The sequence below is a fragment of the Bacillus sp. D48C genome, assembly GCF_053345735.1.
The window spans coordinates 305,123-420,465 of sequence record NZ_JBKFAQ010000001.1; the positions used below are offsets into that span (position 1 = coordinate 305,123).

Consider the following 115,343-nt stretch of genomic DNA (forward strand, 5'->3'; position numbering starts at 1 on the left):
CAGCTGGTATGAACGCACTGCCGATGAAATTAATTTCTCACGGTACAGCAACGCAAAATACGTCAAGACAAGTAGCTGGTTCAATCGGAACAGCGATTTTAATCACACTTATGACGCAACAAACAACTGCTCACGTAGCAGATTACGGCAACATGTTAACAACATCAAACCCAATTTTAGTTGATAAAGTACACGGTATGGGGCAAAGTTTAGCAGCGATTGCCGGATCAGCTCAAGCAGGAGATGCGATGAGCACACAACTATTATATGGACAAATTTCAAAGCTATCTGCAATTAACGGTATTAACGATGCCTTCTTAATTGCAACGATACTAGCAGGTATTGCTTGGGTGTTATCGTTCTTCTTACAATCAGGCAATAAACCAAATAGAAAAGCAGGGAATTAAATTTCCTGCTTTTTTGTTTTCTTATAAAAAGATGCAATTAGATATAGAATGAATCACCTGCAGACATGAGTTCCCAGAAAATAACTCCTAATAGTCCCGCAATAAAAATAATGAATCCCATGTTGCGTATACTTTTAATTTTCATTTGTAATCCCCTTACCCCTGCTAATAATCCAGTTAAAGAAAACAATATCCAGTATAAAGTAGTTGAAATAGGGAGGATTGTCTCGCTATTCACCCCCATGCTCCAAAAAACAAAAGGTAGCGTTACAAAGGAAAAGCTAAGTACCCCCATTAAACCAACAAATAATTTCCGATGTTTAATACTAGTAATAATTAAAAAAATACCACCGAAAAATCCGCATAAGACAAGAAGTGGCATATAAACAATCCAAAGGAAGCTAAACATATATAATCTCCTTTTATGTAATGAGTTATATTTTACTACATCAGGTTCATTTTGGATATTATTAATAAATATGTATAAATTGATAGAAATGGGTAGTAATGATACGGATTATCCAAAAGTGCTAATTGAAGAAGAGTTTGAAGTTGTGATAAAAGAGTAAAAAGAGGTATCGTGATGATACCTCTTTTTAACTGAAGAATGCCAACGTATTATTTATAATATGAAATAACATAGCTGGAAGAATGGATTTTGTTTTCTTACATAAAATAGCCATTAATAATCCCATGAAGAAAGTAATTACCATTACTCCAAGTGAGTATGTATGAGCGATACCAAAGAAGAAACTTGTTAAGACTGCTGCAATCCAAAATGGAAAGCGCTCAGAGAAGAAATGAAGTATAAAACCACGGAAAATAAGTTCTTCAAAAATTGGTGTGAGTATTGCAAATCCGAGAAGTAATAGTATTTGATATTGCTTAAAAACGTCTAAGTTTAGTGCGGAAGATTGTTGCTTTGTTGCGTCTTGGAACACATAATTTAATAAGAAGTAGTTGATTATGATGTTTATAGCGAAGAAAAGAAGTAAATATACGTATGTGCGCCATTCTTTCAGTGCTTTAAAGTTAAAAGAGTTCAGTAATAATCTTTTCGCAGGTTTGAATTTAAAAATAAAGAATAACAACATGGCTAGTTGTAACCCTATACTTGTGGTGTTTGCAATAGATTCATACAGGGCAATTTGCTTTTTATTTGTAAGACTAGCCGTATAAATTGTTAAGGGCATTATTGCTAGGAACAAGGTAATGAGTCCAGTTCCGAAAAAAGCGAATAAAACGGAGCTAATAAATTGTCCCCATGACATAGAGTGTTTCTGTTCATCAGAAAGTTGTGTAGCGGATTGCATCTGTGAAATCACCTCTTTATATTTGTATATTAAATTATAGATTAATTTGTTTCTGAATGTAACATTTAAATATTACATACAAAGGTGTATTTTTCGTAAAATAATAAAAGAGGTATCACCCTGTAGTGATGCCTCTTTCTCATTGATAACTATGTTTTGCCTTGTTATTCAATTTTGCTTGCTCTATTTGCAATTCACGCTCTACCAATCGATCTAATTGCTGAATAGCTTTAAGTGCTTTTTCATAAGAAATCGTTCTATAATGATGAGCTCCGCCTGGTTCTTCATCTGCTTCGTCTGCCCATTTAATAATGCTTTGAAGAGATGTTCTTTCAATTTCTTGTTCCACTAAGAAAGAATCTGTATGCAGAAGAATCGCGATAGAAATTTCTTTTGCTAGTTTTGGATGTTCTCCCAATCTAATAAGCAATTTATGTGCTCTTTCTGCACCTTTAATTGCATGGATATCATTCTTTTTATATAAGTCATAGTCCCATTCGCCGCCTGTGTACCACGTATGATGTCCGATATCATGAAGGAAACCGGCTTTTGTCGCAGCATCGACTGAGGCGTGGTGCTTTTTAGCTAAGTGAAACGCATGGTAAGCGACAGCGATCGCGTGGACCATTCCGGAACGGTTTACGTATTTTTGTGTAATGTGATGTTTAAAAACTTGTTCAAGCGTAATACGGTGCATAAAACATTCACTCCTTTTATCTAATGATGTATACGAAGAAAAATCGATCGGTTTAAATGTATTTTGAACATTGTACTCCATCATAGTTCGTTAGTAAAGTAGAAATGTTTAGGAGAAGAAAAATTTTTTTCGTAAAAAAATCACCTTAGCTTATGCGAAGGTGATTTTCAAATTGCTTATTTTTTTAATCCTTGCTCTAGTGTTTCTAACATTTCGTGCTTTTCATTTTCATCAGCGTTTTTCCAAATGACTTCAAATAAGACGCCAAGACCTGGAAGCATTTTTTCTTCACCGCTTTGAATTGCATCGACAATTGTTTCTTGTAATTGATCTTGTGAATTACCAGATACATTCGCTAATACGGCACCGCGTAAATTAAAACTCATTGTTTTCACCTCTTCTTCAGAATTGAAACTGACGTTAGTTTTTGTTCTTTTTTATGTAAATATGTATGAAAAATAGGCTATAATGATAAGACAAGAAGAGAGGGAACTACATATTATGAAAAACATTGATTCAGTACAAAATCCGCGTGTAAAGCAGTGGAAAAAGCTGCAAACGAAAAAAGAACGCGATAAAAAAGGTTTATTTTTTGTAGAAGGATTCCACTTAGTCGAAGAAGCTTTGAAGGCAGGAATTGTAACAGAACTTATCGTTTCAGATCAGACAGACCTTCCGAAAGATTGGACAGTTAATGATGTAGAAATGTATATCGTGCCTGAGGCTATTGTAAAAATACTTCGTGAAACAGAAACGACGCAAGGTGTATTTGCTGTTTGTGAGAAGCATGAGAAAGAAGTAGCTCTTACTGATGGGAAATTCCTTTTATTGGATGGACTGCAAGACCCAGGTAATTTAGGAACAATTATTCGTACAGCTGATGCAGCTGGTATTCACGCCGTTGTGCTTGGAGAAGGTTGTGTTGATGTTTACAATAGTAAAGTACTCCGCTCTACACAAGGTTCTATTTTCCGCTTGCCAATTGTAAAAGGGAACTTAGAAGAATGGGTAGACAAGTTAAAAGAAAATAACGTTCCTGTATATGGAACAGCTCTTGAAAATGGAGTTCCGTATGGTGAGGTAACTCCGGCCGGAAGTTTTGCATTAATTGTTGGAAATGAAGGAAATGGCGTACGCCAAGAAATTCTTACAAAAACGGATCAAAACTTGTATATTCCGATTTACGGCGGGGCAGAATCATTAAATGTTGCGGTTGCAGCAGGGATTTTAACGTATTATTTACAAAGCCCAGTTGCGAACAAATAAAAAACTTCTTATAATAAGTTGAAGTACATTATATTAAAAGTTAAATAACGAAAAACGTTGATAGAGAAGAGTAGCTTACAAAATCGCCATATAGGGAGAGAGTGCCGTAGACTGAAAGCATTCTTATGGTAGACGGAAGTGAATTCACCTCTGGAGTTGACGCCAGGACCATGTATATGTAAAGGCGTTCCGGTCAGAATTGATCGTTATAACTAATGAGTGGGCAGACTTGTTCTGTCAATTTAGGGTGGTACCGCGAATTTACCTCGTCCCTTTTTGGGAGCGAGGTTTTTTTATTTTTAAAATTAGGAGGGTTCCAAAATGGAAGCACGTTTAAAAGAGCTAAAGCAAAAAGCGTTAGAGCTTATTGAAGAAGCGAAAGAGCTAAAGGGCTTAAACGACGTACGCGTAGCGTATTTAGGAAAAAAAGGTCCAATTACAGAAGTATTACGCGGCATGGGAAAATTATCAGCAGAAGAGCGTCCACGTATGGGAGCATTAGTGAATGAAGTACGTGAAGCGATTCAAACGCGTCTAGAAGACAAAATTAGCAACTTAGAAAAAGCAGTAATTGAAGCGAAATTAGCTACGGAAACAATTGATGTTACATTACCAGGTCGTCCTGTTGAAACAGGTTGTCACCATCCGTTAACAGCTGTTGTTGAACAAATTGAAGATGTATTCATCGGTATGGGTTATGAAGTAGCTGAAGGAACAGAAGTAGAAAAAGACTACTACAACTTCGAAGCACTAAACTTACCGAAAGATCACCCAGCACGTGACATGCAAGATACATTCTACATTACAGAAGAAACGTTACTACGTACACATACATCTTCTGTGCAAGCACGTACGATGGAAAATAATAAAGAAAAAGGCCCAATCAAAATTATTTGTCCTGGTAAAGTGTATCGCCGCGATGATGATGATGCGACGCATTCACATCAGTTCATGCAAATTGAAGGCCTTGTAATTGATAAAAACATTCGTATGAGTGACTTAAAAGGTACACTGCAAGTATTCGTGAAAAAGATGTTCGGTGAAGATCGTGAAATCCGTCTTCGTCCAAGTTTCTTCCCATTCACAGAGCCATCTGTAGAGATGGATATTTCTTGTATGATGTGTCATGGCAAAGGTTGCGGCACTTGTAAAGGAACTGGCTGGATTGAAATTCTAGGCGCAGGTATGGTTCACCCGAACGTACTTGAAATGGCTGGTTATGATTCAAAAGAATATCAAGGTTTCGCATTCGGTATGGGCGCAGAGCGTATCGCAATGTTGAAATACGGCGTAGATGACATTCGTCATTTCTATACAAATGATGTACGTTTCTTACAACAATTCAAACGAGCGTAAGGGAAGGAGAGGATAAATATGTTCGTATCATATCGTTGGTTACAAGAGTATGTAGATATTAAAGATGTAACAGCACAAGAACTAGCAGACAAAATCACGAAAAGTGGTATTGAAGTAGAAGGCGTTGAAGTATTAAATAAAGGTGTAAAAGGTGTTGTAGTTGGTCACGTATTAGAATGTGAAAAACACCCAGAAGCTGATAAATTAAGCAAATGCTTAATCGATATCGGTGAAGAAGAGCCAGTTCAAATTATTTGTGGAGCTGCTAACATTGCAAAAGGTTTAAAAGTGCCAGTTGCAAAAGTTGGTGCTGTACTTCCTGGTAACTTCAAAATCAAAAAAGCAAAACTACGTGGTGAAGCTTCTCACGGTATGGTTTGTGCTCTTCAAGAGCTTGGCATTGATGGAAAGTTAGTTTCAAAAGAATATGCAGATGGTATCTTTATCTTCCCAAGTGACGCTGAAGTTGGTGCAGATGCACTTGAAATTTTAAACTTACACGATGAAGTACTTGAGCTTGGTTTAACACCAAACCGTGCAGATTGCTTAAACATGTTAGGTGTTGCATATGAAGTGGCTGCTATTTACGGCCGTGAAGTAAAACTTCCAGCTATCGACTTACAAGAAACAGCAGAAAAAACTTCTGATTACATTTCTGTAAGTGTAGAAGCGAAAGAAGAAAATCCATTATACATTGCAAAAATGGTGAAGAACGTAAAAATTGGTCCATCACCAATGTGGATGCAAACCCGTCTTATGGCAGCTGGCATTCGTCCAATTAGCAACGTAGTTGATATTACAAACTACATTTTAATGGAATACGGTCAACCGTTACATGCATTCGATTACGATAAATTAGGTTCAAAAGAAATCGTTGTTCGTCTTGCAAAAGAAGGCGAAAAAATTGAAACATTAGATGATCAAGAGCGTACATTACAAAGCCACCATCTTGTAATTACAAACGGAACAAAAGCTTTAGCTGTTGCTGGTGTAATGGGTGGGGCGGATTCTGAAGTTACAAATGAGACAGTAAACGTTCTAATTGAGTCTGCATACTTTGCAGGTCAAACAGTGCGCCGCACATCAAAAGACTTAGGTCTTCGTAGTGAATCAAGTGCACGTTTTGAAAAAGGAATCGACCCAACACGTACATTTGAAGCAATTCAACACGCAGCTGCCTTAATGGCGAAATATGCTGGCGGTGAAGCACTTGAAGGTGTAGTAGAAGCTGATAACTTACAAGTACAAGAGCGTACAGTATCTGTTACTGCTGAAAAAGTAAACCGTGTATTAGGTACAAATATTTCTGCGAGTGAAATGGGTACAATGTTCGCGAACTTGAAATTTCCATTCACAGAAGTAGAAGGAACATTCCATGTAAATGTACCAGCACGTCGTCCTGATATTACAATTTCAGAAGACTTAGTAGAAGAAGTGGGCCGTCTATACGGTTATGACCACATTCCAGTTACATTACCTTCTGGAACGATGACTCGTGGTAAATTAACATCAGCACAAACGAAACGTCGTAAAGTACGTCGCTTCTTAGAGGGTGCTGGTTTATATGAAGCAATCACGTATTCATTAACGAGCGCTGACAAAGCGAAACAATACATGATTGAGCCAAACGAAAAGGCACCTGTAAACCTTGCACTTCCAATGAGTGAAGAGCGTAGCCAACTTCGTTTAAGCTTAGTGCCACAATTGCTAGAAGCAGTTTCATACAATGTTGCTCGTAAAAACGACAGCGTTGCTTTATACGAAGTAGGTTCTATCTTCTTACCAACAGAAGCAGGAGAACTTCCGAAAGAAGAACAACACCTTGCAGGTGTTATGACAGGTCTTGCTCTTCACCATGCATGGCAAGGTGAGAAGAAAGTAGTAGACTTCTTCGTTGTGAAAGGTGTACTAGAAGGACTATTCGACGTACTTGGCGTTTCAAAACAAATCACATATGCACCAGCGAAACGTGAAGGTATGCACCCAGGTCGTACAGCTGACATCGTATTAGATGGCGAAGTAATTGGTTTCATCGGTCAATTGCACCCAGAAGCAGAAAAACAATTAGATGTGAAAAATACATTCGTATTTGAACTATCTCTTGTAAAAATATTCGGTGCAGACGCTGAAGAAACTTACTACTCAGCAATTCCGCGTTTCCCATCTATGACACGTGACATGGCTGTTGTAGTAACAAAAGAAACAAAAGCTGGTGAAATGAAGCAAGTCATTGCTGAAGCTGGCGGAGAACTTTTGAAAGACGTAACACTATTCGACTTATACGAAGGTGAAAAAATGGAAGAAGGCAAGAAATCACTTGCATTCTCTATGACTTACTTCGATGCAGAACGTACGTTAACAGATGAAGAAGTAACAGAAGCGCATAACCGTGTATTAACAACGGTAGAAGAGAAATTTGGTGCGGAGTTACGTAAGTAATTAGAAAATTGCCGGATTCATTCCGGCAATTTTTTTATTGCACAATCGTCGACAGATGTCGGTAAGTCGATATATTACAAAAATCGCTTATATATTTTATGGCATCTTGCATCTTTCTCTCGAATGTAGTACATTAATTTTAGTTTAACAAAATGAAAGACGATGATAAGGAAAAGTAGTATATACTATAATCCAAAGCGAGTCAGGGGCGGTGAGAGCCTGATGAGGCGGTATATGTGAAGAACACCTTGGAGTTGCTAACCGAAATTGAATCTTGTATTCAAGAGTAGACTTAGACGGGAAGCCGGCCTGTTACAAACCGGGAAGTATGTATTACATACGAGTTAAAGTTGGTCTTTATGACAAATTGGGTGGTACCGCGAAGTTTAACCTTTCGTCCCTTTATGGATGAAAGGTTTTTTTGTATTTAAATATATCAGCAAAGGAGAATTTCACTATGGAAAACACATTAGTAAAAAGTCTGTATAGAGATACAGAAAAGTATGCAGGTCAAACAGTACAAGTATCAGGGTGGATTCGTAATTTACGTGATTCAAAAGCATTTGGTTTCATCGAATTAAACGACGGTAGCTTTTTCAAAAGCGTTCAAATCGTTTTCGATACAGAATTAGAGAACTTTAAAGAAATTGCAAAGCTTCCACTTAGCTCTTCAGTGAAAGTAGAAGGTAAAGTAATTGCAACGCCTGGAGCGAAGCAACCATTTGAAATTAAAGCAGAAAAAATTGATATCGAGGGCTTATCAGATTCTGATTACCCACTTCAAAAGAAGCGTCATACGTTTGAATACTTACGTACAATCGCTCACTTACGTCCAAGAACAAATGCATTCTCTGCAACGTTCCGCGTACGTTCTATCGCAGCATTTGCGATTCACCAGTTCTTCCAAGAGCGTGGATTCGTACATGTTCACACACCAATCATCACTGGTAGTGATACAGAAGGTGCTGGCGAAATGTTCCGCGTAACAACACAAGATTTAAACAACGTACCAAAAGGTGAAGACGGACAAGTTGATGAGTCAAAAGACTTCTTCGGTAAAGAAACAAACTTAACAGTAAGTGGACAGCTGAACGCTGAAGCGTATGCATTAGCATTCCGTGATGTATATACATTCGGACCTACATTCCGTGCAGAAAACTCAAACACAACTCGCCACGCTGCTGAGTTCTGGATGGTTGAGCCTGAGATTGCATTCGCTGAGTTAGGCGATGTAATGGATCTTACAGAAGATATGCTGAAATATGCAATGAAATATGTATTAGAGCATGCACCAGAAGAAATGGACTTCTTCAACAGCTTCGTTGATAAAACAGTTCTAGAGCGTATGAACAACGTGATTAACTCTGACTTCGGTCGCATCACATATACAGAAGCAATTAAAGTACTTCAAGAATCAGGTGCTGACTTCAAGTACCCAGTAGAATGGGGTATTGACTTACAAACAGAGCATGAAAGATACTTATCAGAAGAGATCTTCAAACGCCCTGTATTCGTAACTGACTACCCGAAAGACATTAAAGCGTTCTACATGCGTATGAATGAAGATGGAAAAACAGTAGCTGCTACTGACCTTCTAGTTCCTGGCATCGGCGAATTAATCGGCGGAAGTCAACGTGAAGAAAGAATGGACGTTTTAGTAGACAGAATTAAAGAATTAGGTATGAACGAAGAGGACTACTGGTGGTACTTAGAACTTAGAAAATACGGCGGTACAAAACACGCTGGATTCGGTCTAGGTTTCGAGCGCTTCCTAATGTACATCACTGGTATGGCTAACATCCGTGACGTAATTCCATTCCCAAGAACTCCAGGTTCTTCTGAGTTCTAAAATATGAAAAAAGCGAGAGGATTTCCTCTCGCTTTTTTGTTTGCATAGTTTATGACCCCGTAGCAAAAAGTAACGCGAAGGGGTGAGAATAAAATGAGTAAAAAAGTGAAAAAAGATCATTCAAGATCGAGCCTAGGTTCTCCGGAAGTAGAAGGACAAGGAACGACGACACATGAAACAGGTTCTCATAAGGTATCTTCATCTAATAAGAAGCAGAAACAAAGCTAACATAAAAAAGGAGAGTCTTAGGGGCTCTCCTTTTTATGTATTACATCTTGTTATCGTTAATCTCTTTTGTAATTTGATTTATGTCTTTGTCTAATCGATCTAAATAGAAAAACCATAGTAAACTCATGAACACGTGATAGATGGCCATAACGCTAAGGTTATCAGATATGTTTTCGAATGTGGATTTAGTAGTGAAGAAAGTGCCCCAAACAGTAGAAATAATGAAGTAAGAAAGTGGACCTACGAGATGTACGAAAACATATAATAACTTTTTCACTTTTACAGCGTTTATATAAATTCCCTCCTTTAAATTATTGAATGCAGGCTTTTCACTTAGTATCTGAATATTTTCTCTAATTTTGAACTGTCTTTCGTGTGGATCGCCTAGTAAAATATTTAGAATCATTTGTAGAAGTAGCAATGGGAATCTCCTCGTATGTTAGAATAATCTGTATATTGTAATTGTCACAAAACTATAAGGACAATAGTAGGGTGAAACAAAAAACAGGAGTTTGTAGGCTCCTGTTTTTGTCGATACTATTTTAATAAGCGAAACGCCTTCTCCGTATTAGCGAAATGCAGTTTCACAAACTCGGGTAATCGTTCTTTACCAAGCTTTTGAATTAATTTAGCTGCAGCAATATCAACTTGTTTACCAGCACCTTTTGGAAGTGGCATACCAGCTTTTTTGCTTAGTTCGTCAAACTGTTTTACGAATGAGTAGCGAGCTAAAATAGAAGCAGCGGCTACTGCTAAATGGACGCTTTCACCTTTCGTCGCGAAATAAACATTTTCACGCTGTACCTGTTTTTGTTTTGCTAAATATTTATAGTATGTATCAGGTTGTGTGAATTGATCGATTAAGACGCCTTCAGGTTTTGTAGGTGCCATTTTACCTAATAAGTTTGTAATAGCTTTATTATGTAGCAAGGCTTTTAGCTTACCTTGGTTGTTTCCTTTATCAAATAGCTCGTTATATTTTTCATTATGAAGGACAAGAGAGCTGTAAGGAACAACATGTAGAAGTTGTTTCGCAATGGCAGTAATTTGATCGTCATTTAAGTTTTTAGAGTCTTTTACACCAAGTTCTTTTAGTAGTGGAATTTGCTTTGCATCTACATATACAGCAACGACTGTCATCGGTCCAAAGAAATCTCCCGTACCAACTTCATCAGACCCTACAATAGACATTGTACTGATGGAAGCAGGCGGTGCATAACGATGTGAATCGACAGTTTTTTTTACAGCTGTTTTGGGTGTTTGAGAGACAGTTTGCCAACGAGAAGCTTCTGCTTCAGCGCGGCCTCCTTGGAACATTACTTTTCCAGATTTATACGCTGTAATCGTGCAAGATGGTACCTTTGCCATGAAGATCCCGCCTTGCGGAGTTTTCGGGCTAAGCGAATGTTTATATTGTTGTTTCATGTCTTCAATTACTGTAGAATTTGTTTGAATTACGATAGAATTTGACATAATGGTCGCCCCTTTTTTTATATTGTTATTTTTATCATATCGGATTGTTCTTTCTGTTTCCATATTATGAAGGTTCATGGTATGATAAACTTTAGGATTCTGTACGTGATTGGAGGCCGGTGAGTTGTCACAACAAAAGGGAAAGAAAAGTCGAATTAATGTAGAAATCTATGGTCAACAATATTCAGTTGTTGGCGATGAAAGTACAAGTCATATCCGCATGGTAGCAGCGATTGTGGATGATAAAATGCGCGAACTCAATGCCAAGAATCCTTCGCTTGACACGAGTAGACTAGCGGTATTGACGGCGGTAAACGTCATACACGATTACATAAAATTAAAAGAAGAACATGAGAAATTGAAAGAAAGTATGACAAAAAAAGGAATGGAATAACATGATTGATATTATTATCATTTTACTGCTTGTTATGGGATTTTTCCTCGGCTTACGCAGAGGGTTTATTCTGCAACTTGTAAAGTTAACAAGCTTTATTATCGCATACCTTGTTGCATACTGGTACTGTAAAGATTTAGCGCCAGCACTTGCGAAATTTATTCCGTATCCATTTGATAAAAACGTATCTGTTCCAGAATGGATTGATGCAAATAATATTGAGACAGTATTTTATCAAGCGCTTGCGTTTATCATATTGTTTATTATCACTAAAATTGCACTTTCATTACTTGGTAATTTGTTAAATATGTTTGCAGAAATACCGGTTTTAAAGCAAGTAAATGCGTTTGCGGGGGCAATCCTCGGATTTTTAGAAGTATATATTATTTTGTTTGTCTTAATTATCATTGGAAACATACTTCCGATTGAACAAGTACAAACACCATTACAAAAATCATCAATTAGCAAAATAATTGTAGACGATACACCGATTCTATCTGAAAAGGTGAAGGAACTATGGCAGACAGGTAGCAGAGTATAACTTCTCTTTTTTCGGAAAGAGAAGTTTTTTTCTATGAAAGAAAGGCGGGGCAATGATGAAAGTAAATAAAAAACAAGTTATCAAATTATTAGAGACAATCGGGCTTTTTATGGAACTAAAGGGTGCGAATCCATTTAAAATATCTGCATTTCGTAAAGCGGCAGCAGCATTAGAAAGTGACGATCGTAGTCTTTCTGAAATTGAAGATTTCACAAAGATTCCAGGCATCGGAAAAGGAACAGCAGCCGTTATTCAAGAATATATAGAATCGGGAACATCTGAAGTATTACAAGAACTTGAGAAAGAAGTACCAAGTAGCTTATTGCCGTTATTAAAACTACCAGGACTTGGTGGTAAGAAGGTAGCTAAGTTATATAAAGAACTTGGTGTTGTTGATATGGAATCGCTAAAAGCTGTTTGTGAGGAAAATAAAGTACAGGCTTTAGCAGGTTTCGGTAAGAAGACAGAAGAGAAAATATTAGAAGCAATCGATCAAGTAGGCTCTCGTCCAGAGCGTTTACCAATCGCGATGGTATTGCCTATTGCCGGGGAAATAGAGGAGAAATTGTCGAATATTGCTGAAGTAATTCGTTTCTCTCGCGCTGGTAGTTTGCGCCGCGCGAGAGAAACAGTGAAAGATTTAGATTTTATCATTGCAACCACAGAACCAGCAGCGGTACGTGAGCATTTACTACAATTCGATAATATGATTGAAGTAATCGCAAGTGGAGATACGAAAGTTTCGGTTCGTCTTCAATATGAATATGATATTTCAATCGATTTTCGTTTAGTAAAACCAGAAGAGTTTATTACAACTCTTCACCATTTCACAGGATCAAAAGACCATAACGTAAAAATGCGTCAAATCGCAAAAGATAAAGGCGAGAAAATTAGTGAGTACGGTGTAGAAAACTTGGAAACAGGTGAAGTGAAAACATTTGAGAATGAAGAAGACTTCTTCGCTCATTTCGGTCTGCCATTTATTCCGCCAGAAGTGCGTGAAGATGGAAAAGAAATTGAATTAATTAAAGAGTATCCGAACTTAATTCAGTTTTCCGATATACAAGGTGATTTACATATGCATACAACTTGGAGTGACGGTGCTTTTTCTATTGAAGAAATGGTACAAGCGTGCCGTGCTCGTGGATATAAGTTTATGGCGATTACTGATCACTCGCAATATTTGAAAGTAGCGAATGGTTTAACGAAAGAGCGTCTTCGTGAGCAAGCGAAAGAAATTGAACGTATGAATGAAAAGTATCCAGACATTACAATTTTACGCGGAATTGAAATGGACATTTTACCAGATGCCTCGCTTGATTTTGATGATGAAGTATTAGAAGAATTAGACTATGTCATTGGAGCGATCCACTCTAGCTTCTCACAAGACCGTGAAACGATTATGAAGCGTCTGCGTACTGCACTTGAGAATAAACATGTCACAATGATTGCTCATCCGACAGGACGTCTTCTCGGGCGCCGTGAGGGTTATGATGTAGATACAGATTTATTAATTGAACTCGCAAAAGAGACAAATACAGTTTTAGAATTAAATGCGAATCCGAACCGTCTAGATTTAAGCGCGAAATTATTAAAACAAGCACAAGATGCTGGTGTAAAAGTAGCGATTAATACGGATGCTCATACACTTGAAATGTTAGAAGATATGGAAACAGGTGTAGGTGCAGCACGTAAAGGTTGGATTCAAAAAGATAACGTGATTAACACGTGGGATATTGAACGTTTATTAGACTATATTAAACGTAATAAGTAACACAAGGGGGACCTGCAACATGTTAGAAAGAACGTTGCGTGTATTAGAATACAATAAAGTAAAAGAACAATTACTTGAACATACAGCCTCTTCACTTGGCCGTGATAAAGTGAAGCATTTAGTGCCGAGCACTGATTTTGAAGAAATTGTAGAAATGCAAGATACAACGGATGAAGCAGCGAAAGTCATTCGTTTAAAAGGTAGTGCACCATTAGGTGGCATTACGGATATTCGTTCAAATGTGAAGCGTGCAAAGATTGGAAGCATGTTAAGCCCGAATGAACTACTTGATATTGCGAATACGATGTATGGTAGTCGCAATATGAAACGTTTCATTGAAGATATGGTTGATAACGGTGTCGAGCTTCCGATTTTAGAAACTCATGTCGCTCAAATTGTATCTTTATATGATTTAGAAAAGAAAATTACAAATTGCATCGGTGATGGCGGTGAAGTAGTCGATAGCGCGAGTGATAAACTGCGTGGTATTCGTACTCAAATTCGTACTGCGGAAAGTCGTATTCGTGAAAAGTTAGAAAATATGACGCGTTCTTCAAACGCGCAAAAGATGCTGTCTGACTCGATTGTAACGATTCGTAACGAACGTTACGTAATCCCAGTAAAACAAGAATACCGCGGCGTATATGGTGGTATTGTTCACGATCAATCTGCTTCTGGACAAACGTTATTTATTGAACCGCAAGTCATTGTAGAATTAAATAATGCACTACAAGAAGCACGAGTGAAAGAAAAACAAGAAATTGAACGTATATTATTAATGTTAACAGAAGAAGTGGCAGTAGAAGCCGATATCGTTTTATCAAACGTAGAAGTAGTTGCAAATCTTGATTTCATCTTTGCGAAAGCTTTTTATGCGAAGCGAATTAAAGCAACGAAACCAATCGTAAATAACGAGCGTTATATGGATTTAAGACAAGCTCGTCATCCGCTAATCGATCCAGAAATTATTGTGCCAAATAACATTATGCTAGGTAAAGATTTCACGACAATTGTTATTACAGGACCGAATACAGGTGGTAAAACAGTTACGCTGAAAACAGTTGGTATTTGTGTATTAATGGCGCAATCTGGTCTTCACATTCCAGTAATGGATGAGTCAGAGATTTGTGTATTTAAAAACATCTTTGCTGATATTGGTGATGAGCAGTCGATTGAACAAAGCTTAAGTACGTTCTCCTCACATATGGTGAACATTGTAGATATTTTAGAAAAAGCTGATTTTGAAAGCTTAGTTTTATTTGATGAATTAGGTGCTGGAACAGACCCGCAAGAAGGTGCTGCACTAGCAATTTCGATTTTAGATGAAGTATGTAACCGCGGTGCTCGTGTTGTTGCTACGACGCATTACCCAGAATTAAAAGCATACGGATACAACCGTGAGCAAGTTATTAATGCGAGTGTTGAGTTTGATGTAAATACATTAAGTCCAACTTATAAATTATTAATCGGTGTACCAGGTCGCAGTAACGCCTTTGAAATTTCAAAGCGCCTTGGATTATCTGATCGCGTTATTGATCAAGCACGTAACCACATTAGTACAGATACAAATAAAATTGAAAATATGATTGCGAAGTTAGAAGAAAGCCAGAAGAACGCAGAGCGTGACTGGAACGAAGCAGAGGCACTTCGCAAACAATCTGAGAAACTTCATCGTGAGTTGCAACGTCAAATTATTGAGTTTAACGATGAGCGTGATGAAAAATTATTAAAAGCGCAAAAAGAAGGGGAAGAAAAAGTCGAAGCTGCGAAGAAAGAAGCAGAAGGCATTATTCAAGAACTTCGTCAATTGCGTAAAGCACAGCTTGTAAATGTGAAAGATCATGAGCTTATTGAAGCGAAGAGCCGTCTAGAAGGAACAGCGCCAGAGCTTGTGAAGAAACAAAAAGTAAACGTGAAAAATACTGCGCCGAAGCAACAGTTACGTGCAGGCGATGAAGTAAAAGTATTAACGTTCGGTCAAAAAGGTCAATTACTTGAAAAGGTAAGTGATACAGAGTGGAGCGTACAAATCGGTATTCTGAAGATGAAAGTAAAAGAATCTAACATGGAATACATTAACACACCGAAACAAACAGAGAAAAAAGCAGTCGCAAGTGTGAAGGGTAGAGATTATCACGTGTCGTTAGAGCTTGACCTTCGCGGTGAACGTTATGAAGATGCAATGATGCGCGTTGAAAAATATTTAGACGATGCACAGCTTGCAAGCTATCCCCGTGTATCAATCATTCACGGTAAAGGAACAGGAGCGCTTCGCCAAGGTGTACAAGATTACTTGAAGAAGCACCGCGGCGTGAAGAATTACCGTTACGGTGACATGGGCGAGGGAGGCCTAGGCGTAACAGTTGTCGAATTAAAATAGCAAACAACGAAACAAAGGGGAAACCATTATATGTTTATGGACAAACTTGCAAAAGTATTGTTAGCTTGTTGTGGAATATTTTTGGTGATTGGGGTTATTTATTTAGTTGTTTTTGCGAATTGAAAAAGCGTCAATCGTGGCATAATGATATTGCCATAGATTGACGCTTTTAATATATGTGAAAAGGAATAAAACATGAAAATCAACCAATACATAAGCGAAGCAAAATCCTGCTCAAGACGTGAAACAGATCGCCTCATTAAAGCTGGACGCGTGGCTATTAACGGCGAAATATGTACGCACGGTGCACTCGTGAGCGATGGTGATGTAGTAACGATTGATGGGCAGGTTATTGCAAAAGAAGAGAAAGAGAAGGTGTATATAGCCTTTCATAAGCCGGTCAGAATTACTTGTACAGCAGCCGAGCATATTGAAGATAATATTATTGATTATATCAATTATCCAGAGCGAATCTTTCCAGTTGGGCGATTAGATAAAGCATCAGAAGGACTTATCTTATTAACGAATGACGGTACGATTGCGAATCAAATTTTACATGGTGATCATGAGCACGAGAAAGAATATGTTGTCACAGTCGATAAACCTTTTACGGACTGGTTTATTAATGAGATGTCCAGCGGTGTAAAGATTAAAGATGGTATGACGAAGCCGTGTAAAGTGACGAGAGTCGATCAATCAACATTTCGTATCATTTTAACGCAAGGGATGAACAGGCAAATTCGTAGAATGAGCCGTGCTTTCGGGTTTACTGTAATAAAGCTAAAGCGAGTACGCATTATGAATATAGAGCTAAATGAGCTTGAAGTAGGAAAGTGGAGGAGCGTTACATCGGAGGAATTAGACATTCTAATAGATCAGTTATAGGGAGGAAAAGTTTTCTCCCAATATTTTTTTGTCAGAAAAAATAAAACTATTGATTTTTTAAAAAATAGCCCATATAATAAAAAACAACAAGTTTCGACAAGATATTTTATAAAAGTAATGATGAGGACATGAGTTGTATTTTACGATTCTCAGAGAGGGGAGCCTTAGGCTGTGAGCTTCCTAATACGAAAAGACAAGCTTACCACCTCTAAACTTCAAGAGTGAACTGCATGCATGATGCATTGTAATTCTTGGCGGATAAAACCGTTATCAATTTACACGAGCTATAAAATGAGCTTATTTCGTTATAAATTCATTTTATTAGAATAAGGGTGGAACCACGATTTCAACACTCGTCCCTTTGTTAGGGACGGGTGTTTTTTGCGTTCTTTTACGGGGAAGTGTGCTTGAAAGAGGATATGTGACGGATTATTTTTCAGAATATTTTGTCAATTAATTATTTTAGGAGGTTAGTAGAAATGAAATCATCTTTAAAGTTTTCAGAGATGTTTGCAATAAGTTTAATGTTATTTGCACTGTTTTTTGGTGCAGGTAATATGATTTTTCCACCAGCGTTAGGGCAAGGTGCTGGAACGGACGTATGGATCGCGCTGTTTGGTTTTATTGTAACAGGCGTTGGACTACCTTTATTAGGCGTAATTGTTATAGCTTTAAAGGGAGATATTAATGAGCTAGCAGGACGTGTACATCCTATATTCGCACTTGTTTTTATCACTGCCATTTATTTATGTTTAGGCGTATTCGTAAGTGTGCCGCGTACAGGAACAGTAGCTTATGAGATGAGTGTTGCACCGTTTTTACCAAGTGAGATAGCAGGTCAGTCATATCCACTTGTTATCTTTACACTTATTTTCTTTGCAGTAACTTTCTATTTAGCTTTAAATCCTTCGAAATTAGTGGGGCGTATTGGTAAAGTGCTAACTCCAATATTATTAGCTGTTATTGCAATTATCGTAGGTAAAGCACTTATTACACCAATTGGAGAATTTGGTGCACCGACAGAAGTGTATAGTGCTCCTCTCTTCAAAGGATTTATTGATGGATATTTAACTTTAGATGGACTTGCAGCACTTGTATTCGGAAATGTTGTAATTCATGCGTTAAAAGAAAAAGGCATCACAAATAAAAATAGTATTGCAAAAGTAACAATCTTTGCAGGATTTATTGCAGCGCTTGGTCTACTACTTGTGTATTTAGCGCTTGCTTATCTTGGAGCTTCTAGTGTGTCACTTGGAATGGGCGCAAACGGAGGAATTATTTTAACAAATGTGGTGAATCATTTATTTGGCAGTTACGGAACTTTATTACTAGGGATCGCAATTACAGCAGCGTGTTTAACAACTTCTGTAGGTATTGTTGCAGCTTGTGGTGATTACTTCTCTTCCTTATTACCAAAGCTTTCTTATCAAAAAGTCGTTTTCATTTTCTGTGTATTAGCATTTATGGTAGCAAATCTTGGGTTAACTCAGTTAAATGCATTAGCATTACCAATCTTAATCGCTATCTATCCAATTGGAATCGTACTTATCGTATTATCACTTGTTGAAAACTACGTTCGTCTTCCATTAGCGATGTATGTGGGGGGGATTGTAGGAGCATTTGCAATCAGTTTCTTTGATGGATTACACAATGCAAACCTTCAAATTGCAGCGCTAGCACCTATTTTAGATAAGATTCCATTATATAGTGTAGGAATTGGTTGGTTAGTTCCAGGCATAATCGGTATAGGATTTGGTTATATAGTTTCTAAGTTTCAAAAGCAGGAAATTGCTGTAGAAAAATAGAGAAAAGAGGCTTTCTATAATAGAAAGTCTCTTTTTTTGTAGAAAAAGCCATATATAGAGAAATTCAGATATTAAAAATTTTATACGTAATATAGTTGACAAAAAATTTATGAGTAGGCTAAGATTGACTTAGTTGTGGAAATATTGGAAGGGAAGTGAGGGATAAGGGGTTTCTATAACTATAGTGTTGTTATGGGAAGAGGTGAAAGAAGAGGCGAAGAGATAGTTTATTTTTTTTGATTTATATTGAGAATGATAATCAATAAAAAAGTTTTATAATTTTTTCTCAGTTTCTATGCCTTTGTATAAGGAATAGGGTGAGATATTATTTTTAATATTCAATGAGAATGATAATCAATAATACTTATGTTACATAAAAGAATGCTAATTAAATAATAGGTAAAAGAGATTATTTTTTTCTTATAAATTGAGAATAATTATCATTTTCAAAAAAGTGAAATGAAAGATAACCAAGGAGGAAACAAGAAAAATGAAAAAGGTTTCTGTATTACCCGCTTTTATTATAACGTTCGTATGTATGCTAGCTTTTCTTGTAATGCCATACGGAAATGCTTCAGCAAAACTAGCTGATGGTACTTACGATATTAATTACGTAATTCAAAAAGCGGAAAATGATTCAGCTTCAATGGCAAATGACTATTTTGAAAAGCCAGCAAAATTAGTAGTGAAAAACGGTGAGATGAGAGTACAAGTTCCGATGAATCATAGTGCTTGGATTACAGAATTTAAAGCACCAGAGAACGGGGATTTTGTTGATGCGAAAGTTGTTAGTAAAGATGAATCGGCAGATAAAAGAACAGTAGAGTTTAAAGTAGATGATTTATCCAAACCGGCAGCTGTAAAAATTCATGTTGTTGTACCAAATGCAAACTATGACCACCACTACACAATTCGTTTTGCTTTTGATGCAAATGTAAAAGCTGTAGGTGGCGATAACGGCATAGCTGCTACTACAAAAAATAATGATCAAGCGAAAACAGATACACAAGTAAAAGAAGAGAAAACAAAAGTAGAGAGTAAGGAAACAGCTAAAGAAGTGAACAAAGAAACAAAAAATGAAAATGGAAAAGCTGAAAAAACAGATAATCCAAAAACAGGCGATGAAGCACGTATTGGATTGTTTGCAGCGTTAATTCTTATTTCAGGTGCTTTCTTAATTCGTAAAGTGAAGTTGAGTAAATAAATCTTTTGAAGGGTGATGAATATATGTTTAAACAATTTAAAATGATTATTGCCGTATTTGCTGTTTTATTTACGTTTATCGCAACACTAGGTTTACAAGATGCAAAGGCTGCTACAAAACTAGCTGATGGAAAATATAATATTGCTTTTACTGTATGGAAAGGCGATAAAGATGAATCGTCTAGAATGAATAGTTATTTTGAAAGCCCAGCAACATTAACAGTTAAAAATGGAAAACAATATGTTTCATTTAAAGTGAAAGATAGTGCTTCTATTAAAAGTTTCCAAGTAGAAAAAGATGGTCAATTTGTAGAAACAACCGTGTTAAGTGAAAACAAAAAAGATAATACTAGAGTTGTAGAATTTGAAGTTGCTGACTTGTCAAAAAAACTAAATGGCAAGGTGAAAATTAGTATTCCAATTATTAATTATAATGCTTCGTATGATATTCGCTTTGTATTTGATGGGAATAGTATTAAATAATTTTCAAAAGGGAGAGTCGTTCCATTGAACAGGTATACAAAAATTATTGTTGCTATGTTTTTAATGATATTTACATTCGTATCAACATTACAACCACTTGCAGTTCAAGCAGCTACCAAGTTGGCTGACGGTGAATATTCAATTGGCTTCAAAGTTTTAAAAGATACATCAGATGAAGAATCAATGATGAATCAATATTCAGTAAGCCCGGGAACTTTAAAAGTGAAGGATGGGAAAAAGAAAGTATCCTTTACATTAACAAATAGTTCATGGATTACGAAGTTTGAAACAGAAAAAGCAGGTAAGCTAGTTGCGACAAATGTAATTAGTGAAGATAAAGAAAAAGATACAAGAGTAGTAGAATTTGATGTAGAAGATGTAGAGAAGGTATTAAATGCAAAAGTAAAAGTAGATATTGATTTTTTAAATTATCATCATGAGTACGACGTTCGTATTGCATTTGATCAAAATAGCATTACACCAATTCATGTAGAAAAACCAAATGAAAAAGAGGACCCAGCTAATAAGCCAGATCCAAATGAAACTACCGATCCAGGTCAGAAGCCCGACCAAAAGCCTGACCCAGATCAACAACCAAATTCTAACACAATTACAGATGGTGCGTACAGCATTCCATTTAAAGTGTTAAAAGATCAAACAGATGAAGAATCTAAGATGAATACTTACATGGTAAATCCAGGAGTATTAAAAGTAGAAAACGGTAAGAAAAAAGCAATTGTAACACTAAAAAGTAGCTCATTAATTAAAAATTTCCAAACGGAAAAAGATGGCGTATTTGTTGATGCAAAAGTAGTGAGTGAGGATAAGGAAAAAGATACAAGAGTAGTAGAGTTTGAAGTAAACGATTTATCTAAAAAACTAAATACAAAAGTATTTATCGAAATGGCATCAAGAAATTATAAGCAAACGCATGATGTACAACTTTTATTTGAACAAGATAAACTTGAACAAATTAAAAATGAAGAGAAAAAACCAGAAGTAGAAAAACCGGAAGCAGAAAAACCAGAAGTAGAAAAACCAGAAGTAGAAAAACCAGATGAAAATAAAAAACCAGATGCTGAAACAATTAAAGATGGTGAATACAGCATCAATTTTAAAGCGTTAAAAGATCAAACAGACGAAATTTCAATGATGAACACATATACAAAAAGTCCAGGTGTGCTAAAAGTAAAAGATGGTAAGAAGTATGTATCATTTACGTTAACGAACAGTTCTTGGATTACAAAATTTGAATTTGAGAAAAATGGTTCGTTTGTTGATGCAAATGTAATAAGTGAAGATAAAAAAGCTGATACACGCGTAGTGGAAGTAGAAGTGCCAGATTTATCGAAAAAGTTAAATGCAAAAGTAAAAGTAGATATCGATTCAATGAATTATCACCATTTTTACGATATTCAATTTGCATTTGATAAAGGTAGCATTAAGCCGTTAGATAACCAAGGTGGAAACGACAATCAAGGCGGAAACAACAACCAAGGTGGAAATAACAACCAAGGCGGAAACAACAACCAAGGTGGAAACGACAATCAAGGTGGAAACAATAACCAAGATAATAACACAACAATTGATCCAAAAGCTCTTAAAGATGGTGAATACAGCATTGGCTTTAAAGTGTTAAAAGATCAAACAGATGAAATCTCAATGATGAACACATACACAAAAAGCCCAGGTGTATTAAAAGTAAAAGATGGTAAGAAATACGTATCGTTTACATTAACAAATAGTACATGGATTACGAAATTTGAATTTGAGAAGAATGGTTCTTTCGTTAATGCAAAAGTGTTAAGTGAAAATAAAGAACAAAATACAAGAGTAGTAGAAGTAGAAGTAAACGATTTGTCTAAAAAATTAAATGCAAAAGTAAAAGTAGATATTGATTCAATGAATTATCACCATTTCTACGATGTTCAATTTGTATTTGATCAAGACAGTATTAAAGCTTTAGGGAACCAAGGTGGAAACGACAACCAAGGCGGAAACGACAACCAAGGCGGAAACGACAACCAAGGCGGAAACGACAACCAAGGCGGAAACGACAACCAAGGTGGAAACGACAACCAAGGTGGAAACAACAACCAAGGTGGAAACAACAACCAAGGTGGAAATAATAACCCGAGAGTAATAGTTGATCCGAAAAATTTAGTAGATGGCCAATATGATATTACATTTAAAGTATTAAAAGATAAAACAGATGAAATTTCAAAGATGCATGACTATGTTGTAAATCCAGCGAAATTAATCGTAAAAGATGGTAAAAAATACATTGAGATGACGCTGAAAAATAGTGCGTGGATTACGAAATTCCAAACGGAAAACAAGGAACTATTCGCTGATGCGAAAGTAGTAAGCGAAGATAAAAATGCAAATACGCGAGTAGTACAGTTTGAAGTAGAAGATCTATTTAAAAAATTAAACGCAAAAGTAAAGGTAGACATCGATGAGATGAACTATCATCATTTCTACGATGTACAAATTCAATTTGATACAAATAATATCGGCGCGTTAGGAACTATTAAAGAGGAACCGAAGAATGAACCGGAAAATCCAGTGACTACACCGAAAGTAGATAATGTAAAAACAGTAGGTACTCCTGATTTTAACCGAAATGCAGATGGTCAGAAGAAAAAAGAAGATACAAAAAATGATTCAAAAAAAGAGAAAAACTCAAAAACTGCAGATACAGCACAACTTGGTTTATATATGGTGTTACTGCTAGGTTCACTTGCTTTACTAGTTCGTAAATATAGAGCAGGTAGATTGTAATTTTTGGAGTCTTGATGCATGTTCGCGTGCATCAAGACTTGTTTCATATTGTATGGAAGGGAGTGGTGATTGAGAGTGAAGAAAATCGTAAGTGTACTAATGGCTATCATTTTGTTAATGAGTATAGCCGGGTGCTCGTCACCAAAAAAAGAAACAGCAAAGCAGGTAAAGAGAGAGAGTAAAGAGCGCGTTGTTGCAACAACAGTGGCTGTTACTGAAATTATGGATGCGTTAGAAGTAGATTTAGTCGGTGTTCCAACAAGTTCTAAAACTTTACCGAAGCGATATAAAGGTTTACCTGAAGTTGGGAATCCAATGAGTCCAGATATGGAAAAGGTAAAGTCATTAAAGCCTTCAGAAGTGTTATCTGTGACAACACTTGAATACGAATTAAAGCCAGTTTTTGATGGTGTGGGTATGAAAGCAAACTTTTTAGATTTAACGAGTTTAAAAAATATGCAAAGTTCTATTAGCGATTTAGGTAAGAAATATGGACGTGAAAAACAGGCTGAAGCAGTAGTAACTAAGTTAGATAAAAAGGTTGCTAGCATTCAAAAGGAAGTAAAAGGAAAGAAAGAACCGACAGTGCTTATTTTATTAGGTGTGCCGGGAAGTTATTTAGTAGCAACAGAGCATTCTTATATTGGAGATTTAGTAAAACAATTAGGTGGTAAAAATATTGTGCAAGGTGAACAAGTAGAATATTTAGCTTCTAATACAGAGTATTTAAAGAAAGCTGATCCAGATATTATTTTACGAGCAGCTCATGGTATGCCTGATGAGGTTGTAAAAATGTTTGATAAAGAATTTAAAACAAATGATATTTGGAAACACTTTGCTGCGGTTAAAAATAACCGTGTTTATGATTTAGAAGAGCGTTTATTTGGAACGACAGGCAATTTAGCAGCAATTGAAGCTTTAGATGAATTGAAAAAAATGATGTATCCGTGATGCATTTTAATATAAAGGAAGAGTAGAATGAATAAAAAAACTTGGAGTTTCCTCATTGTTACTGCATTGCTCATTGTTATGACATCATTGTCAGCGATGAAAGGGAGTTTAGAAGTAGGTATTGTTGAACTTGTACAAGGGATATTTATAGGTGGAAATGAAGATGTTGAAGTCATTAAAGATTTACGTTTCCCTCGTATTATTATTGCGCTGTTCACTGGAGCGGCTCTTGCTGTTTCAGGGGTGCTTTTTCAAGCTGTTATGAAGAATCCACTCGCTGATGCTGGGGTAATCGGTATATCTTCAGGAGCAAGTTTTATGACACTCGTTATTATTACTTTGTTCCCGCAATTCTTTTTCTGGACCCCCGTATTCGCCTTTTTAGGTGGTGCGCTTGCGTGTTATCTCGTTTATTCGTTTTCATGGAAGTCAGGGTTAAGCCCACTTCGCATTATTTTAATTGGTATTGCCATTAATGCGATGTTTACTGGATTAAATGAATCATTCGTTACGATTTGTGGGTATTTTATTAAAAGTATTAAGCAAACGACGACTTCTAACATAACAATGAAGACGTGGGGCGATGTAGAAATAATGGTGACTTATGGAACGATTGGTCTTATTCTTGCTCTGTTCGTAGGAGCTTGGTGTAACTTATTATCGCTACAAGATAAGACTGCGAAAAACTTAGGCTTGCACGTGACGAGAGTTCGTCTTATTATTTCTGCCATTGCAGTACTCTTAGCGGCAGTATCAACAGCGATTGCAGGTGTTATTGCTTTTGTAGGATTGCTAGTTCCGCATATTTCAAGACAATTGGTCGGTTCAGACCATAAAGTATTAATTCCATTTTCTGCTCTTGCAGGGGCGTCATTAATTTTGACGGCGGATACGATTGGAAGGTTAATTGTGCCACCTAATGAAATTCCAGCAGCAACAATTATGGCGGTTATTGGTGGTCCATTCTTAATATTCTTGCTTAGAAAGAGTGATAAAGTTCATGGAAATTAAAAATGTAACCTTTTCATATGATAACGTAACAAATCGTTTAAAGTCTGTTAGTAGTGAAATAGAAATTGGGAAAATTACAACAATCATTGGCCCGAATGGATGCGGGAAATCAACATTACTTAGTGTCATGTCTAGAAATCACGTTCCTAGCAGTGGAGAAGTAATACTTGATGGGAAAGCGATTAGTGAATATAAACCGAAAGAGTTTGCTAGAAAGCTAGCAGTTGTCCACCAACAAAATGAGGCTCCAGCAGATATTACAGTGGAAAAGCTAATAAGCTTTGGGCGTATGCCATATAAAAATATTTTCTCTCCGCAAACAGATGAAGATAGAGAAGCGATAGAGCGTGCACTAGTATGTACGAATTTACAAAGTAAGCGTGATAAGCCAATCTATGCTTTATCCGGTGGAGAGAGGCAGCGAGTTTGGATCGCAATGACATTAGCTCAAAATACACCAATGCTTTTCTTAGATGAACCGACAACCTATTTAGATATTTACTATCAGCTAGAAATATTAGAATTAGTGAAAGAGTTAAATGAAGTGTATGGATTAACGATTGTAATGGTATTACATGATATTAATCAAGCCATTCGTTATAGCGACCATATTATCGTTATGAAAGATGGAGAGATCATTACGAAAGGTAATCCTAATGATGTAATAACAGAAGAGATGGTTAAAGCAATATATGGTGTAGATGTCATTGTAAAACAGGATGAAGATACTGGATTGTATATGGTACCTATGGGAATCTAAAGGCTGAGTATAATCCGTTTTGAGGTGATAATTTGAATAGCAAGAACGGACGGAAAAAGAATTCTTTTTTTCAACGCATACTTACAATTGCGTTTTTAGGAATCTTTTTCTATTCAATGTATGAGTTGGGTGGGATTTTCATGGATTATTATGAAAATCGTAAAGTAATGGCTGAGGCACAACATATTTATAAAAGAAGTCCAATGGAAGAAAAATCGGAAGACGGAGAGGTACGTAAACAGTTTCAGGATCTCCAGAAAATTAATCCAGAGATAGTCGGATGGATTACGATGGATGATACACAAATTAATTATCCAATCGTTCAAGCAAAAGATAATGATTACTATTTATTTCGTAATTATAAAGGTGAAGATATGAGAGCGGGAAGCATTTTTATGGACCATCGTAATGATGTGAAATCTCAAAATCGAAATACGATTTTATATGGCCATCGTATGAAAGACGGTTCTATGTTTGGTAGTTTAAAAAAAATGTTGGATGAAGACTTTTTCATGTCCCATCGTAAATTATATTACGATACATTATTTGAAGGATACGACGTTGAAGTTTTTTCAGTATATACGACAACAACGGACTTTTATTACATTGAAACGGATTTTGAAAATGATGCAGTATATACATCGTTCTTAAAGGAAGTTCAAGAAAAATCACTGTACAAAACGGATACGGAATTGACGGCTAATGATGAAATCGTAACACTTTCTACTTGTGACTATGCGCTTGATCCAGAGGCTGGAAGGCTAGTTATACACGCAAAGTTAGTAAAAAGAAATTAAAGAAAAAAGTATAGAATATGAGAAGTGATAGATAACGCTTCTCATATTCTATACTTTAAAAAAGAACTGTTTTTACTGTGCTGCAGCCATTGGCATACGTACAACTTTTACATCATAGTAAGCAATTTTATTATCAAGAATATATTCTGGCATTCCACCTTGATGTGAGTGAGCATCTTTAAATGCGGCGCTCTTTGTCCAACCTTGGAAATCTTCTTTTGCATTCCATCGAGTGCTAATTGTTACCTCATCATAATCAACTGTATTTTGCGTTAAAAGAACTTCTAGACCTAAAAAGCCTGGCATCGTTTCAACTTTACCTACTTTATTAAAACGCTCAATTAATTTATGTCCATTTCCCTTTGTAATTTTAGCTGTATTTGTAACAATAATCATGTTTATTCCTCCTATAAATGTAGCTATATTTTCAAGAACTCATATACATTAAATGATAATGAAAATCATTATCATTGTCAATGGTAAATGTGAAATATATAATTTTTTTCTATTATTTTGGACAGTGAGATTTCCATTTCAAAACGTAGTAAATATGTGGCGGTTAAGTGCGAGAATGAGCGAGTTGTACTAGCAAAGCAATAATATGGTATAGTGAAACGAGGCTGTTTTTTCAGGCTCGTTTTTTAAATGCTTCCTATAGAGAAAGCATGCAAATGGAAAGGAAGTTATTATATGCGATCAGAAGTAACTATAAAAATAAAACCGAAATTTATAAAAGAAATTAAAAGTGGATATCCACTTATTTTAAAAGATGCAATTCAAAATTTAAACGATGTTCGTGAAGAAGGGACAATCATCAAAGTAGTAGATGAGAAGAACAACTTTGTCGGAAAAGGTTATTATGGAAAACAAAATAAAGGATACGGCTGGATTTTAACGAGAAAAGAGAGTGAACAAATTAATCAATCTTTCTTTGAAAGTAAAATCAAATCTGCCTTACATAAACGAAAACAATTTTATAAATCAAGTGATACGACAGCATTCCGCGCCCTAAACGGTGAAGGTGATGGTCTTGGCGGACTAATTATCGATTATTATGACGGCTACTACGTAGTAAGTTGGTATAGTGAAGGGATTTATACTTTCAGAGATGAGATTATAGCAGCTCTGCAAAAAGTAGCAAACTTTAAAGGCATTTATGAGAAGAAGCGTTTTGATACGAAAGGGAAATATATTGAGGGTGATGATTTCGTAGCAGGAGAGCGCGGTGAGTTCCCGCTTATCGTAAAAGAGAACGGTGTGAACTTCGCTGTTTATTTAAATGACGGGGCAATGGTTGGTGTATTTTTAGATCAACGTAACGTTCGAAAACAAATTCGTGATAAATATGCAAAGGGAAGAACAGTGTTAAATATGTTCTCTTATACAGGTGCTTTCTCTGTATTTGCAGCGCTTGGCGGAGCGAGTAAAACGACGAGTGTTGACCTTGCAAATCGTAGTTTAAGTAAAACGATTGAGCAGTTTAGTGTCAATGAAGTTGATTATGAAGCACAAGATATTATTGTAGAAGATGTATTTCTTTACTTCAAATATGCAGCTAAGAAAAAGATGAAATTTGATATGGTCGTACTTGATCCTCCAAGCTTCGCCCGATCAAAAAAATATACATTTAGTGCAGCAAAAGATTATAAAAATTTATTGAAAGAAACAATTGCTATTACAGAAAATAACGGTATTATCGTTGCTTCTACAAATTGTAGTGCATTCGATATGAAAAAGTTTAAAGGCTTTATCGATACAGCCTTTAAAGAAATGAATGGCAAATATAAAATATTAGAAGAACATTCTTTACCAGAAGATTTCCGTACCATTGATCAATTTAAAGAAGGAGACTATTTAAAAGTAGTTTTCATCGAGAAAATTAAAGGTTAATAAAGAAAAAGGAGCTCGAGTTTACTTGAGCTCCTATTCTTATTGAACGATATTTTGTACTCTACCGACTTGCCCGTCCTGCAATCGCACTTTAATGCCATGTGGATGGGAAGGGGAGTTTGTTAAAATATCTTTTACAATGCCACGTGTTAATTTGCCTGTTCGTTGATCTTGTTTTAATACAATATCAACTTCAAGGCCGGGTGCGATATTAGAACGTTTTTGTCCGTTCATTTACACACCTGTACGTCTACGTTGGTTGTTTGTCTTCTTTGTTTGTTGGTTTTGTAATTTTTTCGTTTCTTGGTTTTGATTTTTTGCATTTTGACCATTTCCATTTCCTTGCTTTTTCTTAGCAAGTTGTTCACGCATTAAATCAGCTAAGCTTACTTTTTTGTTTTCTGACATGATAAGTCTCCTTTATATAAAGTTAATTATGAACAATCGTAGTGAATTTCATCATATCATTGTTAAGGAAGGAAGGGAAGTTGGTTTGAAAATTCATATAACTGTTTCCAGCATTCATTCGTTGCGATACAATTGATATGTTAATGTTTGTAAAAAAAGGGGATAGACATATGTCACATCATATTTTATTAGTTGAAGATGATATTTCAATTCAAGAGATGGTGGAAAAATATTTATTAAAGGAAGGCTTTCAAGTTACGATGGCGTCTGACGGGGAAGCAGGGGTGCAAACCTTTTTTAAATCATCTTTTGATTTAGTGATCCTTGATATAATGATGCCGAAGTTAGACGGATTAGAGGTTGTACGTATTATTCGTGAAAAAAGTGCTGTTCCGATTTTAATGATGTCGGCAAAAGATACAGATGTTGATAAAGCTGTTGGCTTAGGACTTGGAGCAGATGATTACATTTGTAAGCCATTTTCTATGATTGAATTGGCTGCACGTGTAAAAGCAGGGATTCGGCGGTCTACGAAATACTCGGCTACAGAAACAACAGAAAAGATGATTCAGATTGGCGATTTAACAATCGATCCAATTAATTTTACTGTAGAAAAAAACGGGAACCCTCTCAAGCTCACTTTAAAAGAATTTGAGATTTTAAAACTGTTCGTAAAAAATCAAAATCGTGTATTTACAAAAGCGCAAATATATACGTTAGTTTGGAATGAAGAGTATTACGGTGATGATAACGTTATTAATGTTCATATGAGAAGATTGCGTGAGAAAATTGAAAGTGATCCATCTAATCCAGAATATATTAAAACGTTATGGGGCATCGGCTATAAGTTGGAAGTGATGTAATATGGTCAATTTGTTAATAGGTATTATTTTTATATTGTTATGTGTTATTTATATGCAATATAAAATGAGAAAACATAGTAGTAAAAATTTACGATACACATATGAAAAGTTAGAAAGTATTGTAAATGACAAAACAGGCGAGACGTTACTCGTTATGACAGATGATCTAGAATTGCAAAAATTATTAGTGGCAATTAATCAATTATTAGATGCAAAACAGAAAACGAATGCAGATCATGCCAAAGTAGAAATTTCGATGAGAAAAATGCTTTCAAATATTTCGCATGACTTGAAAACACCACTAACAGTTATTCTTGGATATACAGAAATGTTAAATAAGGATAAAACGATAAGTGAAGAAGAACAACAAATATTACTTGAAAAAGTGCATACGAAAACATTAGAAGTGATGGAGCTAATTCATAAGTTTTTTGATTTGGCAAAATTAGAATCTGGTGACAAAGCAATTGAAATGACAAAAGTAAATATGAATGAAGTTTGCCGCGAGAAGATTTTATCTTTTTATGATTTAGTGACGACGAAAGGTTTTCAGGTTCATATTGATATACCAGAAAGAAATATATACGCACTTGGAAATGTAGAAGTATTAGGCAGAGTATTGAATAATTTAATATCAAATGCAATTACATATGGAGATGATGGAAAGACACTCGGTATGACTTTAAGAGATGATGAAACGAGTGTGTATATAGACGTATGGGATAAAGGAAAAGGAATTGATGAATCTCATATTGATAAAGTGTTTGAGCGAATGTACACACTTGAAGATTCAAGAAATAGATCGTACCAAGGAAGCGGTCTAGGATTAACGATTACGAAACGGCTTGTGGAAGCGATGGACGGAGAAATACATCTTTCTAGTAAGCCCTATGAAAAAACAATTTTTACAGTTGTATTAAAAAAGATGCTGTTTTAGCTTGTAGAGAAGTAAATTCTACAAGCTTTTTTTCAGCGTAAGGAATTTGTAAGGAACGGGTAAGAAAAAAGAGATTTCTGTTGTCTATTATAGAAATATAGAGTATTGCGAAAGGGGAAAGTAACATGACATATATAGTAAAAACAAACCAGTTAACGAAAGTGTTTAAAGGGAAAGAAGTTATTTCCGGTGTTAACATGCATGTGAAAAAAGGAGAAATTTATGGTTTTTTAGGACCAAACGGTGCTGGTAAAACAACGATTATGAAAATGATTACAAATTTAATAAAACCGACGAGTGGTGATATAGAAATTTTCGGTGAGAAATTAACAGATACATCGTATGAAGTATTAAAAAGAATGGGGACAATTATTGAATACCCAATCTTTTATGATAAATTAACGGCGAAAGAAAACTTAGACCTGCATTGTGAATATATGGGCTACTACGATAAAAATGCAATTGACCATGCTTTACATTTAGTGAAACTACAAGGGGTAGATAATAAAAAAGTAAAAGATTTTTCATTAGGAATGAAACAACGACTCGGTATTGCAAGGGCAATCGTGACAAAGCCAGAATTGCTCATTTTAGATGAACCAATTAACGGTTTAGATCCAATTGGCATTAAAGAGTTACGAGACTTATTTAAAATGCTCTGCAAAGAATACGGTATTACATTATTAGTTTCTAGTCATATTTTAGGTGAGATGGAATTAATGGCCGATACAATTGGTGTGATTCAAAATGGAAAACTAATAAAAGAAGTTTCAATGAAGAGTATTAACGGAAAGCAAACAGAGTACATTGAAATCACTGTTCCTGATGTGAAACGTGCAGCTTATATTTTAGAAGATAAACTTGGTATAAAAAACTACAAAATAATGAGTGGAACCATGATTCGTGTGTATGATACGTCAGTGTCTCAGCAGGCCATTTCAAAAGCACTTATTATGAACGATGTGGAAATTGAAAGTATTAATAAGAAACATAGTTCCTTAGAAGAATATTTCTTAAATGTAATGGATGGAGAAGGTATTCATGCTTAATGGACTGTGGCTGAACCTGGTAAGTGGATTTATCGTAATGCTAATAAGTGGAATTTTATATTATAGAAAACCAGAGCGGAAATGGTTGTTAATTCTACTAGTGATAGGAATGTTAAGCTTCGTTACTGCTGGAATTAGAATGTTAGCAGCATAAAGACAGTTATATAAAGAATGGAGGAGTGGTTTGTATGCTTAGATTAATGAAGCTCGAATGGAAGAAACATAAATTATCTAGTTACTTTAAAGGGGTAGCAATTTGTATTATAGCAATTTTCGCTGCAGTAAGCCTTATGGCGTTGGGAATTAAAGCCGAGGGAGACGTGCTCTTCTTTGACTTCACGCAACAAATGGTTTTAATAAACACTTTTATTAGGATAACATTCATTATTTTTAGTTCGGTCATTTTATCACGGTTAGTAATAGATGAGTATAAGAACAAAACAATGCAACTATCGTTTATGTACCCGCTGCAAAGGAAAATGCTAATGAGGGCGAAATTAACAATTGTTTTTTGTTTTTGTTTTGTGAGCACGATTATCGCTACTTTCATTATTAGTTTGCTCGTTTATTTTGTGAGTCCAATGATGGGACTGATTGAAACACCTGCTACGATAGGCGAAATAATAGCTATCGTTCCAGCTACTATTATAAGTGCATTTATGATATCTGGTATAAGTTTAATTCCTTTATTTTTTGGAATGAGAAAGAAATCGACACCTACAACGATTACTTCCGCAGTAATAATTGGTATGCTGATTAGTGGTAACGTTGGGGCTGGAAACGGTCAAGTAAGTATGTTTGATTTTATAGCTATCCCAATTGTGCTCTGTTTATTAGGGATTTTCATTAGTTATCTATCTTATCGTAAAATCGACAAGGTTGATGTGGCATGAAGTAAGCTTAAAACAACAACGAACTGGGGTATGAATGGTGAAAAAGATAATAGTAATTGCAATTTTACTTATTACAATTGCTAGTGTGGTTTTGGGGGTTAAGGTGTTTCAGGGGAAAGGAGGACTATCATGTTACGTCTTATGAAGCTAGAATTGAAAAAATTTAAGCTTGGCTGGTACGTAAAAGGGGCAGTTATTGCAAATATTACTATACTGGCATTAATGATCTTTACGAGCATCGTTGCTCAAGTAGAAGGTGATCCGGAAATAAGAGATCCGCAGATGATGTTGTTAACGGCTAGTACATTAGTAAGAGCAACATTTATTGTTTTTGGTAGTGTGTTAATCGCAAGGTTAATAATTGGTGAATATAAAAATAAAACAATAATACTTATGTTTTCTTATCCTATTAATCGGAGAAAAATGATGATTAGTAAGTTGGTCATTACAGCGACATTAACATTTATAACAGTTATTGTATCTAACATTTTAATAGTAGGAGTTTTCTTTGGGATAGATAGCTATTTTTCAATTCTTCCTAATCCATTTACAGTAGATCAATTAGTGCAAGAAGGAATAAATCTTGTTCCTTTAGCCATTGCAACTGCGGGAATAAGTTTAATCCCGCTATATTTCGGAATGCGTAAACGTTCAGTGCCAACTACAATTGTTTCATCTATTATTGTTGTGTCAATCGCAATTAATAACCAGCCAATATTTCCGATAGCGACTTTTCTACCTCTTCAATTCACATTTGCAGCGATCGGTATGGTGATTGCTTATTTTGGGATTAAAAATATTGAGAGTGAAGATGCATTATAAAGTTTCACATGAAACAAGTTACAGAAAAAGACAAGATATGTAAACATCTTGTCTTTTTTGTCGTTACATTTTAGGAGCTTCCATTCCAGCCGCAGCCCATTCTTCTTTTGCGGGACCATATACGCCAGGAACTGTTAAGCCGGCTTGTCGCATTAAAACCGTCATTTGCCCGCGGTGGTGATTTTGATGATTAATGAGTGTCATTAAAAATATAGAATTCGGCATAGGGCGACCAAAGAAGTCATTAATAGTAGCTAAGTCTTTATCAGTCCATTTACTTTGAAGTGTTTCAACAAAAGCCGCGTTTACTTTACGGTATTCATCTGCAATTGTTTTTGCAGAAGTTGGAACAGGATAATCTGTCGTTTCTCCTTCAAACTTTAGCCCTGTGCCAGATAGTATCACAGGAATTGCCGTCACGATATGCCAAGCAACTCTTCCTAAAGTCCAATGTTCAGGTGCAATTTCCTGTGATAAAGATGCATCGGTTAATGAATCAAGCATTTTCTGAGTAGACTCTGCTTCGTATGTCCATGATTGTAAAAAGCCTTCAATTGTTTGGTACATTATTGTTATCCCCCTCTACTTATGTTCATAGATTAAGTTCGAGAAGAAATGACAAGTTCCCTTTATGTTTTAATGATGGTATTTAAAATTTTATATATAAATTTTATGATACTATTGAGTGTATATAGAATTATATTAATTTAGGGAGATATTATGAAAAGATTGATTTTAGGAATCATAATTTTATTTTTAATGGTAGGATGTAGCAATGAAACCTATAAAAAAGCAATGGATCAAGGGAAATTGGCGTTAGCGAGTAAAGAATATGACACGGCAGTAGCATCATTTGAGCTAGCATTAGAAGAGAAAAAGGATGATAAAGAAGCAAAGGTATTAAAAGACCAAACTACTAAGATGATAAGTTCGATAAAAGAGAAATCGAGTGGAAATATAGAACAAGCAATAGGTTTGTTTCAAGAAGTAGAAAAGATGAAAGATGGTTCCGCAATCCTTCAAAGTCAAGCGAAAGAACAAAAAGATTCGCTCATAGAGCATAAAGAGTTAAAAGGTCAATATATAGGTCAATTGGAAAAGGCAGAGAAGTTAAAGAGTGATAAAAAGTATGAAGAGGCTAAAGGGATAGTAAATAAAATTGTTAACGATACTGGCCAAAATCAACAATTTATTTCGGAAAATCAACGGGCCGAAGAGCTGAATAAGCAAATCGATGGCTTACTAACTCAACAAGCAGAAGTTAAGAAAAAAGAGGAAGAGTTAAAAAATGAAAAGAAAAAAGAGGCTGATATTGGAAAGTTAAAGGGGTCTTGGATGTCATCAGAAAGTACAGACAGGCCAGTTGGGTTGGAAATAGAATCTATTAATAGTGAGAAAACAGGCGGAGAATTTATGGAACATAATATTTTTGGGAAAGGGACTACTATAGGAGACTTTCGAATATTAAGTGTGGACCAAGGGATTATTTCTGTAGAGCTTGTATTTTTAGTGGGGGAAATAAAGCATAAGGCTGATTTGAAAATTGAGGAGAACACATTAACTGTACATCATGAGTTTATGGGGAGTACTAAATCTGTGAAATTAGTGAGATCAGAGTAATTTATCCGGCTATTCGTCGGACAGTAAAACTTCCACCTCAAGATTCGGCTGGAGCAAAGAAGTTAGGTGGGAGATCCACTGCTCATAAAAGTCCGATTGGTGTGGGCTAATAATCAGCGGGGATGAAGAAACCCCCCACTAATTAAAGTTTCACTTTATTTAGTATATAAAAAGGAGGCTTCTAAAACGAAGCCTCCTTTTTAATTAACCTTCTTCCCACTCTTCCTCATCAACCATAAGAAATAAGGTGCTCCAAGTACAGCAACGACAAGTCCAGAAGGAATTTCTTTCGGATATGCAATTGTTCGTCCGAGTAAATCAGCAATGGAAAGAAGGATTGCTCCAAATAGTGCGGAGCAAACGAATAATCTTTGATGATTCATACCAACGACGATTCGTGCTAAGTGTGGCGCAACAAGACCTAGAAAGGCAATTGTACCGACAGCTGCGATATTTACAGATGCAAGTAGTGTTGCTAACACAATGAGGGCAAGGCGCGTTTTATTTACTGGTTGCCCGAGTCCCGTTGCTAAATCGTCTCCAAGTACGAGAACATCAAGTTGTTTTATTAAGAAAAAGATAATGAATACAAGAATTAGCGATGGATATAGAATGATATTTTCTAAGTGATTCCATCCTCTTGCATACGTGCTACCTGATAGCCATGTTAAAGCAGCAGCAACGTTCAAATTTGCTCTAACGATAAAGATTTGAATAATCGCTGAACCGAGAGCTGAAATACCAATTCCTATTAAAGCAAGGGCTGTTGGGCTAAATCCTGATTTCCATGAGAAGAAGAGAACAATTCCAACTGCAAGTAGTCCGCCGATAAATGCACCAATTGGTAGGAAGAAACCAGGAAGTGCGGGAAAGACATACATAATAGTTAAAGCACCAACACCAGCTCCCGATGAAATACCAATAATAGAAGGATCGGCGAGTGGGTTTCGTAATATACCTTGGAAAACAAGCCCACTTATTGCAAGGCATGCGCCAGCAATAGCAGCAACGAGCATTCTTGGTAAACGAAGGTTCATCATCATATTTTTATCAAATTGTGTTAATTGTCCTGATATAACATTTGTAATACTTTCGATATAAGCGTTACTACCGATTGTAACACCAAGAGTAATTGTCACAATGCAAAGTGTGATAGAGATAATGATTACCTTTTTATAAGAGTAATAGCGAGAACTAGCTCCAGCTGCATTCGCTCCGTTATCATTCATATATTGTTTCGATTTCATCATTCGATAGACTAAGTAAATAAGCCAAGGTGATCCAATCATTGCCGTGACTGCTCCGACAGGAAGTTCAGCCCCAGTTGGATCTATTAGTCTACCAACGACATCAGCTCCAAGTAATAGTACAGCTCCCCATAAGAAAGAAGAGAGAAGGAGAGTAAAGTGTTGACGGTAGCCAATAAGACGCATTAAATGTGGTGCAACTAAGCCAACAAATCCAATTGGTCCAACAACAGTTACAATTACTGCTGTTAAAAAGATCGCAGCAATGAAGGCGATAAGACGTGTTACTGCTGTTTTTTCACCAAGAGAAACAGCGACATCATCACCAAGTAAGAGAATGTTGAGTTTACGAGACATAAATAGTAAAACTAGGAAAGAAATAATGATAAATGGAAAAGCAAATTGAACGCCATCCCAGTTATTTTGAATAAGAGATCCAGCTCCCCATAAAAATAAACCAGCTGTTTCATTTTCATAGAAAAGCTGCATCGTTCCAGTAAAGGCAGAAAGCATTAATGTAACGACCATACCAGCTAGTGCCATTCTAAGTGGGGTTCCCTTTTTTCCACCAGAAATACGGTATACAAATAAAGCGGTAATAGCACCGCCGATAAATGTGAAAAGAAGTGAATTAATTTGCAGACCTTTTGGTAAAAAAATTGTAGCCGCTACTAGAAAGAAATATGCGCCAGAGTGAATACCCATTGTACTGGATTCAGCAAGTGGATTTTTCGTTAATGTTTGTAAAATGACCCCAGATGCAGCAAGAGCACCTCCAGCTAAAATGGCAATTACGGCCCTAGGTAATCGAAGCATAATTAAAGTTTGATGCTCTAGTGATTGGTTCGGTGAGATAAGAGCATCAATAATCATACTATAGGAAATGTTTGCTTGACCTTGTCCGATATGAATAAAGAAAAGGAGGAGCAAGAGAGCTGCTCCTCCTCCGAATACAAGACTTGCTCGAAGTGTATGTTGTAGGCTATTCATTGTGTAATCACTTCTTCGCTGTCATTACATCTGCTACTTGTGTTGCTAAAGATGTTGCAGACTCAGGACCACCGAAAATCCAAGTGTCGCCTTTTAATTTATACATTTTGTTTTCTTTTTTGAACTTTAATTCTTCCCAAGCAGGGTTGCCTTTTAGTTGAGTGTCAAAAATGTTATCTTCATCCGCTACAATGTAAATGAAGTTTGAATCTTGTACACTTTGTAATGATTCTACAGTTGTTTGTTTGAAACCATCTGGCTCAGATTTTCCTGCTTCAAAAGTATTTGTTAAACCTAATTTTTTTGTAACTTGTAAAGCTAAAGAATTGTCAGTTAAGATACGGAATGTTGGTACGTTTTTAGCAGTAAATGCTTGTGCCATTGCGATGTTTTTATCTTTTAAGTCTGCTTTCTCAATTTTTGCTTTTGCATCAGCGAAGGCTTTATCCATATCAGCTAATACTTTTTTACCTTCTTCTTCTTTTCCAACTGCTTTTGCAATTTGTTTAAATGTTTCTGTCATTTCAGCAAAGTGATCGTTATTGCTTGTTGATGGATCAAACATAACTGTTGGTGCAATTTGCTCTAATTCATTTTTAATTGCTTTACTACGGAATGAAGCTGTGATAATTAAATCTGGTTTTAAACGGCTAATTTCTTCTAAGTTTGGTTGTTGACGTGTCCCTACATCTACAACATCTTTACTTGGTTTTGTTTTTGTATTTACCCATTTATTATAATTCTTAATGTCTGCCATCCCTACTGGCTGAACACCAAGTGCTAATAAGTCTTCTGAATATACCCACTCAAGTACAACTACTTTTTTCGCTGGTTTATCTAACTTTGTTTCCCCTTCAGCGTGTTTAATTGTTATAGCTTGATTTTTATTGTCCGCTTTTGTTTCCTTTTTCTCCTCTTTTTGCTGTCCGCATCCAACAGCGAATAGAAGAACTACTATGAAAATACTGAGAATTTTCTTCATCTTCTGCCCCCAAATTAAGTGTTTTTTGTAACTAGCACCATAAGTGAAAATGGTTATCAATTACAACACCCAAATCATACTATGAGGATAATTTAAGTGTCAATATTTTTTTAAAATTTTGAATAAAAATAACAAGTTATACGGATTTTTATATATTATAGTTGCTATTTATGAAGAATCAGCCTCTTTACTAAAAAGATTGGCGAATGTGGAAAGTTTAAATGGGAACTTGTCTGTGTACGAAAGCGTAATGTGTATGGTTAATAATCTGTGGAGATGGGGCGAAAGTACAAGCAAAAGGAGAGTGAATCGCATGTAATAATTACTAGAATGTATGGAGGAAATCTGTGTTTTATCCCCCACTAGGCTAAGTATTTCTTTGTTATTTAGATAGGTGTTTTTTGATTCGGTGATTGCGCTAAAAAGATCGAATGTAAAGGAAGTGATCAACATGTCTTCATGGAGCAATAACATAAATGGATATTGTGGGTGTAATAATCAAAATGGTGTACATGTTGATTCATGCTGTTTTAGTTGCGATGGGACAGTTCCTAAGGTTGGTCCAACCGGTCCGACGGGAGCGACAGGAATAACAGGAGCAACAGGCTCAACGGGAGCGACAGGAGTAACAGGCGACACAGGGGCAACGGGAGCGACAGGAATAACAGGAGCAACAGGCCCAACGGGAGTGACAGGAGTAACAGGAGCGACGGGAGTAACAGGCGATACAGGTCCAACGGGAGCGACAGGAATAACAGGAGCAACAGGCCCAACGGGGGCGACAGGAGTAACAGGCGACACAGGGGCAACGGGAGCGACAGGGATAACAGGAGCAACAGGCGATACAGGGGCAACGGGAGCGACAGGCCCAACAGGCACAAGTATAACGGCAACATACGCATTTGCAAATAATACGTCGGGAACAGCAATATCGGTACTACTAGGTGGAACAAATGTCCCGCTTCCAAACAATCAGAATATCGGTCCAGGTATTACAGTGTCTGGGGGGAACACAGTATTTACGGTTGCAAATGCAGGGAACTATTATATTTCATATACAATTAATATAACCGCTTCATTATTAGTTAGTTCACGAATTACAATTAATGGGGCACCGCTTGCTGGGACTATTAATTCTCCTGCATTAGCAACGACATCATTTAGTGCGACAATTATTACGACCCTTGCGGCGGGGAGTGCAATTAGTTTGCAATTATTTGGTTTGTTAGCTGTTGCGACATTATCAACAACTACCCCAGGAGCGGTATTAACGATTATAAGATTAAGTTAATGACAAACTCTCTTACTCTTTTAAGATTAGGAGAGTTTCTACATATAATAAGAAGTTAATGAAGTAAAGCATAGTTATAAAAAAGTCAGAATATTATGATTGTAACGCTATGGTGACTATAATATAATGAAAATAACCATCATGAATGAACATTCATTTATCCCGCATTAACGGGCAGTAAGATCCCGCCTCAAAATTCAGCGAAAGTAAAGAAGTTAGCTGGGTGATTAACTGCCCGTAAAATCCCGATTGGTGTGGGCTAATAATCAGTGGGGCTGAAAAATCCCCACTGATTAAAGTTTCACTTTATTTTTTATGTATTTGAAGGGGGAATGAAGGTGGAAAAAACATGGTTGAAAAGTTATCCAGAGGAAATTCCTAGTACGATTTCTTATGATATTCAGCCACTTCATGGATATGTAGAACAGATGGCTTCTCGCTACCCAGAAAAGAAAGCGCTTCACTTTTTAGGGAAGGATATTACGTTTTCGGACTTCCATGATAAGGTGAAGAGGTTTGCAAATTATCTTCAAAAGCTCGGTGTGGAAAAGGGTGATCGAGTTGCTATTATGTTGCCGAATTGTCCGCAAGCTGTAATTGGTTATTACGGTACATTACTTGCGGGAGGTATCGTAGTACAAACCAATCCACTGTATACAGAAAGGGAATTAGAATATCAGCTTCATGACTCGGGAGCAAAAGTAATTCTTTGTCTCGATTTAGTGTTTCCAAGAGTAACGAATGTTCAATCTGCTACAAAAATTGAGCATATTATCGTAACTCGTATTGCAGACTTTTTACCATTCCCTAAAAATCTATTGTATCCATTTGTGCAGAAAAAACAGTCGAATTTAGTTGTGAAAGTATCAGAGAGTGAAACGATTCATCTTTGGAATTCAGTAGAAAAAGAAGTGAATACGAATGTTGAGGTGCCTTGTGATCCTGAAAATGATCTAGCTCTTTTACAGTACACAGGAGGAACAACCGGATTTCCAAAAGGAGTTATGTTAACGCATAAAAACCTCGTTTCTAACACTTTGATGGGAGTGCATTGGTTATATAATTGTAACGAAGGTGAAGAAGTCGTCCTTGGGGTTCTTCCATTTTTCCATGTTTATGGTATGACAGCTGTTATGAATTTAAGTATTATGCAAGGATACAAAATGGTCCTTATTCCAAAGTTTGATATGAAAATGATTTTTGAAGCGATTAAGAAGCATAAAGTGACATTGTTTCCAGGGGCTCCAACTATTTATATCGCTCTTTTAAATAGCCCGCTTTTAAAAGAATACGATATTTCTTCTATTCGTGCTTGTATTAGTGGATCAGCACCACTGCCAGTAGAAGTACAGGAAAAGTTCGAAAAAGTTACAGGTGGTAAACTAGTAGAGGGATATGGTTTAACAGAATCATCTCCGGTTACACATAGTAATTTTTTATGGGAAAAGCGAGTGCCGGGTAGCATTGGAGTTCCGTGGCCAGATACAGAGGCAATCATTATGTCACTTGAAACTGGTGAGGCATTACCACCAGGAGAAATAGGGGAAATTGTAGTGAAAGGTCCTCAAATTATGAAAGGATACTGGAATAAGCCAGAGGAAACAGCGGCTGTATTGCAAGATGGCTGGCTCCATACAGGTGACGTTGGATACATGGATGAAGATGGATTCTTCTATGTAAAAGATCGCAAGAAAGATATGATTGTCGCGAGTGGATTTAATGTGTATCCTCGTGAAGTTGAAGAAGTATTATATGAGCATGAAAAAGTGCAAGAAGTAGTGACAATTGGAGTTCCAGATCCGTACAGAGGAGAGACAGTTAAAGCATTTGTTGTGTTAAAAGAAGGTACGGAGTGCTCTGAGGAAGAATTAAATCAGTTTGCACGTAAATATTTAGCGGCTTATAAAGTGCCGAAAGTATATGAGTTTAGAGATGAATTGCCGAAAACGACAGTAGGGAAAATTTTACGCCGTGTTTTAATGGATGAAGAGAAGAGAAAGAATGAGGATGAGCAAACGGGCTAAGGCCCTTTCTTTTTGAAAAAATAGGATTGACACTTTTCTAAATAGTCAGTATTATAAGAATATGAATGACTATTCATTCAGTCATCTTCTTGAAGGGGACAGTAAAGTGAAGAAAAATAGACCGAAATACAATCAAATTATTGATGCGGCAGTCATTGTGATTGCGGAGAATGGGTACCACCAAGCGCAAGTTTCTAAAATCGCAAAGCAAGCTGGGGTAGCTGATGGCACGATTTATTTATATTTTAAAAATAAAGAAGATATATTAATATCCTTATTCCAAGAGAAGATGGGAGATTTTGTCGAAACAATTCGTCAAAAAACAGCAGGAATTGAAAGCGCTGTATCGAAGTTATTCATGTTGGTAGAAACGCACTTCTTGCTGTTGTCACAAAATGATCCCCTTGCTATCGTTACGCAATTAGAGCTCAGGCAGTCCAATCAAGACTTGCGCCTTAAAATAAATGAAGTATTAAAAGGCTACTTACAAGTTATGGATGAGATTTTAGAGACTGGTATAAAACAAGGTGAATTTCAAGCAGATTTAAATGTTCGCGTGGCAAGACAAATGATCTTTGGAACAGTAGATGAAGTTGTGACCAATTGGGTAATGAGCGATCATAAGTATGATCTGGTCGCACTTTCAAAAACGGTACATGGGCTACTCATTGCAGCTTGTGGTTATCGTCAATAATGGGAGGGATCATGTTGAAATTCCTATCTGTAAGAGTTGAAGATCATATCGCGGTGGCGACGTTAAATCATGCACCAGCAAATGCGATGTCTTCACAAGTTATGCATGACGTTACTGAATTAATTGATCAAGTGGAAAAGGATGATAACATTCGTGTTGTTGTTATTCACGGTGAAGGACGTTTCTTCTCAGCAGGAGCAGATATTAAAGAATTTACATCTGTTACTGAAGCGAAGCAAGCAACAGAATTAGCACAGCTTGGACAAGTTACGTTTGAGCGTGTTGAAAAATGTTCAAAACCAGTTATTGCGGCAATTCATGGAGCGGCACTGGGCGGCGGCCTTGAGTTTGCTATGTCTTGCCACATGCGCTTTGCAACTGAAAGTGCAAAACTTGGTTTACCTGAATTAACACTTGGATTAATTCCTGGCTTTGCAGGTACACAGCGCTTACCACGTTATGTTGGGAAAGCAAAAGCTTGTGAAATGATGTTAACAAGTACACCAATTACTGGTGCAGAAGCATTGAAATGGGGACTTGTTAACGGATTGTTCTCTGAAGAATCACTTTTAGATGATACGCTTAAAGTCGCAAAACAAATTGCTGGAAAAAGTCCAGCAACAACTCGTGCTGTACTAGAGTTATTGCAAACGACCAAATCGTCTCATTACTATGAAGGTGTACAACGTGAATCACAAATTTTTGGTGAAGTATTTACGAGTGAAGATGGAAGAGAAGGTGTAGCTGCATTTTTAGAAAAGCGTAAACCTTCATTTAGTGGCAGGTAGTTCAATTGTTTTTTTAATATAAATTAACAGAAAATTAAAATTGATAGAATCTTTCTGAAAAACAAGGGGGTAAATGGAATGAACATCTACGTACTCATGAAACGAACATTTGATACAGAAGAAAAAATCGTAATTAAAAACGGTGCAATTTACGATGGCGAAGCGGAATTCATCATCAACCCTTACGATGAATATGCAATTGAAGAAGCAATTCAAGTAAGAGACGCACAAGGTGGAGAAGTTACAGTTGTAACAGTCGGTGGCGAAGATAGTGAGAAAGAACTTCGTACTGCATTAGCGATGGGCTGTGATAAAGCGGTATTAATTAATATTGAAGATGATGTAGAAAATGGTGACCAGTTCACGACAGCAAAAGTGCTTGCTGAATATTTAAAAGATAAAGATGCAGATCTAATTTTAGGTGGAAACGTTGCAATTGATGGTGCATCTGGACAAGTAGGTCCACGCGTAGCTGAAGCGTTAAATATTCCGTATGTAACGACAATTACAAAACTTGAAATTGACGGTACAAATGTGAAGATTGAGCGTGATGTTGAAGGTGATACAGAAGTGATTGCAACTTCATTACCAGTGTTAGTAACAGCACAGCAAGGTTTAAATGAACCTCGTTATCCATCGCTTCCAGGTATTATGAAAGCGAAGAAAAAGCCACTAGAAGAATTAGAATTAGATGATTTAGATTTAGAAGAAGATGATGTGGAAGCAAAGACAAAAACAATTGAAATCTATTTGCCTCCTAAGAAAGATGCAGGAAAAGTGTTACAAGGCGAGCTGCAAGATCAAGTAAAAGAACTTGTATCGTTGCTCCATACAGAAGCGAAAGTAATCTAATAAAATACGAAATTATATATGCAGGAGGGAAAATCTATGGCTCGTAAAGTATTAGTAATGGGTGAAGTTCGTGATGGATCGCTACGTAACGTTTCGTTTGAAGCGGTAGCAGCAGCAAAAACAATTGCAGAAGGCGGTGAAGTAGTAGGTCTTCTAGTTGGAGAAAGCGTTGCCTCTTTTGCAAATGAATTGATTCATTACGGTGCAGATCGCGTTGTGACAGTTGAAAATGATAAATTAAAATCATATACATCTGATGGTTATGCACAAGCGTTTTTAGCTGTACATGCTGAAGAAAATCCAGAAGGTATTGTCTTTGGACATACAGCACTTGGTAAAGATTTATCACCAAAATTAGCAGCGAAGCTTGAAGCTGGTTTAGTTTCTGACGTAACTGCTTTAGAGGTTGAAGGTGGAAATGTTATCTTCACTCGTCCGATTTACTCTGGTAAAGCATTCGAGAAGAAGATTGTAACAGACGGCATCTTATTTGCGACAGTGCGTCCAAATAACATTGCAACTCTGGAAAAAGATGAGTCTCGCAGCGGTGACGTATCTTCTATTACAGTTGATGTGAAAGATTTACGTACAATCATTCAGGATGTTGTCCGTAAAACAGCAGAAGGTGTTGATCTTTCTGAAGCGAAAGTTATTATCGCTGGCGGACGCGGTGTGAAGAGTGAAGAAGGATTTAAACCATTAAAAGAGTTAGCTGACGTACTAGGCGGCGCTGTTGGGGCATCTCGTGGTGCTTGTGACGCTGAATACTGTGAGTACTCATTACAAATTGGTCAAACTGGTAAAGTTGTTACGCCAGACTTATACATTGCATGTGGTATTTCTGGTGCGATTCAGCATTTAGCAGGTATGTCTAACTCAAAAATAATCGTTGCGATTAATAAAGATCCAGAAGCAAGTATCTTCAAAGTAGCTGACTACGGTATTGTCGGTGACTTGTTCGAAGTTGTACCTCTTTTAACAGAAGAGTTTAAAAAGTTAAAAGTACATTCATGATTTAAGTACCCTTGAGTTCCAAGTGAAGTACCCCTATATATAGAAAAAGGTGAGAGATCCCCTGTCTCTCATCTTTTTAGTATTTAATCCGTATTTTTATATAGTATAAAGGAACATTTTTTTGTTACAATACATAACGATACATATTATTCGCCACGTATATAAGTTAATGATATACTCTTGGTAGAATATACTTGAAGGAGGAAATAAAATGGCAATTGTAAACGCAAATGACCAAAGCTTCGCAGCTGAAACTAGCGAAGGTGTTGTATTATTAGATTTCTGGGCACCTTGGTGTGGACCTTGTAAAATGATCGCTCCTGTATTAGAGGAAATCGATGCAGAATTAGGCGAAAAAGTAAAAGTAGTAAAAGTAGATGTTGATGAAAACCAAGAAACTGCTCGTCAATTCGAAGTAATGAGTATTCCAGCTCTTTTCGTATTAAAAGACGGTAAAGTAGTTGATCAAGCGTTAGGTTACAAACCGAAAGAAGCGTTAGTAGAATTAGTTTCTAAACACTTCTAAAATAAAAAAAGCTACCAAATGGTAGCTTTTTTTATTTTCTTTTTTAGATCCTTTCCGTTACAATAAAGGAACGTATGTTGGGTGTTTTGGCATAGTATGTTTTCAAGTGAAAATAAAAATGCTAAGCATGTAGAAATGGAGGGAGACGAGTGCACGAACATTTGAAAGAAAAGTTGGCTATTTTACCAGATCAACCTGGTTGTTATTTAATGAAAGATAAGCAAGGAACGGTTATATATGTCGGAAAGGCAAAAGTGCTTAAAAATCGTGTGCGCTCGTACTTTACTGGTTCACATGATGGGAAAACACTGCGGCTTGTAGGAGAAATTGTTGATTTTGAATATATTGTAACCTCTTCGAATTTAGAAGCACTTATTTTAGAGTTAAATCTAATTAAAAAATATGATCCGAAATATAATATTCAATTAAAAGATGATAAAACATATCCTTTTATTAAAATTACAGCGGAGAAACAACCGCGCTTACTCATTACTCGAAATGTAAAAAAGGATAAAGGAAAGTATTTTGGTCCTTATCCAAATGCACAATCTGCTCATGAAACGAAAAAACTGCTAGATCGTATGTATCCACTTCGGAAATGCACGAATATGCCAGATAAAGTTTGTTTGTATTATCATATGGATCAATGTCTAGCGCCTTGTGTGAAAGAAGTGACGGAAGAACAAAATAAAGAAATTGTAGATGAAATTATTAAGTTTTTAAATGGTGGGCATAAAGAAGTTCGTTCAGAATTAGAAATAAAAATGTATGAGGCCTCAGAGAAACTAGAGTTTGAACGTGCAAAAGAGTTGCGTGATCAAATTGCTCATATTGATGCGATTATGGAAAAACAAAAGATGATTATGAGTGACTTAGTGGATCGCGATGTGTTTGGATATGCAGTGGATAAAGGATGGATGTGTGTTCAAGTTTTCTTCGTTCGAAAAGGCAAGCTAATTGAACGTGATGTTTCTATGTTTCCGATTTACGATGAACCAGAAGAGGGCTTTTTAACGTTTATCGGCCAATTTTATGAAAACAGTAGTCATTTTAAGCCGAAGGAAATTGTCGTTCCAGGAAGTATAGACTCGGAATTAGTAGAGCGCTTTTTAGAAGTGGAAGCGACACAGCCGAAACGTGGTAAGAAAAAAGACCTTGTAGAATTAGCAAATAAAAACGCAAAAATTGCTCTTGAAGAGAAGTTTTACTTAATCGAACGTGATGAAGAACGAACGATTAAAGCGGTAGATCATTTAGGGAAGCAGCTTGGAATTGAAACACCGTATCGTATTGAAGCGTTTGATAACTCAAATATTCAAGGAACAAATCCCGTTTCTGCAATGATTGCTTTTATCGATGGGAAACCAGCGAAGAAAGAATATAGGAAATATAAAATTAAAACGGTTCAAGGGCCAGATGATTATGAGTCTATGAGGGAAGTTGTGAGACGCCGTTATACAAGGGCGCTTAAAGAAAATTTACCTTTACCGGATTTGATTATTATTGATGGCGGAAAAGGCCACTTGGCGGCTGCAAGTGATATTTTAGAGGATGAGCTCGGATTATATATTCCGATGGCAGGTCTTGTAAAAGATGACAAACATAAAACCTCCCATTTAATTATTGGAGATCCCCCGGAACCTGTGGTGCTTGAGAGAAATAGCCAAGAATTTTATTTATTGCAGCGTATTCAAGACGAGGTGCATCGATTTGCGATTACATTCCATCGTCAATTACACGGGAAATCTGTCATTCAATCAGCATTGGATGACATTCCAGGAATCGGTGATAAACGGAAAAAGGTATTGTTAAAACATTTTGGTTCATTAAAGAAGATGAAAGAAGCTTCTGTAGCAGAATTTGTCGAAGCAGGTATGCCAAAAAATGTTGCAGAGACGATTTATACGTATTTAACAGATAAGAAGACGTTGTAGTTTACAATGTCTTCTATTTTTTGTTATAATTTCTGAAGATTTAAAATAAATTGACGTGAATGAAAATACAAAAAAGTCAACTAAACTGATATGTCTAGTTGACTGTAGGTAATGCTTACACTTCAATGAGATCTTTTATATCCCATTTCACAAGAAATGTAATAGAGTCAGAACGTTTTTTCTTTTCTTCATATGACTCTGCAACGACGTTCCGTTGCTTTTGAATTTGTTCAGCGATGAATCCAGCTTCTAGTTGATAAGAAGAATGCCTTTTTTGTTTTTGACGTTCTGCAATGAGTGTGCCTTTAAGTTGGAACTGCATTTCACGACGCTTATGTTCAATAATGCTTAAAGTGCCCCAGCCAGCCTTTTCAAAGAACTGAATGACTTCTTCAATTGTTTCTAGCGGATATTTTCTTGCAAGGTTTCTACCAGACCAGTATAAAATACCATCTAAATCGTTGCCGATTAAATCAGGTAGTAATTCTTCACGTAGCAATTCATAAGCGAAGGCGTTCAATGAAACATCTTCTAAAGATGTTATATCGATTGTATTTTTACTCACAATATTCCCCTCTTTCTATAGGGATTATTATATAACATTTTTCATTTATAAAAACAGATTTTTCTTTAGGGAAATCTCAATATCTGAGAAGAAAAAAAGAATTGGCAAATTATATGCAAATTATGTATACGTTTTCTTGACGCTTCGACAAAAATAGGGGTAAAATGAACTTGTTATCAAATTATGCTGAAATATTTCGAATAATTTTTTCAGTTTTTCTTATGCCAATAGTGAAAAAACATTATTGTTATAAATTAATCTGAAAACAGCAGTCAAACATTCAAGGGGGTAATGGGGACATGAAAGGCCGCGAGTATACGTTTCGTAAGTGGCACTCATTAATGGGGGTCATCCCGGTTGGTGTCTTTTTGACGCAACATCTAATTGTAAACAACTTTGCAACAAGAGGAGCAGAGGCTTTTAACAAAGCTGCAGGCTTTATGGAGCTCCTTCCATTCCGGTATGCGCTAGAAATTTTCATCATCTTTTTACCGATACTGTACCATGCTATATATGGCTTATATATTGCATTTACAGCTAAGAACAATGCGGTTTCTTACGGTTATTTCCGTAACTGGATGTTCGTCTTCCAAAGAATTTCAGGTATCGTTACGCTGATTTTCATTTCTTGGCACGTCTGGGAAACTCGTATTCAAGCAATGTTAGGTAAAGAGGTAAACTATGATATGATGGCAGATATTTTAAACAATCCAGCTATGTTTGCATTCTACTTAGTTGGTGTTGTTTCAACAATTTTCCACTTTGCAAATGGACTATGGACATTCTGCATCAGCTGGGGAATTACAGTATCTCCACGTTCACAAAGAATCTCTACTTATGTAACATTAGCTATTTTCTTAGGTCTATCTTATGTAGGTGTGAGTGCATTATTAGCGTTCATCGATCCACAGCTAGCAAATCAGTAAGGAGTGGGAGAGCATGAAAGGGAAACTTATAGTAGTCGGCGGTGGCTTGGCTGGCTTAATGGCAACGATTAAAGCGGCAGAAGCAGGAGTGAATGTTGAACTGTTTTCTTTAGTACCAGTAAAACGTTCACATTCTGTATGTGCTCAGGGCGGAATTAACGGTGCCGTAAATACGAAAGGTGAAGGGGATTCTCCATGGATCCACTTTGACGATACAATTTATGGTGGGGACTTCTTAGCGAACCAACCACCAGTTAAAGCAATGTGTGAAGCAGCACCTGGTATCATTCATTTAATGGACCGTATGGGTGTTATGTTCAACCGTACGGAAGAAGGACTTCTTGATTTCCGTCGATTTGGTGGAACACAACATCACCGTACAGCATTCGCTGGTGCAACAACTGGACAGCAATTACTTTACGCATTAGATGAGCAAGTACGTCGTCATGAAGTAGCAGGACTTGTAACGAAATATGAAGGTTGGGATTTCTTACGAGCTGTTGTTGATGATGAAGGTGTGTGCCGAGGAATCGTTGCACAAGACTTACAAACTATGGAGATTAAAAGTTTCGGAGCTGATGCCGTGATTATGGCAACAGGGGGCCCTGGTATCATTTTCGGAAAATCAACAAACTCCATTATTAATACAGGTACAGCAGCGTCTGCTGTATATCAGCAAGGCGCATATTATGCAAATGGTGAGTTCATTCAAATTCACCCAACGGCAATTCCAGGAGACGATAAATTACGTCTTATGAGTGAATCTGCACGTGGTGAAGGTGGACGTGTTTGGACATATAAAGATGGTAAGCCATGGTACTTCTTAGAAGAAAAATATCCGGCTTACGGAAACCTTGTACCTCGTGATATCGCAACGCGTGAAATCTTTGATGTTTGCGTAGAGCAAAAACTAGGTATTAACGGTGAAAACATGGTGTACTTAGATCTTTCTCATAAAGATCCGAAAGAACTAGATATTAAACTTGGTGGAATCATTGAAATCTATGAGAAATTTACAGGTGATGATCCTCGTAAACTACCAATGAAAATCTTCCCAGCTGTTCACTATTCAATGGGCGGACTATGGGTTGACTATAAGCAAATGACGAGTATTCCAGGTTTATTTGCAGCAGGTGAGTGTGATTATTCTATGCACGGTGGTAACCGCCTTGGTGCAAACTCACTATTATCAGCAATTTATGGTGGTATGGTAGCAGGACCAAACGCAATTGAATATATGAAAGGTCTTTCTAAATCATCAGATGCTGTTTCGTCTACTGTATATGAGCAAAATGAATTAATCGAAACAGAGAAATTTAACAATATTTTAACGATGGATGGTAATGAAAATGCATATGTTCTTCATAAAGAGCTTGGAGAATGGATGACAGATAACGTTACAGTAGTTCGTGAAAATAAAAAGTTATTAGAAACAGATGCGAAAATTGAAGAGTTAATGGCTCGTTACAAACGTATTAACATTAACGATACAGCGAGATGGAGTAACCAAGGTGCTTCATTTACACGTCAACTTGCAAATATGTTTGAGTTAGCACGTGTTATTACAATTGGCGCATATAACCGTAATGAGAGCCGCGGGGCGCATTACAAACCTGAATTCCCAAATCGTGATGATGCAAACTTCTTAAAAACTACGATGGCAAAATTTGAAGGAGAAGGAAATGCACCAGCATTCCATTACGAAGACGTTGATGTTTCATTAATTAAACCACGTAAACGTGATTATTCTTCAAAACATGATGTAGCTGCTAAGGGTGAAGAGAAGGGGGATAAACAACATGTCTGAGAAAACAATCCGCCTCATCATTACGAGACAAGATGGACCAGATGCACAAGCGTTTGACCAAGAGTTTGAAATTCCATATCGTCCGAATATGAATATTATTTCGGCGCTTATGGAAATTCGTCGTAATCCTGTTGATTCAAAAGGGAATCAAACAACTCCGATTGCATGGGATATGAACTGCTTAGAGGAAGTATGCGGAGCATGTTCAATGGTTATTAACGGAAAGCCACGTCAATCATGTACGGCTCTTATTGATCAATTAGAACAGCCAATTCGCTTAAAGCCGATGAAGACATTCCCAGTTGTACGTGATTTACAAGTTGACCGCAGTCGCATGTTTAATGCTCTAAAACGCGTTAAAGCTTGGATTCCAATTGATGGTACGTATGACCTAGGTCCAGGACCAAGAATGCCTGAGAAAAAGCGTCAATGGGCTTATGAGCTTTCAAAATGTATGACATGTGGTGTTTGCTTAGAATCATGTCCAAACGTAAACAGTAAGTCTGACTTTATTGGACCAGCGCCGTTATCACAAGCTCGCTTATTCAACTCACATCCAACGGGTGAAATGCATAAAGCAGATCGCTTACGTGCAATTATGGGAGATGGAGGACTAGCGAACTGTGGTAACTCTCAAAACTGTGTGCAATCATGTCCGAAGGGTATTCCTTTAACAACTTCAATTGCGGCATTAAACCGTGATACAACAATTCAATCGTTCAAAGATTTCTTTGGTAGCGATAATAACTATTAATAAATATTGCCTCTTCATCTTGAAGGGGCAATATTTATAACTGTATTTTTCAGTTTATTCTGTTTTTTTGAGAGGAAGAGGAGATAACGTTGAAGAGAATTTCTTATATTGAAGACTTCGAGAAATGGGAAAGTGGTTTTTTATTTTACAATCCTGTAAAGGTTCGTTTTGGTGAAGTAGATATGTTTGGACATGTAAATAATGTCGTTGCTTTTACTTATTTTGAAGAAGCTCGTATCGCGTTGTTTAAAGAACTTGGATTTATGCAAGAGTGGACACATACATCATCAGACACGATGATCGTTGTTGCGGATTTACAATGTAATTTTATTAAGCAAATATATTATGATGAACAGTTGAAGGTGTATGTAAAGGCAGGATCGGTTGGGAATTCTTCTTTGGATTTACATTATATGGTGAAGAATGCAGAAGGAGAGGTTTGTTTAGTAGGTCGTGGAATGATGGTTCAAGCGTCGAAAAAAACAGGAAGAGGCGAACCGTGGCCTGAAGAATGGAAGAAGAAATTACTACAATGATAGAGTGAAAGAAAAATAAGAGAGCAATTTGCTCTCTTATTTTTTGTCTTCCATTGCTTCTTCTAATGTTAAGTGATGTTTATATAGGTATGTAGCGTATGGATTACCAACGTAGCGTAAGTGCCATGGTTCATATGCATATTCTGTTGTATCTGTTTTATCTTCTAAGTAACGAATGACAAAGCCGAATTTATGAGCGTGTTCCGCGACCCAGTTTCCTTCTGCTGTCTCTCCGAAGATAGGCTCTAATTGAAATTTAGCTGTTTTTGAACTAATATCCATTGCTAAACCCGTTTGGTGTTCACTTGTACCAGGAATTGCGCTTACTGAATTAGCTTCAGCTTTTCCTTGACGTCTAACGTATGTATCATGCAACGATTTTTGACGTTTGTATGAACGATAACCAGACACAGCTGTAAGATCAATCCCTTCTTTTTTTGCAGCTTTGAACATGTTTTCAAGTGCTTCTGCAGCATCTTTGCGTAGTAGCGTTTTTTCTTTATCTTTTGGACTAGTGAATGGTACGTTTGGTCTTGTTAAGTCTTCAGGAGTGTATCCATCTGGTAGTTTTCGATGTTTATTAATTAAGACAAGATTAGATTTTGGATTTGTTACAACTGAAAAGTCATTGTCTATTTGCTTTGCATTATGATCAGCTTTTGGAAAAGCAGGAATCTCTTCTTTTGGGTGGTTATTATGTTTTTGACTTTCGACAGCTTTCGCTTCATTATGTAGTGGTGATTTAGAACCAAAGTAAGCGAAAGATGTGATACCGATTACAATAGTAGTGGCAGAAATAATTATTATCTTTTTCATAATGCCTTGTAATCACAGTCCCTTCTTAATAAAATATGTATCTTTTTTTATTATAAGTCTAGTTTGTTGGAAAAGAAATATAAGAGTCATAACGTAATAGAAATGCAAAGAAAATGTCAGAAAATGTGTGAATTTGTAGTATTTTTTTATATAATTCATTTCTTATCTTTCATGAATTGCATTTTTTATGTAATATATATACATAAGAAGATGTAGCGATTATCGAGAATAAAGAACTTCTTGTATAGACTAGGAGTGAATGGGAATGGATTTTGCAACAATTATTGGACTTATTTTAGGATTTTTAGCAGTGGTAGTAGGGATGGTCGTCAAGGGCGCTGACGTAACAGCCTTATTAAATCCTGCCGCAGCATTAATTATTTTTATCGGTACATTTGCTGCAGTATGTATTGCATTTCCGATGAATCAACTAAAAAGGGTTCCAAAACTATTTAAAGTTCTTTTTGGTTCAAATAAAAAGGATTTAAGTTATGAACAGTTGCTAGAATTATTTGTTCATTGGACATCTGAAAGTAGAAAATACGGTATTTTGTCTTTAGAGCAACAATTAGACAAAATTCAAGATGAATTTCTTTTGCGCGGTATGAAATTTGTGATTGATGGCGTATCCGCAGAAGATTTAGAGCAAATTTTGGAATCTGAATTAGAGGCAATTGAAGAAAGACATGCAAAGGGAGCTGCTATTTTTTCACAAGCTGGTACGTATGCACCGACATTAGGAGTTTTAGGTGCTGTTATCGGTCTTGTAGCTGCGCTTGGTAACTTAACTGATATTGAAAAGTTAGGTCATGCTATTTCGGGTGCATTTATTGCAACGATTTTTGGTATTTTTTCAGGGTATGTATTATGGCATCCATTTGCAAATAAGTTAAAGCAAAAATCTTCAGCTGAAATTGAGAAAAAACGTTTAATCATTGATTGTTTATTAATGTTACAAGAAGGTACATATCCGTTTATTATGAAGAACCGCATTTTAGGTGCACTTTCTGCAACTGAGCGTAAAAAGCTAGAAAAAGGAGCAGAAAAAAATGCGGAGTAAGAAAAATAGAAGAGGCAAAAAGAAAAAACATGATGAGCATATCGATGAAACGTGGTTAATCCCATATTCTGATATGTTAACGTTGTTATTTGCATTGTTTATCGTTTTATTCGCAATGAGTAGTATAGATGCTGCGAAGTTTAAACAGATGGCAGTTGCTTTTCGAAGTGAATTAGCCGGGGGAACAGGTAACAAAGAATTTTTAAGTGATCAAAAGCCAAATGATGAAAAAGAATTATCGGCAAGTAGCCTTGAGGCAGAACAAGCAAAAAAACAAGAAGAAGCTAGAGCTAAAGAAAAAAAAGAGATGGATGAATTGAAAGCATTACAAAAAAAGATTGATCAATATATTAATGAAAAACAATTATCCTCTTCTTTTCAAACTAAATTAACTGAAAAGGGATTAATGGTGACAATATTAGAAAATATACTGTTTGATTCGGGGAAAGCAGATGTGAAATTAGAATCTTTAGGGATTGCAAAAGAAATGTCTAGCTTACTTGTTTCAGCGTCACCTCGTGAAATTACAGTATCCGGTCATACGGATAATGTCCCTATTGCCAATGCACAGTTTGCGTCGAATTGGGAATTAAGTACGCAGCGGGCAGTTAATTTTATGCAAGTATTACTGCAAAATAAAGAATTACAACCAGAAAAATTTAGTGCGATTGGTTACGGAGAATACCGTTCGATTGCTCCAAACGATACACAAGAAGGAAAGGCAAAGAATAGACGTGTGGAAGTATTTATCTTGCCTTTAACAGAGAAAGCAAAATAAAGAGGATGGCGAATGCCATCCTCTTTATTTTACTTCAAATGATTTTAAGTTGTCGCGACGGATTTTATCTTTTTCTGCATCTGATTTTTTGAAATCATAATCATATAAAGCGCCTTCCCAATCGCCATACATTGGATTCGGGAAAATAATGAATTTCTCACCAAATTGTACTTTTGAATCTTCTACTGTTTGGTTACGATCTTTTACAGATTTTCCATCAAAACCTGTGAAATCAGATAAGTTATCACCGAAGAATAAGACAATATCATGAGTTTGAGAAACGAGTTCACGGCGTTTTTCTTTTCCTTTTTCTTTCGGATCTTGTAGTAATATATGTTCTTTCGTTGCTTGAGGAGCACCTACACGCTCAAGATTTTTAATTGTTGCATCTAGTTGGTTCGTTTTACGATTTGAGATATAGTAAATATCTACACCTTTAGACTCTGTATATTTTAAGAAATCAATTGCGCCTGGAAGGGCTTCAGCCTCAGCTTTGTTAATCCAATCATCCCATTTGTAAGGATAACCTTTGCCTGTTTTTACGCTCATTGCTTGATGAGGACTGTTATCTAAAACAGTTTCGTCTAAATCAAGTACGATAGCAGGTTTTTTCTCTGTCCCTTTTGCAAGAACTGCATCAAGTTTTAATTGACCAATGTTGTACCCTTGGTAGTAAAGTGCTTTCGTTTCACCGGCTGTTTGATACCATAAATCAGCCATTAATTGTTGTTCTGTTAATTTTACTTTCTCTTCTTTCGCCACTGTTTTCTCTGGTGTTCCTGAACATGCTACAAGTGATGTAGATAGAACCGCTACAGATAATAAAGTGGTAATGCCCCTCTTCATCTTCATATGTATCCTCCTTGATGTTAGAAAATCATTTTATATTATATATTAAAATATAATATTTTTATATGAACATTTGCATATTGTCTTTTATATATATATAGTAGTATGTCCTATATTAGAAAGATGAGCAAAATAATAACAGTTGTTTTGACAAGTTTAATTGTCGAAATGACAATTATAATTGACAAAGAGCGCTTTATTATTTACAATTTTAACTAAATAGAACAAATGATGGATTAATGACGGTGTTTACATATAAGAGGATGAAGTGTAGCGCTATATTTTGTCTTGAATAAACATAGTCTTTGAAAGAGAGTACGAATGATACTAAAAGGGAGGCTTTAAACTTTGAGTTTACAAATTCAAAACTTAACGAAACAATTTGGGGAATCAAAAGCTGTTAACGGTTTACAAATTTCGTTACCAAAAGGTGAAGTACTAGGGTTACTTGGACGAAATGGTGCAGGGAAAACAACAACAATCAAAATGCTTCTCGGATTATTAACGCCTAATGAAGGTTCGATTACGTGGGATGGAAAAGCATTTGGGAATAGTGGCGTAACAATTGGGTATTTACCAGAAGAAAGAGGTTTATATACAAAAAGTAGAGTAATAGACCAGCTGCGATATTTTGGTAGATTAGAAGGGATGTCGAAGAAAGAAGTAGATCACGCTATTGATCACTGGTTAGAGCGTTTAGCGATACCAGAATATAAATTTAAAACGGCTGGAGAGCTTTCAAAAGGGAATCAGCAAAAAATCCAATTAATTGCTGCTCTTCTTCATAATCCGGAACTTCTCATTTTAGATGAACCATTCAGTGGCCTTGATCCAGTTAATGCCGGGATGTTAGCTAGTATTATTGAAGAACAAGTACAGAGCGGAAAGACGATTATTTTATCAAGTCATCGTATGGAACAAGTAGAGGCTTTTTGCCAACATGTATGTATTTTGAAAAAAGGTGAAGCAGTCGTAAAAGGACAGCTAAGTGATATTAAGAAAGAATACGGTTTCCGTAATTTAACGATTGAAGATACAGTAGAGAATGAAAAGGGATTAGAAGCTATACATGTATCGTATGAAAAACAACAAGGCCTTCTTTATGTGAAAGTACAAGGCGATGCGGAAGCTCTCGAGATTTTGCAACAGTTGCAAGAGCAAGGTGTTAGCTTACGACAATTTAAAATGTTAGAGCCGACGTTAAACGAAATCTTTGTAGAGAGGGCGAAATAACGATGCGTAAATTTTCTCACGTATTTTCATTTTATTTTAGGGAAGCGTTTTTATCTAAAAAATCATTAATTACGAGTGCGATTTTATTTTTAGTTGTGTTTGGGATTTTTGCATTTAATCATTTTACTTCAGGCGATGATAAAAATAAGGATAAAGATAAAATTGCAGTTGTAGTAGAGAGTTCCACATATAAAGTACAAAAAGATGAGCTAAATAAGCTATTGCCATCAGCAAAAATAACACTGGGTTCAAAGGATGATTTTGATAAACTGCATAAGCAAGTAGAAGATGGCGATTTAGATGGTCTATTCCATGTGACGGAAAAGGGTGGGGCTCCATCGATTACATATATGTATAATGGATTTCCAAGCCAAGCAACTTCCGCAATTATGGCAGGATATTTAAAGCAACAATATACGATGGTGACGATTGCCAAAAATAATGTTTCACCAGAAATTGCACAGCAATTACAAACAGAAATTCAAGTAAAGCAAGAAGCGATAAAAGATCGTACATCTTCTTTCGGAATTGCCTATTTCTTTACATTTGCTTTATATATGTTTATTGTAGCGTTCGGAAATACAATCGCAATGAATATTGCATCTGAAAAGGCGTCACGTGTAATGGAAGTAATGCTTCCGAAAGTGAAGCCTCTTACAATGATGTATGCGAAAATTTTAGCGGTTGTTTCAACGGCGTTATTGCAACTTGTCATATTGGCGTGTGGTTATCTTATTCCATATTTGTTGGGTTGGGTTGATTTAGAAAGTGCCTCACTATTTGGTATTCCAATTGACTTTACGAAATTAGATGCAAAGGTTATCAGCATGTTTCTTGTTTATTTCATTACGGGATATTTACTATATGCGATGATGTATGCTGCTGCTGGAGCTGTCGTGTCTAAGACGGAGGATTTACAAGCTGTATCTTTCCCGGTAATGATTTTAATTATGGCTGCATTCTTCATTAGTATTAAATCATTAAGTGATCCGAATAGTACTATCGTTGTTGTAAGTTCTTACGTTCCATTTTTTACACCGATGGTTACCTTCTCACGTATTGTAGCTGGTGAAGCAGGTATGCTAGAAATTACGATAACATTAGCGGTCTTATTGGCGACAATTGCGGTATTAAATGCTGTTACAAGCCGCATTTACGTAAACGGCGTAATGAATTACTCAGATAAAGTTAAATTTAAAGATTTAGCGAAATTTATAAAGCGTCAATAATGAGAGAAAAGCATGATTTCCTATTGAAATCATGCTTTTTCTTTATGTATAAATTAAAAATAGTATATAATAATAAGAGTTGTCTTTTAATAGAATGAATAAAAAGGAGGGTGTGCAGATGGGGATTAGTAGTCGTTTTACAGTAGGTGTTCATATGCTGACATTACTTGCGATAGATCGAAACTCTCGCTGTACCTCTGAATGGATTGCCGGTAGTGTGAATACAAATCCAGTTGTGATTCGTCGCATTACAGGAATGTTGAAGAGAGCAGGACTTGTTGATGTACAAGCTGGTAAAGGTGGTACGACACTTGCTCGAGATTTAGAAGAAATTACATTACTTGATGTATATAAAGCAGTGGAAGTTGTAGAAGAAGGACAGCTATTTTCCTTCCATGAAAATCCCAACATTGAATGTCCAGTAGGAGCTAATATTCAATCAGTATTAGAAATTATTTTAATGCAAGCGCAAGAAGCGATGGAAAACGTACTTGCAAATGTAACGGTAGATCAATTAGTTACAAATTTAAAGTCTAAAATGAAAGAATAAAAAAGCGAGCTTCCTCATAATGAGGGCTCGCCTTTTTTTATTCAGAAATATTGAAAATTCTATTTTTCAGTATTTAAAATGAATTTACCTACGATAGCTGCGAAGATACCACCAAGAATTGGTGCTACGATGAATACCCATAGTTGAGAAAGTGCTTCTCCACCAACAAATAAAGCTGGTGCGATACTACGAGCTGGGTTAACAGATGTTCCAGTTAACGGAATTCCTAATAAGTGAATTAAAACTAATGTGAAACCAATTACTAGTCCCGCTAAAGAAGAACTGCCTTTTTTACCTGTTACAGCGACGATAACTAAAATGAATACGAAAGTTAAAATGAACTCAACTAAAAATGCTCCAGATAAACCAAGAGTTCCGAAACCATTTTGTCCTAAATTATCTAAAGGTGTTTTAGCAGATTTTAAAATTGTTACTAACGTTGCAGTTCCTAATAAACCACCTAAAATTTGAGCTAATACATAATAACAAAGTTCCATAGCGTTCATTCGTTTGTTGATGAACATAGCTATTGATACTGCTGGGTTAATGTGACATCCAGAAATTGTTCCGATGCTATATGCCATAGCTACAATAGATAGACCGAAAGCCATAGCGATTCCTAATGTTCCAATTCCTTCAATTCCGCCGCCAGTGACAGCTACTCCAGTTCCGAATAATACAAGTACAAATGTACCAATAAATTCAGCGATTGCTTTTTTTAACATAATTTACCTCCTATTAATGCGCATGAAACGTATTATAACATAAGTTTTAGTATAAACAGCCAATGAAGTACTATTCTGATAAGGCGAAATAGGGGGACAATAAAAAAGGGTATGGTTCATCTCTATAGAACCATACCCTTTTTTTATGCTGATTTTTTCTGTTTAACGACTGGAACAGAACGGTTTAAAATACTATTTGCAACCATTCCTAACATAATAATAATCATTCCAATGAGGGAAAGTCCTCCAGGGAATGAACCATTTAAGAAAATGATTTCGCCAAGCACGGTAAATACCATCGTTCCAGCTTGTGTTGCTTCAACTGCCCCGAGTAAGGCGAGGTTATCTTTTGCTAAGTCAGTAGCAAAGAAAAATGTCATCGTTGCAATAACGCCGGAACATAATGCTAATAAAAGCCCTTGAAGCATTTGGCTGGATGTTGGAATGCCAGTAGTAGAAAATCCATATACACCAAGCAAAATTGTTATAGGAAGACTTCCAATAGCCATTCCTAATACACGTTGGAACGTATCAAGGCGTCCGCCAACAAGTTCCATCATTTTTCGGTTACCGAACGGATATAAGAAAGCGGCTAATACGACAGGTAAAAAACCTGAAATGAACTGAGTCATTGTAATATGGCCTGCTGCAGTTGCTTGCATACAAATTACACCAAGTAAAATAAATAATGCAACATATAAGCTACGAAGTGGAATTTTTCCACGTACAAGTTTCGTACCTGATTTTGTTTCTATTTTCACGAAAAATAGTGGTGATAGTAGTAAACCAGCTAAAATCGTAACTTGCCAAGTTCCAGCAACGAGCCAAGCTGGAGAAAAGACAGCTGCGAAACTTAATAAAGAATAAAAACCAATACCTGCAACGGAACCCCATCCGATCCATGCTAATGGATGTTTTTTTAATTCTTCCCATAATCCCCTAAAGTTTTTGCGAAATAAAACGATAAGGAATAAAATAGGAAGAGCAAATAAAAAACGGAAGGAAGCTGTCCAAGCCCAGCTCGTTCCAGATACATTCATTGCTCTATTAATAATAAAGGTTGCAGAAAAAAAGGCAGATGATAAAAGACCTAATAAAATTGCGCGCATAAAGTATAGCACTCCTTTCGAAAATAAATAATTATGTATAGTATGATATACTTTAATTAAATAAAAGTAAACTATTTTATACTTTAAGGTGGTTTTATATATGAAAGAAAATGAAGATATACAAACGAAAGAAGTCATTCAACAAGTTGGACAGTTATTGAGACAAATTCGAAATGAACAGAAATTAAGTTTAGAAGAATTAGCTCATAAAACAGGAGTAAGTAAATTAACATTAGGAAAAATTGAAAGAGGGGAAACAAATCCGACGCTAGCTGTCATTTGGAAAATAACGAAAGGGTTATCAATTCCTTTATCCAGATTGATGGTTGTTGGAGAACCTGTAGCTGTTGCGCGCTGTGGAGAAGGATTTGCAGTAGATGAAGGACAAGCGTGGCATTTAGAAACGATGTTCCGTTATACGAAAGAAACAGGGATGGAAATGCACCGTGCTTGTTTACGATCAAATAGTATATATGAACCAGAAGCTCATCATGAAGGTGCGATTGAGCTTGTAACGATAATGAAAGGGAAAGTGTCTATTCAAGTGGAGAATGATGTATACGAATTAAATGAGTTTGATTCCATCCAATTTGAAGCGAATAAGAAGCATGTTTATAAAAATGAAGAAGAAGAAGTGGCGGTATTACATTTAACGATGAAATATTCTTCATGAAAAAATCACCTATAGAATTCTATAGGTGATTTGCTCTTCTTAAGTATATGAAATGATACCATTAGTACGAACGTGGCATAAGTAATAAACAAATGAAATAAACTAAAAATCCTGTCCCAAAACATAAAACAGCAATAACCCAAATGATACGAATAAGAGTAGAGCTAATATCAAAATATTCTCCTAAACCACCACATATACCAAATAGCATTTTATCAGTTTCGGATTTACATAACTTTTTTGACATATTCCAATCAACTCCTTTTTATATCAAACTGCATACTTTTATTCTATATGGAAATTTATGAGAAGACTATGGGGTTGTATTACATTTTTTTTTGAGAGACGATCATATTAATTGTCTTAATTTTCAGTGGATATTAAACTTGTAGTTATGAGGTGATTTTTAATAAAGGGTGGGGAAATAGGGATGACAGTATATTGGTTGACTAATGTAATGCTTGAATCAAGGTATACATATGAAGAAGAGAGAATTTCGCGAACAGAAACAGAATTATGTAGTTTACTCATTGAAGATGGACGAATTAAAAAAATTATAGAAGGGGTTGTTCAAGAAGAAGATATAGTAATGCTTGATGCTAAGCACTTATTGATGTTGCCAGCTTTCGAAGAGATGCACATTCACATTGATAAAACATATTATAGTGGCCCCTGGAAAGCTTGTAAGCCAGCAGAAAGTATTTTTACACGTTTTAATGAAGAAGAAAAAATTTTACTAAAGCAATTAGCAACTGCTCAAGATAGAGCGGAAAATATGCTAGAGTTACTACTGCGAAATGGTGCAACGAATATTAGAACGCATTGTAATGTTGATCCGATTATTGGACTTGGTAATTTGGAGGCGACGTTAGCGGCATTAGAAACATATAAAAATCGAGTGTCTAGTAGAATTGTTGCGTTTCCGCAACATGGATTATTGCGCAGTAATTCTGTGCAACTCGTGAAAGATGCGATGCGTATGGGTGCTCATCTAGTCGGAGGAGTAGATCCAGCTACAGTGGATAATGATATTGAAAAATCATTACATACAATTATGGATATCGCAGTAGAATTTAATGCGGATGTTGATATTCATTTACACGATGAGAATAATCTTGGAACGTTTACGATGAAGAGATTGGCAAGTTTAACAGAAGAAGCAGGGTGGCGAGGGCGTGTAACAATTAGTCATGCATTTGGACTTGGTGGTGTTACTGATAAAGAGGCTGAAGAAGTGGCAGAAAGACTCGCAGCTGTAAATATTGATATTACTTCAACAGTACCAATTGGTAAACAAGTAATTCCAATTCCGTTATTAGATAAAAAAGGTGTTAAAGTTTCATTAGGAAATGATAGTATTACAGATCATTGGTCACCGTTTGGAACAGGTGATATGCTTCAAAAGGCAAATCGATTAGCAGAGCGTTTTGGATGGAGTGACGAAAGGTCTTTAGGAAAAGCAATTCGCTTTATTACGGGAGGAAAAGAAACGTTAAATAATGAAGGGAAGCGGGTATGGCCGAATGTAGGGGATGAAGCGAGCTTTGTTTTGACAAATGCGACATGCACTGCTGAAGCGGTAGCACGCCAAACAGAAAAAAGTTTAGTCGTGTATAAAGGAAATATTGTTGTTGGAAGCTTAAATGAGCTGGAATTCAATAATCTTGTGTAGAAGAATCGTTTAAATACCTTGGGGAGGGTTCTAATTGTGAATATAGAACTCTTCTTTTTTATTCTTACAATATATTTTTTATAGGAAAGCTAGAAGGGATGGACATTTTGGACAATCAACATAACCAAAATTATATTATGGGAACTTTGCAATGGTTTATATTTCTATTAGCAAATTCAATCGCACTACCAATTGTCGTTGGTGGATTATTTCATCTTACGACGGAAGAAATATTTTATTTAATGCAGCGTACGTTTTTTGTAGTTGGTATATCTTCTTTCTTACAAGGATGGATTGGGCATAGACTTCCAATTGCGGATGGACCAGCTGGATCTTGGGTTGGTGTATTTACAGTACTTGCTTATGCAACTGCCGGACAAGATCAATTGCATAGTACACTGCAAATTTTAGAGTTAGGAATGATAATCTCCGGTGTTATTTTAATAGGATTAGGAGTAACTGGTTTTATAGGACGTATTTTATTTTTATTTACGCCAGTTGTGACAGGGACGTTTTTACTTTTATTATGTTTACAATTAAGTGGTGTATTTTTAAAAGGAATGCTAGGAATTACAGCTACTATTTCTCAAATCGATGGATTTACAGCGATAATTGCGTTTAGTATATTTTTGTTCGTTATTATACTGTCTAATTTTGGAAGAGGTTTTATCAAAAGTTATGCAGTTTTAATAGGATTAATTAGCGGGTGGATTATTTTTCTCATTGCAGGAAAAGTGACGGTTCCATCTCAAGTAACTCATTTTGTACAACTTCCACAAATGTTTGCTTGGGGACTTCCAAAATGGAATACTGGTATGGCAGTATCCAGTTTCGTTATGGTATGTATTTTAGTTTCAAATACAGTGGCAGCTATTATAGCGATTAATCAAGCTACCATTCATAAAGCAACTATTGAACAAAAACAGTTGAAGGATGGTACGTGGGTTGGAGGGATTTCGCATATCATTTCCTCCGTATTTTCAACTGTAGGTATCGTTCCGTTACCAGCAACGGCAGGATTTATACGCTTAACAAAACAAAAATATATACGATCGTTCTTAATGGCATGTGCGTTACTAGTCGTAATGTCTCTTTTTCCAAGTATTATTCGTTACTTAGCATCTTTACCATCGGCTGTCGCATCGGCTGTTTTAATGGCTTCGTTCGTACAATTAATTGGAATTGGATTTAATAATATAAAACAAGTGCCGATGAGTGAAAGGAATGTAACGATTTTAGGAGTGGCAGTATTATTTGGAAGTGGCGTTATGTTTTTACCGTCTGGAGCACTCCAATCCTTGCCGTCTGTTATGCAATATATATTCGGTAATGGTTTATTTGTAGGTACGGTTGTAAGTATATTGCTAGAACAAATATGGCGCGCTGGAAAGTAAGTGGATAAAAAGAGTGTACGCACTGTATAAAAGTCTAAAATAACATAGGAAATAAAGCCCATTTTCATTCACCACCTGCACATTTCGTTCATACAATATCTTGACTAAATAAACACCCAACTTACACATACACAGCTCTGGCTTAAGCAAGGAGGGTTATACCAGTTGAAGGAAAAAGCGTATCAATCTAAACCTTTACTCACAAAGAGAGAAAGAGAAGTATTTGAATTACTGGTTCAAGATAAAACAACGAAGGAAATTGCAGGTGAACTTTTTATAAGTGAAAAGACAGTTCGCAACCACATCTCAAACGCAATGCAAAAGCTAGGGGTTAAAGGACGTTCACAAGCAGTTGTGGAGCTTCTTCGTATGGGAGAGCTCGAACTATAAGAAAGCAGCCGACTTTTATACAAAGAGTCGGCTATTTTTTTGTTTGCTTCACTTGCTATATGAATGATAAGAACACTCCATACATAAATAGGTAATAAGGAGGGGATATGTTGAAAAGGATACTGTTAGTTTCAACAAGTGCTCATGATATGAATGGACACCCGACTGGTTTGTGGCTTGAAGAGCTTGCAGCTCCTTATCATTTATTTAAAAAGGCTAAGTTTGATGTTGATATTGTGTCGATAAAAGGCGGAAGAGTACCTATAGATAGAGTGTCTATTCCGAATGGTATACCTCGCGAATTCAAGCACGTTGCGTCTTTATTGCAAAATACGAGACCGATTTCAAATGTTCATTTTTCGGACTATGATGCGGTTTTATTTGGTGGTGGGCACGGGGCGATTGTAGATTTTCCAGGTAATCCATATGTAGCAAATTTGATTGAGAATATGTATAACAATAACCGGATTGTAGCGGCTGTTTGTCACGGAGTAAGCTCCTTAGTCGGTGTGAAAAATAAGGATGGCTCGTTTTTTGTTGCCGGTAAGCGTATAACGGGTTATACAAACGATGAAGAAAAAGCTGTACATTTAGAAAAGCGCGTTCCGTTTTTGTTAGAAAGTAAGTTGAAAGAAGAAGGAGCTTTGTTTTATATAGCTCCCAATTTTACGCCGCATGTGGTAGTAGATGGACATTTAATTACAGGACAAAACCCGCAGTCTAGTGTGGAAATGGGTAAGGCTATAAAAAGGGCTGTAAATAAATTATAGAAAAGGTGCTCGCTACTCATAAAGGTAGCGGGCATTTTTTCTATAGTGTAAATGAACCCTTAAACTAAAAAGATGTATTGAGTATAGTGACTTCATTTATAATTAATCGTGAATTTGCTATACTATTTTGTATGGACAAAAGGGGAGGCTCTTTTAAATGAGAAAAGTCGCATGTGCAAATACTTATATTAATAAAATCAAGCCCGTTATTAGAAAGGCGAGTTTTAGCCAATTGAAAATAGATGAAATTGCGAAATATATGGATATTAGTAAAGCTACTTTATATAAACGTTTTTCTTCGAAAGATGAAATTATTGAGGCGGTAGTAGAGGATTTCATGAACTATCTACTCGAAGGTGATGCGGATAATCAAGATGAAAGTATGTCATTTACAGAACGGTTCCAAAAGACATTTATCCATTCTTTAAAATGTGTGACATATATTTCGGATGTTTTTTTGCAAGATTTGAAAGAAGCATATCCGCATTTGTCGGATCAATTAGTCGCTGCACAACAAAATCGTAATCATAATTTGCAAATGTTTTTTGAAGCGGGTATGGAACAAGGCTACTTTAATAAGATGAACGCACAATTATTTATGGTGCAAGATGATGTGATGTTAAGACGTATTATAGATCATTCTTTTTGTATTCAGTACGATATTACGTTAAAGAAAGCGATACTTGATTTTTATCAATTGAAGAAGTATCAACTTTTTAAACCAGAGTATATAGATGCAATTGATGATTCGGAAATTGAAAAAGAAGTTATTGCTATTTTGCAAATGATTTCGTAAAAAAGCAGATCTCCCTTAATAGAGGGAAATCTGCTTTTTTAGTACATATTATTTTTGCAACTGTTTTAATACTAATTCGGCTACTGGACCACCTGAAGCTGGGTTTTGACCAGTGATAACACGATTATCTTCTAAAGCATAAGCTTCCCACGGTTGCGCGGCTTTTTCGTAAAGTCCTCCATTTTTAATGAGTTCATCTTCTGTTAAAAATGGAACGAATTGATCTAATTCAGCTAATTTTTCTTCTTCATTTGAAAAGCCTGTTACCTTCTTACCACTAATTAAACGATCCCCATTACTTAATGTAATATGAAATAAACCAGCAGCTCCATGACAAACGGAAGAAACAATTCCGCCGTTTTCATAAATGTTGCGGCAAATATTTTGAAGTTGTTTATTTTCTGGGAAGTCCCAAATAACCCCGTGACCACCTGCGTAATAAATAACAGCGTAGTCTTCTGGATTCACTTCACTCGGTTTCATTGTAGAACCGAGGCGATTCATAAACTCTTTCTTTTGATACCATTCCCAATCGACGCTCTCCGCCATTGCTAAACTATGTGGATCAATTGGTGTATAACCGCCTTGTGGGCTGACATAATCGACTTCGTAACCCGCTTCTTCTACTTTTTTTACGAAATGTACAGCTTCACCAAGCCAAAGTCCGGTAGCCCTATTTAAATTTGGATATTTTTCTACACTTGTTAATACAACTAACATTTTTTTCTTCATCATAATCCTCCTATAATGTCTCTTCTATATAAAAGTTCTGTATTCGTTTCGTTTTATTAAGTTAAAAAATGCAAATTTGAATAATCATGCCAGTCCTTTTCATATCGGATTCGAAATTAGTGTATAATAAATTTCGAACAAAGTAAACTAAAAAGACTAAAATAGTTTAGTTTGTATATTTTTCGTTGACAAACTGTAATGCTGAAACTATGATAGTTCCATGAATATCGAACAACATTCTTGTTTCGTGTCGAATTCAATTTACCCCGCTATTTTCCGGGCAGTAAGACCCCCACCTCAAAATTCAGCGGAAGCAAAGAAGTTAGGTGGGGGATCAACTCCCCGTAAAAGTCCGATTGATGAGGGCTGGTTAAAGTTTCACTTTATCGCGCGATAAGGTAATACCTTTTATACATTTAATGAAGTTGTTTAGTGGTGATACAACATTTAAATAACTTCATTTTTCATCTATAGTTTGACAATTTTAAAATTGCAATCAGGAGAGTGTTACACATGGGGAAAGATATAAGTAACCATTCGAAATGGTTTTTTTTTACATTATGTTTTATTGTTTTGTTAGGACCGATGAACGCTGTGTTATTTAATGTAGCGCTAGAGGATATTGCCAATGATTTATCAATTAGTCAATCGAAAGTAAGTTGGGTTGTAGTGGGGTATTCTTTAGTTGTCGGTATTGGTTCGATGATATATGGAAAACTGGCTGATCGTTACAGTGTAAAAAGGCTATTAATTATTTCTATTATCATATTTGTAGCTGGTTCTATTGTTGGGTTTGTGAATCAATCTTATGAGATTATCATTTTCGCAAGGTTAGTGCAGGCGAGCGGGGGAGCAGCGTTTATTTCGCTCAGTATGATTGCGGTGGCAAAATTAGTTGCTCCAGCTAAAAAACCGGGTGCGTTAGCAATGATTAGTTCTTCTATTGCATTAGCGGTTGGTATTGGACCTTTAGTTGGTGGGGCAATTACAAATACGTTAGGGTGGCCGTATTTATTTTTATTTATGGTTATTTCAATGATTGGTATTTTCTTGCTCGTAAAATTTATGCCAGAAGAGGCGCAACATACCGATGAAGTGTTTCGCTTTGATTTCATTGGAGCAGTTTTATTATTTGTATTGATTACGACCATTTTATTAGGAGTGAATATTAATAGTTGGCTTTTTGTGTTATCTGTTGCTTTCCTATTTTTATTCAGGGCTCATATGAAGAGAACAGAGTCGCCGTTTATTGATATTGAGTTGTTTACAAATAAACCATTACTTCGTTTAATAGCGGTCGGATTTATCATTAATGTGGCGTTATGTGCTAGTTTATTATTATTACCATTACTGTTAGGAAGAGGACACGGATTGTCTCCATTCGTTATTGGAATTGTATTGTTTGTTGCATCTCTCTTTGGTATTGTATCTAGTGTTATTACCGGAAAGATTATTCCTTCGTTTGGGAATGTGAGGATGATGTATGTAGCGTCTGTAGTTATGATCATGGGCTTTTTAATTTTAGGGATTATTCCGAATGGGAACTTACTCTTTATTTTATTTGCGGTTATTTTAACATTTATGAGTTATTCGGCAATTCAAGTATCATTAAACACATTTATACCCAAAACATTAAATCCAGCTAAAGTTGGAGTTGGTCTTGGTTTATATAATTTAATTAACTTTTTCGGTATGGCATTTGGACCAGCTGTAGCGAGCAAAATTATGGAATCTACAAATAGTTATCGATTGAATTTTATTTTGCTCGTCATTTTAATTTCTGCTCATTTCTTCTTATTAATGGGAATGTCTTCTTTTCAAAAAAAGATGGAGCAATGAATATGCACCTTATATAGAAGAAACCGACTTTCTTATAGAAGGTCGGTTATTTTTCTGTCTTGCAAATTACGAAAAAAAGGAGCAAAATAAAAAAGGTCCTAGTCTATACATGGGCAAATGAAAATTTTCATACAGAAGCATTTGAAGTGAGCGAACTTAAAGTGTGTAAAATATAATGATAAACATAAAAGATGATGAATGAGAAAACGGGTGATGAAGTTGAATAGAGCAATCGGTGTTATCGATTCAGGAGTTGGCGGTTTAACAGTAGCGAAGGAATTAATTCGTCAGTTGCCGAAAGAGCGTATCATATATTTAGGAGATACAGCACGTTGTCCTTATGGTCCACGTTCTCGAGAAGAAGTGCGTCAATTTACGTGGGAAATGACGGAGCATTTACTAGATTTAAATATTAAAATGTTAGTTATTGCGTGTAATACAGCAACTGCAGTTGTATTAGAAGAGATGCAAAAACAATTACCAATTCCAGTAGTAGGAGTTATTCACCCAGGATCACGTACAGCTTTAAAAGTGACAAACACGTATCATGTTGGGATTATTGGAACGATTGGAACCGTGAAAAGTGGTGCATACGAAGAGGCGTTAAAGTCTATTAATAACCGTGTTATGGTAGAAAGTTTAGCTTGTCCACCTTTCGTTGAACTTGTAGAGAGTGGGAATTTCGAAAGTGAAATGGCGTACGAAGTTGTAAGAGAAACGCTGCAACCACTGAAAAGTACCGATATTGATACCCTTATATTAGGGTGTACACATTATCCGATTTTAGGACCTGTTATTAAAAAAGTAATGGGAGATAAAGTACAACTAATTAGTTCTGGTGATGAAACAGCACGTGAAGTAAGTACAATCTTATATCATAGTAAAATGTTGAATGAAGGAGAAGAACAAAGCGATCATCTCTTCTTAACAACAGGAAAAATAGGCTTGTTTAAAGAAATTGCATCAAAATGGTTCGGTCAACCGATTGAAAATGTGAAGCATATTCATTTAGAAAAAGAATAATAGTAGAATTCATATAAGTAAGCTCCTGAGAAATCAGGAGTTTTTGTTTATCCCGCTATTTTCCGGGCAGTAAGACCCCCACCTCAAAATTCAGCGGAAGAAAAGAAGTTATGTGGGGGATGAACAAAACTCCCACTGATTAAAGTTTCACTATATAAGAGGCACAGCTTGTTCTAAAATGTGAAACGGCTCGTATACATAATAGTACAAACTTAGATTTTAGGGGGGAATGGCATGCCTAAATCCACTTTTAAATGGGTTGTTGGTGCTACTGTGAGCGCTGTTTTACTAACAGGGTGTGGCTTTATAAATCAGGAGAAAGCAACTGAACAAATTGATCCGCCAAAACAAGTTACGTATACAGAGGGTGGGAAGAAAGAAGTAGCTAAAAAAGATAAGCAAGGGCAAATGGTAAATAGAGAACTATACCTTGTTGATAAAAATGGTTATGTTGTACCACAAACATTAGCTATACCTACTCCGAAAGCAAATGAGACTGTGAAGCAAACGTTAGAATACCTTGTGAAAGATGGACCAGTAACGAATTTATTACCGAATGGGTTTCGTGCAGTCATTCCGGCGAATACAACGATGACCTTAGATTTGAAAAAGGACGGGACGGCAGTTATTGATTTCTCTAAAGAAATGAAAAACTATGCGAAAGAAGAAGAGCGGCAAATCGTTGAATCTATAGCGTGGACGTTGACGCAATTTACAGAGATAAAACAAGTGCAGTTCCAAATAAATGGTGAGAAATTGGCAAAGATGCCTGTTGGTGGTACACCGCTTGGTGAAGGAGTGAGCCGTGCAAATGGTATTAACTTCGATGATGAACAAGTAGCAGATGTAACAAATACAAAACCAGTCACACTGTATTTTATGGCGCAAAATAATAATAAACAGCAATATTACGTACCAGTAACGCGCCGCGTTGCTGAAGGAAAAGAAAATGATTATGCAGCAATTATAGATGAGCTTGTAAAAGGTCCGATTCATCAATCGCTCCTGAATGATTTTAATCCAGGCGTTAAGCTTATTACGAATCCGAAATTACAAGACGGAAATCTTACATTAAACTTTAATGAAAATATATTTGTAAACCCAGATAAAAATATGATTTCAAATTACGTATTGAAGTCGTTAGTTTTATCTTTAACAGAAAAGAAAGGTGTGAAAAATGTTTCTATTGAAGTGAATGGAAAAGCAAATCTTATAGATGAAAAGGGCGGAAAGTTAATAAAACCTGTAGATCGTCCAGAAAACGTGAATACAGGTAGTTTTTAATCTTGAATAATTTGATATACTTAAGTAAGAAAGGAGAATTGCTTTTTGGGTTCTCCTTCTTTTATTGTATACATATCATACATTTAAAATTGGCTATACTAACGAGTAGTAATTAAGAGGAGGTTATTTTTATGCGAGTAGATGGTAGAGAGAAAACAGAATTACGCCATATACATATTCATACGAATTATTTAAAACATCCAGAGGGATCTGTATTAATTGAAGTTGGGGATACAAAGGTGATTTGCTCAGCGACAATTGAAGAGCGTGTACCACCGTTTATGCGTGGAGAAGGAAAGGGCTGGGTAACAGCTGAATACGCGATGATTCCGCGTGCAACAGAACAACGTACAATTAGAGAGTCAAGCAAAGGGAAAGTAACAGGACGTACAATGGAAATTCAGCGTCTAATTGGACGAGCATTACGTGCGGTAGTTGATTTAGAAGCGCTTGGCGAGAGAACAGTTTGGATTGACTGTGATGTTATCCAAGCAGATGGTGGAACGAGAACAGCGTCTATTACAGGTGCATATGTAGCGATGGTACTAGCTTTTGAGAAGTTATTACAAGCAGAAAAAGTATCTAAAATTCCAGTAAAAGACTATTTAGCAGCAACGTCAGTAGGGATTGTTGAAGAGCAAGGTGTTGTTTTAGATTTAAACTATGCAGAAGATTCTAAAGCAGACGTTGATATGAACGTGATTATGACTGGAAAAGGCCAATTTGTTGAAGTGCAAGGAACTGGAGAAGAAGCGACGTTTAGTAGAGCGCAGTTAAATGAACTACTTGATGCTGCGGAAAAAGGCATTTTCCAACTGATTGATATGCAAAAAGAAGCTTTAGGCGACATCGTATCTCATATAGAGTAGAGGTGGAAAGTATGAAACAAGTTGTTGTAGCGACAAAAAATATGGGTAAAGTACGTGAGTTTGCTGAGTTATTTGAGCGATTTGATTTAGAAGTAAAATCATTACACGATTTTCCTCATATTGAAGAAGTTGAAGAAACAGGTGAAACATTTGAAGAAAATGCGATCTTAAAAGCGGATAGTTTGAGTAGACAGCTGAATTCGATCGTAATTGCGGATGATTCGGGTCTTATTGTAGATGCTTTAAACGGAAAACCAGGAGTGTATTCAGCGCGTTTTGCTGGTGAACTGAAAAATGATCAAGCAAATATCGATAAAGTGTTACAAGAATTAAATGGCATTGACTTTGAAAAGCGTAAAGCACGTTTCTATTGTGCATTAGCAGTTGCTTTCCCTGAAGGTGATAAAAAGCCTGTCATTGTAAATGGGACATGTGAAGGATTTATTTTAGAACAACGCCGCGGAGAAAATGGTTTTGGATACGATCCGATCTTTTATGTGGAAGAATACAAAAAAGCAATGGCGGAATTAAGTTCAGATGAGAAAAATGCTATTAGCCACCGTGGTCGTGCTCTTCGTAAGTTAGAAGAAAAAATCCCGGAATGGTTTTTAGGAGAATAAGGGAGAGAGTATGATGAAAGCTTTAATCGTAAGCGATAGTCATAGCTCTGTGAAGGAATTACAGCAGTTGAAAGAGAAATATGAAGGGAAAGTAGATATCATGATTCATTGCGGTGATTCAGAGCTAACGCCTGCTCATGAAGAAATGCAAGGTTTCCGTGTTGTAAAAGGAAACTGTGATTATGCTAACTTTCAAGATGAAATTGTAACTGATGTAAATGGAATTCGCTTCTTAGTTGTGCATGGACATCGCCATAATGTGAAAATGACATTACAAACGCTAGCGTACCATGCGGAAGAAGTAGGAGCGCAAGTTGCATGCTTCGGACATTCTCACGTATTAGGTGCGGAATTAATCGACGGCGTTTTATTTATTAATCCAGGCAGTATTTTATTACCACGTCAGCGTGTAGAAAAGACATTTGCTGTATTAGAAATGGATGAAAATCAAATGGAAGTTCGTTTTGAAACATTAGACGGACAACTAGTTGAACAAGCAGTTTTTAAAAGAGGATAATAAAATTTATCCTCTTTTAAAAAAGGTGTTGACTTTATGTATGGTTATACATATAATAAATATTGTCGATAGGGCAACGGCGCTAACGAAGAAAAGAAAATAACATATGCGGGTGTAGTTTAGTGGTAAAACAAGAGCCTTCCAAGCTCTGGTCGAGAGTTCGATTCTCTTCACCCGCTCCATGTCCCAGTAGCTCAGCCGGATAGAGCATACGCCTTCTAAGCGTACGGTCGGGAGTTCGAATCTCTCCTGGGACGCTAACAAAAACCTTGTTATCTTTTGATAACAAGGTTTTTGTTTGTCTAAAAATTGATGTTTGGGTTATAAGTGTAGTTCATTCTTAATATCTGCGACCTTTCCTTCGATATTAAGCAGTTGCATATGTACTTCTTTTTCTTAAATAAAAAGAGCGCCGTTTATCCCGCTATTTGCCGGGCAGTAAGACCCCCAACTCAAAATTCAGCGGAAGCAAAGAAGTTAGGTGGGGTCGGGCTGTCCGTAAAAGTCCGATTGGTGAGGGTTGATTAAAGTTACACTTTATGCGCCCTGTTCCTCATATTTAATTTAAAGAATCAATAGGCTTATGGTAGAACTCAAATCCATATCCAGATTCTCCTAATTGTTCACTTGCAATGTTATAAAAGTTTTTACCATTCTAGTGTGATTGAGTAGCCGTTATCGGAACTTATCCCTGATAGTGTGTTACAATTAATAGAAGCGGAAAACGAGAATCTCCAATTGACTGGACGTGTGATTAGTTGGACAGTTTAAGAAGGTTGTATAAAAAGGGAGATGGCGCAAAGATGGCGAGAACAAAAGAGAATGATTTAACGGAGAAATTGGCAGAAGGTCAACGGAAATATGGTGACGGCAACTTTACAGTACAGAACATCGGTGATGAAACTAATCCGAATTGGACTGTCGTAAAAAATGTGAGGAAGGGATCGGCAGGCATTCGCGAAGGAGAAGATATATTAAGACTGCGATCAAAATATATAAAATAGTACGGAATGGGCGGAGCGGGAGTTCGAATCTCTCCTGGGACGCTAAAAAAACCTTGTTATCTTTTGATAACAAGGTTTTTTGTTTTAAATTAGTTATTAATAAACTTCTCAAATACAAAACCATAATCTTTCACATTGTATTGTTTCTTCGTATCAACAAGCCAGTTAAAGGCAATCTCGTTCATCTCTTTAAATTGCTCTGCTAAGTTTACTTGTGCGTTTGAAATACGGCTGAAAGCATTAGATGCCATATCTAAACTTTTATGTGCATATTGTAAAGTAATGTCGTTGTCGTATGAAATTTCTTCAATTTTAAGTAAAGCCTTATATAAATCTTTTAATTCTTCAATATGTTTTTTATGAACATCAATTGAGTAATGCTCATCTCCCATTTGAAACTTAATTTCTATATCTAAATCAATCGTTCCTGCAGTTTCAAGTGCTACGTTTTTAATTTGATATTTACTATAGCTATAGCGGCGCAGTGTGCGTTTTTTACTTGTTGCGCTTGTACCATCTAGGTGGAGTAATCCTTTGTTTGTGAAGCAATATTCATCTGATTTGGATTTAATTAGAAAATAAATTTTCTCTCCATCTTCGTGCATCACGTAATCATCAGCATCAACTTTATCGTAATCTTTCGGTGTAATGACAGAACCTACATCGCTTAACCCTAAAACATCAGCAGCTACTTTTTTGAACATATATAATCCCCCTTGTAAATTAAATTCTTAATTGTACAAAAATATATTAACATGATTTTCATTTTTTGTTTTCTTGTAATACGAAAATATCTGAAGGTAAGTTAAGAAAAGTAACGCATAATTATTTTGATCCTAAATTATTTAGTAAATCTATTAGTCTAAGAGTCGATTCGCCGAAAAGTAACCAAGAGAAAAAAGCTAATTTTGCAAGTGATTATAGAGAAATTTCGTGAAAACACCTCAAGCGATATGAGGTGTTTTTCAATCCCTTTTTGAAATCTTACAATTCTGTAAGGTAACTGTAAGGTAGTTCGATGGTAAGAAATTGCTAATCTTTTATAATGAAGATAACAACGATAAAACGAGGAGGAAGAAATGATGAAAGGGTTAGTTGTAACGGGCTTAACGGTTGCTTTTGGATTTGTAGCGTATGAGAAATTAACGTATGTAGTCGATGTTGTGAAACATTTGATTGCTTAGAGAAAACAGCTATGAGAGGGAAAGGGAATGAGTGAATGAATGGAATGGTTATTTGGAATTATAGGTACTTGTAGTGTAGTGTTATTGTTCTTTGTCCCAAGTGGTATACTTAGTTCGACAACAAGTTTGTTCTTCTTAAGTTTGTTTGCTTGTACGATGCTTATTATTATGTTTTTAATGAAGCGAAGTAAACCAATCTTCTATTTTAGCATGATTGTTATGGCAATTATTGTTCTCCAAATTATTACCCTTGTAATATACCCCACAATTATAAAAGCTTTCCATTAATGATGAATCCTCTGCGCTTGTTGCTGGGGATTTTTATTTGTACAATTTTAATTTTTAGTAGAGATTTACTCGTATCGGAATATAAAAATTAAATATTTTTATATTTCAAACAAATGATTTAGGGATGTTGTGTTCTCATTACGCATTTGATATATTTACTTTGAGCATAATTAAAATCAAGAAAAAGAGGCGGACGTATGGATAAAAAAGAAAATACGGTCGTATTGTTTCCACAACTATCAGAGCGCTATATTGATGAAGGTTTTTTAGCGCTGAAAGAGCGGAAATTCGAAGATGCATTGCGTTGCTTTGAAATATTACGTCAGTATAATGCGGAAACGGAACAAACGGAATTAGCTTCAGTTATTTGTTTACTCGAATTAAAACGTATGGAAGAAGCGAAAGATAAATGTGAACAGTTGCTTAAAACAGGAGTTGTCTTATTTGGTGATATTCTTGAAACGTACGTAACAATTTTAGTTCAAACAAATGATTATGAAGGTGTTATTGAAACTGTTGAAAAGGTTTTACAAACGAAAGATATAATGCCTGATCAAAAGGAAAAATTAGCGCAGCTTGCTTTATTTGCAGAAGGTATGCTAAATGAGGGAGACGCATCGCTAGTGGATTCAAACTTTGAATTGGATGAGTTTACTAATGAAATTTTTGGAGAAAACTTTGGACAGAAGCTAAGAGCGATTCAGCGACTTTCGTTAAAAGATTTAGATCTTGCATTACCTGTTTTAAAGAAATTTTTAATAGACGAAGAGCAGCACCCCTATTTGAAAACTTCTATTTTGTATAAAATGATAGAAAGTCAGGTAGAAGAAGAAATAGAGGTAGAAAAGTTTGGAAATACGATTAAGGTGATTCCAGCATTTACAGGTCATAATGAGGAGCAATCCAATAACATTATACATAAATTATCAAGCCGATTAGAGCAAAATTATCCCGATATATTTGAAGCGATGGTTACATATTGGAAAGAGTTGCAAATTAGCGTTTTCCCATTCGCTCTATTAATGGATAAAGAAGAGATTTGGTCAGCTGTTTTAGAGAGAATTGGAAGAAAGCGTTTCGGATTGGCTATTGATGAAGAAGAGCTTATGGCAGCATATAATATCGAATTGGAAGAGTTTCATATTGCCTATCAATGGTTATTACGTGTTGAAAGAGAAGGATATTTGCCCGTATAATTATGAAAAAGAATCGTTCAGTTCTTGAAACGAGCATATTCTATGTTATAATGTAAGGGTTGCAAAAGGCAGAAATCTGCCTGTTTGTAAGAGAAGAGAAGTGCAATTCTCTTACTTAATATGTTTCATATTATTCTCGAACAAAATATACCGTAGTTGTCTTCTGGGCAATTAGTAGATTGGAACATTATATCTGAAAGCTTTTGCTAGAGGGTTATTTGTGTATTTGTTATTTCAAAAAAGAGATAATGAAGATTTTAATCTATAGAGGTATGTGCATACATTATTATAGTTGGAGGGAAAGAATAAATGTCTACAAAATGGGAAAAATTAGAAGGTAACGTTGGCGTTTTAACAATCGAAGTTGATGCTAAAGAAGTAAACAACTCTATCGACGCTGCGTTCAAAAAAGTAGTAAAAACAATTAACGTACCAGGTTTCCGTAAAGGAAAAATGCCTCGTCCATTATTCGAACAACGCTTTGGTATTGAATCTTTATACCAAGATGCTTTAGATATCATTTTACCAAAAGCATACGGTGAAGCGATTGAAGAAGCTGGTATCTTCCCAGTTGATCATCCTGAAATCGACATCGAGAAGTTCGAAAAAAATGCTAACCTTATCTTCACTGCAAAAGTTACAGTGAAACCTGAAGTTAAATTAGGTGAGTACAAAGGTTTAGCAGTAGAAAAAGTTGAAACAACTGTAACTGACGAAGATGTAGAGAACGAATTAAAATCTTTACAAGAGCGTCAAGCTGAACTAGTTGTTAAAGAAGAAGGAACTGTTGAAAACGGTGATACAGCTGTAATCGACTTCGAAGGTTTCGTTGATGGCGAAGCATTTGAAGGCGGAAAAGGCGAAAACTACTCTCTAGCAATCGGTTCTGGTACATTCATCCCAGGTTTCGAAGAGCAAGTAATCGGTCTTAAATCTGGTGAGTCTAAAGACGTTGAAGTATCATTCCCAGAAGAGTACCATGCTGCTGAATTAGCTGGCAAACCAGCAACATTCAAAGTAACAATTCACGAAATCAAAACAAAAGAACTTCCTGAGTTAAACGACGAGTTCGCTAAAGAAGCAGACGAAGCGGTTGCAACTCTTGATGAATTAAAAGCAAAACTTCGCACAAACTTAGAAGAAGGCAAAAAGCACGAAGCTGAGCACAAAGTACGTGACGAAGTAGTAGAATTAGCTGCTGCTAACGCTGAAATCGAAATTCCAGAAGCTATGATCAACACTGAGTTAGATCGTATGGTTCGTGAATTCGAGCAACGTTTAAGCCAACAAGGTATGAACCTTGAGCTTTACTACCAATTCACAGGTACTGACGCTGACAAATTAAAAGAGCAAATGAAAGAAGATGCACAAAAACGTGTAAGAATCAATCTTGTTCTTGAAGCTATCATTGAAGCTGAAAACATCGAGGTTACTGAAGAAGAAGTAACTGCAGAAGTTGAAAAAATGGCTGAAATGTACGGTATGCCAGTAGACGCTATCAAGCAAGCTCTTGGAAGTGTAGACGCTTTAGCTGAAGATCTTAAAGTGCGTAAAGCTGTAGACTTCTTAGTAGAAAACGCTGCATAATAAAATAACAAGGCACGATTTTAATCGTGCCTTGTTTTATAAATATAGAAATATATTTATAAAACTTTTCGATGGAGAAGGAAATGTTCCTTTACAAGTCGAATATACATATTTCAAAAGTTTTAAAATTTTTTTATTTGTACATAACTAGTCATATTATTTGTATTTCTCGCCACGTAGTGACATAATATGTATTTACATACGATACATTTATCGTGTACATACGAAGGCAAGAGGTTAGCACTTTGTAAGGGGTGTGAAAATATGTTTAAATTTAATGATGAAAAAGGGCAATTAAAATGTTCTTTCTGTGGTAAAACACAAACGCAAGTTCGAAAGTTAGTGGCAGGTCCAGGTGTTTACATTTGTGACGAGTGTATCGAACTTTGTACTGAAATTGTACAAGAGGAGCTTGCGAAGGACGAAGAAGTAGAATTCAAAGATGTACCGAAACCGGTAGAAATTCGTGAAATCTTAGATGAGTATGTCATCGGGCAAGATAGCGCGAAAAAAGCACTAGCGGTAGCGGTATATAATCATTACAAACGCATTAATTCTAACAGCAAAATTGATGATGTAGAATTAGCGAAGAGTAATATCGCACTTATCGGGCCAACAGGTAGTGGTAAAACATTACTGGCACAAACGTTAGCGCGTATTTTAAATGTTCCATTTGCAATCGCGGACGCAACATCTTTAACAGAAGCTGGATATGTTGGGGAAGATGTAGAAAATATCTTACTAAAATTAATTCAAGCAGCTGATTATGATGTAGAGAAAGCGGAAAAAGGAATCATTTATATTGATGAGATTGATAAAGTGGCACGTAAGTCCGAAAATCCATCAATTACACGTGATGTATCTGGTGAAGGTGTGCAGCAGGCACTTCTGAAAATTTTAGAAGGTACTGTAGCAAGCGTTCCACCTCAAGGTGGTCGTAAGCATCCGCACCAAGAGTTCATTCAAATTGATACAACGAACATCTTATTCATTTGTGGTGGAGCGTTTGATGGCATTGAGCCGATTATTAAACGTCGCCTTGGTGAGAAAGTAATTGGATTTGGTTCTGAGAAGAAAAATGCTGATGTAAATGAGAAGCATGTTTTATCTCACGTATTACCAGAGGATCTTTTAAGATTTGGTTTAATTCCAGAGTTTATCGGTCGTCTTCCAGTTATTGCGAACCTAGAGCCACTTGATGAAGATGCTCTTGTTGATATTTTAACGAAACCGAAAAATGCACTTGTTAAGCAATTCCAAAAACTATTGGAGCTTGACGATGTTGAGTTAGAGTTTGAAGAAGGTGCACTAATCGAAATTGCGAAAAAAGCAATTGAACGTAAAACGGGTGCTCGTGGACTTCGTTCTATTATTGAAGGCTTAATGCTTGATGTAATGTTCGAACTTCCATCTCGTAAAGATATCGAGAAGTGTATTCTTACAAAAGAAACAGTAGCTGATAATGAACCGCCAAAATTGGTGTTACAAGACGGTACTGTACTTGATACAAAAACATCTGCATAATGCGAAAGGGAAACAGCAATTTTTATAATTGCTGTTTTTCTTTATGTTTAGCTACGTTCCTCCGCGGAAATACTAAGAGATAAAATATTGCGGGAGGAAATAAATAATGAGCTGGACAAATATATTTTTAGTTGTTCAACTTGTTTTTGGTGTAATTGTCGGATTATATTTCTGGCATTTACTTCGAAATCAACGAACACAAAAAGTTTCAATTGATCGAGAATCGAAAAAAGAATTAGAACAGCTTCGTAAAATGCGTGAGATTTCTTTAACAGAGCCGCTAGCAGAAAAGGTGCGTCCTACAACCTTTTTAGATATTGTAGGGCAAGAGGACGGGATTAAGTCGTTAAAAGCGGCTCTTTGTGGTCCGAATCCGCAACATGTAATCATATATGGCCCGCCAGGTGTTGGGAAAACAGCGGCAGCACGTCTTGTATTAGAAGAAGCGAAACGAAATCCTAAATCTCCATTTCGTACGAATGCAACATTTATTGAACTTGATGCGACGACAGCTCGGTTTGATGAACGTGGTATCGCAGACCCTTTAATTGGTTCGGTGCATGATCCGATTTATCAAGGTGCTGGGGCGATGGGACAAGCAGGTATTCCGCAACCGAAAAAAGGTGCTGTAACAGATGCGCATGGTGGTATTTTGTTTATTGATGAGATTGGCGAACTCCATCCGATTCAAATGAACAAAATGTTAAAGGTGTTAGAAGATCGAAAAGTATTTTTAGAAAGTGCGTACTATAGTGAAGAAAATACGATGATTCCAACATATATACATGATATTTTCCAAAAAGGCTTACCGGCAGATTTTCGCTTAGTTGGAGCAACGACACGTTCGCCAGAGGAAATTCCTCCTGCTATTCGGTCACGTTGCTTAGAAGTATTTTTCCGTGAATTAGATACGGAAGAAATTCAAAAAGTAGCGAAAAATGCCGCGGAAAAAGTAGAAATGCAAATAGGCGAAAATGGTATTGAAATGATTGGGATGTATGCAAGAAATGGACGAGAAGCGATTAATCTCGTGCAAATCTCTGCTGGTATGGCGATAAATGAAGAACGTTCTTTCATTAAAGATGAAGATATAGAGTGGGTTGTTCACTCAAGTCAGCTTACACCGAAATACGAAAAGCACATTTATCCGATTCCAAGGATTGGTCTTGTAAATGGTCTTGCTGTATACGGACCAAATACAGGTGCGTTATTAGAAATTGAAGTAACAGCAATTCCGGCGAAAGATAAAGGGTCGGTAAATGTTACCGGAATTGTAGAAGAAGAAAGTATTGGTAGTCAAACGAAATCGATTCGCCGTAAAAGTATGGCAAAAGGCTCTGTTGATAATGTATTAACAGTACTTCGTTCTTTAGATGTGTTGCCAGAAGGATACGATATACATATTAATTTTCCAGGTGGTATCCCAATTGATGGACCTTCTGCAGGAATCGCTATGGCAACAGGTGTATATTCTGCGGTGCATCGCACATATGTAAATAATGAAGTAGCGATGACAGGTGAAATAAGTATACACGGAGAAGTAAAGCCTATTGGTGGCGTGTACGCAAAAATAAAAGCTGCGAAAAAAGCGGGAGCTAAGAAAGTCATTATTCCTGCTGAAAATATGCAACCATTTTTGTATACTATAAAGGGAATCGAAATTATTCCTGTCCGTAAGTTAAAAGAAGTATTTGAGTTAACATTTATGCAAGAAAATGCGCATAGAGAGCTAGATGTACATACTAACGTAGACGAAACAGATGCACAATCTATGTAAAAATAAACAATAATAAAATTTGCCAGACTTCGTTTAAGTTTGTATGCTTAATCGGAGTCTTTTTTCTTTTCGTGAGGTAGAAAAATAAGCTATTTATAATTGCGAGGAATCTCAGCAATTGCATCTAGGTGTATTGTAATATAAAATAGTTGAACAGGAGTTTAATTTATTATGGAGGTGCTATGTCTAGTATGAATACGAACGAAAGAATCGTGCCCCTCCTACCATTAAGAGGCGTTCTCGTATATCCAACGATGGTTTTGCATCTTGATGTAGGACGTGATAAATCGATACAAGCACTAGAGCAGGCGGCAATGGATGAAAATATCATCTTTTTAGCAATGCAAAAAGAAATGAATATCGATGATCCGAAAGAAGATGACATATATAGTGTAGGTACAGTGGCGAAAGTCAAGCAAATGTTAAAATTGCCGAACGGTACGCTTCGTGTCCTTGTGGAAGGTTTACATAGAGCAGAAGTAATAGAGTTTATCGAAGAAGAAAATATAGTACAAGTGTCTATTAAAACGGTAACTGAAGAAGTAGAAGATGATTTAGAAGAGAAAGCTCTTATGCGTACGTTACTGGAGCATTTCGAACAATATATTAAAGTTTCGAAAAAAGTTTCAAATGAAACATTTGCAACGGTAGCTGATGTAGAAGAACCAGGGAGATTAGCTGATCTAATTGCTTCTCACTTGCCGATTAAAACGAAGCAGAAACAAGAGATTCTAGAGATTGTATCTGTAAAAGAACGATTACATACACTTATTTCAATTATTCAAGATGAACAAGAGTTACTTAGCCTAGAAAAGAAGATTGGACAAAAAGTGAAACGTTCAATGGAGCGCACGCAAAAAGAATATTTCTTACGTGAGCAAATGAAGGCGATTCAAACTGAACTTGGCGACAAAGAAGGTAAGGGCGGAGAAGTAGAAGAACTTCGTGAAAAAATTGAACAGTCAGGAATGCCTGAAGAAACAATGAAGGCTGCGCTGAAAGAATTAGATCGTTATGAAAAGTTACCAGCAAGTTCTGCGGAGAGTGGTGTTATTCGCAATTATATTGATTGGTTATTAGCGCTTCCGTGGACAGAGGCAACAGAAGATATAATTGATCTTGCTCATTCAGAAGAGATTTTAAATAACGATCATTACGGTCTTGAAAAAGTGAAAGAGCGTGTACTTGAATATTTAGCTGTACAGAAGTTAACGAATTCATTAAAAGGACCTATCCTTTGTTTAGTAGGCCCTCCTGGGGTCGGCAAAACTTCGTTAGCGCGTTCAATTGCAACATCATTGAATCGTAAATTTGTCCGTGCATCTCTTGGTGGTGTGCGTGATGAATCTGAAATTCGTGGTCACCGCCGTACATATGTTGGAGCAATGCCAGGACGCATTATTCAAGGTATGAAAAAGGCGAAAACAGTTAATCCAGTCTTCTTATTAGATGAGATTGATAAAATGTCTAACGATTTCCGTGGAGATCCATCAGCGGCATTACTTGAAGTATTAGATCCAGAACAAAACCATAACTTCAGTGATCATTACATTGAAGAACCATATGATCTATCGAAAGTTATGTTTGTAGCAACCGCTAATACACTTTCAAGTATTCCAGGTCCATTACTTGACCGTATGGAAATCATTTCGATTGCTGGCTATACAGAACTTGAAAAAGTACACATTGCTCGTGAGCATTTATTGCCGAAACAATTAAAAGAGCATGGCTTACGAAAAGGTAATTTACAAGTGCGTGATGAGGCGCTTCTTGAAATTATTCGTTATTATACACGTGAGGCTGGTGTTCGTACGCTAGAACGCCAAATTGCAAAAGTTTGCCGTAAAGTAGCGAAAATTATCGTTACAGCAGAACGTAAACGTATCGTTGTGACAGAGAAAAAGATTGTTGATTTACTTGGTAAACACATATTCCGTTATGGGCAAGCTGAAAAAACAGACCAAGTTGGTATGGCAACAGGTCTAGCTTACACAGCAGCAGGCGGCGATACACTTGCAATTGAAGTTTCTGTAGCGCCAGGAAAAGGGAAACTAATTTTAACGGGGAAACTTGGGGATGTTATGAAAGAATCAGCACAAGCTGCGTTTAGTTATATACGCTCTCGTGCAGAAGAGCTTCAGATTGACCCGAATTTCCATGAGAAAAATGATATTCATATTCATGTTCCAGAAGGAGCAGTTCCAAAAGATGGACCGTCAGCAGGTATTACGATGGCAACGGCACTTATTTCTGCACTAACAGGTATTCCTGTAAGTAAAGAAGTAGGTATGACAGGTGAAATTACACTTCGTGGTCGTGTATTACCAATTGGTGGCTTAAAAGAAAAAACATTAAGTGCTCACCGCGCAGGCTTAACAAAAATTATTTTGCCAGCAGAAAACGAGAAAGATTTAGATGATATTCCAGAGAGCGTAAAAGAAAACCTTACGTTTGTGCTTGCATCTCATTTAGATGAAGTATTGGAGCACGCATTAGTAGGAGTGAAACAATGAAAGTAACAAAAGCAGATATTGTAATTAGTGCTGTTAAACCAGAACAATATCCAGACAGTGATTTACCAGAAATTGCATTAGCAGGTCGTTCAAATGTCGGGAAGTCTTCCTTTATTAATAAAATTTTAAATCGTAAAAAGTTAGTGCGTATTTCTTCTAAACCAGGAAAAACGCAAACACTGAACTTTTTCTTAATCAATGAGATGATGCATTTTGTTGACGTTCCAGGTTATGGATATGCGAAAGTGTCTAAATCGGAGCGCGCGGCATGGGGGAAAATGATTGAAACGTACTTTACAACGCGTAAGCAATTAGACGCAGCTGTATTAGTAGTTGATTTACGTCACCAACCAACAAGTGATGACGTGATGATGTATGATTTCTTAAAGCATTATGAAATCCCAACAATTATTATTGCGACGAAAGCCGATAAAATCCCGAAAGGGAAATGGCAAAAGCATTTAAAAGTTGTAAAAGAAACGCTTGCTGTTGAAATTGGCGATGAAATCGTTCTATTCTCTTCTGAAACAGGACTTGGAAAAGAAGAAGCGTGGAAGGCAATTCATAAAATGACAAAAACAAAAAACGCGTGACGAATGTCGCGCGTTTTTTTCTTTATATAAGCTGTTAACGTACGTTTAATGTAACTTCAATATTACCTCGTGTTGCTTTAGAGTAAGGACATACACCGTGAGCCGCTTCTACAAGTTCTTTTGCTTCGCTATGTGAAACGCCAGCGACATGTACATCAAGCACGGCAGATAGGCCAAAACCACCATCTGTATCTTTTCCGATAGAAACGTGAGCGGTTACTTCTGTACTTTCTACTTTCATACGTTTTGTACGAATGACAAGTTGTAATGCACTATCAAAACAAGCTGCATAACCAGCTGCAAATAGTTGTTCTGGATTTGTTGCTTCTCCGCCTGCACCACCTAGTGCTTTCGGCATTTTTACATCAAGATTTAATATGCCATCATCTGAAACTACTTTCCCATTTCTTCCACCTGTTGCTGTTACTGAAGCAGTATATAATTTATCCATATTTATTCCCCTTTTCCATCATTAATTGTTTTCATTGTTTCAATTAGTTTATTTAGCTCAATTAATAAAGAGCGATATTCTTGCTCTGTAATTCCTAAATTTGTAGCCATCGTTGTCGGTAATGAACAAGCCTTTTCCTTTAAATCTTTGCCTTGTTCTGTTAATTCAATACAAACTTTTCGCTCGTCTTCTTTGGAACGAACACGTTTTACAAGTTTTAATGATTCCATTCGTTTTAACATAGGTGTTAACGTACCGGAATCTAAAAATAGACGTTCTCCAATTTCTTTTACTGTTAGTCCATCTTGCTCCCATAGTACGAGTAAAGTAATGTACTGGGGATACGTAATACCCATCTCTTCTAAATAAGGTCGATAAAAACGAGTAACCTCTCTAGAACAGGCATAAATAGAAAAACAAAGTTGGTTATCTAGATGCAAAGAGTCCTCTGTCATACATAACTCCCTTCTAATTAAGTTGTGCACAATTTAATTTTGTAAAATCAATATAACGAAAAAGAAATAAAATGTCAAATACATTGTATTGAGAAAGTGTTTGCTACATTTTGGAACAATCATACATATTTTCCTTCATGATGAAAGAAGATAGGAAAGATGATGTTATAATTTATATGGAATAGTTTCCATCACTTGATTATGAGGACTTTTTTTGGTAACGTACAAATAGAGTTATTAATTTATAATCATTATAAAGTAGAAGATTTTTTTATTAGTTTACTGAATCTCCTTTATTACATACGGAGAATAATTAAAAAATAATCGGTTGTTCACACGATTGTCAGATTCATAAGAGGAAAGTTGTATTATGATAGTAGATAAAGTGATAAAACGGGTGAAGGGGGACATGCTGCGTGCATATTCTTGTTGTTAGTGTAAATTATCGAACAGCCCCTGTAGAATTTCGTGAGAAACTCACATTTCAGGCAGCAGAGCTAGAGCGAGCGATGACTACATTACAAAATCAAAAGAGCGTGTTAGAGAATGTCATTGTATCAACTTGTAATCGCACTGAGATTTATGCTGTTGTCGATCAATTACACACGGGACGGTATTATATTAAGAAGTTTTTAGCTGATTGGTTTCAGCTTGAAATAGAAGAAGTCGCGCCATATTTAACTATTTTTGAACAAGATGGTGCAATAGATCATTTATTCCGCGTAACGTGCGGTTTAGATTCGATGGTAGTCGGAGAAACACAGATTTTAGGTCAAATAAAAGATAGCTTTTTAGAAGCGCAACAAGTTAAAGCAACAGGCACAATTTTTAATGAATTGTTTAAGCAAGTCATTACATTAGCAAAACGTGCCCACTCAGAAACAACAATCGGGGAAAGTGCAATGTCTGTTAGTTATGCTGCTGTTGAGCTTGGAAAGAAAATATTTGGCGAGTTAACAGATTGTCATGTGCTTATTCTTGGTGCTGGTAAAATGGGCGAACTTGCACTGCAAAACTTATATGGAAGTGGTGCTCGTAAAGTAACAGTTATGAATAGGACACTTTCGAAAGCAGAAGTAATGGCTGAGAAATATATGGGACATGCAAAATCGTTAAGCGAATTGCAATGTGCATTATTAGAAGCAGATATTTTAATTAGTTCAACTGGTGCATCTGAGTATGTCATTACGAAAGAGATGATGACAAAGGTGGAGAAAATGCGCTCTGGTCGCCCTTTATTTATGGTTGATATTGCAGTACCACGTGATATTGATCCAGCGATTGATGAGTTAGAAGGTTCTTTTTTATATGATATTGATGATCTGCAAGGAGTAGTGGAAGCAAATCGTGCTGAGCGTTTGAAAGAAGCGGAGAAAATTCAATTTATGATTGAAGAGGAAATTGTTCTATTTAAAACGTGGTTAAGTACACTTGGTGTTGTTCCATTAATATCAGCTCTTCGTGATAAGGCACTTGCAATCCAAAGTGAAACGATGGTAAGCCTAGAGCGAAAAATACCAAACCTTAGTGATCGTGAGAAAAAAGTCATTAGTAAGCATACGAAAAGTATTATTAATCAATTATTAAAAGACCCAATTTTAGTAGCGAAAGAAATAGCTGCTGAAGAGGGAGCGAGCGAAAAATTAGCTTTATTTGCGAAGATTTTCGATTTAGAAACGGAAGAAGTAGAGAGTCGTGCGGAAGAAGTAGAACATAAAAGAGTGTGGACACCATCCGTTCCATCTTTATAATTTGGAAGGATGATCGGATGAGTTTTTTAAATAACAGTATTATTTATCATATTGCAATTATTTTATATGCTTGTAGCATTAGTTTATATTTTATAGATTATTTCCAAAGTAACCGAAAGGCGAACCGATTTGCTTTTTGGTTACTTTCGATTGTATGGGTATTGCAGTCTATTTTTATGTTGCTTAGGGCGACAGATTCAGAAACGAACCCCATTTTAACTTTATTATCAGGGATTTATTTTTATGTTTGGTTATTGATTACGATGTCGTTAGTCATAAATCGATTTATGCGCGTTGACTTTTTAGTCTTCTTTACAAATGTTGTTGCATTTGGCGTAAGCGCTTTTTCTATTTTTACACCGCTCGGAAAGATGTCGCCAGTACTTGCAGAGCAATTAGTTTCAGAACTTGTATACGTGCATGTTGGAATGGCGATTATTTCTTATGCAACGTTTACGGTATCATTTATTTTTTCTATTATGTATTTACTGCAATATCGCCTATTAAAAAAGAAAAAGTGGAATGCGAGATTAAGAAGGTTAGGGAATTTACCGAAGCTTGAATCTACGTCTTACGGATTAAATTTATTTTCTGTTCCATTTTTCTTACTAGCAATTTTATTAGGATGTATATGGGGATATACAAAATTAGATAATTTTCATTGGTATGATACGAAAGTAATTGGTTCGTTTGTCGTTCTATTTGTATACTGTGCGGGCTTGTATTTAAGAGCGGCAGATGTATTGCAAGGGAAGAAAATTGTACTGTGGAATGTAGGGGCCTTTCTCGTAATGCTAGTTAACATTTTTTTATTAAGTAGTTTATCTAATTTCCACTTTTGGTATTTATAATGAGGAGAGAGAATTATGCGCAAAATTATTGTAGGGTCACGAAAGAGTAAGCTAGCATTAACACAAACAAACTGGTTTATTGATCAGTTAAAAGCACTTGGTTTACCATATGAATTTGAAGTGAAAGAAATTGTCACCAAAGGTGATGTGATTTTAGATGTTACTCTTTCAAAAGTAGGCGGAAAAGGTTTGTTCGTTAAAGAAATTGAGCATGCGTTACTTACGAAAGAAATCGATATGGCTGTACATAGTATGAAAGATATGCCAGCCGTACTTCCAGAAGGGTTAATGATTGGCTGTACACCAAAGCGTGTTGACCCTCGTGATGCTTTTATCTCAAAAAATGGAGCATCGTTTAAAGAGTTAGCGGAAGGTGCTATTTTAGGTACGAGTAGTTTAAGACGTAGTGCACAGCTACTCGCTGCGAGACCAGATTTACAAGTGAAGTGGATTCGCGGAAATATCGATACACGTTTACGTAAATTAAAAGAAGAGGATTACGATGCGATTATTTTAGCGACAGCTGGATTACAAAGAATGGGCTGGGATGATGAAGTTATTACAGAACATTTAGATGAAACGTTATGTGTACCTGCTGTAGGACAAGGTGCATTAGCGATTGAATGTCGTGAGGATGATAAGGATTTATTGCAGTTGTTAGCGCATATGAATGATGCGATAACAGAAAGAACAGTGGCAGCGGAGCGAGTATTTCTTCATAAACTTGAAGGTGGATGTCAAGTTCCAATCGCTGGATATGCAACCCTTAAAGAAAACGATACAATCGAATTAACAGCTCTTGTTGGCTCTATGGATGGCTCTGTTTTATTAAAAGAGACAGTAGTAGGTACTAATCCTGAGGAAGTAGGATTAGAAGCCGCAGGCCGTTTAATTAAACAAGGCGCCAAAGAACTCATTCTTGCTGCAAATAAGGAGCAACAATAAATATGAACGCTCTCGCTGGAAAAACGGTATTGATTACACGTGCCCAGCATCAAGCGAAACAAATGAGTGTAGCAGTGAAAGAAAAGAGCGGAATTCCATTGGAAATTCCGCTTTTGCATATGGAAGGTATGTCTCATAGGCAAATTCAACATATTGAAGGGCAGCTACATTCGTATGACTGGGTTATTTTTACGAGCAGAAATGGTGTAGCTTTTTTTCTAGATAGTTTGAACAAGAAACTACCGCTAACCATTAAAATTGCTGCGGTAGGTGTGAAAACAAAATTAGAGTTAGAAAAAAGGGGCTATCAAGTTCATTTTGTTCCAACTTCATTTGTTGCAGAAGCATTTGCAGAAGAGTTTCTAAAAGAATTAAGTGGAAACGAACGTATTTTATTTCCGAAAGGGAATATAGCAAGAGAGGTAATTCCGGTTGCACTTCGGGAAATTGGTGTTTCTCTAGATGAGCTAATCGTATACGGTACGAAAGTGAATATAGAAAAAAAGCAAGAGCTTATAGCGGCATTGAAGTTAGGGAAAGTAGACATTATTACATTTACGAGCCCTTCAACTGTTACTAGTTTTGTTCGTTTACTTGAGGGTGCAAACTGGAGAGAATGGACAAAAAAATGTACAATTGCTTGTATAGGACCTATTACGGAAAAAGAGGCAAGCCGTTATTTTCCGTCTGTTATTGTGCCGAAAGAGTACACTGTAGAAGCATTACTACAATGTGTTTGTGAATCTATAAAATGAAAGAATGGGGATAGAAATCTATGAACTCTTTACAATTTAATCGTCATCGTCGTTTAAGACAAAGCGGTAGTATGCGTGCACTTGTGCGTGAAACGTTTTTACATACGGAAGATTTTATTTACCCTATTTTTGTATTAGAAGGTGAAAATGTTCGTAATGAAGTTCCTTCTATGCCAGGCGTATATCAAATGTCTTTAGATTTATTGCAAGCTGAAATGCAAGAAGTTGTTGATTTAGGTATTCGTTCTGTTATTGTATTTGGTTTACCTGCTGAAAAAGATGAAGTTGGATCATCAGCATATTGTGATCATGGAATTGTACAACGTGCTATTCAACAAATTAAAGGCGATTTCCCTGAGCTAGTAGTAGTTGCAGATACATGTTTATGTCAATTTACAAGTCATGGTCATTGCGGTGTAATTGAAGATGGTATTATTTTAAATGACGAGTCTCTTGCAGTTCTTGCGAAAACAGCTGTAAGTCAAGCGAAGGCAGGAGCGGACATTATTGCGCCATCAAACATGATGGACGGCTTCGTAACAGCAATTCGCCATGCATTAGATGAAAATGGTTTTGGACACGTGCCAGTTATGTCGTACGCTGTGAAATATTCATCAGCGTTTTATGGGCCATTCCGTGATGCTGCGCACGGTGCGCCGCAATTTGGTGACCGTAAAACATATCAAATGGACCCAGCGAACCGTATGGAAGCATTCCGTGAAGCAGAATCAGATGTAATGGAAGGGGCTGATTTCTTAATTGTAAAGCCAGCTCTTTCTTACTTAGATATCATTCGTGATGTGAAAAATAACTTTAATTTACCAATCGTTGCTTACAACGTAAGTGGTGAATATTCAATGATTAAAGCGGCAGCGCAAAATGGTTGGATTAATGAAAAAGAAGTTGTGCTTGAAAAATTAATTAGCATGAAACGTGCAGGAGCAGACTTAATTATTACGTATCATGCGAAAGATGCAGCAAAATGGTTGCAAGAAGGAGGCGTTAAATAATGAAAAAGTTTGATAAGTCAATTGCAGCGTTTGAAGAGGCGCGAGATTTAATGCCTGGTGGCGTAAATAGCCCAGTTCGTGCCTTTAAGTCTGTTGGGATGAATCCGTTGTTTATGGAGCGTGGTAAAGGCTCTAAAGTATATGATATTGATGGAAATGAATACATCGACTACGTATTATCATGGGGGCCTTTAATTCATGGGCATGCAAATGATCGTGTTGTTGAAGCGTTAAAATCTGTTGCTGAAAGAGGTACAAGCTTCGGTGCACCGACAGAAATCGAAAATAAATTAGCGAAACTTGTTATTGAGCGTGTACCATCGATTGAAATTGTCCGCATGGTTAACTCTGGAACAGAAGCGACAATGAGTGCACTACGTTTAGCTCGTGGTTATACAGGCCGTAATAAAATCTTGAAATTCATCGGTTGTTACCACGGTCATGGTGATTCGTTATTAATTAAAGCTGGTTCTGGTGTGGCGACTCTAGGTTTACCAGATAGCCCTGGCGTACCAGAAGGTGTAGCGAAAAATACGATTACAGTAGCTTATAATGATTTAGAAAGTGTGAAATACGCTTTTGAACAATTCGGTGATGATATTGCTTGTGTAATTGTAGAACCAGTGGCAGGGAATATGGGTGTTGTTCCTCCGCAACCAGGATTTTTAGAGGGACTTCGTGAAGTAACAGAACAAAACGGTGCACTGCTTATTTTTGATGAAGTAATGACAGGATTCCGTGTTGCTTATAACTGTGGACAAGGTTACTACGGTGTAACACCTGATTTAACTTGTTTAGGTAAAGTAATCGGTGGTGGCTTACCAGTAGGAGCGTACGGTGGTAAAGCAGAAATTATGCGCCAAATTGCGCCAAGCGGACCGATTTATCAAGCTGGTACTTTATCAGGTAACCCACTTGCAATGGCAGCAGGTTATGAAACGTTAGTACAGTTAACGCCAGAATCGTATGTAGAATTTGAGCGTAAAGCTGAAATGTTAGAAGCTGGATTACGTAAAGCAGCTGAAAAACATGGCATTCCACATCATATTAATCGTGCAGGTTCTATGATTGGTATTTTCTTTACAGATGAGCCCGTTATTAATTACGATGCAGCAAAATCTTCAAACTTAGAGTTCTTTGCGGCTTACTATCGTGAAATGGTAGAACAAGGTGTATTCTTGCCACCATCTCAATTCGAAGGTTTATTCTTATCGACAGCACATAGTGACGCAGATATTGAGGCGACAATTGCAGCGGCTGAAATTGCAATGTCAAAATTAAAATAATGTATTAGAGAAAAATCGCTCTCCATAAGGGGAGCGATTTTTTTTATTCATAAAGTAAGCTTTCCCTACATAAATCTGTAATGACATATAGTTTGGGAGGGGGAAAAGAAGTGGCTGCAGATCATTCGTTACGATTTTCATTAAAAGAATCTGTTTGGTTCCAAAAGGGACAGGAAGTCGATGAACTTTTGTCAATTTCGTTAGATCCAGACGTTGAGATAGAAGAGCTTGATCATGAAGTAATCGTGAGAGGGCAATTAGATTTAACGGGAGAGTATGTTGCAAGGCAAGATGATTCGGCGTATTCACTAAGAGAACTATCGCCAGCAAAGTCAATTGATTATGTAGAAACAAGGGAAGATGGGGTTAATGAACTTGTTCATTCCTTTCCGCTTGAAATATCAATTCCGAGAAATCGCGTGAAAGTAATTGAAGAACTATATGTATCAATTGAGGAATTTGATTATGAATTAAAGGAAAATGGTTGCTTACAATTATTAGCGGATATATCTATTACTGGTTTATGTGATGAAGAGAGAAGCGAGGATGAAGAAGAAACGGTGTATGCTGATTTAGAAGAAGATTCAGCGCAAGAGGATGAGAATAGACCGGCGCCCCATGTAGAAGAACCAACATACAAGGAATCAGATGAGTGGGAAGATTACGCATTTGAACCGTTCCAATTAGAGGAAAGAAAAGAGCAGGAATTAGAAGAAGAGAAAATAGAAGAACATGAATTTGTGGAACGTGAAGAGGAGCAAGAAACAACGCCGCAATTTGAATTGTTCGGACGAAAAGATTTCAAGAAAGAAAAAGCGAAAAAGCAGGAAGAACAAGAAGAAGAGTACTCACAGCGAGATGAAAATGCGCTTTATTTAACAAAACTATTTACGAAAGAACCGGAAGAGGAATTTACAAAGTTAAGAATGTATTTCGTACAAGAAGGGGATACAATTGAATCTATTGCAGACCGTTATGAAACATCGGTACAAAATTTGTACCGTGTCAATCAAACAGAAGATATATTTTTAAATACGGGGCAAATTATTTATATTCCCGTTTCAAGAGTAAAGGCGAAATAAAGAAGTTATGTTTTGAATAGAAAGGGTTATTCGTATGGATATTGAATTGCGAAATCACTATGAACCTATCGTGAGGCAATATAGATTGGATACGCAGCATATGGAAGAGCACGGAAATGTAATGAAAATTTATACGAATCAAGGTCCATATGCACTTAAGAAAATAGAAGGCAGAAAGTTAGAGCGGAATAACTTTCTGCATCATATTCAATATTTGAAGGAGAAAGGTTTTTCAAATTATGTACCTATATACCATGCGACGGATGGAAATTATATTTTAAGTGACGGGACGTATAATTATTATTTAATGCCTTGGTTAGAACGTGCAGAAGGAAATGGTGAGGACAATGATCAATACCATAAAATGTTTCAGACACTCGGAACGTTGCATCAAAAAACTGTGAAGGAAGAAACGTATACGGAAGAAGATTTAGAAAAACATTATACAACTATATCCAATCGCTGGGAAAATGATGGTGAGATGTTAGAAGAGTTTCTCGTAGAATCTGAATCAAAATGGTATATGTCCCCGCTTGAATTGCAATATTGTACGTACTATCATCATGTAATGAGAGCGCGTGAATTTGCAACGAAGCAATTAAATGAGTGGAACGATGCGATGAAAGAAAAAGATAAAACGCGTATTACTTTTGTACATGGTAACGTGTCACTTAATCATTTTTTATTTGACTATGAGCGGAATGGCTATTTTATTAGTTTGGAAAAATCGAAGTTTGCAACGCCTGTGCAAGATATAGTAGGTTTTTATTCACGGTCTTTAAACACATATCCGATCGCAAGAAGTGATCGGTTTGAATGGTTTCAAATGTATCAAAAAAATTTTCCGTTTACGAAAGAAGAGCAACTTCTCATGTTTGCTTATATGACGTACCCATCACAATTTATTCGACAAATCGGTTCGTATAGAAAAAGAAAAGATAATCGCAACGAGGAAAATGAATTGCTGGAAGTAAAGAGTTTGCAACAATCGCATTGGCTCGTTAGCAATATAGAATATTTCCTATCACAATTACAAGCTGCCCAGCAAGGGAACGGGTAAAGTAAAACTTTAATCAGCGGGGCTCCCGCCTAACTTCTTTGCTTCAGCTGAATTTTGATGTAGGGATCTTACTGCCCGCAAATAGCGAGATAAAGAAGATAAGTAGAGAATGCTACTTATCTTTTTTGTGCGCCTGAAAATTCATAGACTTAAATTTATCTTGACGAATAAGGTTTCGTTTTTTACACTATTGTATATAATAATTAACAATCATATAAATGCCTTGAAGGGGAAGAGTATAACATGAAACGTCTTCAGAGAGGAGAATCATTAGCTGGGAGATTCTCTAGATAGTTATGTTAGAAGGTAGCCCTGGAGCATCTTTTCTGAACGGAATAGTTCTTATTAGGAAAAGACGGATTTGTCCGTTATCAAATTAAGAGTATAAGCAAATTATGAATTTGTTTGTAAATAAAGGTGGTACCGCGATGTCCCTCGTCCTTTTTGGATGAGGGACATTTTTTATTTTAAGGAGGGAAAATAATGTCAAACACGGAAAAGAATTTACCAACTAAATATGATCATATGTCCGTTGAAGAAGGCCTTTATCAATGGTGGCTTGAAGGCAAATATTTTGAAGCAACAGGAGACGAGAAGAAACAACCGTATACAATTGTAATTCCACCTCCGAACGTAACTGGTAAGTTACACTTAGGTCATGCTTGGGATACAACTCTTCAAGATATTTTAACTCGTACGAAGCGTATGCAAGGATACGATGTACTATGGCTTCCAGGAATGGACCATGCTGGTATCGCAACACAAGCGAAAGTAGAAGGAAAACTTCGTGAAGAAGGTATTTCACGTTACGATCTTGGCCGTGAAAAATTCCTTGAAAAAGCTTGGGAGTGGAAAGAAGAGTACGCTTCTCACATTCGTCAACAATGGGGGAAAGTTGGTTTAGGACTAGACTATTCTCGTGAACGCTTCACATTAGACAAAGGTTTATCAGATGCGGTTAATAAAGTATTCGTTCAATTATACGAAAAAGGCTTAATTTACCGTGGTGAATATATCATCAACTGGGATCCAGCAACACGCACAGCTCTTTCTGATATTGAAGTAATTCATAAAGAAGTTCAAGGTGCATTCTACCATATGAACTATCCGTTAACAGATGGTTCTGGCCACATTCGTCTTGCGACAACTCGTCCAGAAACGATGCTTGGTGATACAGCAGTAGCAGTTCATCCAGAAGACGATCGTTACAAACATTTAATCGGAAAAACAGTTACACTTCCAATTGTAGGCCGTGAGATTCCGATTATTGCTGATGAGTACGTAGAAAAAGACTTCGGAACAGGTGTTGTAAAAATTACACCAGCTCATGACCCGAATGATTTTGAAGTAGGTAACCGTCATGACTTACCACGCATCTTAGTAATGAATGAAGATGGATCGATGAACGAAAAAGCTGGTAAGTATAACGGTATGGATCGTTTCGAATGCCGTAAAGCATTAGTGAAAGACTTACAAGAGGCTGGCGTATTAGTAGAAATCGAGCCTCATATGCATTCAGTAGGTCATAGTGAGCGTAGCGGTGCAGTAGTTGAGCCTTACTTATCAACACAATGGTTCGTAAAAATGGCTCCACTTGCAGAAAAAGCAGTAGCACTTCAACAAAAAGAAGAAGAAAAAGTAACGTTCGTACCAGAGCGTTTTGAAAACACATACTTACGCTGGATGGAAAACATTCATGACTGGTGTATTTCTCGTCAATTATGGTGGGGACACCGTATTCCAGCTTGGTATCATAAAGAAACTGGTGAGGTATACGTAGGTACAGAAGCACCAGCAGATATTGAAAACTGGAATCAAGATAATGACGTACTGGATACATGGTTCAGTTCAGCGCTATGGCCGTTCTCAACACTTGGTTGGCCGGATGAAGATTCAGCAGACTTTAAGCGCTACTATTCAACAGATGCATTAGTAACTGGTTATGACATCATCTTCTTCTGGGTATCTCGTATGATTTTCCAAGGTTTAGAGTTTACAGGCGAGCGTCCATTTAAAGATGTATTAATTCACGGTTTAGTTCGTGATGAGCAAGGTCGTAAGATGAGTAAATCTCTTGGTAACGGTATTGACCCAATGGATGTTATCGAGAAGTACGGTGCAGATGCAATGCGCTATTTCTTATCAACAGGAAGTGCACCAGGTCAAGATTTACGCTTCAGCATGGAGAAAGTAGAATCTACTTGGAACTTCATTAATAAAATTTGGAATGCATCACGCTTCGTATTAATGAACATGGATGATATGAAGTATGAAGAAATCGATTTAACTGGTGAAAAATCAGTTGCAGATAAGTGGATCTTAACTCGCTTAAACGAAACAATCGAAAGTGTGACACGTAACATGGATAAATATGAGTTCGGTGAAGCTGGACGTTCATTATACAACTTCATTTGGGACGATTTCTGTGACTGGTACATTGAAATGGCGAAGCTTCCACTATACGGTGAAGATGAAGCAGCTAAGAAAACAACTCGTTCTATTTTAGCTTACGTATTAGACCAAACAATGCGTCTATTACATCCATTCATGCCATTCGTAACAGAAAAAATTTGGCAACATTTACCACATGAAGGCGAATCTATTACAGTAGCTGCGTGGCCAACAGTTCGCGAGGATTTACAAGATACGGAAGCTGCGGCAGAAATGCACCTTCTAGTTGATATCATTCGCTCTGTTCGTAACATCCGTGCAGAAGTAAATACGCCAATGAGCAAAAAAGTTCAAATGCAAATTAAAGCAAAAGATGAGGCTGTACTTGCTCAACTTACGAAAAACAGCTCTTACATTGAGCGTTTCTGTAATCCAAGCGAATTAACAATTCAAACGGATTTACAAGCGCCAGAAAAAGCAATGACTGCAATCGTATCAGGTGCAGAGTTATTCTTACCATTAGCTGATCTTATCAATCTTGATGAAGAGAGAGCTCGTCTTGAGAAAGAACTTGAGAAGTTCGATAAAGAAGTAGAACGTGTACAGAAGAAACTTTCTAACCAAGGTTTCGTAGCGAAAGCTCCTGCGGCAGTTATTGAAGGAGAGCGTGCGAAAGAGCAAGATTACCTAGAAAAACGCGAAGCAGTTCGTCAACGTCTAGTAGATCTTGAAAAGTAAAAATGTTTTTAGAGACTCACTATATTGGTGAGTCTCTTTTCTTTGCGTATAATAGAACTATGAAAGTTGTCTTTTGAAAGGGGAAAAGCATACGTGATACATACATACGAAGAAGCGATAGGATGGATTCATAGCCGATTGAAATTTGGAATTAAGCCAGGATTAGAAAGAATGAGATGGATGCTAGAAGAACTCGGAAATCCAGAGCGTCATATAAAATGTGTTCATCTTGCTGGTACAAATGGAAAAGGTTCAACGTTAACATATATGCGCTACATGTTAGAAGGCGCGAAATATAAGGTAGGAACGTTCACCTCTCCTTATATCGAAACATTTAATGAACGCATTAGTGTGAATGGGACACCAATTGCAGATGAAGAGATTACTGAACTTGTAAAGATGGTAAAACAAGTCGTGGAAAAACTAGATGAGACGGATTTAGGGGAAGCGACGGAGTTTGAAATTATTACTGTTATGGCAATTTGTTATTTCGGTAAAGTCAATTTCTGTGATGTTGTTTTATTTGAAACAGGGCTTGGTGGACGTTTTGATTCTACTAATGTTATACACCCTGTTCTCACGATTATTACGAATATCGGTCACGATCATATGCATATTTTAGGGAATACACTAGGAGAAATTGCATATGAAAAGGCGGGGATTATTAAATCTGGTGTGCCGGTAATTACTGGTGTGCAGGACGAAGAAGCTTTGGAAGTCATTCAAAATGTTGCAAAGGAAAACCATGCAAACCTATACGAACTTGACAAGCATTTTACAGCGTTACATAAGCAGTCTAAAGAAGATGGGGAAGAGTTTGATTTTACTTGTCCTTTTGCCGCATTTGAAGATTTGCAAATCTCAATGAAAGGCATTCATCAAGTAGGAAATGCAGCGCTAGCACTTATGGCAGTCATGTATGTAAAAACATATCTATCATTTTTAATTGAGGAAGAGGAAATAAGAACGGGATTACGGGAAGCGTATTGGATTGGGCGCTTTGAAAAGCTGCAAAGTAACCCGGATATTATTATAGATGGTGCCCATAATCCAGAAGGTATTGAAAGCCTTGTGAAAACAGTAGAAGCGCATTACAAAGATAAAAATGTAATAGTTTTATTTACTGCCCTTGGTGATAAACAATTGCATAACATGGTAGGCCAATTAGAAACCATTGCAGATGAAATTATTTTTACAACATTCGCCTTTGATCGTGCTATCTCTGCTGATAAACTTGCATCATATTCACAAAAAGAATCAAAATTAGTTTTTGAAAATTGGAAAGAGGCAATTGATACAAAAGTTGAAATGATAGGAGAAAATGATGTTTTCATCATAACAGGTTCTCTTTATTTCATTTCTGAAGTTCGAAAATATATTCGCGAGAAAAACTAGATAGTCTTTGCTATCTAGTTTTTTGTTCTACAAATGAAGTCAAAAGCATACATATAAGATAAATATATAGGGTTATTTGGCGAATTTCTCTGACAAATATCTCGTTTTTTTGTGAAAGGAATATGATATGATGCGGACAACGATAAGAGGTGAGGTGTGAGTGTATGGACAAGCAATCACGAACGATCTCAGTGAAAGTGAATGGAACAGAAGCGAAGTATGAGGAAAAGAAGAAAGATGAATTTGAATGGATGGTAGTAGAAGGTGAACGACCGAGAAATGTTGTTCCGTTTCAAAAAGCGAAATCGATGTCTGTGGAAAAATACCGAAAGAAGTGGAGTAATACATTAATTGCAATCGTTGCAACCGCAATTATTATCGGTACGGCGTTTGGAATGGGGATGCTTCATTTACTCACCGGACAAGGAACGACAGGAGGAAGTGAAGTAACAGCTTCCAAGCCGACTGGGAATGGAGAATCAAAGGTGGGTGGAACGGCAGGACAAACATCAGAACCAAAAGAAGAAAAACAAAAAGCACAGGCAGGAGCGTCATTGGATCCGATGAAATTATTTTTTGTTCAAGGGGGGCTTTATTCTTCTGAAGAAAAGGGACGAGCAGCTCTTGAAGAATGGAAAGGCAATGGGGGCATTGGAGCTTTGAGACCGAGCGGGGATAAGTATGCAATAGTTGTTGGTATTGCTAGCGATGAACAGGCTATAAATCAATTAATGACTCAGTATAAAAATGATGGTGTCTCCGTTTTAAAAAAGAACTGGGATATAACAGATAAAGCGTTGCTGAAAGATGATAAAGAAGTAGGAACATTTTTAGCAAAAGTGCAGCCATTATACACTCATTTAGCAAAATATGCTTCTAGTGTACAAGTTGGTGGAAAAAGCAGCGCAAAAGATATAGAAGCGATTGAAAAAGAATGGAAAGCGATTGAAAAAGAGGGGAAAAGTATGAAGCAAGAAGAAGCAAAGAAACTGTATATGTATACGTCGGTAGCTGTACAAACAGTAAAAGATGGGAAAATGGATAAGGAATCTTTGGTGAAATTAAATCAAGTTATTATTGATGGCCTACTTTCGTATGAAAAAATTGTTTCGTAGAAAGTGAAATGATAGGATAATAAAATGAGTAAGAAAGAAGTACATGTACTTCTTTCTTTTCTTTTGAATTTAGAGCAAAGTGCTTTCTCTATGACAGGAATATAATCGTATGCAATAAAGAATTGTTATTTTAGTTAGAGAAATTAATATTTCTTTCATTTGTGGACAAACTATTCCTTTGATACGATTGATATAAATTGTTCTGCTTCATGTGAGAAAGGAAGGAGAAAATATGAAAAAAATAATTTTAGCTTCAGGATCACCTCGGAGGAAGGAATTGCTTGAGTTAGCTAGCATACCATTTGAAATCGTTGTAAGTGAAGTAGAGGAAACAATTGGTGCATATTCATCGCCTTCTGATATTGTAATGTCGCTTGCCTTGCAAAAAGCATCAGCGGTGGCAGAAAATAATAGTGATCACATTGTGTTAGGTGCAGATACAATTGTTACATATGAGTCGCGTATTCTTGGTAAGCCTTCTAATGAGGATGAGGCGAAAGAGATGTTACAATTACTATCAGGGAAAACACATGAAGTGTATACAGGTGTTGCGATTATATCAAAAGAAAAAACGGTTACTTTTTATGAGCGTACAGAAGTTACGTTTTGGGAGCTAACAGAAGAGGAAATTGATACATACGTCACGTCGAAAGAACCTCTTGATAAAGCCGGTAGTTATGGGATTCAAGGTAAAGGATCTATTTTCGTTCAAAATATTCAAGGGGACTACTATAGTGTAGTTGGCTTACCAATTGCACGTCTCGTTAGGGAATTAAAACAATTTGATATTGATGTAACCCATGCGTAAAATTGCATGGGGTTTTCTTTGAGAGAACAAATAAAGGAGTGGAGAGATGAACGGTATTCGTGATGTTGTAAGAGAAGAACAGCCACGGGAGCGTTTATTGTTAGAAGGTGCCGGAAGTTTATCAAATCGAGAGCTTCTCGCAGTATTACTCAGAACAGGTTCTAAAGAAGAAACAGTGTTAAAGTTATCAGATAAAATTTTACACCAATTTGATGGCTTACGTATGTTGAAAGATGCAACATTAGAAGAGCTAATTAGTATACATGGTATTGGGATTTCAAAGGCATCGCAACTTATGGCAGCCTTTGAACTAGGCAGAAGAATGGTGCGTTTAGAATATCAAAATAGATATAGTATTCGAAGTCCAGAAGATTGTGCGAAATACATGATGGAAGAAATGCGTTTTTTACAACAAGAGCATTTTGTTTGTTTATATTTAAATACAAAAAATCAAGTTCTACATAGGCAAACGATTTTTATTGGAAGTTTAAACACGTCAATTGTACACCCCAGGGAAGTTTTTAAAGAAGCCTTCCGTCGTGCAGCAGCCTCTATTATATGTCTTCATAACCATCCCTCAGGAGATCCCACGCCGAGCCGTGAAGATATTGAAGTAACAAAACGTTTAGTAGAATGCGGCCAGATTATCGGAATTGAAGTGCTAGATCATATTATAATAGGTGACCATAAATTCGTGAGTTTAAAGGAAAAAGGTCATATTTAAGACTATGCTTTTTACTTATTTTGTTTTATAATGTGATTTATGAGTTTTTTGTAGAAATTTATCTACAAAAAGGATAAAGATATAAAAAACGTACTGTTTTTATAATATAAAGTAAGAAAAAATGAGTCCGTGAAAACAAGAAAGGAAGATAAATAATATGTTTGGATTTGGTGGATTTACTCGCGATCTTGGAATAGACTTAGGAACTGCGAACACGCTTGTATATGTAAAAGGAAAAGGTGTAGTTTTACGTGAACCTTCAGTAGTTGCGTTACAAACTGATACGAAACAAATCGTTGCTGTAGGTAGCGACGCAAAACAAATGATTGGTCGTACACCAGGGAACGTTGTGGCACTTCGCCCGATGAAAGACGGTGTAATTGCTGATTATGAAACAACTGCAACAATGATGAAATATTACATTCAACAAGCTCAAAAATCAAACGGTTTCTTCTCACGTAAGCCGTATGTAATGGTATGTGTACCATCTGGTATTACAGCTGTAGAAAGACGTGCAGTAATCGATGCGACTCGTCAAGCGGGTGCTCGTGATGCTTATCCTATCGAAGAGCCATTTGCAGCAGCAATTGGTGCAAACTTACCTGTTTGGGAACCAACTGGTAGTATGGTAGTTGATATCGGTGGTGGTACAACAGAAGTTGCAATTATTTCTTTAGGAGGTATTGTAACAAGTCAGTCAGTTCGTGTTGCTGGTGATGATATGGACGATTCAATCATTCAGTACATTAAGAAAAGCTATAACTTAATGATCGGTGAAAGAACAGCTGAAGCATTAAAATTAGAAATCGGTTCTGCAGGCGAGCCAGAAGGTATCGAGCCTATGGAAATTCGCGGTCGTGATTTAGTAAGTGGTTTACCAAAAACAGTACTAATTCAGCCAGAAGAAATTGCAGATGCATTAAAAGATACAGTAGATGCGATTGTAGAATCAGTTAAAAATACACTAGAAAAAACTCCACCTGAATTAGCAGCTGATATTATGGACCGCGGTATTGTATTAACAGGTGGCGGGGCATTACTACGTAATTTAGATAAAGTAATTAGTGAAGAAACAAAAATGCCAGTTCTTGTTGCAGAAGACCCATTAGATTGCGTAGCAATTGGAACAGGTAAAGCATTAGACAATATCGATCTTTTCAAAACTGCTGCTCGATAATATTGCAAAATAAAAATCAGTGAAATTAAGAGGGTGTGAACGTGCCACAGTTTTTCTTAAACAAAAGATTAATTGTTTTGTTAGTTAGTATTATTCTTCTCGTGGCATTGATTGGAATCTCATTGAAAGAACGGAACAGTTTAACATGGCCAGAGCAGTTTGTTAAAGACACTGTCGGTGTTGTAGAACGTGTATTCCAAAAGCCAGCGAAATACGTAGCTGGATTCTTCGAAAATGTAGAGGATGTAAAGCGCACGTATGAAGAGAATAAAGAATTAAAAGCAAAATTAGATAATTATGCAGGTCTATCAGGGAAAGTAAAACAATTAGAAGATGATAACAAGAAGTTACAAGAGTTAACTGGAAAAAAGGAGTTGCTGAGCGATTATACTGAGATTCCAGCTACTGTTGTTTCTCGTAGTTCAGATAAATGGTACGATTTAATTGGAATTGATAAAGGGGCACAGCAAGGAATTAAAAAAGATATGGCTGTTATGACTTCACAAGGTTTAGTTGGACGTGTGAAAAGTGTATCTCAGTTTACATCATCAGTAGAGTTATTAAGCTCTATGAGCCGAACAAATCGTGTATCTGCTATTGTACAAGGGCAAGAAAATATCTTTGGTTTAATTGAAGGTTACGACAAAGAAAAACACTTACTTCTTTTCACAAAGATTGGTTCTGATGCAAAAGTAGAAAAAGATCAAATGGTTGTAACATCTGGACTAGGTGATATTTTCCCGAAAGGTCTTGTAATTGGGAAAATCGTTGATGTACAACCAGATGCATACGGCTTAACAAAAACAGCTTATGTAAAACCTGCCGCTGATTTAAATGACGTAGAGCATATTATGGTTGCTAAACGTAAAAAGCCTTCAGCGCCATTAGAATAGGAGGGAGAGAAGAGATGATGAAGATTTTAAAAAGAGCAGCTCTTCCTCTTTTGCTCCTTTTTGTGTTTCTATTTGAAAATATGTTTGCTACCATTGTTCCAACAAATGTGTTTTGGAAAGAGAGTATAGCAGCACCGCATTTCTTTATAATCGTCTTATGTTTTATTACAGTGTATTATAGTCCGGTCCAAGGGATTTATTACGGACTATTATTTGGTTTCTTATTTGATACCGTATACACAGAACTTGTCGGTATATATATTTTTGCTTATCCGATTTTAGCTTATTTAGTTTATAGTGTGATGAAAGTACTGCAATTGAATTTATTTATTGTTGTTTCCATCATATTAGCTAGCGTTGTAGCACTAGAGTATTATGTGTATGGATTTTTAACTTTGTTGGGACGTACTCATATGCCAGCGTATGTCTTTTTCACAGATCGTCTCCTTGCTACTTTATTGTTAAATGCTATTTTCTTGTTGATAGTTTGTTTCCCACTGAGACGATATATATTGCGTCTTTCAAAAGCGATGGAAGAAAAAGAAAAAAGGATTTTCTAATTTTATGTCGAATTGAATCGGTGGGGTGAACTTTAGTGGAAGAAAAAAAGCAACAAAATGTAACGATAAAAGGGACAAAAGATGGGATAACGCTTCATTTAGATGATTGTTGTTCATTCTCTGAATTGTTGATAGAATTAGACGAAAAACTTTCTACACATTACTACGATGGTGATGGACGCTCTTTAATTGAAGTGCATGTGAAAGTAGGAAATCGTTATTTAACAGAAGTCCAACAAGAAGAGATTCGTACGTTAATTCGTAATAAAAAGAATCTTGTTGTGGATTCAATTAAAAGTGATGTTATCACTAAAGCAGAAGCAATAGCTTGGAAAGAAGAAACAGAAATTGTCCCTATTTCCAAAATTGTTCGCTCTGGACAAGTTTTACATGTAAAAGGAAATTTGTTGTTAATTGGAGATGTTAATCCAGGCGGAACGGTTATCGCTGGGGGGAATATTTTTGTTGTAGGATCATTAAGAGGAATTGCACATGCTGGGTATTATGGGGATTCGGATGCTGTAATCGCTGCATCTGTTATGAACCCGATGCAACTTCGAATTAGTGATGTGGCAATGCGGGCTCCGGAAGAGAAAGAAGACGGAGCGGAGGCGGCAGAATGTGCGTATATTAATGAGAACAATCACATTGTTGTCGATCGCCTGCAACTTCTCACTCATCTTAGACCTAATTTAACAAAGTTAGAAAGGGGAATTGTATAGCTGTGGGAGAGGCAATAGTAATTACATCTGGAAAAGGCGGAGTAGGTAAAACTACAACGTCTGCGAACATTGGTACGGCCCTAGCGTTATCTGGAAAGAAAGTGTGCTTAATTGACACAGATATCGGTCTTCGAAATTTAGACGTAGTAATGGGGCTGGAAAATCGTATTGTATTTGATCTTGTTGATGTCGTTGAAGGGCGTTGCCGTTTACCTCAGGCTCTTATTAAAGATAAACGTTTTGATGATCTTTATTTATTACCTGCAGCACAAACGAGTGATAAATCAGCGGTAACACCTGAACAAATGGATGAATTAATACAAGTATTACGTCAAGATTATGATTACATATTAATTGATTGTCCTGCGGGGATTGAGCAGGGATTTAAAAATGCGGTAGCTGGTGCGGATAAAGCAATCGTTGTTACGACGCCAGAAGTATCCTCAATGCGCGATGCGGATCGTATTATTGGGCTTTTAGAAAAAGAGGATATTGAACCACCAAAACTTGTTATTAACCGTGTACGTAGTCATATGCTTCATGAACAGGATATGTTAGATGTTGATGAAATTGTACGTACATTGTCAATCGAGCTTCTTGGTGTTGTCGAAGATGACGATGAAGTTATTCGAGCTACAAATACAGGTGAACCTGTGGCGTTGCAACCAAGCGGAAAAGCAGCGTTGGCTTATCGTAATATCGCAAGACGCTTGTTGGGTGAGAATGTACCATTACAAGCATTTGAACAAGAAAAGGTATCGGTATTTGCAAAGGTAAAAAACTTCTTTGGAATCCGTTAAAAGCACTTCGCACATATGCGAAGTGCTTTCTTTTTTCTTCACACGAATATCTTTCTTTCTTAGCTCATACACATGTACAAACTGTATACAACTGTTTCTATTGAAATTAGCTTACGGAAAGAAAGGAGACAGTATGAAGAATAGACGCGTAGAAGAAATTAAAAAGCGGATTGCGAAAAGGAAGGCCGAGCAAGAAAGGATGGAGGAAGAGCAGTATTTTACCGGAGGGAATTTTGGTAGCGAAACAGTATTTATTGAAGAAGGAGAAAAGGAAATTCACCCTTTATTTCGAAAGGAAGTCTTTTTCTTCAAAGTTTTATTATCAGCAATATTAGTTCTTTCGGTTGCTATTTTATATAAGAATGCCCCGTCTTCGTTCGATGGTGCTAAAGCTGTTACAGAAAAAGTGATGAAAGAGGAATTTCAGTTTGCTACTGTAGCGAAATGGTATGAAAAGCAATTTGGAAAACCGCTTGTATTTTATTCACCGAATGAGAAAAAAGAAGGAAGTATTCAGCAAAAAAATTATGCAATTCCTGCTTCTGGAAAAGTAATGCAAGGGTTTCAAAAAAATGGCCAAGGTGTATTTGTCCAAACAGCTACAAATGCAACAGTTGAGTCAGTGAATGAAGGATTAGTTGTTTTTGCGGGTAAGAAAGAGGAACTTGGAAATACAGTTCAAATTCAACATGCAGATGGTACGGAGTCATGGTATGCAAATTTAAACGATATGTCAGTGAAATTATATGATTACGTTTCAAAGAAACAAAAAATTGGAACGGTGAGTAATGATACAAATGATAAAAATGGAAAGTTTTATTTCGCGATAAAAAAGAATGAAAAATTTATTGATCCGATCCAGGTGATATCATTTGATTAAATATAGGGACGTCTTAACGAAAATTTCCGTGCATCCATTATTTTGGGTTATCATTGTCATTGGTATTTTTACTGCACGTTTTAAAGAATTAATACTGTTATTTTGTATTGTTCTTATTCATGAACTTGGGCATGCTCTTGCAGCAGCGCACTATAATTGGCGTATAAAAAAAATTCAGCTTTTGCCGTTTGGTGGCGTGGCTGAGCTTGAGGAACATGGTAATAAGTCGTTGAAAGAGGAACTTGTTGTCGTAATTGCAGGACCGATTCAACATGTTTGGATGATGCTAGTAGGTTATATATTATTTGAAGCCGGTTGGCTGAACGCGGATTTATATTATTTCTTTATGTGGAATAATATAATTATTTTAGCGTTTAATTTACTCCCTATTTGGCCGTTAGATGGCGGGAAAGTATTGTTTAATATACTATCATATCGTTTTCCTTATTTACAAGCACATGGAAAGATGATGAAATTGTCATGTGTTTTTTTTGGTGTAATATTAGGATGGCAGTTACTCTGGAATAGCAATAATATTATGATGTGGGTACTACTCATGTTTTTGGCAGTGTCGTTATATCAAGAGTGGAAACAAAGACGGTATGCCTTTATGCGTTTTTTATTAGAACGTTATTATGGGAACAAAAGAGGAATTGAAAAGATTGCACCTATTGAAGTGCAATCAGAAGATCATTTATATAAGATATTCACAAAATTTCGTAGAGGATATAAGCACTCTATTATCGTCCATGGAAAATATAAAGAACATTACACATTAGATGAAAATGAACTGCTCTATGCATATTTTACTGAAAAACGAACAACTTCATCAGTTGAAGAATTAATCGGTTAGTGTTGACGATAGCACTAACCTTTTATTATTGTAAAAGCAAAGAAGATTATAAAGTGAGGAAATAATTTTGAAAACGTTATATGTGAATTACGCTGGATCGGAAAAGCGCGTTGCAATTGAAGAGAAGAAAAAAATTGTTGAGTTTTTATGGAAACGTAATGAAGAGCAAGAGATTGTTGGGCATATTTATGCCGGACGTATCGTAAGAACAATCGCTGGAATGAACGCAGCATTTGTAAACATCGGTTTAGAAAAACATGCGTATCTTTCATACGATGATGTACCATCTTGTTATCGTATACATGAAGGGCAAGCGATTCTCGTACAAGTTGTAAAAGAGGCAATTGATACGAAAGGGCCTAAATTGACAGCGAATATAGAATTTACCGGGAAATATGTCGTTTATATGCCGTTTGATGAGATGCGCGCTGTTTCTCGGAAAATAAAAAATAATAAAAAAAGACAACAGTTACTCCAAATTGAGGTAGAAGGAACAGGGGGTTACATTTTCCGCTCTGCTTCTGAAAAAGGAGCGATTGAAGAAATACAAGCTGAAATGCAAATGTTACAGCAGTTATATGAAGAGCTAAAAAGAAAAGAGGGCCAAGGAAAGGCGCCGTTATTACTTCATCGACCGGCCACCTTTTTAGATCGTGTATTCCAAGAGAATCCGATTGAAACAATTGAAAAAGTAGTTGTAGATACAAGAAGTATAGTAAAAGAATTAGAGGGAAAGATTGGAAAAGAAAAAGTGTCTTTTTATAATGAAAAATCTTCAATGTTTAACCATTTTGGAATAGAGCGTGAAATCGAGAAAGCACTTCAAAAAATTGTATGGCTCCCGAATGGTGCTTATTTAATTGTGGAACAAATGGAGACGATGACTGTAATTGATGTGAATACGGGCAAGTTTACTGGAAAACAGAATTTACAAGATACAGTCCTTCGTACAAATGAAGTGGCAGCTGAAGAGATTGCACGTCAATTAAGACTGCGTGATATCGGTGGTATGATATTAATTGATTTTATTAATATGAAAAGAAGAGAAGATAAAGAAATGGTAAGAGAATGTCTCATGGCTGCTATGCAAAATGATCGCACATATACAAGAGTGCTTGGGTTTACAGAGTTAGGGATTTTAGAGATGACACGTAAACGTAAGAAACATTCTTTACGCGACGTATTACTAGAAGAATGTGTACCGTGCAAAGCGACGGGGTATATGATGTCATATGAGACAATTGCGTATGAGTTAGAGAGAGAGCTAATTACATATGGCAATATAGAGGATGAGGCAGTATTAATCGCTGCACCTAAAGACTTGCAAAAACAATTTTTGCAAAAAGAATTACAAAAAAATATTCCATTTGAAATTTATTTCAAAGATGATATGATCGAAAAGTATGCAATTGTCCGTTTTGGAAGTAAAACAGAAATTGTAGAGCGGAAAAAATAGTTAGCAGAACATTTATTGACAACCGTCTATGATTCATGATAACATCTTTATGTTATAGTTTATAGCACCTAAACGGCTATATGCTACAACCGCACAAGACAGGTTCCCTAAAGGCATATATGTCTACCTCGTTTTTGGCGAGTCTTAGTAATTAAGAGGAGGTGCAAGTATGTACGCAATTATCGAAACAGGTGGAAAACAAATTAAAGTTGAAGCTGGTCAAGCAATCTACATTGAAAAATTAGATGTTGAAGCTGGTGAAACTGTTACTTTTGACAAAGTTCTTTTCGTTGGTGGCGAAAACGTTAAAGTTGGTAGCCCAGTTGTAGAAGGTGCAACAGTTACTGCGAAAGTTGAAAAACAAGGTCGCGCTAAGAAAATTATCGTTTTCAAATACAAAGCGAAAAAGAACAATCGTAAGAAACAAGGTCATCGTCAACCTTACACTAAGCTAGTTGTTGAAGCTATCAACGCTTAATCCAGGTTAACATGATTAAAATTACGATAAGTCGCACGAAATTAGGAAGTATCCAATCATTTAAAATGACTGGACATGCCGATTATGCGCCACATGGACAAGACCTTGTCTGTGCTGGAACTACAGCGGTTGTGTTTGGTTCTATAAATGCAGTGGAAGAACTTTGTAATGTGCAGGCAACTATTGAACTCGGAAGTGATGGCGGATTCTTAACGTATGAATTGCCTAATGATTTAGACGTTCATACAGTAGAAAAAGCACAGATACTTTTGGAAGGATTGGTTGTTTCGCTTAAGACGATCGAACTTGATTACGGAAAGTATATCCGTTTAATAGAAAAAGTGCAGGAGGTGTAACGTATGTTAAGATTAGATCTTCAGTTTTTCGCATCTAAGAAAGGTGTAGGTAGTACAAAGAACGGTCGTGACTCTCAGTCAAAACGTCTTGGTGCTAAACGCGCAGATGGTCAAACGGTTTCAGGTGGTTCAATTCTTTACCGTCAACGCGGTACAAAAATTTATCCAGGTGTTAACGTTGGTCGTGGTGGCGATGACACTTTATACGCGAAAGTTGACGGCGTAGTACGCTTTGAGCGTCTTGGCCGTGACCGCAAACAAGTGAGCGTATATCCTGTTGCTCAAGAAGCATAAGAACTCACGGAAAACTCTAACCTGAGTGCAGGTTAGAGTTTTTCTATATTAAGGGGTATCTAAATGAATGAAAAATGGACAATTATAGATGCATTGCGCCATTCAAGACATGATTGGCTCAATCGTATGCAGATGGTGAAAGGAAACCTTTCCCTTGGAAAAGTGGAAGAAATTCATAGTCTCATCGATCGTTTTGTCCAAGAAGCGAGACAAGAATCCAATCTGATGGGGCTATCAATGCCTTTATTTTCAGAGTGGATTTTAACATATAATTGGAAACAGCAGCCGTGCTTATTGGAGTACGAAGTATTAGGGAAATTACATAACTTATCTCACTTAGATGAGACTGTATGTACATGGACGAATCAATTTTTCTCGATGCTTCAGCATAGTTTAGACGTATATGTTGAAAATTATGTTTGTATCACAATTGAATGTGACGCGGATAATGCTCGTTTCTTTTTTGATTTTCGTGGTAAGCTAACGAGTGTAGAAGAACTACAGAATTGGCTTGCGACCCAAAACAATAAATGGTATTCCATTTCTTATACAGTGCGAGACGAAGAAGTCTCAGTTATATTACAACCAATTGAAAAAGTGTGGTGAAATAATGTTTGTAGATCAGGTCAAGATATATGTAAAAGGCGGCGACGGTGGTAACGGTATGGTTGCGTATCGTCGTGAGAAGTATGTTCCTAAAGGTGGCCCAGCAGGTGGCGACGGCGGTAAAGGTGCAGATGTTGTTTTCGTAGTTGAGGAAGGCTTACGTACATTAATGGACTTCCGCTACCAACGTCATTTCAAAGCTGATCGCGGTCAGCACGGAATGAGTAAAGGTCAGCACGGACGTAAATCTGAAGATTTAATCGTAAAGGTTCCACCAGGAACAATAGTAAAAGATGAAAAAACTGGTCAAATTCTTGCCGATTTAGTAACGCATGAACAAACTGCTGTAATCGCAAGAGGTGGCCGTGGTGGCCGTGGTAACTCACGTTTCGCAACAGCTACGAACCCAGCACCAGAAATCGCTGAAAACGGAGAACCAGGTCAAGAACGTGATGTCATTCTAGAACTTAAAGTACTAGCAGATGTTGGACTTGTTGGATTCCCAAGTGTAGGTAAATCTACATTATTATCTGTTGTATCATCAGCACGTCCGAAAATTGCAGAGTATCACTTTACAACAATCGTTCCGAATCTTGGTGTTGTTGAAACTGGTGATAACCGCAGCTTCGTGATGGCTGACCTTCCTGGACTAATTGAAGGCGCACATGCTGGCGTTGGACTTGGACACCAATTCTTACGTCATATCGAGCGTACACGTGTAATTGTACATGTTATTGATATGTCTGGTTTAGAAGGCCGTGAGCCATATGAAGATTATGTTACAATTAATAATGAATTAAAAGAATACAATATGCGTTTAACAGAGCGTCCGCAAGTTGTTGTAGCAAACAAAATGGATATGCCAGATGCAGAAGAGAACTTACAAGCATTTAAAGAGAAAGTGGGAGACGAAGTAAAAATCTTCCCAATTTCAGCTGTAACGAAACAAGGTGTTCGTGATTTACTATTTGAAGTAGCGAACTTATTAGAAACAACACCAGAATTCCCAATGTACGATGTTGTCGAAGAGTCTGAAGCAAGTGTAATGTATAAATTTGATGCTGAAAGTCTTAAATTTGAAATTACACGTGAAAGTGACGGCACATTTGTTATTTCTGGTTACGATATCGAGAAGACATTCAAAATGACAGACTTCTCACGTGATGAATCTATACGTCGTTTCGCTCGCCAAATGCGCGGAATGGGTATTGATGAAGCGCTTCGTGCACGTGGTGCAAAAGACGGAGATATTGTAAAAATTCTTGAATATGAATTTGAATTTATCGATTAAGACTGCCGAAATATGGCAGTCTTTTTTTTATCCCACTATTTGCCCGTAGAACCTCCACTGATTAAAGTATCACTTTATATTGCAATAGTTAGATTATTATAGGGAAAAATCCCCACTAATTAAATTTTCAATTTATAATGGAAAAAGGAGTAAATGTAGAAGAATTCTTTTATGGGGAGAAAAAGAACATGTATAAAATATTAATTGTAGAAGATGATGAGAAAATTGCGGGAATATTAGAGGAGCATTTAGAAAGGTATGGCTATCAATCATTTAGAGCAAGTGATTTACGTCATATAAAAGATGAGTTTGTAAAAATAAATCCTCATCTTGTGTTACTTGATATTAACTTACCGTACTTTGACGGTTTTTATTGGTGTCGTCAAATTCGTACTGTATCGAATGCGCCGATTATTTTTGTTTCTGCAAGAACAGGGGAAATGGATCAAGTGATGGCGATTGAAAATGGCGGCGATGATTATATTACGAAGCCATTCCATTTAGATATCGTAATGGCAAAGGTGAAGAGTGCGCTTCGCCGTGGCTATGGAGAGTATGCCTCTGCTGCTGAGAGTGATTGTTTAGGTGTAAATGGACTGTTGTTATTCCCGTCCCAGCATATCGTTGAGTGGCAGGGACAACAAACTGAACTGACAAAAAATGAGTTTTACTTATTAGAGTGTTTAATGAAACAGGTGAATCAATATGTAACGCGTGAAGAACTGTTAGAAGCTCTATGGGATGAAGTAGCATTTGTGGATGATAATACATTAACCGTAAATGTAAAACGTGTAAGGAAGAAACTAGAAGAGCTAGGCATTAAAAATGCAATTGTAACGAAACGTGGATATGGTTATGCGCTTCTTACGGAGTGGGGCGAAGGGCATGAAGGTTAAAAATTACCTCGTGGATCGCTTTCCTTTAATTCTTTCTTATATTGTTAGCCTTTGTTTATTTGGGCTCGTTTTGCAGTTGCAAAGTCTTTTAGAAAAGAAATCCATTGATTGGAGTACGTGGTTATATGGACTTTTATTAGGAACAGTTGTGTTTACTGTATACCTCATTTACGATTATCGAAAACGGAGTGTGTTTTTAAAGAGGATCGAAAAGTACGTTACTGGCGGAAATACATTACATGACTCTTTACTTATTGATGAATCTTATACATCAGAGCAAGAAATGGTCGTTGAATCTTTTACGTTATTAAGACAGCAATATATGAATGAAATTCATAAACAGCATGCGAAAGAGCAACAGCAAATGATATTTATGAACCAATGGATTCACCAAATGAAAACACCAGTATCTGTTATTGAATTATTGTTGCAGAAGTTTGGCAAAGAGCATCGTGAGGCAAGAGTAACAGTTGAAAGTATCCGTGAAGAAAATAACCGTATACTAAATGGGTTAGATTTAGCGTTACATATGGCAAGACTAGAGCAGTTTGCGAAAGATTATAAGGTAGAAGTAGTAAATGTTATAGATATCGTGCGAGGTATTATTAATGAAAACCGAAAATCCTTCATTCAATCGTCTGTATTCCCGAAAGTGATGTTTGAAGAAGATACTTGTATGGTTGCATCTGATAGAAAATGGCTGAGCATTGCTATAGGTCAAATTGTTGTAAACGCAATCAAGTATACCAAAATTTCAGCGGTAGAGAAAAAAGAAATTCAATTTCAAATTGAAGAGAAAAATCAAAAGGTGTTATTACATATTAAGGACAATGGAATTGGTATTCCAGAGCAAGACGTAAAGCGCATATTTGACCCATTCTTTACGGGAATAAATGGACGTAAAACGAGAGAAGCGACTGGGATGGGCTTATATATTACGAAGGAAATTTGCGATAATTTACATCATGGAATGTATGTTCAATCGGCTGAAGGAGAAGGGACAACATTCACGTTCCAATTTGCAAAAGATGAAGAATATCATACATTGATGAGAAAAATGACAAAACTGTAAGATAACAAAACGTTTTGTAAGGGAAATCACTCGTTTCTTTTTCTTATTTTTCTTATAGTAAATGTAAGAAGAAAACACATAGGGGGATTAGAAATGAGTGTTCTTGAAGTAAAAGGATTAACGAAGGTGTACCAATCAAAAGGTTCAGTAGCGACGACTGCTTTAAACGATATAAATTTTAAAATAGAAGAAGGCGAATTTGTAGGGATTATGGGTCCTTCGGGAAGCGGGAAAACAACGCTTTTAAATTTATTGGCGACAATTGATAAGCAAACTTCAGGTCATGTGCTTGTAAATGGGGAAGAAATTAATCAAATGCGTGCTGCAAAATTAGCGGAGTTTCGCCGTACACATTTAGGGTTCATCTTCCAAGATTTTAACTTACTTGATACGTTATCTATTAAAGAAAACATTATTTTACCACTTGTAATGGCGAAGAAATCTGTAAATGAAATCGATGCGAAAGTACTGGAAATTGCGAAGTTTTTAAACATCGAAGAAATTTTAAATAAAAAAGTATACGAAGTATCAGGCGGACAACAGCAACGTGCAGCAGCTGCGAGAGCGATTATTCATGAGCCTACGTTAATTTTAGCAGATGAGCCGACTGGAAACTTAGATTCGAAGTCAGCAAAATCATTAATGAGCGCGTTGCAAGACTTACATGAACAAAAGAAAGTGACAATTGCAATGGTAACGCATGATCCAGTAGCAGCGAGTTATTGCGAACGTATTCTATTCATTCGCGACGGAGAAATTTTCTCAGAAATACATAAAGGAAGAACGAAACAAGCCTTTTTCCAAGAAATTCTGGACGTACTTGCGATGCTAGGAGGAGAATATCATGAACTTTCGCCAGCTCGCGCTTAATAACGTAAAAGGGAATTGGCGTAACTATAAAGCGTTTCTTATAAGTAGTTGTTTATCGATTGTCGTATTTTTCATGTATGCTTCTTTTATTTATCATCCAGATGTCGTAAGCGGTAATATTAGTATGAGAAAGATGATTACAAAAGGATTAGAATCGATGAATTATATTGTGGTCATCTTCTCGGCACTCTTTATTTTATATGCAAATTCAACGTTTTTACGAGCAAGAAAAAAAGAGTTTGGTCTACTAACATTAATAGGCGGAACGAAATCGCAGCTCGGCCGAATGATTATATTAGAACAACTGATGTTAGGTGGTATTGCAATTGTAGTTGGTATTGGGGTTGGAATGCTTTGTTCAAAATTATTTTTCCAAGCGTTAAGCGTATTATTGAAAATAGATAAGACACTTCCACTCGTTTGGAATAGTAAAGCAGTTCTTATTACAGCTGGTGTATACTTTATTCTATTTTTAATCCTATCATTATTTAGTGTTTGGACAGTAGGACGCTTGCAAATT

General features: G+C 36.5%; 116 protein-coding genes, 2 tRNA genes and 5 other annotated features (2 of these 123 running past the window's edge). Of the genes, 96 read left to right on the top strand and 22 right to left on the bottom strand.

The genetic code is table 11. The features are described 5' to 3' along the window. On the top strand, nt 1-407 hold the 3' end of the coding sequence (locus ACLBXA_RS01690; protein WP_000094778.1) for a DHA2 family efflux MFS transporter permease subunit. It extends 1,393 nt beyond the left edge of the window; the window shows 407 of its 1,800 coding nt (coding positions 1,394-1,800); the start codon falls outside the window, past its left edge; the stop codon is at nt 405-407. Between the two features lie 37 nt (nt 408-444). Here ACLBXA_RS01690 and ACLBXA_RS01695 read toward each other — a convergent pair whose 3' ends face one another. From ACLBXA_RS01695 to sspI, 4 genes are all read right to left on the bottom strand, one after another. Then, on the bottom strand, nt 445-816 hold the full coding sequence (locus tag ACLBXA_RS01695) for a hypothetical protein (protein ID WP_000490825.1): 372 nt from the start codon (nt 814-816) through the stop codon (nt 445-447). Between the two features lie 187 nt (nt 817-1,003). Then, entirely contained in the window at nt 1,004-1,720 is a 717-nt protein-coding gene (locus ACLBXA_RS01700; RefSeq protein WP_447617087.1) for a CPBP family intramembrane glutamic endopeptidase, read from the bottom strand. A gap of 139 nt (nt 1,721-1,859) precedes the next feature. Beyond that, entirely contained in the window at nt 1,860-2,417 is a 558-nt protein-coding gene (locus ACLBXA_RS01705; protein ID WP_000554806.1) for an HD domain-containing protein, read from the bottom strand. A gap of 176 nt (nt 2,418-2,593) precedes the next feature. Beyond that, nucleotides 2,594-2,803 carry a small acid-soluble spore protein SspI gene (sspI, locus tag ACLBXA_RS01710; protein ID WP_000009509.1) on the bottom strand — a complete coding sequence of 70 codons (210 nt, stop codon included), beginning with the start codon at nt 2,801-2,803 and terminating at the stop codon, nt 2,594-2,596. Nucleotides 2,804-2,885: 82 nt separating this feature from the next. Between sspI and ACLBXA_RS01715 the strand changes: the two genes are divergently transcribed. The 5 genes from ACLBXA_RS01715 (at nt 2,886) to ACLBXA_RS01735 (ending at nt 9,555) form a co-directional block, all read left to right on the top strand. Next, nucleotides 2,886-3,683, top strand: a complete 798-nt coding sequence (locus ACLBXA_RS01715) for a TrmH family RNA methyltransferase (RefSeq protein WP_003309975.1) — start codon at nt 2,886-2,888, stop codon at nt 3,681-3,683. Between the two features lie 48 nt (nt 3,684-3,731). Further along, nucleotides 3,732-3,960: a binding site (T-box leader), on the top strand. A gap of 44 nt (nt 3,961-4,004) precedes the next feature. Continuing rightward, nucleotides 4,005-5,039: a phenylalanine--tRNA ligase subunit alpha gene (gene pheS, locus ACLBXA_RS01720; RefSeq protein WP_000388222.1), complete on the top strand. Its 1,035-nt coding sequence runs from the start codon at nt 4,005-4,007 to the stop codon at nt 5,037-5,039. Nucleotides 5,040-5,057: 18 nt separating this feature from the next. Further along, nucleotides 5,058-7,478 carry a phenylalanine--tRNA ligase subunit beta gene (pheT, locus tag ACLBXA_RS01725; RefSeq protein WP_079246000.1) on the top strand — a complete coding sequence of 807 codons (2,421 nt, stop codon included), beginning with the start codon at nt 5,058-5,060 and terminating at the stop codon, nt 7,476-7,478. A gap of 153 nt (nt 7,479-7,631) precedes the next feature. Further along, nucleotides 7,632-7,883: a binding site (T-box leader), on the top strand. Nucleotides 7,884-7,935: 52 nt separating this feature from the next. Then, nucleotides 7,936-9,327: an asparagine--tRNA ligase gene (gene asnS / locus ACLBXA_RS01730; RefSeq protein ID WP_000432189.1), complete on the top strand. Its 1,392-nt coding sequence runs from the start codon at nt 7,936-7,938 to the stop codon at nt 9,325-9,327. Nucleotides 9,328-9,420: 93 nt separating this feature from the next. Beyond that, nucleotides 9,421-9,555 carry a YuzL family protein gene (locus tag ACLBXA_RS01735; RefSeq protein ID WP_000039593.1) on the top strand — a complete coding sequence of 45 codons (135 nt, stop codon included), beginning with the start codon at nt 9,421-9,423 and terminating at the stop codon, nt 9,553-9,555. 40 nt (nt 9,556-9,595) lie between these two features. Here ACLBXA_RS01735 and ACLBXA_RS01740 read toward each other — a convergent pair whose 3' ends face one another. Further along, on the bottom strand, nt 9,596-9,847 hold the full coding sequence (locus ACLBXA_RS01740) for a hypothetical protein (protein WP_447617121.1): 252 nt from the start codon (nt 9,845-9,847) through the stop codon (nt 9,596-9,598). A 245-nt stretch (nt 9,848-10,092) separates the two neighbouring features. Continuing rightward, nucleotides 10,093-11,028, bottom strand: a complete 936-nt coding sequence (gene rnhC, locus ACLBXA_RS01745) for a ribonuclease HIII (protein WP_000071595.1) — start codon at nt 11,026-11,028, stop codon at nt 10,093-10,095. A 124-nt stretch (nt 11,029-11,152) separates the two neighbouring features. On the opposite strand from rnhC, the gene zapA reads away from it, so the two are divergent. The 13 genes from zapA (at nt 11,153) to srtB (ending at nt 26,796) form a co-directional block, all read left to right on the top strand. Then, a complete protein-coding gene (gene zapA, locus ACLBXA_RS01750) occupies nt 11,153-11,422 on the top strand; it encodes a cell division protein ZapA (RefSeq protein WP_000082701.1) in 270 nt (89 codons plus the stop codon). A gap of 1 nt (nt 11,423) precedes the next feature. Then, nucleotides 11,424-11,963 (top strand): CvpA family protein, encoded by a 540-nt coding sequence (locus tag ACLBXA_RS01755; protein WP_000565409.1) that lies wholly within the window; start codon nt 11,424-11,426, stop codon nt 11,961-11,963. Nucleotides 11,964-12,018: 55 nt separating this feature from the next. Continuing rightward, nucleotides 12,019-13,737, top strand: a complete 1,719-nt coding sequence (gene polX, locus ACLBXA_RS01760) for a DNA polymerase/3'-5' exonuclease PolX (protein ID WP_044784573.1) — start codon at nt 12,019-12,021, stop codon at nt 13,735-13,737. A 19-nt stretch (nt 13,738-13,756) separates the two neighbouring features. Further along, nucleotides 13,757-16,117, top strand: coding sequence for an endonuclease MutS2 (locus ACLBXA_RS01765; RefSeq protein ID WP_000893725.1), 2,361 nt, complete (start codon nt 13,757-13,759; stop codon nt 16,115-16,117). A gap of 195 nt (nt 16,118-16,312) precedes the next feature. Beyond that, nucleotides 16,313-17,002: a 23S rRNA pseudouridine(2604) synthase RluF gene (locus tag ACLBXA_RS01770; RefSeq protein WP_447617088.1), complete on the top strand. Its 690-nt coding sequence runs from the start codon at nt 16,313-16,315 to the stop codon at nt 17,000-17,002. A gap of 108 nt (nt 17,003-17,110) precedes the next feature. Further along, nucleotides 17,111-17,366: a binding site (T-box leader), on the top strand. A gap of 115 nt (nt 17,367-17,481) precedes the next feature. Continuing rightward, complete coding sequence (brnQ6, locus tag ACLBXA_RS01775; protein WP_000842652.1) at nt 17,482-18,807, top strand: branched-chain amino acid transport system II carrier protein BrnQ6; 1,326 nt, start codon at nt 17,482-17,484, stop codon at nt 18,805-18,807. Between the two features lie 490 nt (nt 18,808-19,297). Continuing rightward, nucleotides 19,298-20,011, top strand: a complete 714-nt coding sequence (gene isdC / locus ACLBXA_RS01780) for a heme uptake protein IsdC (protein ID WP_000757956.1) — start codon at nt 19,298-19,300, stop codon at nt 20,009-20,011. A gap of 23 nt (nt 20,012-20,034) precedes the next feature. Continuing rightward, on the top strand, nt 20,035-20,493 hold the full coding sequence (locus ACLBXA_RS01785; protein WP_447617089.1) for an NEAT domain-containing protein: 459 nt from the start codon (nt 20,035-20,037) through the stop codon (nt 20,491-20,493). A gap of 24 nt (nt 20,494-20,517) precedes the next feature. Then, on the top strand, nt 20,518-23,277 hold the full coding sequence (locus tag ACLBXA_RS01790) for an NEAT domain-containing protein (RefSeq protein ID WP_447617090.1): 2,760 nt from the start codon (nt 20,518-20,520) through the stop codon (nt 23,275-23,277). Between the two features lie 69 nt (nt 23,278-23,346). Then, a complete protein-coding gene (gene isdE, locus ACLBXA_RS01795) occupies nt 23,347-24,228 on the top strand; it encodes a heme ABC transporter substrate-binding protein IsdE (RefSeq protein ID WP_016077231.1) in 882 nt (293 codons plus the stop codon). Between the two features lie 27 nt (nt 24,229-24,255). Then, nucleotides 24,256-25,239 carry a FecCD family ABC transporter permease gene (locus ACLBXA_RS01800; RefSeq protein WP_447617091.1) on the top strand — a complete coding sequence of 328 codons (984 nt, stop codon included), beginning with the start codon at nt 24,256-24,258 and terminating at the stop codon, nt 25,237-25,239. Then, complete coding sequence (locus ACLBXA_RS01805; protein WP_000403765.1) at nt 25,229-25,999, top strand: ABC transporter ATP-binding protein; 771 nt, start codon at nt 25,229-25,231, stop codon at nt 25,997-25,999. Before ACLBXA_RS01800 ends, ACLBXA_RS01805 begins: the two co-directional genes overlap by 11 nt. Nucleotides 26,000-26,031: 32 nt before the next feature. Continuing rightward, entirely contained in the window at nt 26,032-26,796 is a 765-nt protein-coding gene (gene srtB, locus ACLBXA_RS01810; RefSeq protein WP_002162479.1) for a class B sortase, read from the top strand. Between the two features lie 72 nt (nt 26,797-26,868). Here srtB and isdG read toward each other — a convergent pair whose 3' ends face one another. Beyond that, the gene (isdG, locus tag ACLBXA_RS01815; RefSeq protein ID WP_000587818.1) at nt 26,869-27,192 is read right to left on the bottom strand and encodes a heme oxygenase; all 324 of its coding nucleotides are present in this window, start codon (nt 27,190-27,192) and stop codon (nt 26,869-26,871) included. Nucleotides 27,193-27,486: 294 nt separating this feature from the next. On the opposite strand from isdG, the gene ACLBXA_RS01820 reads away from it, so the two are divergent. After that, nucleotides 27,487-28,686 (top strand): class I SAM-dependent rRNA methyltransferase, encoded by a 1,200-nt coding sequence (locus ACLBXA_RS01820; RefSeq protein WP_001255945.1) that lies wholly within the window; start codon nt 27,487-27,489, stop codon nt 28,684-28,686. Between the two features lie 39 nt (nt 28,687-28,725). Here the strand turns inward: ACLBXA_RS01820 and ACLBXA_RS01825 are convergent, their stop codons facing one another. Then, nucleotides 28,726-28,920 (bottom strand): YwbE family protein, encoded by a 195-nt coding sequence (locus ACLBXA_RS01825; protein WP_001014310.1) that lies wholly within the window; start codon nt 28,918-28,920, stop codon nt 28,726-28,728. Next, nucleotides 28,921-29,094 carry a hypothetical protein gene (locus tag ACLBXA_RS01830; protein ID WP_001293576.1) on the bottom strand — a complete coding sequence of 58 codons (174 nt, stop codon included), beginning with the start codon at nt 29,092-29,094 and terminating at the stop codon, nt 28,921-28,923. A 170-nt stretch (nt 29,095-29,264) separates the two neighbouring features. Here ACLBXA_RS01830 and ACLBXA_RS01835 point away from each other — a divergent pair, with 170 nt between their 5' ends. The 6 genes from ACLBXA_RS01835 to ACLBXA_RS01860 all read left to right on the top strand — a co-directional run bounded on the left by ACLBXA_RS01835 (nt 29,265) and on the right by ACLBXA_RS01860 (nt 33,658). Further along, on the top strand, nt 29,265-29,957 hold the full coding sequence (locus ACLBXA_RS01835; RefSeq protein ID WP_000018046.1) for a response regulator transcription factor: 693 nt from the start codon (nt 29,265-29,267) through the stop codon (nt 29,955-29,957). Between the two features lies 1 nt (nt 29,958). After that, nucleotides 29,959-30,894, top strand: a complete 936-nt coding sequence (locus ACLBXA_RS01840; RefSeq protein WP_000247670.1) for a HAMP domain-containing histidine kinase — start codon at nt 29,959-29,961, stop codon at nt 30,892-30,894. 125 nt (nt 30,895-31,019) lie between these two features. Then, nucleotides 31,020-31,943 carry an ABC transporter ATP-binding protein gene (locus tag ACLBXA_RS01845; protein ID WP_000221121.1) on the top strand — a complete coding sequence of 308 codons (924 nt, stop codon included), beginning with the start codon at nt 31,020-31,022 and terminating at the stop codon, nt 31,941-31,943. Further along, nucleotides 31,936-32,097: a hypothetical protein gene (locus ACLBXA_RS01850; protein WP_000931814.1), complete on the top strand. Its 162-nt coding sequence runs from the start codon at nt 31,936-31,938 to the stop codon at nt 32,095-32,097. Before ACLBXA_RS01845 ends, ACLBXA_RS01850 begins: the two co-directional genes overlap by 8 nt. Before the next feature lie 34 nt (nt 32,098-32,131). Next, nucleotides 32,132-32,836 carry an ABC transporter permease gene (locus tag ACLBXA_RS01855; RefSeq protein ID WP_000945208.1) on the top strand — a complete coding sequence of 235 codons (705 nt, stop codon included), beginning with the start codon at nt 32,132-32,134 and terminating at the stop codon, nt 32,834-32,836. Between the two features lie 129 nt (nt 32,837-32,965). Further along, nucleotides 32,966-33,658, top strand: a complete 693-nt coding sequence (locus tag ACLBXA_RS01860) for an ABC transporter permease (RefSeq protein WP_000945187.1) — start codon at nt 32,966-32,968, stop codon at nt 33,656-33,658. 63 nt (nt 33,659-33,721) lie between these two features. Here ACLBXA_RS01860 and ACLBXA_RS01865 read toward each other — a convergent pair whose 3' ends face one another. Beyond that, complete coding sequence (locus ACLBXA_RS01865; protein ID WP_000284976.1) at nt 33,722-34,225, bottom strand: DinB family protein; 504 nt, start codon at nt 34,223-34,225, stop codon at nt 33,722-33,724. Between the two features lie 153 nt (nt 34,226-34,378). Here ACLBXA_RS01865 and ACLBXA_RS01870 point away from each other — a divergent pair, with 153 nt between their 5' ends. Then, nucleotides 34,379-35,278 carry a hypothetical protein gene (locus ACLBXA_RS01870; RefSeq protein ID WP_000825582.1) on the top strand — a complete coding sequence of 300 codons (900 nt, stop codon included), beginning with the start codon at nt 34,379-34,381 and terminating at the stop codon, nt 35,276-35,278. A gap of 200 nt (nt 35,279-35,478) precedes the next feature. On the opposite strand, the gene fhuB is transcribed toward ACLBXA_RS01870, so the two are convergent. Both fhuB and ACLBXA_RS01880 read right to left on the bottom strand, forming a co-directional pair. After that, nucleotides 35,479-37,515: a Fe(3+)-hydroxamate ABC transporter permease FhuB gene (gene fhuB, locus ACLBXA_RS01875; RefSeq protein WP_001087104.1), complete on the bottom strand. Its 2,037-nt coding sequence runs from the start codon at nt 37,513-37,515 to the stop codon at nt 35,479-35,481. A 7-nt stretch (nt 37,516-37,522) separates the two neighbouring features. After that, the gene (locus ACLBXA_RS01880; RefSeq protein WP_000722824.1) at nt 37,523-38,497 is read right to left on the bottom strand and encodes an ABC transporter substrate-binding protein; all 975 of its coding nucleotides are present in this window, start codon (nt 38,495-38,497) and stop codon (nt 37,523-37,525) included. Nucleotides 38,498-38,948: 451 nt separating this feature from the next. Between ACLBXA_RS01880 and ACLBXA_RS01885 the strand changes: the two genes are divergently transcribed. From ACLBXA_RS01885 to uvrC, 8 genes are all read left to right on the top strand, one after another. Further along, entirely contained in the window at nt 38,949-39,788 is an 840-nt protein-coding gene (locus tag ACLBXA_RS01885; RefSeq protein WP_426827688.1) for a BclA C-terminal domain-containing protein, read from the top strand. Between the two features lie 338 nt (nt 39,789-40,126). Then, the gene (locus ACLBXA_RS01890) at nt 40,127-41,812 is read left to right on the top strand and encodes a long-chain-fatty-acid--CoA ligase (protein ID WP_000416316.1); all 1,686 of its coding nucleotides are present in this window, start codon (nt 40,127-40,129) and stop codon (nt 41,810-41,812) included. Between the two features lie 106 nt (nt 41,813-41,918). Continuing rightward, nucleotides 41,919-42,506, top strand: a complete 588-nt coding sequence (locus ACLBXA_RS01895) for a TetR/AcrR family transcriptional regulator (RefSeq protein ID WP_000742213.1) — start codon at nt 41,919-41,921, stop codon at nt 42,504-42,506. A gap of 11 nt (nt 42,507-42,517) precedes the next feature. Beyond that, nucleotides 42,518-43,294 carry an enoyl-CoA hydratase gene (locus ACLBXA_RS01900; RefSeq protein ID WP_000911292.1) on the top strand — a complete coding sequence of 259 codons (777 nt, stop codon included), beginning with the start codon at nt 42,518-42,520 and terminating at the stop codon, nt 43,292-43,294. A gap of 78 nt (nt 43,295-43,372) precedes the next feature. After that, nucleotides 43,373-44,146, top strand: a complete 774-nt coding sequence (gene etfB / locus ACLBXA_RS01905; RefSeq protein ID WP_001029028.1) for an electron transfer flavoprotein subunit beta — start codon at nt 43,373-43,375, stop codon at nt 44,144-44,146. Nucleotides 44,147-44,182: 36 nt separating this feature from the next. Then, nucleotides 44,183-45,160: an electron transfer flavoprotein subunit alpha gene (gene etfA, locus ACLBXA_RS01910; RefSeq protein ID WP_242298674.1), complete on the top strand. Its 978-nt coding sequence runs from the start codon at nt 44,183-44,185 to the stop codon at nt 45,158-45,160. A 211-nt stretch (nt 45,161-45,371) separates the two neighbouring features. Further along, a complete protein-coding gene (gene trxA, locus ACLBXA_RS01915) occupies nt 45,372-45,686 on the top strand; it encodes a thioredoxin (RefSeq protein ID WP_001018943.1) in 315 nt (104 codons plus the stop codon). A gap of 149 nt (nt 45,687-45,835) precedes the next feature. Further along, the gene (uvrC, locus tag ACLBXA_RS01920; RefSeq protein WP_000544289.1) at nt 45,836-47,620 is read left to right on the top strand and encodes an excinuclease ABC subunit C; all 1,785 of its coding nucleotides are present in this window, start codon (nt 45,836-45,838) and stop codon (nt 47,618-47,620) included. A gap of 115 nt (nt 47,621-47,735) precedes the next feature. Here the strand turns inward: uvrC and ACLBXA_RS01925 are convergent, their stop codons facing one another. Beyond that, nucleotides 47,736-48,185, bottom strand: a complete 450-nt coding sequence (locus tag ACLBXA_RS01925) for a YslB family protein (protein ID WP_000042214.1) — start codon at nt 48,183-48,185, stop codon at nt 47,736-47,738. A gap of 299 nt (nt 48,186-48,484) precedes the next feature. Between ACLBXA_RS01925 and sdhC the strand changes: the two genes are divergently transcribed. From sdhC to ACLBXA_RS01945, 4 genes are all read left to right on the top strand, one after another. Beyond that, the gene (gene sdhC, locus ACLBXA_RS01930) at nt 48,485-49,111 is read left to right on the top strand and encodes a succinate dehydrogenase cytochrome B558 (protein ID WP_000678354.1); all 627 of its coding nucleotides are present in this window, start codon (nt 48,485-48,487) and stop codon (nt 49,109-49,111) included. A 13-nt stretch (nt 49,112-49,124) separates the two neighbouring features. Beyond that, nucleotides 49,125-50,918, top strand: a complete 1,794-nt coding sequence (gene sdhA / locus ACLBXA_RS01935; protein WP_000676742.1) for a succinate dehydrogenase flavoprotein subunit — start codon at nt 49,125-49,127, stop codon at nt 50,916-50,918. After that, a complete protein-coding gene (gene sdhB, locus ACLBXA_RS01940) occupies nt 50,911-51,672 on the top strand; it encodes a succinate dehydrogenase iron-sulfur subunit (protein ID WP_001291827.1) in 762 nt (253 codons plus the stop codon). The genes sdhA and sdhB overlap by 8 nt, the downstream gene beginning before the upstream one ends. An 89-nt stretch (nt 51,673-51,761) precedes the next feature. Continuing rightward, nucleotides 51,762-52,208, top strand: coding sequence for an acyl-CoA thioesterase (locus ACLBXA_RS01945; RefSeq protein WP_000822726.1), 447 nt, complete (start codon nt 51,762-51,764; stop codon nt 52,206-52,208). 36 nt (nt 52,209-52,244) lie between these two features. Here ACLBXA_RS01945 and ACLBXA_RS01950 read toward each other — a convergent pair whose 3' ends face one another. Further along, the gene (locus tag ACLBXA_RS01950) at nt 52,245-53,024 is read right to left on the bottom strand and encodes a M15 family metallopeptidase (protein WP_000720195.1); all 780 of its coding nucleotides are present in this window, start codon (nt 53,022-53,024) and stop codon (nt 52,245-52,247) included. Nucleotides 53,025-53,289: 265 nt separating this feature from the next. Between ACLBXA_RS01950 and motA the strand changes: the two genes are divergently transcribed. Next, nucleotides 53,290-54,084, top strand: a complete 795-nt coding sequence (gene motA, locus ACLBXA_RS01955; RefSeq protein WP_000344851.1) for a flagellar motor stator protein MotA — start codon at nt 53,290-53,292, stop codon at nt 54,082-54,084. Beyond that, nucleotides 54,074-54,862, top strand: coding sequence for a flagellar motor protein MotB (gene motB, locus ACLBXA_RS01960; protein WP_001256733.1), 789 nt, complete (start codon nt 54,074-54,076; stop codon nt 54,860-54,862). The genes motA and motB overlap by 11 nt, the downstream gene beginning before the upstream one ends. Before the next feature lie 24 nt (nt 54,863-54,886). On the opposite strand, the gene ACLBXA_RS01965 is transcribed toward motB, so the two are convergent. Next, on the bottom strand, nt 54,887-55,714 hold the full coding sequence (locus ACLBXA_RS01965) for a 5'-nucleotidase, lipoprotein e(P4) family (protein ID WP_000782773.1): 828 nt from the start codon (nt 55,712-55,714) through the stop codon (nt 54,887-54,889). Nucleotides 55,715-56,059: 345 nt separating this feature from the next. Here ACLBXA_RS01965 and ACLBXA_RS01970 point away from each other — a divergent pair, with 345 nt between their 5' ends. The 3 genes from ACLBXA_RS01970 to ACLBXA_RS01980 all read left to right on the top strand — a co-directional run bounded on the left by ACLBXA_RS01970 (nt 56,060) and on the right by ACLBXA_RS01980 (nt 58,723). Next, on the top strand, nt 56,060-56,944 hold the full coding sequence (locus tag ACLBXA_RS01970) for an ABC transporter ATP-binding protein (protein WP_000058118.1): 885 nt from the start codon (nt 56,060-56,062) through the stop codon (nt 56,942-56,944). 2 nt (nt 56,945-56,946) lie between these two features. Further along, nucleotides 56,947-58,173: an ABC transporter permease gene (locus ACLBXA_RS01975; RefSeq protein WP_001224985.1), complete on the top strand. Its 1,227-nt coding sequence runs from the start codon at nt 56,947-56,949 to the stop codon at nt 58,171-58,173. Nucleotides 58,174-58,291: 118 nt separating this feature from the next. After that, nucleotides 58,292-58,723, top strand: coding sequence for an Rrf2 family transcriptional regulator (locus ACLBXA_RS01980; RefSeq protein ID WP_000512998.1), 432 nt, complete (start codon nt 58,292-58,294; stop codon nt 58,721-58,723). A gap of 59 nt (nt 58,724-58,782) precedes the next feature. Here the strand turns inward: ACLBXA_RS01980 and ACLBXA_RS01985 are convergent, their stop codons facing one another. Together ACLBXA_RS01985 and ACLBXA_RS01990 are read right to left on the bottom strand one after the other, a co-directional pair. Continuing rightward, nucleotides 58,783-59,448 (bottom strand): aquaporin, encoded by a 666-nt coding sequence (locus tag ACLBXA_RS01985; RefSeq protein WP_000913211.1) that lies wholly within the window; start codon nt 59,446-59,448, stop codon nt 58,783-58,785. Nucleotides 59,449-59,591: 143 nt separating this feature from the next. Then, complete coding sequence (locus ACLBXA_RS01990; protein ID WP_001201632.1) at nt 59,592-60,557, bottom strand: DMT family transporter; 966 nt, start codon at nt 60,555-60,557, stop codon at nt 59,592-59,594. Between the two features lie 100 nt (nt 60,558-60,657). On the opposite strand from ACLBXA_RS01990, the gene ACLBXA_RS01995 reads away from it, so the two are divergent. Continuing rightward, nucleotides 60,658-61,230, top strand: coding sequence for a helix-turn-helix domain-containing protein (locus ACLBXA_RS01995; protein WP_000661914.1), 573 nt, complete (start codon nt 60,658-60,660; stop codon nt 61,228-61,230). Between the two features lie 61 nt (nt 61,231-61,291). Here ACLBXA_RS01995 and ACLBXA_RS02000 read toward each other — a convergent pair whose 3' ends face one another. Next, nucleotides 61,292-61,477, bottom strand: coding sequence for a PspC domain-containing protein (locus ACLBXA_RS02000; RefSeq protein WP_000038411.1), 186 nt, complete (start codon nt 61,475-61,477; stop codon nt 61,292-61,294). Nucleotides 61,478-61,660: 183 nt separating this feature from the next. Between ACLBXA_RS02000 and ACLBXA_RS02005 the strand changes: the two genes are divergently transcribed. From ACLBXA_RS02005 to ACLBXA_RS02025, 5 genes are all read left to right on the top strand, one after another. Continuing rightward, on the top strand, nt 61,661-62,902 hold the full coding sequence (locus tag ACLBXA_RS02005) for an amidohydrolase family protein (RefSeq protein ID WP_447617092.1): 1,242 nt from the start codon (nt 61,661-61,663) through the stop codon (nt 62,900-62,902). A gap of 98 nt (nt 62,903-63,000) precedes the next feature. Beyond that, complete coding sequence (locus ACLBXA_RS02010; protein WP_044784568.1) at nt 63,001-64,296, top strand: purine/pyrimidine permease; 1,296 nt, start codon at nt 63,001-63,003, stop codon at nt 64,294-64,296. A 165-nt stretch (nt 64,297-64,461) separates the two neighbouring features. Beyond that, nucleotides 64,462-64,686 (top strand): spore germination transcription factor GerE, encoded by a 225-nt coding sequence (gene gerE, locus ACLBXA_RS02015; protein WP_000659484.1) that lies wholly within the window; start codon nt 64,462-64,464, stop codon nt 64,684-64,686. Nucleotides 64,687-64,793: 107 nt separating this feature from the next. Further along, nucleotides 64,794-65,456, top strand: a complete 663-nt coding sequence (locus tag ACLBXA_RS02020; RefSeq protein ID WP_447617093.1) for a type 1 glutamine amidotransferase domain-containing protein — start codon at nt 64,794-64,796, stop codon at nt 65,454-65,456. A 157-nt stretch (nt 65,457-65,613) separates the two neighbouring features. Continuing rightward, nucleotides 65,614-66,252, top strand: coding sequence for a TetR/AcrR family transcriptional regulator (locus tag ACLBXA_RS02025; RefSeq protein WP_001233010.1), 639 nt, complete (start codon nt 65,614-65,616; stop codon nt 66,250-66,252). Between the two features lie 48 nt (nt 66,253-66,300). Here the strand turns inward: ACLBXA_RS02025 and ACLBXA_RS02030 are convergent, their stop codons facing one another. Continuing rightward, on the bottom strand, nt 66,301-66,984 hold the full coding sequence (locus ACLBXA_RS02030; protein WP_000728522.1) for a type 1 glutamine amidotransferase domain-containing protein: 684 nt from the start codon (nt 66,982-66,984) through the stop codon (nt 66,301-66,303). A gap of 513 nt (nt 66,985-67,497) precedes the next feature. On the opposite strand from ACLBXA_RS02030, the gene ACLBXA_RS02035 reads away from it, so the two are divergent. From ACLBXA_RS02035 to ACLBXA_RS02075, 9 genes are all read left to right on the top strand, one after another. Further along, on the top strand, nt 67,498-68,823 hold the full coding sequence (locus tag ACLBXA_RS02035) for an MFS transporter (RefSeq protein ID WP_327937911.1): 1,326 nt from the start codon (nt 67,498-67,500) through the stop codon (nt 68,821-68,823). Nucleotides 68,824-69,036: 213 nt separating this feature from the next. Further along, a complete protein-coding gene (gene racE / locus ACLBXA_RS02040) occupies nt 69,037-69,846 on the top strand; it encodes a glutamate racemase (protein ID WP_000774005.1) in 810 nt (269 codons plus the stop codon). A 234-nt stretch (nt 69,847-70,080) separates the two neighbouring features. Beyond that, nucleotides 70,081-71,130: a spore germination protein GerM gene (gene gerM, locus ACLBXA_RS02045; RefSeq protein ID WP_001126747.1), complete on the top strand. Its 1,050-nt coding sequence runs from the start codon at nt 70,081-70,083 to the stop codon at nt 71,128-71,130. 131 nt (nt 71,131-71,261) lie between these two features. Next, entirely contained in the window at nt 71,262-71,999 is a 738-nt protein-coding gene (rph, locus tag ACLBXA_RS02050; protein WP_001261763.1) for a ribonuclease PH, read from the top strand. Nucleotides 72,000-72,010: 11 nt separating this feature from the next. Further along, a complete protein-coding gene (locus ACLBXA_RS02055; protein ID WP_447617094.1) occupies nt 72,011-72,619 on the top strand; it encodes an XTP/dITP diphosphatase in 609 nt (202 codons plus the stop codon). A 13-nt stretch (nt 72,620-72,632) separates the two neighbouring features. Beyond that, a complete protein-coding gene (locus ACLBXA_RS02060) occupies nt 72,633-73,136 on the top strand; it encodes a metallophosphoesterase (protein WP_000645510.1) in 504 nt (167 codons plus the stop codon). 108 nt (nt 73,137-73,244) lie between these two features. Further along, nucleotides 73,245-73,318 (top strand) — tRNA-Gly (locus ACLBXA_RS02065). 1 nt (nt 73,319) lies between these two features. Next, nucleotides 73,320-73,393 (top strand) — tRNA-Arg (locus tag ACLBXA_RS02070). 546 nt (nt 73,394-73,939) lie between these two features. After that, entirely contained in the window at nt 73,940-74,140 is a 201-nt protein-coding gene (locus tag ACLBXA_RS02075; protein WP_000124591.1) for a hypothetical protein, read from the top strand. Between the two features lie 89 nt (nt 74,141-74,229). Here ACLBXA_RS02075 and ACLBXA_RS02080 read toward each other — a convergent pair whose 3' ends face one another. Next, a complete protein-coding gene (locus ACLBXA_RS02080) occupies nt 74,230-74,844 on the bottom strand; it encodes a PH domain-containing protein (protein ID WP_000475213.1) in 615 nt (204 codons plus the stop codon). Between the two features lie 519 nt (nt 74,845-75,363). On the opposite strand from ACLBXA_RS02080, the gene ACLBXA_RS02085 reads away from it, so the two are divergent. From ACLBXA_RS02085 to ysxC, 7 genes are all read left to right on the top strand, one after another. Further along, the gene (locus ACLBXA_RS02085; RefSeq protein ID WP_001983650.1) at nt 75,364-75,612 is read left to right on the top strand and encodes a hypothetical protein; all 249 of its coding nucleotides are present in this window, start codon (nt 75,364-75,366) and stop codon (nt 75,610-75,612) included. A gap of 197 nt (nt 75,613-75,809) precedes the next feature. Beyond that, the gene (locus ACLBXA_RS02090) at nt 75,810-76,808 is read left to right on the top strand and encodes a hypothetical protein (protein ID WP_000358275.1); all 999 of its coding nucleotides are present in this window, start codon (nt 75,810-75,812) and stop codon (nt 76,806-76,808) included. Nucleotides 76,809-77,117: 309 nt separating this feature from the next. Beyond that, nucleotides 77,118-78,395 carry a trigger factor gene (tig, locus tag ACLBXA_RS02095; protein WP_000105215.1) on the top strand — a complete coding sequence of 426 codons (1,278 nt, stop codon included), beginning with the start codon at nt 77,118-77,120 and terminating at the stop codon, nt 78,393-78,395. Between the two features lie 264 nt (nt 78,396-78,659). Next, complete coding sequence (gene clpX / locus ACLBXA_RS02100; protein ID WP_000472289.1) at nt 78,660-79,919, top strand: ATP-dependent protease ATP-binding subunit ClpX; 1,260 nt, start codon at nt 78,660-78,662, stop codon at nt 79,917-79,919. 106 nt (nt 79,920-80,025) lie between these two features. Then, a complete protein-coding gene (gene lonB / locus ACLBXA_RS02105) occupies nt 80,026-81,696 on the top strand; it encodes an ATP-dependent protease LonB (protein ID WP_000119171.1) in 1,671 nt (556 codons plus the stop codon). Nucleotides 81,697-81,878: 182 nt separating this feature from the next. Then, nucleotides 81,879-84,209 carry an endopeptidase La gene (gene lon, locus ACLBXA_RS02110; RefSeq protein ID WP_000097281.1) on the top strand — a complete coding sequence of 777 codons (2,331 nt, stop codon included), beginning with the start codon at nt 81,879-81,881 and terminating at the stop codon, nt 84,207-84,209. Next, nucleotides 84,206-84,802 (top strand): ribosome biogenesis GTP-binding protein YsxC, encoded by a 597-nt coding sequence (gene ysxC / locus ACLBXA_RS02115; RefSeq protein WP_000869118.1) that lies wholly within the window; start codon nt 84,206-84,208, stop codon nt 84,800-84,802. Before lon ends, ysxC begins: the two co-directional genes overlap by 4 nt. Before the next feature lie 34 nt (nt 84,803-84,836). Here the strand turns inward: ysxC and ACLBXA_RS02120 are convergent, their stop codons facing one another. Continuing rightward, nucleotides 84,837-85,253, bottom strand: a complete 417-nt coding sequence (locus tag ACLBXA_RS02120) for an organic hydroperoxide resistance protein (RefSeq protein ID WP_000359773.1) — start codon at nt 85,251-85,253, stop codon at nt 84,837-84,839. A 2-nt stretch (nt 85,254-85,255) separates the two neighbouring features. Next, nucleotides 85,256-85,708, bottom strand: a complete 453-nt coding sequence (locus ACLBXA_RS02125) for a MarR family winged helix-turn-helix transcriptional regulator (RefSeq protein ID WP_000133913.1) — start codon at nt 85,706-85,708, stop codon at nt 85,256-85,258. Nucleotides 85,709-86,124: 416 nt separating this feature from the next. On the opposite strand from ACLBXA_RS02125, the gene hemA reads away from it, so the two are divergent. The 30 genes from hemA to ACLBXA_RS02275 form a co-directional block, all read left to right on the top strand. Continuing rightward, nucleotides 86,125-87,459: a glutamyl-tRNA reductase gene (gene hemA, locus ACLBXA_RS02130; RefSeq protein ID WP_000547868.1), complete on the top strand. Its 1,335-nt coding sequence runs from the start codon at nt 86,125-86,127 to the stop codon at nt 87,457-87,459. A 17-nt stretch (nt 87,460-87,476) separates the two neighbouring features. Then, nucleotides 87,477-88,310, top strand: a complete 834-nt coding sequence (locus ACLBXA_RS02135) for a cytochrome c biogenesis protein (RefSeq protein WP_000009002.1) — start codon at nt 87,477-87,479, stop codon at nt 88,308-88,310. Between the two features lie 15 nt (nt 88,311-88,325). Then, on the top strand, nt 88,326-89,255 hold the full coding sequence (gene hemC, locus ACLBXA_RS02140; RefSeq protein ID WP_001226403.1) for a hydroxymethylbilane synthase: 930 nt from the start codon (nt 88,326-88,328) through the stop codon (nt 89,253-89,255). Between the two features lie 2 nt (nt 89,256-89,257). Then, entirely contained in the window at nt 89,258-90,010 is a 753-nt protein-coding gene (hemD, locus tag ACLBXA_RS02145) for a uroporphyrinogen-III synthase (RefSeq protein ID WP_000992324.1), read from the top strand. 20 nt (nt 90,011-90,030) lie between these two features. After that, entirely contained in the window at nt 90,031-91,020 is a 990-nt protein-coding gene (gene hemB / locus ACLBXA_RS02150) for a porphobilinogen synthase (protein ID WP_001087080.1), read from the top strand. Next, a complete protein-coding gene (gene hemL, locus ACLBXA_RS02155; RefSeq protein WP_327937915.1) occupies nt 91,020-92,306 on the top strand; it encodes a glutamate-1-semialdehyde 2,1-aminomutase in 1,287 nt (428 codons plus the stop codon). The genes hemB and hemL overlap by 1 nt, the downstream gene beginning before the upstream one ends. Before the next feature lie 110 nt (nt 92,307-92,416). Then, nucleotides 92,417-93,388: a stage VI sporulation protein D gene (spoVID, locus tag ACLBXA_RS02160; RefSeq protein WP_000718528.1), complete on the top strand. Its 972-nt coding sequence runs from the start codon at nt 92,417-92,419 to the stop codon at nt 93,386-93,388. Between the two features lie 34 nt (nt 93,389-93,422). Beyond that, complete coding sequence (ysxE, locus tag ACLBXA_RS02165; RefSeq protein ID WP_000350652.1) at nt 93,423-94,448, top strand: spore coat protein YsxE; 1,026 nt, start codon at nt 93,423-93,425, stop codon at nt 94,446-94,448. Nucleotides 94,449-94,662: 214 nt separating this feature from the next. Next, nucleotides 94,663-94,894 (top strand) — a binding site (T-box leader). A gap of 37 nt (nt 94,895-94,931) precedes the next feature. Further along, complete coding sequence (locus tag ACLBXA_RS02170) at nt 94,932-97,577, top strand: valine--tRNA ligase (RefSeq protein ID WP_000072243.1); 2,646 nt, start codon at nt 94,932-94,934, stop codon at nt 97,575-97,577. Nucleotides 97,578-97,670: 93 nt separating this feature from the next. Further along, a complete protein-coding gene (locus ACLBXA_RS02175; RefSeq protein WP_000582079.1) occupies nt 97,671-98,972 on the top strand; it encodes a bifunctional folylpolyglutamate synthase/dihydrofolate synthase in 1,302 nt (433 codons plus the stop codon). A gap of 164 nt (nt 98,973-99,136) precedes the next feature. Then, nucleotides 99,137-100,087, top strand: a complete 951-nt coding sequence (locus tag ACLBXA_RS02180; RefSeq protein WP_016098990.1) for a hypothetical protein — start codon at nt 99,137-99,139, stop codon at nt 100,085-100,087. 232 nt (nt 100,088-100,319) lie between these two features. Then, nucleotides 100,320-100,895 (top strand): Maf family protein, encoded by a 576-nt coding sequence (locus ACLBXA_RS02185; protein ID WP_000720491.1) that lies wholly within the window; start codon nt 100,320-100,322, stop codon nt 100,893-100,895. A gap of 46 nt (nt 100,896-100,941) precedes the next feature. Next, nucleotides 100,942-101,619 carry a RadC family protein gene (gene radC / locus ACLBXA_RS02190; protein ID WP_001013396.1) on the top strand — a complete coding sequence of 226 codons (678 nt, stop codon included), beginning with the start codon at nt 100,942-100,944 and terminating at the stop codon, nt 101,617-101,619. Between the two features lie 157 nt (nt 101,620-101,776). Beyond that, the gene (mreB, locus tag ACLBXA_RS02195; RefSeq protein WP_000466736.1) at nt 101,777-102,796 is read left to right on the top strand and encodes a cell shape-determining protein MreB; all 1,020 of its coding nucleotides are present in this window, start codon (nt 101,777-101,779) and stop codon (nt 102,794-102,796) included. A 41-nt stretch (nt 102,797-102,837) separates the two neighbouring features. Continuing rightward, nucleotides 102,838-103,689: a rod shape-determining protein MreC gene (gene mreC, locus ACLBXA_RS02200; protein WP_001135484.1), complete on the top strand. Its 852-nt coding sequence runs from the start codon at nt 102,838-102,840 to the stop codon at nt 103,687-103,689. 14 nt (nt 103,690-103,703) lie between these two features. After that, nucleotides 103,704-104,249, top strand: a complete 546-nt coding sequence (gene mreD / locus ACLBXA_RS02205; protein WP_000975762.1) for a rod shape-determining protein MreD — start codon at nt 103,704-103,706, stop codon at nt 104,247-104,249. 35 nt (nt 104,250-104,284) lie between these two features. Continuing rightward, nucleotides 104,285-104,971 (top strand): septum site-determining protein MinC, encoded by a 687-nt coding sequence (gene minC, locus ACLBXA_RS02210; RefSeq protein WP_000391514.1) that lies wholly within the window; start codon nt 104,285-104,287, stop codon nt 104,969-104,971. A 2-nt stretch (nt 104,972-104,973) separates the two neighbouring features. Further along, the gene (gene minD, locus ACLBXA_RS02215) at nt 104,974-105,771 is read left to right on the top strand and encodes a septum site-determining protein MinD (protein ID WP_000503309.1); all 798 of its coding nucleotides are present in this window, start codon (nt 104,974-104,976) and stop codon (nt 105,769-105,771) included. 133 nt (nt 105,772-105,904) lie between these two features. After that, the gene (gene spoIVFA / locus ACLBXA_RS02220; protein ID WP_000797477.1) at nt 105,905-106,651 is read left to right on the top strand and encodes a stage IV sporulation protein SpoIVFA; all 747 of its coding nucleotides are present in this window, start codon (nt 105,905-105,907) and stop codon (nt 106,649-106,651) included. Then, on the top strand, nt 106,644-107,504 hold the full coding sequence (locus ACLBXA_RS02225; protein ID WP_000599047.1) for a M50 family metallopeptidase: 861 nt from the start codon (nt 106,644-106,646) through the stop codon (nt 107,502-107,504). Before spoIVFA ends, ACLBXA_RS02225 begins: the two co-directional genes overlap by 8 nt. 67 nt (nt 107,505-107,571) lie before the next feature. Then, on the top strand, nt 107,572-108,960 hold the full coding sequence (locus ACLBXA_RS02230; RefSeq protein WP_000855476.1) for an Rne/Rng family ribonuclease: 1,389 nt from the start codon (nt 107,572-107,574) through the stop codon (nt 108,958-108,960). 77 nt (nt 108,961-109,037) lie between these two features. After that, nucleotides 109,038-109,115: a sequence feature (ribosomal protein L21 leader region), on the top strand. A gap of 14 nt (nt 109,116-109,129) precedes the next feature. Continuing rightward, nucleotides 109,130-109,438: a 50S ribosomal protein L21 gene (gene rplU, locus ACLBXA_RS02235; protein WP_000270907.1), complete on the top strand. Its 309-nt coding sequence runs from the start codon at nt 109,130-109,132 to the stop codon at nt 109,436-109,438. Nucleotides 109,439-109,449: 11 nt separating this feature from the next. Beyond that, the gene (locus ACLBXA_RS02240; RefSeq protein ID WP_002082112.1) at nt 109,450-109,794 is read left to right on the top strand and encodes a ribosomal-processing cysteine protease Prp; all 345 of its coding nucleotides are present in this window, start codon (nt 109,450-109,452) and stop codon (nt 109,792-109,794) included. A 3-nt stretch (nt 109,795-109,797) separates the two neighbouring features. Then, entirely contained in the window at nt 109,798-110,088 is a 291-nt protein-coding gene (gene rpmA, locus ACLBXA_RS02245) for a 50S ribosomal protein L27 (RefSeq protein ID WP_000944957.1), read from the top strand. A gap of 63 nt (nt 110,089-110,151) precedes the next feature. Continuing rightward, a complete protein-coding gene (locus tag ACLBXA_RS02250) occupies nt 110,152-110,694 on the top strand; it encodes a sporulation initiation phosphotransferase B (RefSeq protein WP_001003585.1) in 543 nt (180 codons plus the stop codon). Between the two features lie 4 nt (nt 110,695-110,698). Beyond that, nucleotides 110,699-111,985, top strand: coding sequence for a GTPase ObgE (obgE, locus tag ACLBXA_RS02255; protein ID WP_000497121.1), 1,287 nt, complete (start codon nt 110,699-110,701; stop codon nt 111,983-111,985). 188 nt (nt 111,986-112,173) lie between these two features. Beyond that, complete coding sequence (locus tag ACLBXA_RS02260) at nt 112,174-112,881, top strand: response regulator transcription factor (protein WP_002082113.1); 708 nt, start codon at nt 112,174-112,176, stop codon at nt 112,879-112,881. Continuing rightward, a complete protein-coding gene (locus ACLBXA_RS02265) occupies nt 112,871-113,953 on the top strand; it encodes a HAMP domain-containing histidine kinase (RefSeq protein WP_000865417.1) in 1,083 nt (360 codons plus the stop codon). The genes ACLBXA_RS02260 and ACLBXA_RS02265 overlap by 11 nt, the downstream gene beginning before the upstream one ends. 93 nt (nt 113,954-114,046) lie before the next feature. Beyond that, nucleotides 114,047-114,823 carry an ABC transporter ATP-binding protein gene (locus ACLBXA_RS02270; RefSeq protein WP_000114530.1) on the top strand — a complete coding sequence of 259 codons (777 nt, stop codon included), beginning with the start codon at nt 114,047-114,049 and terminating at the stop codon, nt 114,821-114,823. Then, a protein-coding gene (locus ACLBXA_RS02275) for an ABC transporter permease (RefSeq protein ID WP_001011408.1) crosses the window boundary here: on the top strand, nt 114,798-115,343 show its 5' portion. Its footprint extends 1,377 nt past the window's final position; only the first 546 of its 1,923 coding nucleotides appear in the window; the start codon lies at nt 114,798-114,800; the stop codon falls past the right edge of the window. The genes ACLBXA_RS02270 and ACLBXA_RS02275 overlap by 26 nt, the downstream gene beginning before the upstream one ends.

Bases quoted from the DNA above. Each gene is read 5' to 3' on its own strand.
- ACLBXA_RS01695 (WP_000490825.1), bottom strand. From the start codon at position 816: ATGTTTAGCTTCCTTTGGATTGTTTATATGCCACTTCTTGTCTTATGC.
- ACLBXA_RS01700 (WP_447617087.1), bottom strand. From the start codon at position 1,720: ATGCAATCCGCTACACAACTTTCTGATGAACAGAAACACTCTATGTCA.
- ACLBXA_RS01705 (WP_000554806.1), bottom strand. From the start codon at position 2,417: ATGCACCGTATTACGCTTGAACAAGTTTTTAAACATCACATTACACAA.
- sspI (WP_000009509.1), bottom strand. From the start codon at position 2,803: ATGAGTTTTAATTTACGCGGTGCCGTATTAGCGAATGTATCTGGTAAT.
- ACLBXA_RS01715 (WP_003309975.1), top strand. From the start codon at position 2,886: ATGATAAGACAAGAAGAGAGGGAACTACATATTATGAAAAACATTGAT.
- pheS (WP_000388222.1), top strand. From the start codon at position 4,005: ATGGAAGCACGTTTAAAAGAGCTAAAGCAAAAAGCGTTAGAGCTTATT.
- pheT (WP_079246000.1), top strand. From the start codon at position 5,058: ATGTTCGTATCATATCGTTGGTTACAAGAGTATGTAGATATTAAAGAT.
- asnS (WP_000432189.1), top strand. From the start codon at position 7,936: ATGGAAAACACATTAGTAAAAAGTCTGTATAGAGATACAGAAAAGTAT.
- ACLBXA_RS01735 (WP_000039593.1), top strand. From the start codon at position 9,421: ATGAGTAAAAAAGTGAAAAAAGATCATTCAAGATCGAGCCTAGGTTCT.
- rnhC (WP_000071595.1), bottom strand. From the start codon at position 11,028: ATGTCAAATTCTATCGTAATTCAAACAAATTCTACAGTAATTGAAGAC.
- ACLBXA_RS01755 (WP_000565409.1), top strand. From the start codon at position 11,424: ATGATTGATATTATTATCATTTTACTGCTTGTTATGGGATTTTTCCTC.
- polX (WP_044784573.1), top strand. From the start codon at position 12,019: ATGAAAGTAAATAAAAAACAAGTTATCAAATTATTAGAGACAATCGGG.
- ACLBXA_RS01765 (WP_000893725.1), top strand. From the start codon at position 13,757: ATGTTAGAAAGAACGTTGCGTGTATTAGAATACAATAAAGTAAAAGAA.
- ACLBXA_RS01770 (WP_447617088.1), top strand. From the start codon at position 16,313: ATGAAAATCAACCAATACATAAGCGAAGCAAAATCCTGCTCAAGACGT.
- brnQ6 (WP_000842652.1), top strand. From the start codon at position 17,482: ATGAAATCATCTTTAAAGTTTTCAGAGATGTTTGCAATAAGTTTAATG.
- isdC (WP_000757956.1), top strand. From the start codon at position 19,298: ATGAAAAAGGTTTCTGTATTACCCGCTTTTATTATAACGTTCGTATGT.
- ACLBXA_RS01785 (WP_447617089.1), top strand. From the start codon at position 20,035: ATGTTTAAACAATTTAAAATGATTATTGCCGTATTTGCTGTTTTATTT.
- ACLBXA_RS01800 (WP_447617091.1), top strand. From the start codon at position 24,256: ATGAATAAAAAAACTTGGAGTTTCCTCATTGTTACTGCATTGCTCATT.
- ACLBXA_RS01805 (WP_000403765.1), top strand. From the start codon at position 25,229: ATGGAAATTAAAAATGTAACCTTTTCATATGATAACGTAACAAATCGT.
- isdG (WP_000587818.1), bottom strand. From the start codon at position 27,192: ATGATTATTGTTACAAATACAGCTAAAATTACAAAGGGAAATGGACAT.
- ACLBXA_RS01820 (WP_001255945.1), top strand. From the start codon at position 27,487: ATGCGATCAGAAGTAACTATAAAAATAAAACCGAAATTTATAAAAGAA.
- ACLBXA_RS01825 (WP_001014310.1), bottom strand. From the start codon at position 28,920: ATGAACGGACAAAAACGTTCTAATATCGCACCCGGCCTTGAAGTTGAT.
- ACLBXA_RS01830 (WP_001293576.1), bottom strand. From the start codon at position 29,094: ATGTCAGAAAACAAAAAAGTAAGCTTAGCTGATTTAATGCGTGAACAA.
- ACLBXA_RS01835 (WP_000018046.1), top strand. From the start codon at position 29,265: ATGTCACATCATATTTTATTAGTTGAAGATGATATTTCAATTCAAGAG.
- ACLBXA_RS01840 (WP_000247670.1), top strand. From the start codon at position 29,959: ATGGTCAATTTGTTAATAGGTATTATTTTTATATTGTTATGTGTTATT.
- ACLBXA_RS01845 (WP_000221121.1), top strand. From the start codon at position 31,020: ATGACATATATAGTAAAAACAAACCAGTTAACGAAAGTGTTTAAAGGG.
- ACLBXA_RS01850 (WP_000931814.1), top strand. From the start codon at position 31,936: ATGCTTAATGGACTGTGGCTGAACCTGGTAAGTGGATTTATCGTAATG.
- ACLBXA_RS01855 (WP_000945208.1), top strand. From the start codon at position 32,132: ATGCTTAGATTAATGAAGCTCGAATGGAAGAAACATAAATTATCTAGT.
- ACLBXA_RS01860 (WP_000945187.1), top strand. From the start codon at position 32,966: ATGTTACGTCTTATGAAGCTAGAATTGAAAAAATTTAAGCTTGGCTGG.
- ACLBXA_RS01865 (WP_000284976.1), bottom strand. From the start codon at position 34,225: ATGTACCAAACAATTGAAGGCTTTTTACAATCATGGACATACGAAGCA.
- ACLBXA_RS01870 (WP_000825582.1), top strand. From the start codon at position 34,379: ATGAAAAGATTGATTTTAGGAATCATAATTTTATTTTTAATGGTAGGA.
- fhuB (WP_001087104.1), bottom strand. From the start codon at position 37,515: ATGAATAGCCTACAACATACACTTCGAGCAAGTCTTGTATTCGGAGGA.
- ACLBXA_RS01880 (WP_000722824.1), bottom strand. From the start codon at position 38,497: ATGAAGAAAATTCTCAGTATTTTCATAGTAGTTCTTCTATTCGCTGTT.
- ACLBXA_RS01885 (WP_426827688.1), top strand. From the start codon at position 38,949: ATGTCTTCATGGAGCAATAACATAAATGGATATTGTGGGTGTAATAAT.
- ACLBXA_RS01900 (WP_000911292.1), top strand. From the start codon at position 42,518: ATGTTGAAATTCCTATCTGTAAGAGTTGAAGATCATATCGCGGTGGCG.
- etfB (WP_001029028.1), top strand. From the start codon at position 43,373: ATGAACATCTACGTACTCATGAAACGAACATTTGATACAGAAGAAAAA.
- etfA (WP_242298674.1), top strand. From the start codon at position 44,183: ATGGCTCGTAAAGTATTAGTAATGGGTGAAGTTCGTGATGGATCGCTA.
- trxA (WP_001018943.1), top strand. From the start codon at position 45,372: ATGGCAATTGTAAACGCAAATGACCAAAGCTTCGCAGCTGAAACTAGC.
- sdhC (WP_000678354.1), top strand. From the start codon at position 48,485: ATGAAAGGCCGCGAGTATACGTTTCGTAAGTGGCACTCATTAATGGGG.
- sdhA (WP_000676742.1), top strand. From the start codon at position 49,125: ATGAAAGGGAAACTTATAGTAGTCGGCGGTGGCTTGGCTGGCTTAATG.
- sdhB (WP_001291827.1), top strand. From the start codon at position 50,911: ATGTCTGAGAAAACAATCCGCCTCATCATTACGAGACAAGATGGACCA.
- ACLBXA_RS01950 (WP_000720195.1), bottom strand. From the start codon at position 53,024: ATGAAAAAGATAATAATTATTTCTGCCACTACTATTGTAATCGGTATC.
- motA (WP_000344851.1), top strand. From the start codon at position 53,290: ATGGATTTTGCAACAATTATTGGACTTATTTTAGGATTTTTAGCAGTG.
- motB (WP_001256733.1), top strand. From the start codon at position 54,074: ATGCGGAGTAAGAAAAATAGAAGAGGCAAAAAGAAAAAACATGATGAG.
- ACLBXA_RS01965 (WP_000782773.1), bottom strand. From the start codon at position 55,714: ATGAAGATGAAGAGGGGCATTACCACTTTATTATCTGTAGCGGTTCTA.
- ACLBXA_RS01975 (WP_001224985.1), top strand. From the start codon at position 56,947: ATGCGTAAATTTTCTCACGTATTTTCATTTTATTTTAGGGAAGCGTTT.
- ACLBXA_RS01980 (WP_000512998.1), top strand. From the start codon at position 58,292: ATGGGGATTAGTAGTCGTTTTACAGTAGGTGTTCATATGCTGACATTA.
- ACLBXA_RS01985 (WP_000913211.1), bottom strand. From the start codon at position 59,448: ATGTTAAAAAAAGCAATCGCTGAATTTATTGGTACATTTGTACTTGTA.
- ACLBXA_RS01990 (WP_001201632.1), bottom strand. From the start codon at position 60,557: ATGCGCGCAATTTTATTAGGTCTTTTATCATCTGCCTTTTTTTCTGCA.
- ACLBXA_RS01995 (WP_000661914.1), top strand. From the start codon at position 60,658: ATGAAAGAAAATGAAGATATACAAACGAAAGAAGTCATTCAACAAGTT.
- ACLBXA_RS02000 (WP_000038411.1), bottom strand. From the start codon at position 61,477: ATGTCAAAAAAGTTATGTAAATCCGAAACTGATAAAATGCTATTTGGT.
- ACLBXA_RS02005 (WP_447617092.1), top strand. From the start codon at position 61,661: ATGACAGTATATTGGTTGACTAATGTAATGCTTGAATCAAGGTATACA.
- ACLBXA_RS02010 (WP_044784568.1), top strand. From the start codon at position 63,001: ATGGACATTTTGGACAATCAACATAACCAAAATTATATTATGGGAACT.
- ACLBXA_RS02020 (WP_447617093.1), top strand. From the start codon at position 64,794: ATGTTGAAAAGGATACTGTTAGTTTCAACAAGTGCTCATGATATGAAT.
- ACLBXA_RS02025 (WP_001233010.1), top strand. From the start codon at position 65,614: ATGAGAAAAGTCGCATGTGCAAATACTTATATTAATAAAATCAAGCCC.
- ACLBXA_RS02030 (WP_000728522.1), bottom strand. From the start codon at position 66,984: ATGAAGAAAAAAATGTTAGTTGTATTAACAAGTGTAGAAAAATATCCA.
- ACLBXA_RS02035 (WP_327937911.1), top strand. From the start codon at position 67,498: ATGGGGAAAGATATAAGTAACCATTCGAAATGGTTTTTTTTTACATTA.
- racE (WP_000774005.1), top strand. From the start codon at position 69,037: ATGAAGTTGAATAGAGCAATCGGTGTTATCGATTCAGGAGTTGGCGGT.
- gerM (WP_001126747.1), top strand. From the start codon at position 70,081: ATGCCTAAATCCACTTTTAAATGGGTTGTTGGTGCTACTGTGAGCGCT.
- rph (WP_001261763.1), top strand. From the start codon at position 71,262: ATGCGAGTAGATGGTAGAGAGAAAACAGAATTACGCCATATACATATT.
- ACLBXA_RS02055 (WP_447617094.1), top strand. From the start codon at position 72,011: ATGAAACAAGTTGTTGTAGCGACAAAAAATATGGGTAAAGTACGTGAG.
- ACLBXA_RS02060 (WP_000645510.1), top strand. From the start codon at position 72,633: ATGAAAGCTTTAATCGTAAGCGATAGTCATAGCTCTGTGAAGGAATTA.
- ACLBXA_RS02075 (WP_000124591.1), top strand. From the start codon at position 73,940: ATGGCGAGAACAAAAGAGAATGATTTAACGGAGAAATTGGCAGAAGGT.
- ACLBXA_RS02080 (WP_000475213.1), bottom strand. From the start codon at position 74,844: ATGTTCAAAAAAGTAGCTGCTGATGTTTTAGGGTTAAGCGATGTAGGT.
- ACLBXA_RS02085 (WP_001983650.1), top strand. From the start codon at position 75,364: ATGGAATGGTTATTTGGAATTATAGGTACTTGTAGTGTAGTGTTATTG.
- ACLBXA_RS02090 (WP_000358275.1), top strand. From the start codon at position 75,810: ATGGATAAAAAAGAAAATACGGTCGTATTGTTTCCACAACTATCAGAG.
- tig (WP_000105215.1), top strand. From the start codon at position 77,118: ATGTCTACAAAATGGGAAAAATTAGAAGGTAACGTTGGCGTTTTAACA.
- clpX (WP_000472289.1), top strand. From the start codon at position 78,660: ATGTTTAAATTTAATGATGAAAAAGGGCAATTAAAATGTTCTTTCTGT.
- lonB (WP_000119171.1), top strand. From the start codon at position 80,026: ATGAGCTGGACAAATATATTTTTAGTTGTTCAACTTGTTTTTGGTGTA.
- lon (WP_000097281.1), top strand. From the start codon at position 81,879: ATGTCTAGTATGAATACGAACGAAAGAATCGTGCCCCTCCTACCATTA.
- ysxC (WP_000869118.1), top strand. From the start codon at position 84,206: ATGAAAGTAACAAAAGCAGATATTGTAATTAGTGCTGTTAAACCAGAA.
- ACLBXA_RS02120 (WP_000359773.1), bottom strand. From the start codon at position 85,253: ATGGATAAATTATATACTGCTTCAGTAACAGCAACAGGTGGAAGAAAT.
- ACLBXA_RS02125 (WP_000133913.1), bottom strand. From the start codon at position 85,708: ATGACAGAGGACTCTTTGCATCTAGATAACCAACTTTGTTTTTCTATT.
- ACLBXA_RS02135 (WP_000009002.1), top strand. From the start codon at position 87,477: ATGAGTTTTTTAAATAACAGTATTATTTATCATATTGCAATTATTTTA.
- hemC (WP_001226403.1), top strand. From the start codon at position 88,326: ATGCGCAAAATTATTGTAGGGTCACGAAAGAGTAAGCTAGCATTAACA.
- hemD (WP_000992324.1), top strand. From the start codon at position 89,258: ATGAACGCTCTCGCTGGAAAAACGGTATTGATTACACGTGCCCAGCAT.
- hemB (WP_001087080.1), top strand. From the start codon at position 90,031: ATGAACTCTTTACAATTTAATCGTCATCGTCGTTTAAGACAAAGCGGT.
- hemL (WP_327937915.1), top strand. From the start codon at position 91,020: ATGAAAAAGTTTGATAAGTCAATTGCAGCGTTTGAAGAGGCGCGAGAT.
- ysxE (WP_000350652.1), top strand. From the start codon at position 93,423: ATGGATATTGAATTGCGAAATCACTATGAACCTATCGTGAGGCAATAT.
- ACLBXA_RS02170 (WP_000072243.1), top strand. From the start codon at position 94,932: ATGTCAAACACGGAAAAGAATTTACCAACTAAATATGATCATATGTCC.
- ACLBXA_RS02180 (WP_016098990.1), top strand. From the start codon at position 99,137: ATGGACAAGCAATCACGAACGATCTCAGTGAAAGTGAATGGAACAGAA.
- ACLBXA_RS02185 (WP_000720491.1), top strand. From the start codon at position 100,320: ATGAAAAAAATAATTTTAGCTTCAGGATCACCTCGGAGGAAGGAATTG.
- radC (WP_001013396.1), top strand. From the start codon at position 100,942: ATGAACGGTATTCGTGATGTTGTAAGAGAAGAACAGCCACGGGAGCGT.
- mreB (WP_000466736.1), top strand. From the start codon at position 101,777: ATGTTTGGATTTGGTGGATTTACTCGCGATCTTGGAATAGACTTAGGA.
- mreD (WP_000975762.1), top strand. From the start codon at position 103,704: ATGATGAAGATTTTAAAAAGAGCAGCTCTTCCTCTTTTGCTCCTTTTT.
- spoIVFA (WP_000797477.1), top strand. From the start codon at position 105,905: ATGAAGAATAGACGCGTAGAAGAAATTAAAAAGCGGATTGCGAAAAGG.
- rplU (WP_000270907.1), top strand. From the start codon at position 109,130: ATGTACGCAATTATCGAAACAGGTGGAAAACAAATTAAAGTTGAAGCT.
- ACLBXA_RS02240 (WP_002082112.1), top strand. From the start codon at position 109,450: ATGATTAAAATTACGATAAGTCGCACGAAATTAGGAAGTATCCAATCA.
- rpmA (WP_000944957.1), top strand. From the start codon at position 109,798: ATGTTAAGATTAGATCTTCAGTTTTTCGCATCTAAGAAAGGTGTAGGT.
- ACLBXA_RS02250 (WP_001003585.1), top strand. From the start codon at position 110,152: ATGAATGAAAAATGGACAATTATAGATGCATTGCGCCATTCAAGACAT.
- obgE (WP_000497121.1), top strand. From the start codon at position 110,699: ATGTTTGTAGATCAGGTCAAGATATATGTAAAAGGCGGCGACGGTGGT.
- ACLBXA_RS02260 (WP_002082113.1), top strand. From the start codon at position 112,174: ATGTATAAAATATTAATTGTAGAAGATGATGAGAAAATTGCGGGAATA.
- ACLBXA_RS02265 (WP_000865417.1), top strand. From the start codon at position 112,871: ATGAAGGTTAAAAATTACCTCGTGGATCGCTTTCCTTTAATTCTTTCT.
- ACLBXA_RS02270 (WP_000114530.1), top strand. From the start codon at position 114,047: ATGAGTGTTCTTGAAGTAAAAGGATTAACGAAGGTGTACCAATCAAAA.